The organism is Frankia sp. QA3 (assembly GCF_000262465.1).
Taxonomy (GTDB): domain Bacteria; phylum Actinomycetota; class Actinomycetes; order Frankiales; family Frankiaceae; genus Frankia.
Genome location: NZ_CM001489.1, coordinates 5359926 through 5475268, shown reverse-complemented (window position 1 = coordinate 5475268; position 115343 = coordinate 5359926). Strand labels below are relative to the sequence as shown.

At 70.7% G+C, this 115343-nt stretch carries 89 protein-coding genes, 2 tRNA genes, 1 pseudogene and 1 riboswitch (1 of these 93 only partly in view); of the genes and pseudogenes, 56 read left to right on the top strand and 36 right to left on the bottom strand.

Annotated features, from left to right (window positions below):
* Positions 1-314 precede the first annotated feature (314 nt).
* Together FRAQA3DRAFT_RS22420 and FRAQA3DRAFT_RS22415 are read right to left on the bottom strand one after the other, a co-directional pair.
* Positions 315-737, bottom strand: coding sequence for a hypothetical protein (locus FRAQA3DRAFT_RS22420; RefSeq protein ID WP_009741334.1), 423 nt, complete (start codon positions 735-737; stop codon positions 315-317).
* Positions 738-810: 73 nt separating this feature from the next.
* Entirely contained in the window at positions 811-1389 is a 579-nt protein-coding gene (locus FRAQA3DRAFT_RS22415) for a hypothetical protein (protein WP_035921335.1), read from the bottom strand.
* Between the two features lie 584 nt (positions 1390-1973).
* Here FRAQA3DRAFT_RS22415 and FRAQA3DRAFT_RS22410 point away from each other — a divergent pair.
* The 5 genes from FRAQA3DRAFT_RS22410 (at position 1974) to FRAQA3DRAFT_RS22390 (ending at position 6979) form a co-directional block, all read left to right on the top strand.
* Positions 1974-4178 carry a tetratricopeptide repeat protein gene (locus FRAQA3DRAFT_RS22410; RefSeq protein WP_232292150.1) on the top strand — a complete coding sequence of 735 codons (2205 nt, stop codon included), beginning with the start codon at positions 1974-1976 and terminating at the stop codon, positions 4176-4178.
* 5 nt (positions 4179-4183) lie between these two features.
* Complete coding sequence (locus FRAQA3DRAFT_RS22405; RefSeq protein ID WP_009741331.1) at positions 4184-4465, top strand: CATRA system-associated protein; 282 nt, start codon at positions 4184-4186, stop codon at positions 4463-4465.
* Positions 4466-4993: 528 nt separating this feature from the next.
* Positions 4994-5482: an RNA polymerase sigma factor gene (locus FRAQA3DRAFT_RS22400; RefSeq protein WP_009741330.1), complete on the top strand. Its 489-nt coding sequence runs from the start codon at positions 4994-4996 to the stop codon at positions 5480-5482.
* Positions 5479-6093, top strand: a complete 615-nt coding sequence (locus tag FRAQA3DRAFT_RS22395; protein WP_009741329.1) for a methylated-DNA--[protein]-cysteine S-methyltransferase — start codon at positions 5479-5481, stop codon at positions 6091-6093. The genes FRAQA3DRAFT_RS22400 and FRAQA3DRAFT_RS22395 overlap by 4 nt, the downstream gene beginning before the upstream one ends.
* A gap of 151 nt (positions 6094-6244) precedes the next feature.
* Positions 6245-6979: an SDR family oxidoreductase gene (locus tag FRAQA3DRAFT_RS22390; protein WP_009741328.1), complete on the top strand. Its 735-nt coding sequence runs from the start codon at positions 6245-6247 to the stop codon at positions 6977-6979.
* A 217-nt stretch (positions 6980-7196) separates the two neighbouring features.
* Here FRAQA3DRAFT_RS22390 and FRAQA3DRAFT_RS22385 read toward each other — a convergent pair whose 3' ends face one another.
* A complete protein-coding gene (locus FRAQA3DRAFT_RS22385) occupies positions 7197-8096 on the bottom strand; it encodes a LysR substrate-binding domain-containing protein (RefSeq protein ID WP_009741327.1) in 900 nt (299 codons plus the stop codon).
* A gap of 129 nt (positions 8097-8225) precedes the next feature.
* On the opposite strand from FRAQA3DRAFT_RS22385, the gene FRAQA3DRAFT_RS22380 reads away from it, so the two are divergent.
* Entirely contained in the window at positions 8226-9188 is a 963-nt protein-coding gene (locus tag FRAQA3DRAFT_RS22380) for an oxidoreductase (RefSeq protein WP_009741326.1), read from the top strand.
* Positions 9189-9297: 109 nt separating this feature from the next.
* Complete coding sequence (locus tag FRAQA3DRAFT_RS22375) at positions 9298-10254, top strand: DUF72 domain-containing protein (protein ID WP_009741325.1); 957 nt, start codon at positions 9298-9300, stop codon at positions 10252-10254.
* Here FRAQA3DRAFT_RS22375 and FRAQA3DRAFT_RS22370 read toward each other — a convergent pair.
* Positions 10226-10537 (bottom strand): MazF family transcriptional regulator, encoded by a 312-nt coding sequence (locus FRAQA3DRAFT_RS22370; RefSeq protein WP_009741324.1) that lies wholly within the window; start codon positions 10535-10537, stop codon positions 10226-10228. The genes FRAQA3DRAFT_RS22375 and FRAQA3DRAFT_RS22370 overlap by 29 nt on opposite strands.
* Positions 10534-10794 (bottom strand): toxin-antitoxin system HicB family antitoxin, encoded by a 261-nt coding sequence (locus FRAQA3DRAFT_RS22365; protein ID WP_035921331.1) that lies wholly within the window; start codon positions 10792-10794, stop codon positions 10534-10536. The genes FRAQA3DRAFT_RS22370 and FRAQA3DRAFT_RS22365 overlap by 4 nt, the downstream gene beginning before the upstream one ends.
* A gap of 189 nt (positions 10795-10983) precedes the next feature.
* Between FRAQA3DRAFT_RS22365 and FRAQA3DRAFT_RS22360 the strand changes: the two genes are divergently transcribed.
* Positions 10984-11778, top strand: a complete 795-nt coding sequence (locus tag FRAQA3DRAFT_RS22360) for a class III extradiol ring-cleavage dioxygenase (RefSeq protein WP_035921329.1) — start codon at positions 10984-10986, stop codon at positions 11776-11778.
* A gap of 27 nt (positions 11779-11805) precedes the next feature.
* Here the strand turns inward: FRAQA3DRAFT_RS22360 and FRAQA3DRAFT_RS22355 are convergent, their stop codons facing one another.
* The 4 genes from FRAQA3DRAFT_RS22355 to FRAQA3DRAFT_RS22340 all read right to left on the bottom strand — a co-directional run bounded on the left by FRAQA3DRAFT_RS22355 (position 11806) and on the right by FRAQA3DRAFT_RS22340 (position 16748).
* Positions 11806-12603: an SDR family oxidoreductase gene (locus FRAQA3DRAFT_RS22355; RefSeq protein ID WP_009741321.1), complete on the bottom strand. Its 798-nt coding sequence runs from the start codon at positions 12601-12603 to the stop codon at positions 11806-11808.
* 287 nt (positions 12604-12890) lie between these two features.
* Complete coding sequence (locus tag FRAQA3DRAFT_RS22350; protein ID WP_009741320.1) at positions 12891-14372, bottom strand: membrane protein; 1482 nt, start codon at positions 14370-14372, stop codon at positions 12891-12893.
* A gap of 224 nt (positions 14373-14596) precedes the next feature.
* Positions 14597-15550: a metal ABC transporter substrate-binding protein gene (locus FRAQA3DRAFT_RS22345; protein ID WP_009741319.1), complete on the bottom strand. Its 954-nt coding sequence runs from the start codon at positions 15548-15550 to the stop codon at positions 14597-14599.
* Between the two features lie 142 nt (positions 15551-15692).
* Positions 15693-16748, bottom strand: coding sequence for an agmatine/peptidylarginine deiminase (locus FRAQA3DRAFT_RS22340; RefSeq protein ID WP_009741318.1), 1056 nt, complete (start codon positions 16746-16748; stop codon positions 15693-15695).
* A gap of 52 nt (positions 16749-16800) precedes the next feature.
* Between FRAQA3DRAFT_RS22340 and FRAQA3DRAFT_RS22335 the strand changes: the two genes are divergently transcribed.
* From FRAQA3DRAFT_RS22335 to FRAQA3DRAFT_RS22320, 4 genes are all read left to right on the top strand, one after another.
* Entirely contained in the window at positions 16801-17811 is a 1011-nt protein-coding gene (locus FRAQA3DRAFT_RS22335; protein ID WP_009741317.1) for a nitrilase-related carbon-nitrogen hydrolase, read from the top strand.
* Positions 17812-18038: 227 nt separating this feature from the next.
* Positions 18039-18713, top strand: a complete 675-nt coding sequence (locus FRAQA3DRAFT_RS22330; RefSeq protein WP_009741316.1) for a hypothetical protein — start codon at positions 18039-18041, stop codon at positions 18711-18713.
* Between the two features lie 611 nt (positions 18714-19324).
* The gene (locus FRAQA3DRAFT_RS22325) at positions 19325-19522 is read left to right on the top strand and encodes a hypothetical protein (RefSeq protein ID WP_009741315.1); all 198 of its coding nucleotides are present in this window, start codon (positions 19325-19327) and stop codon (positions 19520-19522) included.
* The gene (locus tag FRAQA3DRAFT_RS22320) at positions 19519-20901 is read left to right on the top strand and encodes a Dyp-type peroxidase (RefSeq protein ID WP_009741314.1); all 1383 of its coding nucleotides are present in this window, start codon (positions 19519-19521) and stop codon (positions 20899-20901) included. Before FRAQA3DRAFT_RS22325 ends, FRAQA3DRAFT_RS22320 begins: the two co-directional genes overlap by 4 nt.
* Positions 20902-21003: 102 nt before the next feature.
* Here the strand turns inward: FRAQA3DRAFT_RS22320 and FRAQA3DRAFT_RS22315 are convergent, their stop codons facing one another.
* From FRAQA3DRAFT_RS22315 to metH, 4 genes are all read right to left on the bottom strand, one after another.
* Positions 21004-21669 (bottom strand): hypothetical protein, encoded by a 666-nt coding sequence (locus FRAQA3DRAFT_RS22315; protein ID WP_232291707.1) that lies wholly within the window; start codon positions 21667-21669, stop codon positions 21004-21006.
* 479 nt (positions 21670-22148) lie between these two features.
* Positions 22149-24344, bottom strand: coding sequence for a PI-PLC domain-containing protein (locus tag FRAQA3DRAFT_RS22310; RefSeq protein WP_009741312.1), 2196 nt, complete (start codon positions 24342-24344; stop codon positions 22149-22151).
* 214 nt (positions 24345-24558) lie between these two features.
* Positions 24559-24993 (bottom strand): SRPBCC family protein, encoded by a 435-nt coding sequence (locus FRAQA3DRAFT_RS22305; protein ID WP_009741311.1) that lies wholly within the window; start codon positions 24991-24993, stop codon positions 24559-24561.
* Positions 24994-25278: 285 nt separating this feature from the next.
* Entirely contained in the window at positions 25279-28971 is a 3693-nt protein-coding gene (gene metH / locus FRAQA3DRAFT_RS22300; protein ID WP_009741310.1) for a methionine synthase, read from the bottom strand.
* 14 nt (positions 28972-28985) lie between these two features.
* Positions 28986-29061, bottom strand: a riboswitch (S-adenosyl-L-homocysteine riboswitch).
* 208 nt (positions 29062-29269) lie between these two features.
* Here metH and FRAQA3DRAFT_RS22295 point away from each other — a divergent pair.
* On the top strand, positions 29270-29806 hold the full coding sequence (locus tag FRAQA3DRAFT_RS22295; protein ID WP_009741309.1) for a DUF3052 family protein: 537 nt from the start codon (positions 29270-29272) through the stop codon (positions 29804-29806).
* Between the two features lie 103 nt (positions 29807-29909).
* Here the strand turns inward: FRAQA3DRAFT_RS22295 and FRAQA3DRAFT_RS22290 are convergent, their stop codons facing one another.
* The 4 genes from FRAQA3DRAFT_RS22290 to FRAQA3DRAFT_RS22275 form a co-directional block, all read right to left on the bottom strand.
* The gene (locus FRAQA3DRAFT_RS22290; protein WP_009741308.1) at positions 29910-30641 is read right to left on the bottom strand and encodes a histidine phosphatase family protein; all 732 of its coding nucleotides are present in this window, start codon (positions 30639-30641) and stop codon (positions 29910-29912) included.
* Positions 30642-30896: 255 nt separating this feature from the next.
* Complete coding sequence (locus FRAQA3DRAFT_RS22285) at positions 30897-31472, bottom strand: TetR/AcrR family transcriptional regulator (protein ID WP_035921326.1); 576 nt, start codon at positions 31470-31472, stop codon at positions 30897-30899.
* An 84-nt stretch (positions 31473-31556) separates the two neighbouring features.
* Positions 31557-33077 carry an MFS transporter gene (locus tag FRAQA3DRAFT_RS22280; RefSeq protein WP_009741306.1) on the bottom strand — a complete coding sequence of 507 codons (1521 nt, stop codon included), beginning with the start codon at positions 33075-33077 and terminating at the stop codon, positions 31557-31559.
* Between the two features lie 291 nt (positions 33078-33368).
* A complete protein-coding gene (locus tag FRAQA3DRAFT_RS22275; protein ID WP_009741305.1) occupies positions 33369-34964 on the bottom strand; it encodes a FadR/GntR family transcriptional regulator in 1596 nt (531 codons plus the stop codon).
* Positions 34965-35163: 199 nt separating this feature from the next.
* Here FRAQA3DRAFT_RS22275 and FRAQA3DRAFT_RS22270 point away from each other — a divergent pair, with 199 nt between their 5' ends.
* From FRAQA3DRAFT_RS22270 to FRAQA3DRAFT_RS22240, 7 genes are all read left to right on the top strand, one after another.
* Positions 35164-35877 (top strand): acyl-CoA dehydrogenase family protein, encoded by a 714-nt coding sequence (locus FRAQA3DRAFT_RS22270; RefSeq protein ID WP_051054445.1) that lies wholly within the window; start codon positions 35164-35166, stop codon positions 35875-35877.
* A 243-nt stretch (positions 35878-36120) separates the two neighbouring features.
* Positions 36121-36195: transfer RNA gene (locus tag FRAQA3DRAFT_RS22265), tRNA-Asp, on the top strand.
* A gap of 51 nt (positions 36196-36246) precedes the next feature.
* A tRNA-Phe gene (locus FRAQA3DRAFT_RS22260) sits at positions 36247-36323 on the top strand.
* Between the two features lie 681 nt (positions 36324-37004).
* Entirely contained in the window at positions 37005-40385 is a 3381-nt protein-coding gene (locus FRAQA3DRAFT_RS22255; RefSeq protein WP_009741304.1) for a hypothetical protein, read from the top strand.
* 67 nt (positions 40386-40452) lie between these two features.
* Positions 40453-41694 (top strand): IS256 family transposase, encoded by a 1242-nt coding sequence (locus FRAQA3DRAFT_RS22250; RefSeq protein ID WP_009741303.1) that lies wholly within the window; start codon positions 40453-40455, stop codon positions 41692-41694.
* Positions 41695-41942: 248 nt separating this feature from the next.
* Positions 41943-42455, top strand: coding sequence for a hypothetical protein (locus FRAQA3DRAFT_RS22245; protein ID WP_009741302.1), 513 nt, complete (start codon positions 41943-41945; stop codon positions 42453-42455).
* Between the two features lie 781 nt (positions 42456-43236).
* Positions 43237-43863 carry a hypothetical protein gene (locus FRAQA3DRAFT_RS22240; protein ID WP_051054444.1) on the top strand — a complete coding sequence of 209 codons (627 nt, stop codon included), beginning with the start codon at positions 43237-43239 and terminating at the stop codon, positions 43861-43863.
* On the opposite strand, the gene FRAQA3DRAFT_RS22235 is transcribed toward FRAQA3DRAFT_RS22240, so the two are convergent.
* From FRAQA3DRAFT_RS22235 to FRAQA3DRAFT_RS22220, 5 genes are all read right to left on the bottom strand, one after another.
* A complete protein-coding gene (locus FRAQA3DRAFT_RS22235) occupies positions 43817-44998 on the bottom strand; it encodes a hypothetical protein (protein WP_009741300.1) in 1182 nt (393 codons plus the stop codon). The two genes, FRAQA3DRAFT_RS22240 and FRAQA3DRAFT_RS22235, sit on opposite strands and share 47 nt — an antisense overlap.
* A gap of 8 nt (positions 44999-45006) precedes the next feature.
* Positions 45007-46005 (bottom strand): ImmA/IrrE family metallo-endopeptidase, encoded by a 999-nt coding sequence (locus FRAQA3DRAFT_RS22230; protein WP_083873773.1) that lies wholly within the window; start codon positions 46003-46005, stop codon positions 45007-45009.
* Positions 46006-46280: 275 nt separating this feature from the next.
* Positions 46281-46577 (bottom strand): hypothetical protein, encoded by a 297-nt coding sequence (locus FRAQA3DRAFT_RS22225; protein ID WP_009741298.1) that lies wholly within the window; start codon positions 46575-46577, stop codon positions 46281-46283.
* Positions 46574-46711: a hypothetical protein gene (locus FRAQA3DRAFT_RS35370; RefSeq protein WP_157467583.1), complete on the bottom strand. Its 138-nt coding sequence runs from the start codon at positions 46709-46711 to the stop codon at positions 46574-46576. The genes FRAQA3DRAFT_RS22225 and FRAQA3DRAFT_RS35370 overlap by 4 nt, the downstream gene beginning before the upstream one ends.
* Positions 46712-46721: 10 nt before the next feature.
* Positions 46722-47534, bottom strand: a complete 813-nt coding sequence (locus tag FRAQA3DRAFT_RS22220) for a hypothetical protein (protein WP_009741297.1) — start codon at positions 47532-47534, stop codon at positions 46722-46724.
* Positions 47535-48331: 797 nt separating this feature from the next.
* Here FRAQA3DRAFT_RS22220 and FRAQA3DRAFT_RS22215 point away from each other — a divergent pair.
* The 5 genes from FRAQA3DRAFT_RS22215 (at position 48332) to FRAQA3DRAFT_RS22195 (ending at position 55847) form a co-directional block, all read left to right on the top strand.
* Positions 48332-49012: a hypothetical protein gene (locus tag FRAQA3DRAFT_RS22215; protein WP_157467581.1), complete on the top strand. Its 681-nt coding sequence runs from the start codon at positions 48332-48334 to the stop codon at positions 49010-49012.
* Positions 49013-49721: 709 nt separating this feature from the next.
* Entirely contained in the window at positions 49722-52397 is a 2676-nt protein-coding gene (locus FRAQA3DRAFT_RS22210; RefSeq protein ID WP_035921324.1) for a DEAD/DEAH box helicase, read from the top strand.
* Between the two features lie 442 nt (positions 52398-52839).
* Positions 52840-53061: a hypothetical protein gene (locus FRAQA3DRAFT_RS35365; RefSeq protein WP_035921323.1), complete on the top strand. Its 222-nt coding sequence runs from the start codon at positions 52840-52842 to the stop codon at positions 53059-53061.
* A 363-nt stretch (positions 53062-53424) separates the two neighbouring features.
* The gene (locus tag FRAQA3DRAFT_RS22200; protein WP_009741295.1) at positions 53425-54834 is read left to right on the top strand and encodes a cytochrome ubiquinol oxidase subunit I; all 1410 of its coding nucleotides are present in this window, start codon (positions 53425-53427) and stop codon (positions 54832-54834) included.
* A complete protein-coding gene (locus FRAQA3DRAFT_RS22195; RefSeq protein WP_009741294.1) occupies positions 54831-55847 on the top strand; it encodes a cytochrome d ubiquinol oxidase subunit II in 1017 nt (338 codons plus the stop codon). The genes FRAQA3DRAFT_RS22200 and FRAQA3DRAFT_RS22195 overlap by 4 nt, the downstream gene beginning before the upstream one ends.
* A 127-nt stretch (positions 55848-55974) precedes the next feature.
* On the opposite strand, the gene FRAQA3DRAFT_RS38920 is transcribed toward FRAQA3DRAFT_RS22195, so the two are convergent.
* From FRAQA3DRAFT_RS38920 to FRAQA3DRAFT_RS22155, 8 genes are all read right to left on the bottom strand, one after another.
* The gene (locus tag FRAQA3DRAFT_RS38920) at positions 55975-56172 is read right to left on the bottom strand and encodes a hypothetical protein (RefSeq protein WP_369809373.1); all 198 of its coding nucleotides are present in this window, start codon (positions 56170-56172) and stop codon (positions 55975-55977) included.
* 251 nt (positions 56173-56423) lie between these two features.
* Positions 56424-58475: an ABC transporter substrate-binding protein gene (locus tag FRAQA3DRAFT_RS38915; protein WP_369809475.1), complete on the bottom strand. Its 2052-nt coding sequence runs from the start codon at positions 58473-58475 to the stop codon at positions 56424-56426.
* A 165-nt stretch (positions 58476-58640) separates the two neighbouring features.
* Complete coding sequence (locus FRAQA3DRAFT_RS22175) at positions 58641-59666, bottom strand: LLM class flavin-dependent oxidoreductase (RefSeq protein WP_009741293.1); 1026 nt, start codon at positions 59664-59666, stop codon at positions 58641-58643.
* Entirely contained in the window at positions 59667-61010 is a 1344-nt protein-coding gene (locus FRAQA3DRAFT_RS22170) for an NtaA/DmoA family FMN-dependent monooxygenase (protein ID WP_009741292.1), read from the bottom strand.
* Between the two features lie 446 nt (positions 61011-61456).
* Positions 61457-61630: a hypothetical protein gene (locus FRAQA3DRAFT_RS35360; RefSeq protein WP_009741291.1), complete on the bottom strand. Its 174-nt coding sequence runs from the start codon at positions 61628-61630 to the stop codon at positions 61457-61459.
* A 107-nt stretch (positions 61631-61737) separates the two neighbouring features.
* Positions 61738-62382, bottom strand: a complete 645-nt coding sequence (locus FRAQA3DRAFT_RS22165) for a TetR/AcrR family transcriptional regulator (RefSeq protein WP_009741290.1) — start codon at positions 62380-62382, stop codon at positions 61738-61740.
* A 117-nt stretch (positions 62383-62499) separates the two neighbouring features.
* Entirely contained in the window at positions 62500-63492 is a 993-nt protein-coding gene (locus FRAQA3DRAFT_RS22160) for an alpha/beta hydrolase (protein WP_009741289.1), read from the bottom strand.
* Entirely contained in the window at positions 63489-63698 is a 210-nt protein-coding gene (locus FRAQA3DRAFT_RS22155; protein ID WP_035921320.1) for a hypothetical protein, read from the bottom strand. Before FRAQA3DRAFT_RS22155 ends, FRAQA3DRAFT_RS22160 begins: the two co-directional genes overlap by 4 nt.
* Positions 63699-64232: 534 nt before the next feature.
* Between FRAQA3DRAFT_RS22155 and FRAQA3DRAFT_RS31745 the strand changes: the two genes are divergently transcribed.
* Positions 64233-65873 (top strand): serine/threonine-protein kinase, encoded by a 1641-nt coding sequence (locus tag FRAQA3DRAFT_RS31745; protein WP_009741288.1) that lies wholly within the window; start codon positions 64233-64235, stop codon positions 65871-65873.
* A gap of 77 nt (positions 65874-65950) precedes the next feature.
* On the opposite strand, the gene FRAQA3DRAFT_RS22145 is transcribed toward FRAQA3DRAFT_RS31745, so the two are convergent.
* Entirely contained in the window at positions 65951-66967 is a 1017-nt protein-coding gene (locus tag FRAQA3DRAFT_RS22145; RefSeq protein ID WP_009741287.1) for a GTP-binding protein, read from the bottom strand.
* 620 nt (positions 66968-67587) lie between these two features.
* Between FRAQA3DRAFT_RS22145 and FRAQA3DRAFT_RS22140 the strand changes: the two genes are divergently transcribed.
* The 8 genes and pseudogenes from FRAQA3DRAFT_RS22140 to FRAQA3DRAFT_RS38910 all read left to right on the top strand — a co-directional run.
* Positions 67588-67872, top strand: a complete 285-nt coding sequence (locus FRAQA3DRAFT_RS22140; RefSeq protein ID WP_009741286.1) for a hypothetical protein — start codon at positions 67588-67590, stop codon at positions 67870-67872.
* A gap of 303 nt (positions 67873-68175) precedes the next feature.
* On the top strand, positions 68176-71538 hold the full coding sequence (gene drmD, locus FRAQA3DRAFT_RS22135; protein ID WP_009741285.1) for a DISARM system SNF2-like helicase DrmD: 3363 nt from the start codon (positions 68176-68178) through the stop codon (positions 71536-71538).
* On the top strand, positions 71535-75869 hold the full coding sequence (locus tag FRAQA3DRAFT_RS22130; protein WP_009741284.1) for a type IIL restriction-modification enzyme MmeI: 4335 nt from the start codon (positions 71535-71537) through the stop codon (positions 75867-75869). Before drmD ends, FRAQA3DRAFT_RS22130 begins: the two co-directional genes overlap by 4 nt.
* A gap of 392 nt (positions 75870-76261) precedes the next feature.
* On the top strand, positions 76262-76831 hold the full coding sequence (locus FRAQA3DRAFT_RS22125) for a hypothetical protein (RefSeq protein ID WP_232291705.1): 570 nt from the start codon (positions 76262-76264) through the stop codon (positions 76829-76831).
* Positions 76832-77250: 419 nt separating this feature from the next.
* The gene (locus tag FRAQA3DRAFT_RS22115) at positions 77251-77931 is read left to right on the top strand and encodes an ankyrin repeat domain-containing protein (RefSeq protein ID WP_009741281.1); all 681 of its coding nucleotides are present in this window, start codon (positions 77251-77253) and stop codon (positions 77929-77931) included.
* A 289-nt stretch (positions 77932-78220) separates the two neighbouring features.
* Positions 78221-78898, top strand: coding sequence for an EndoU domain-containing protein (locus FRAQA3DRAFT_RS22110; protein ID WP_232291704.1), 678 nt, complete (start codon positions 78221-78223; stop codon positions 78896-78898).
* The gene (locus FRAQA3DRAFT_RS22105) at positions 78888-79259 is read left to right on the top strand and encodes a hypothetical protein (RefSeq protein ID WP_009741279.1); all 372 of its coding nucleotides are present in this window, start codon (positions 78888-78890) and stop codon (positions 79257-79259) included. The genes FRAQA3DRAFT_RS22110 and FRAQA3DRAFT_RS22105 overlap by 11 nt, the downstream gene beginning before the upstream one ends.
* Before the next feature lie 323 nt (positions 79260-79582).
* Positions 79583-79726, top strand: a pseudogene (locus FRAQA3DRAFT_RS38910) (methionine ABC transporter ATP-binding protein); the annotation flags it as partial.
* 175 nt (positions 79727-79901) lie between these two features.
* Here FRAQA3DRAFT_RS38910 and FRAQA3DRAFT_RS22095 read toward each other — a convergent pair.
* Positions 79902-80579, bottom strand: a complete 678-nt coding sequence (locus FRAQA3DRAFT_RS22095; protein ID WP_009741277.1) for an NYN domain-containing protein — start codon at positions 80577-80579, stop codon at positions 79902-79904.
* Between the two features lie 241 nt (positions 80580-80820).
* Between FRAQA3DRAFT_RS22095 and FRAQA3DRAFT_RS22090 the strand changes: the two genes are divergently transcribed.
* The 9 genes from FRAQA3DRAFT_RS22090 (at position 80821) to FRAQA3DRAFT_RS38160 (ending at position 97683) form a co-directional block, all read left to right on the top strand.
* Positions 80821-82023 (top strand): restriction endonuclease, encoded by a 1203-nt coding sequence (locus FRAQA3DRAFT_RS22090; RefSeq protein WP_232291703.1) that lies wholly within the window; start codon positions 80821-80823, stop codon positions 82021-82023.
* Between the two features lie 1459 nt (positions 82024-83482).
* Positions 83483-84109, top strand: a complete 627-nt coding sequence (locus FRAQA3DRAFT_RS37540; protein WP_232291702.1) for a hypothetical protein — start codon at positions 83483-83485, stop codon at positions 84107-84109.
* 428 nt (positions 84110-84537) lie between these two features.
* On the top strand, positions 84538-88536 hold the full coding sequence (gene drmA, locus FRAQA3DRAFT_RS22075; RefSeq protein ID WP_009741273.1) for a DISARM system helicase DrmA: 3999 nt from the start codon (positions 84538-84540) through the stop codon (positions 88534-88536).
* A complete protein-coding gene (drmB, locus tag FRAQA3DRAFT_RS22070) occupies positions 88536-90455 on the top strand; it encodes a DUF1998 domain-containing protein (protein ID WP_009741272.1) in 1920 nt (639 codons plus the stop codon). The genes drmA and drmB overlap by 1 nt, the downstream gene beginning before the upstream one ends.
* 58 nt (positions 90456-90513) lie before the next feature.
* Positions 90514-91353 (top strand): DISARM system phospholipase D-like protein DrmC, encoded by an 840-nt coding sequence (gene drmC / locus FRAQA3DRAFT_RS22065; protein WP_009741271.1) that lies wholly within the window; start codon positions 90514-90516, stop codon positions 91351-91353.
* Between the two features lie 3 nt (positions 91354-91356).
* Positions 91357-93543 carry an N-6 DNA methylase gene (locus FRAQA3DRAFT_RS22060; RefSeq protein WP_009741270.1) on the top strand — a complete coding sequence of 729 codons (2187 nt, stop codon included), beginning with the start codon at positions 91357-91359 and terminating at the stop codon, positions 93541-93543.
* A gap of 97 nt (positions 93544-93640) precedes the next feature.
* On the top strand, positions 93641-95275 hold the full coding sequence (locus FRAQA3DRAFT_RS22055; RefSeq protein ID WP_009741269.1) for a serine/threonine-protein kinase: 1635 nt from the start codon (positions 93641-93643) through the stop codon (positions 95273-95275).
* A 125-nt stretch (positions 95276-95400) separates the two neighbouring features.
* A complete protein-coding gene (locus FRAQA3DRAFT_RS22050) occupies positions 95401-97542 on the top strand; it encodes a UvrD-helicase domain-containing protein (RefSeq protein ID WP_009741268.1) in 2142 nt (713 codons plus the stop codon).
* Between the two features lie 9 nt (positions 97543-97551).
* Entirely contained in the window at positions 97552-97683 is a 132-nt protein-coding gene (locus FRAQA3DRAFT_RS38160; RefSeq protein WP_255346969.1) for a hypothetical protein, read from the top strand.
* A 266-nt stretch (positions 97684-97949) separates the two neighbouring features.
* On the opposite strand, the gene FRAQA3DRAFT_RS22045 is transcribed toward FRAQA3DRAFT_RS38160, so the two are convergent.
* From FRAQA3DRAFT_RS22045 to FRAQA3DRAFT_RS22030, 4 genes are all read right to left on the bottom strand, one after another.
* Positions 97950-98429 (bottom strand): DUF1772 domain-containing protein, encoded by a 480-nt coding sequence (locus tag FRAQA3DRAFT_RS22045; protein ID WP_009741267.1) that lies wholly within the window; start codon positions 98427-98429, stop codon positions 97950-97952.
* Positions 98430-98535: 106 nt separating this feature from the next.
* Complete coding sequence (locus FRAQA3DRAFT_RS22040) at positions 98536-100026, bottom strand: MFS transporter (RefSeq protein WP_009741266.1); 1491 nt, start codon at positions 100024-100026, stop codon at positions 98536-98538.
* 125 nt (positions 100027-100151) lie between these two features.
* A complete protein-coding gene (locus tag FRAQA3DRAFT_RS22035; RefSeq protein WP_009741265.1) occupies positions 100152-100763 on the bottom strand; it encodes a TetR/AcrR family transcriptional regulator in 612 nt (203 codons plus the stop codon).
* Positions 100764-100781: 18 nt separating this feature from the next.
* Complete coding sequence (locus tag FRAQA3DRAFT_RS22030) at positions 100782-101378, bottom strand: TetR/AcrR family transcriptional regulator (protein ID WP_009741264.1); 597 nt, start codon at positions 101376-101378, stop codon at positions 100782-100784.
* A gap of 538 nt (positions 101379-101916) precedes the next feature.
* Between FRAQA3DRAFT_RS22030 and FRAQA3DRAFT_RS22025 the strand changes: the two genes are divergently transcribed.
* The 13 genes from FRAQA3DRAFT_RS22025 to FRAQA3DRAFT_RS21965 form a co-directional block, all read left to right on the top strand.
* Positions 101917-103266, top strand: coding sequence for an FAD-dependent monooxygenase (locus tag FRAQA3DRAFT_RS22025; protein WP_009741263.1), 1350 nt, complete (start codon positions 101917-101919; stop codon positions 103264-103266).
* Positions 103263-103976, top strand: a complete 714-nt coding sequence (gene ubiG, locus FRAQA3DRAFT_RS22020) for a bifunctional 2-polyprenyl-6-hydroxyphenol methylase/3-demethylubiquinol 3-O-methyltransferase UbiG (protein ID WP_009741262.1) — start codon at positions 103263-103265, stop codon at positions 103974-103976. Before FRAQA3DRAFT_RS22025 ends, ubiG begins: the two co-directional genes overlap by 4 nt.
* Positions 103977-104539: 563 nt before the next feature.
* A complete protein-coding gene (gene fabD, locus FRAQA3DRAFT_RS22015) occupies positions 104540-105502 on the top strand; it encodes an ACP S-malonyltransferase (RefSeq protein ID WP_009741261.1) in 963 nt (320 codons plus the stop codon).
* Between the two features lie 150 nt (positions 105503-105652).
* On the top strand, positions 105653-106069 hold the full coding sequence (locus FRAQA3DRAFT_RS22010; protein WP_009741260.1) for an acyl carrier protein: 417 nt from the start codon (positions 105653-105655) through the stop codon (positions 106067-106069).
* Positions 106070-106179: 110 nt separating this feature from the next.
* Positions 106180-106947: an SDR family oxidoreductase gene (locus FRAQA3DRAFT_RS22005; protein WP_035921311.1), complete on the top strand. Its 768-nt coding sequence runs from the start codon at positions 106180-106182 to the stop codon at positions 106945-106947.
* 34 nt (positions 106948-106981) lie between these two features.
* Complete coding sequence (locus FRAQA3DRAFT_RS22000; protein WP_009741258.1) at positions 106982-107434, top strand: 3-hydroxylacyl-ACP dehydratase; 453 nt, start codon at positions 106982-106984, stop codon at positions 107432-107434.
* Positions 107431-108705, top strand: coding sequence for a beta-ketoacyl synthase (locus tag FRAQA3DRAFT_RS21995; RefSeq protein ID WP_009741257.1), 1275 nt, complete (start codon positions 107431-107433; stop codon positions 108703-108705). The genes FRAQA3DRAFT_RS22000 and FRAQA3DRAFT_RS21995 overlap by 4 nt, the downstream gene beginning before the upstream one ends.
* A 5-nt stretch (positions 108706-108710) precedes the next feature.
* Positions 108711-109103, top strand: coding sequence for a 3-hydroxyacyl-ACP dehydratase FabZ family protein (locus tag FRAQA3DRAFT_RS21990; RefSeq protein ID WP_035923299.1), 393 nt, complete (start codon positions 108711-108713; stop codon positions 109101-109103).
* Positions 109100-110386 (top strand): beta-ketoacyl synthase, encoded by a 1287-nt coding sequence (locus FRAQA3DRAFT_RS21985; RefSeq protein WP_009741255.1) that lies wholly within the window; start codon positions 109100-109102, stop codon positions 110384-110386. Before FRAQA3DRAFT_RS21990 ends, FRAQA3DRAFT_RS21985 begins: the two co-directional genes overlap by 4 nt.
* Complete coding sequence (locus tag FRAQA3DRAFT_RS21980; protein WP_009741254.1) at positions 110383-112806, top strand: beta-ketoacyl-[acyl-carrier-protein] synthase family protein; 2424 nt, start codon at positions 110383-110385, stop codon at positions 112804-112806. Before FRAQA3DRAFT_RS21985 ends, FRAQA3DRAFT_RS21980 begins: the two co-directional genes overlap by 4 nt.
* Positions 112807-112808: 2 nt before the next feature.
* On the top strand, positions 112809-113933 hold the full coding sequence (locus tag FRAQA3DRAFT_RS21975) for a 3-oxoacyl-ACP synthase III family protein (RefSeq protein WP_009741253.1): 1125 nt from the start codon (positions 112809-112811) through the stop codon (positions 113931-113933).
* Between the two features lie 97 nt (positions 113934-114030).
* Positions 114031-114921, top strand: coding sequence for an ester cyclase (locus FRAQA3DRAFT_RS21970; RefSeq protein ID WP_009741252.1), 891 nt, complete (start codon positions 114031-114033; stop codon positions 114919-114921).
* On the top strand, positions 114918-115343 hold the 5' end (the start) of the coding sequence (locus tag FRAQA3DRAFT_RS21965) for an acyl-CoA carboxylase subunit beta (protein WP_009741251.1). It continues 1149 nt past the right edge of the window; only the first 426 of its 1575 coding nucleotides appear in the window; its start codon is at positions 114918-114920; the stop codon falls past the right edge of the window. Before FRAQA3DRAFT_RS21970 ends, FRAQA3DRAFT_RS21965 begins: the two co-directional genes overlap by 4 nt.

The window sequence follows — 115343 nt, the reverse complement described above, 5'->3', positions numbered from 1 at the left end:
TCTCTGCCGGCCTCGGGTGAGAGAACGTATGTCTACTATCTCGGAATAACAGGGCTCCGACGTTCTCGGGATCTGTCCGGCGACCGACCGGAGGCTGGCGCGGCATTGAAGTCGCCGCCCATCGGGTCGAGCCGGCTCGAACAGGAGAACAGGAGAAATGGGCATATGAAGTAGTCGCGCACCTCGTCGGGGACCACGTCCGGTCGAGCCCGGCAGACGGGCTCGAGCAGACGCAGCGCGGTGGCGAGGTCGTCCTGCCCACCGTCGGGGAAAGCACCAGGTGGCGGCACCAGTGCAGCAGGCCGGCCGTGGCCCTAGAACGAGACCCAGCCGTATGGATTTGCCGCGTTGATGGCCATCAGCGCGTCGGTCTGTGCTCTCCTCCGCGCGTCCTCCCACCCGGCCGCGATCCTGGCGCGCTCAGCCGCTGCCGGGTCGTACCGCCGCGTGGGTAGCGGCGAACTGACGGCGGCGCGTGTGCTGGCGGTAGCGCGCGTGACGCGCTGTCGTGCGGCCTCCTCCGTTTCCTTCATCCGGCGCGCCTCATCCTCGCGGCGCGCCTCCATGGCCGCCCAGCCTGCCGCGGCGGCGGTCACCATCAAGGCGCTGGCAGCCACACGGAGCCACCCGCCTCTGCCTTTCGGCTGCGGCTCCTGAAGGGTGACCTCGCCACCATTGGCGGGGGGAGTGTCACGGCCGGCGTCGATAACGACGGGATTGTCATCGGCACTGTTCACGACCAGATGTCCTTTCTGTGTGTCGGGGGAGGAACGAGACGGATCGTGGCCGGTGGGTGCGTCGCATGGGCACCTATCCGAGGCGGGGGGTTGCCGCGTGGGAGGTCTGGACAAACCGGTACCCGGTGCCGTTCGGAAGCGCCAGCGTCAGCACCGCGGCGGAGGTTTCGATGCTCCAGCGATAGGTGTCCTGGCCCGCTCCGAGCCGCCGCGAGTCTCCTCCGCTGGCCGGGCAGGGAATCTTGCCCTGGTAGAAGCGCCCGGCCTGGCGGGCCAACGTGAGAGTCGTGGCGCTGGCCCGGTAGGTGCCGACCGCCTGGGACAGGACACCCGGGTGGCAACTGCCGGACGTGTACGCAACCTGGGACAGCACACTGGCATAGGTGCCGTCAGCCCGCAGCGTCAGATGGAACTCCGTGTAGGTCGAACCGGCGGACTTGCTGCCGTTGCCCGACAGCCAGTTCCCGACGAGGGCGGTCGGGTCGGCGGGCGGCGCCAGGGCGGGCTGAAAGCCCTCCGCCGAGGCAGGCTCGCCTCCCTGACCTGCAAAGGGCGCCGTCTGAGCGGGCCGGCTGCCTGCCGCTTGGGTGGGCCGACCGCCTGTCGGGAAGCCCGTGAATCCGCCTTCGTCCGAGCAGGCACCGACGAGCATGCCGCTAACGATGAGTATAGCCGTCATCACAGGGAGCCATGTAGGTCTCTTGTCGACTTTCCGCACTGTTCCAACTCCCGTCGCCGATCACGACAACAGCAACACAGTTGGCGGCTGGCCGCCCGGCCGCTGGGAAAACGCCGGAATACTCTGGAAAGCGGCGGCCGTCGCGTACCTTGCCGACGCGCAGCGAGGGGGATGTGGTGGGTGACGAGGTCGAGGCAGACCCGGGTCCGGCCAAGCTGTTCGTCACTCAGCTCAACCAGGCAATACTGGACGCCGAGCGGCGGCGCGGCCGCCGCTTCAAGCGGTCCACGCAGGCCAAACAGATCGGCGTCTCCCGCAGCAGCCTGTACGCCTATCTCAAGGGGACGGCACTCCCGGATACCCTTGTACTTGACCGTCTACTCTTCGTGTTCGAAGTCGCCGCCCCGGAGAGCAGAGAGCTTGGCAGGCTCCGCGATCGCGTGGATGTCGCCAGGAAACTGCGACGGAGCCGTCGGTGGGTGGATGCCGGGCGGCCGAAGTCCCGATCGGGCCGACCGGCTGGACCGGATGCGCCCTCGCAGACTGCCTTGGCCGCCGTGACGAACAATGCGGCCAGCGCCGACGCCACATTGCGACACCCCGTTCCGCGCCAACTGCCCGCGGGAATCCTCGGCTTCGTCGGGCGGCAGGCCGAGCTGGCGGCCCTCGAAGCACTCATTGCGCAGCCGACCGGCGAGCCGGCGACCACTGTCGTCACCGTCGACGGCACCGCAGCCGTGGGGAAGACTGCGCTGGCGGTGCACTGGGCACACCAGGTCGCGGATCGTTATCCGGACGGCCAGCTGTACGTGAACCTGCACGGTTTCGGCCCCGGGGTACCGCTGGATCCGGACAGGGCATTGCGCGGCTTCCTACAAGCCCTGGGGGTGGGACCAGCCGCGATCCCCGATGATCGGGATCCGAAAGGACGGCTGGAAGCGCGGGCGGCGCTGTTCCGTAGCTTGCTCGCCGGGCGTCGCATGCTCGTCCTTCTGGACAACGCGCGATCAGCGGACGACGTCCGCCCCCTGCTGCCCGGAACATCGACCTGTCTGACGGTTGTCACGAGCCGCTCCGAGCTGGAGGGGCTGAGGGTTCGATACGGCGCTGTCCGGATCACTGCCGGGCTTCTTCCCCGTTCCGACGCTGTGGCGCTGCTTGCCAGGCGGCTTCGCGCACCTGGCGACGACGTGTGGCCAGAACTCGACGAGCTTGCCGGACAGTGCGCCTATCTCCCGCTGGCGCTGGCCATCGCGGGTGCCCGCGCCGATGACGGTTCCCGGGAGGCGATCCGCCGCCTGGTCACCGACCTTCGCGACCTTCGTTCCCGGCTCGACGTCCTGGGCTCGGACGAGGCCGATCTGGACCTGCGGACGGTGTTCAAGTGGTCGTACGAATCCCTCAGCCCACCGGCGGCCAATCTGTTCGCGCTTCTCGGCCTTCACCCGGGTCCGGACATCGACGAGTACGCGTGCGCGGCGCTGCTCGGAGTGCACGAACTTCCCGGCCGAGCCCTCCGGACGCTGACCGGGGCGAACCTGCTCACCGAGCACGAACACCAGCATGAACGCCGGTCTCTTCGGTTCACGTCGCATGACCTGCTGCGCGGGTTCGCCCACGAACTCGCGGCGGGCCTGGATGCCGCAGAGACCAGAACGGCACTGGGGCGGTTGCTCGACTACTACCTCGCCACCGCGCAGGCGGCCGACGCCGCCGCCCAGCCGTGGGTCAGCTACCGGCATCCGCCGACGGCCGGCGCGGAGCCGGTGCCCGTGGCCGCGGACGTCGCCCCGGCGGGCGGCACCCTGGCGGCCACCGACGAGACACCCATATCGGCCAGCTGGCCGCAGCCGCCGATCGTGACCGAGGACGATGCGACGGCCTGGTTCGAGGCCGAGCTACCCGTGCTCCTGTCGATGGTCGAGATCGCTGCGGCGGAGGGCTTCGAATCCCACGCCTGGCGGCTCGCCTGGGCGCTCATGGTCTTCCTTCGCCGGACCGGCCGGCGTACCGAGCGCGCCGAGGTGCATCGCATGGCCGCCGAAGCCGCCGACAGGGCGGGGCATCGGCACGCGCGGGCTGCGTCCCGGCGCAAGCTGGCCGACGCGCTCGCCCGCCTCGGTCGCCAGAGCGAGGCCCACCCGCTGCTCGCCACGGCGCTTGCCGAGTTCGAAGAGCTGGGGGACGACGACGGTGCCCGCCAGGTCCACCTGTCCTTCGCCCGCGTCCTCGAGTCCGAACAGCGCTACGCCGAAGCGCTCCACCACGCGCGCGAGGCGCTGGCACTCGCCCGTGACGAGCCCGGGCCGGCGGCGGGCACACTCCGCGGCGACGATCCGGCCCGGGGCGCCGAGCCGCTGGCCGTCGCCGACTGCCTGACCTCGGCCAGCATCCAGCTGTGCCATCTCGGCCAGTACGAGGAAGCGTTGTCGGACGGGTCGCAGGCCCTCGATCTCTACACCCGCATCGGTCACCGCGAAGGCAGGGCGAACATCCTGCGTCATCTTGGGCGTGCCGAAGGAAAGCTGGGCCGCCACGCGGTCGCGATCGCCCACCATGAACAGTCCCGGCAGCTCGACAGCCAGCTGGGCGACCGGTTCTGGGAGGCACAGGCCATGGACAACCTGGCCGACGAGTATCTGGCGACCGGCGACGAGGCGACCGCGCATCGATGGCGCGAGCAGGCCCTGACCGTTCTCGAGTCGTTGTCGCACCCGGAGGCCGAGGCCGTCCGGGCGAAACTACACGGTTCAGGAGGCTGACGGCATTGCCCATCGACGACCAGCTCCGGGCGGAGACCAGGGATCTGCTGCAGGCGGTCTTGGCCTGGACAGCCAGCAGGGCATCCTGGGATCAGGCCGGCGAGATCCTCACCGCGATGAACGCCGCCCTCGACGCCGAGGACCCCACCGCTCTCGACGCCGCGATCGCGCGCCTCGAAGACCTCGACCCGCATCGGGCCACCGATGGAAACGCCGGGCCGAGGACACCCCCACCGGCACCCGTCCGAGACCGTCTGAACGAGACCATCCACAAGATCGGCAAGTAGGCCCGGTACCTGCCGGCCCCAGAGGGGACAGGCTCCGACACGGAATCCCGGACAGATCGCATGCTCCTGGTCAACGAGACCACATGATCTTCTTGTGTTGATGTTCAGACGCGTGCGCGTGCGGGTTTCCTAGTTCATCGTCTTCGCCAGGCCAGGCCAGGCCAGGCCAGGCCAGGTCAGGTCAGGTCCTCTGGCGCGGCCTCGCTCCAGCCGATCAAGAGCCAGCAGTCGACTCCGCCGAACGCGGCCTTCTCGCACCTTCTCATGATCAACGGTGGCGGTGGTGCCGCCTCGGGCCGGAGCTCAGTTCACTGCTCGCTCCCGGGGAACCGGCCGCGAAACTGCCCTCAACGACCAGTCTTCCCGCAACGAGACCCCCTGGGGCCGCGCCGGGCCGCTCGCGCTACTGCTACTCCTACGACGTCCGAGCCGCCCGTTATGTGAGCTGGAGCCGGCCAGCCGAGGCCGCGAGGGGCGACGCGAGCAGCGGTCGGCTCACACTCGGGCCGCGTGAGTCGTTCTACTGGCATGGGGCGAGAACCGTTCGAGGTCGTCGTCGAACGTTACGGGCCGATGGTGCTGCGGGTCTGCTGGGCCGTCGTCGGGCCGACGTTGGCCGAGGACGCCTGGTCAGAGACGTTTCTCGCTGCGCTGCGGGCCTACCCGGAGCTGCCGCCGGGCAGCAACGTCGAGGCGTGGCTGGTAACGATCGCCCGGAACAAGGCGATCGACCAGCTCCGCGCCCAGTCGCGGCGGCCGGTGCCGACGGAGCGTCTCCCGGAGCCGATCAGGTGGGAGGAACACGACGTCGGCCTGGACCTGTGGAACGCCCTGAAGCGACTGCCTCGGAAACAACGGGAGACCGTCGCCTACCACTACCTGGCCGGGCTTCCGTACACCGAGGTCGCCCGGCTCCTCGGTGGTAATCCGGCGTCCGCGCGGCGAGCCGGTGCCGACGGCATCGCGTCGCTCCGGAGCATGCTCGCGCCTTCGGTGCAGGAGAAAGGGCCGAGATGACTGGTCAGGACTTTCCGGAGCTGGGCCCTTTCGCCACCATGTCCGGCGCTGAGATGGACCTTAGCCGGCTGCGCCTGCGGCTGGTGGCCGAGGCGGAGCGGGAAGGCCTCCTCGACGTGGTGTACCGCACCGTGGACGCGCCGGTCGGGCGGCTCCTGCTTGCCGCGACCCGCCGGGGGCTGGTGCGGGTGGCGTACGAGGTGGAGGGCCACGACACCGTCCTCGCGACCCTGGCCGAGCGGATCAGCCCCCGCATCCTGAAGGCGGGTGGGCGGCTCGACACCGTTGCCAGGCAGCTCGACGACTATTTCTCCCGGGTCCGGTCCGGCTTCGAGGTGGATCTCGACCTGCGGCTCGCGTCCAGATTCCGGCTCACGGTGTTGGAGCACCTGCGGGAGATCCCCTACGGCAGCACGGCGAGCTACGCGGCGGTGGCCGCGCTGGCCGGAAGCCCGCGCGCGGTCCGGGCCGTCGGCACGGCCTGTGCGACGAATCCGCTGCCCATCGTCGTCCCGTGTCATCGCGTGGTGCGCAGTGACGGCGGGATCGGCCGGTACGTCGGGGGCGACGACGCCAAGCGGGCCCTCCTTCGGCTCGAAGGGGCGGTCTGACGATGGCGGGCCGCTGGCCGGAGCGTCGGAGCGCCGGAGCGCAATCGGCACCTCACCTTCTGGGTGGCCCCGGCGTCTTCCGGGTGAGAGACGCACCGGTGCTCTCGCCGCCGACGCCACGGCGGCGTGCCGAAACTCGGATTGGACACGTATGTCTGTCGCACTCGTCACGGGAAGCAGCCGCGGCCTGGGCTTCGCTACCGCGCAGGCCCTCGGCCGCCTCGGCCACCGGGTCATCGTCACCGCACGCGACCAGGCCTCGGCCGACAGGGCCGCAGCCGACCTGACGGCGAAGGGGTACAACGCCGAGGGGCTGACGCTCGACGTCACGTCGCCCGACAGCGTCGAGGCGGCCGCGAACCGGGTGCTGGAACTGGACGGTGGGCTGGACATCCTGGTGAACAATGCCGGAATCCTGCCCGAGGCCACCGACGGTGAGCAGCACGAGTTCGCCTCCCTCAAGCTGTTCAAGGACACGTATGCCACCAACGTCTTTGGGCCGGTCGCGGTCGCCGAGGCGTTTCTGCCCCTGCTGCGCAAGAGCCCGGCCGGACGGATCGTCAACGTCTCCACGACGATGGGTTCGCTCAACGACCAGGCCAATCCCGAATCGCCTTACTACTCCACGGTCGTGCCGGCATACCAGAGTTCGAAGGCGGCGCTCAACAGCGTCACGATCGCCCTGGCCAAGAAGCTCGCTGACACCCCCATCAAGGTCGTCTCCGTCTGCCCCGGTTTCGTGCGGACCGACCTGACGCCCATCAACAAGGAGCAGGCTCCGCTGACCGCGGAGCAGGCGTCGGAGGTCGTCGTCCGGGCCGCGACCCTGCCCGCGGACGCGGCCTCGGGAACGTTCTTCGACCGATGCGGCGCGGTGGCCTGGTAGGCGACGAAACCTCACTCGCCCGGTGAGACACCGGCCAAGCGAGTGCCTCCCTCGGGTGGCCTTGGCCCAGTGCCACGGAACCCGGGCTGATCGTGCGGTTGCGGGGTTGAACGTGCGTACTCGACCGCGTGGTCGAGAATCTTCCGTCAGTGTGCGGACCATGCTGGCGGCGCGGGTGACGCCGTCCAGCTTGGTGTGAGGCCGTCCGGCCCTGGGCTCAGCCGCCGGCGGTGAGATCGGTCGTTCGAGCGACCTCGCGGACGATCTCGCGCAGCAGCGGCAACGCGGGGCTCGCCGCGTCTGCCCGCCAGACCAGGACGACGTCCGCCTCATCGTCGACGAGCGGAACGAACGCCACCCCGCTGTCTCGTAGGCTGCGCGCGGACAGCGGGAGGCGGGTGACTCCGACGCCCGCGGCGACCAGCGCGAGCAGGCTCTGCGGACCGGTACCGCGCTGCACGACCCGCGGTCGGTAGCCGGCGCGGGCGAAATCCGCGTCGTACTTGCGGTGCCAGGGCGGCCACGAACTTCGCGGGGTGAGTACCCAGGACTCGTCGGCCAGCTCGGCGAGGGTCAAGGTGGCCCGCTCGGCCAGCGGATGGCCTTCGGGCAGTACCGCTGCCACCGGTTCCCGGAGGATCACTTCGGTTACCAGGTCCTCCACGAGCGGCGGGCGACTCAGCCCGGCGTCGAGCCGTCCCTGCCGTAACCCGGCGACCATCGCCGCGATCGTCACCTCCTCGGCCCGCAGCGACGTCTCCGGATGAGCGACGTGAAAGGCCCGGACGACGGGTGGCATCACGTAGTTCGCCACAGACGCCAGGAACCCGACCCGCAGCTCCTGAGCCTCACCGCGGGCGGCCCGGCGGACCGCCTCCACGGCCCGCTCGGCCTGGACCAGCAAGGGTTGTGCCTCGCGGAGCAGCACCGCTGCGGTGGGGGTCAGTTCCACCCCGCGGGCACTGCGGGTGAACAGGGTGACTCCGAGCTGGCGTTCCAACACCCGGATCTGCTGGGAAAGGGACTGCTGCGTGATGTGCAGCCGCACCGCGGCGCGGCTCAGGTTGCGCTCCTGAGCGACGGCGACGAAGTAGCGCAGCTGCCGCAGCTCTGGCATCACGAGTGCACATTAGCCAGCCAGGCGGCCAGCCAGCGGTGGCTGGCTTCCCGTGCCACAGGCTGTGGCTGTGTCCGGGAAGGCGACCGGTGTTTCTCCCACCCGGGCCGCGGCTCCTACGCTGCGATCATGACCGCAGATGACACCTCCCGCGTCTGGTTCATCACCGGCTCGTCCTCCGGCTTCGGCCGTCATATCGCCGAGGCCGCGGTGGCCCGTGGGGACCGGGTGGTCGCCACCGCCCGCCGTCCCGAGACGCTCGACGACCTGGTCGCCAGCGCGCCCGACCACGTGCTCGCCCTTCCCCTCGATGTCACCCGACCCGAGCAGATCGAGTCCGCCGTCAGCGCGGCGAACAAGCGATTCGGGCGAATCGATGTCCTCGTCAACAATGCCGGGAACGGATCGGTCGGGGCGGTCGAGGAAATCGAGCTCCCCGAGCTGCGCACCCTCATGGAGACGATGTTCTTCGGGCCCGTCGCCCTCACCCAGGCCGCGCTCGCGGGTATGCGCGGACGGGGTGGCGGTGCGATCGTTCAGATCACGTCCATGGGCGGCCAGGTCACCATGCCGGGTTTCGGCGCCTACTGCTCGGCGAAGTTCGCCCTCGAGGCGATGTCCGAGTCGCTGGCCGCCGAGGTCACCCCGCTCGGAATCCAGGTGCTGATCGTGGAGCCGGGTGCCTTCCGAACCGGGTTCGGCGGGACGGGCCTGCACCGCTCCCCGTCGATCGACGCCTACGCGGCGACGGTCGGCCCGACCCGCGCCGCCGTGGACGGCATGGACGGGACCCAGCCGGGCGATCCGCGCAAGGTCGCGGCCGCCGTCCTCGCCGCTCTCGGCGACCCGGCCGCGCCCCTGCACCTTGCGCTGGGCGCCGACGCCGTCGAGGCGATCCGCGCCGCGCAGGACCGGCGCCGAGCCGACCTCGACGCCTGGGAGTCGATCAGCCGTGACGCCGCGCTGGACGACAACGCCGCGCTGGACGACAACGCCGCGCTGGACGACAACGCCGCGCTGGACGACAACGCCGCGCTGGACGACAACGCCGCGCTGGACGACAACGCCGCGCTGGACGCGACGGTGGTCTGACGCCCACCTGCCTTCTCGACCCGCCACGAACCAGCGGTCGGTGTCACGCCAGCCGTTCGCGGGCAGGTACCGGCCGCGGCGGCCGCGCGGTGCGGAAGAGGTGACGGGGATGGGTGAGGTGCTGATCGGGACGGCGTCGTGGACGGATCCGACGCTGCTGCGGTCGGGGTGGTATCCGCCGGAGGTCACCACCGCCGAGCAGCGGTTGCGCTACTACGCCCGGCAGTTCCCGCTCGTCGAGGTCGACGCCACCTACTACGCCCCGCCCGCGGAGCAGACCGTGCGGATGTGGGCGGCGCGGACCCCGGCCGGGTTCACCTTCAACATCAAGGCGTTCTCGTTGCTGACGGGGCATCCGACCCGTCCCGGTGCGCTGTACAGGGATCTGCGGGACCTCGTCCCGGCGGAGCGCCGGAACCTGTATCTGAAGGACGTGGACGCCGGGGTCGTGGACCAGGTGTGGGAGCGGTTTCTCGCCGCGCTGGGTCCGCTGGCCGAGGCGGGCAAGCTCGGCGCCGTGCTGTTCCAGTTCCCCCAGTGGTTCCCGATCAGCGCCGCGAACAAGCGGTACATCCTGGAATGCCAGGAGCGGTGCCGGCCGTTGCGGATCTGCGTCGAGTTCCGCAACCACACCTGGATGGACGAGCGCAACCGTGACGAGACCCTCGGCTTCCTCACCTCCCACGGGCTTCCCTACGTCTGCGTCGACATGCCCCAGGGCCATCCGAGCTCGATCCCGCCGGTGCTCGCCGTGACCGCGGATCTTGCGGTCGTCCGCTTCCACGGGCACAGCGAGAAGTGGACGAGCCGCGACATCCACGAGCGCTTCGGCTATCGCTACAGCGAGGACGAGCTGCGGGAATGGGCACCGAAACTGCGCCGGCTGGCGGACGACGCCACCCGCACCCAGGTGCTCATGAACAACTGCTGCGCCGACCACGCGCAGCGCAACGCCCGCCAGCTCGCCGACCTGATGGCGGCGCTCGACGACGCGAGCCCGGCCCCGGCCCGGCCGAGCGACGTCGAGCGCGGCCGTCTCAGCGTTCGGGCGTGGCCAGAATCTTGAACAGCAGGGTGTTGGCGCTGGTCAGCGCCTGAGTGTCGACCGAGCGCAGGCAGCCGACGAGGCTCGCCTTCGCGACGAACGTGACCAGGCCCATCACGGCCCACTGCCCGCCGCCGAGGTCGACGCAGAAACCCTCGGCGCTGGCATGGTCCACAACCAGGGCGACCAGCACGGTCGGCTCATCGACGATCTCGTTGTAGACGGTGGAGCTGAGCACCAGCACGGCCTGGGGCGTCGGGCCGGTGTTCGCGGTCCAGATCTCCCCGCGCCGGGGCGGTCTCACCGAGCGGTGTCGGTCGGGGTGGAATGTCCCGCCGCCGCGAGGGCCTGCTGGTTGGCCTCCCCGAAGGCCAGGGCCGCCTGCGCCACGGCCGGGTTGGCCCGGATCCAGGCCCCGTGCGCGGCGCAGCGCCGGCGCATGTCCTCGCCGTCGAGCACGCCCTCGATCCAGGCGTTCATCGAGGTGTGTTCGGCCTCGGCGTGACGCCGGACCGCTTCGTAAGCCTCGTCCGAGAGACGCAGTGTGATCGTCCGGCTCATGCGACCCATGCTAGCAAGATCTGCTGTCAGTACGTGGTGCATGAGCGATGCGGCACACGTGACAGTTCACTGACCAGGCCCCAGGAGCCTCCGTAGGCTGAAGGTCTGTTTCATGACGACAAGGAGCACGAGCCAGTGTCGACCGCGTCTGCTTCCTCCCCGCTCGAACCTGCTCCCGGCGGCGCGCGCATGCCCGCGATCTACGCCACCCAGGGCGCCCCGCCGCTGATCGACCATCCGCGCTGGCCCGCCGAGCTCGCCGCCTGGGGCCGGGCGCTGCCGCGTCCCCGGGCGATCCTGGTGATCTCGGCGCACTGGGAGCAGAACCCGATCGCGTACGGGGCGACGACCACGCCCGTCCCGCTGTACTACGACTTCTACGGCTTCCCCGAGCGCTTCTACCGGCTGAGCTTCCCGGCTCCCGGGGCCCCGGACCTCGCGGCCGAGGTCGCCCGCCTGCTCGGCCCCAGCCAGCCGCTCGTCGAGCAGGCCGACCGCGGGCTCGACCACGGTGCCTTCATCCCGTTGATCTACATGTACCCGGACGCGGACGTCCCCGTGCTGCAGATCTCCCTGCCCACGCAGGACCCGGTCGGCCTGCTGGAGCTCGGCCGGCGGCTGGCGCCGTTGCGCGACGAGGGCGTGCTGATCTTCGCTACGGGCCTGCTCACCCACTCCACCGGCTACGCCGACCTGTCGAACCCGGACAGCAGCCCCCATCCTGACGTGGCCGCCTTCGACGCCTGGGTGGCCGACGCGCTCGGCCGCGGCGATCTCGACGCCCTGGTGCACTACCGCGACCGCGCGCCCGGAGTGCGCCGGGCCCTGCCGAGCCAGGAACACTTCGTCCCGCTGTTCGTCGCCCTGGGCGCCGCCCTCGACACCCCCGGACCGGTGATCTTCCCGCACCACGGCTTCTGGTACGGGAACTCGATGCGATCGGTCCAGTTCGGCGCGCCGGTGACGGCTGACGTGCCCGCCTGACAGCGGGCGCCGGGATGGGCGAGGGGGTCAGGGCACGGCCCGTGGGGGCGGGTCGAGGCGGCGGGTGGGGCGCACGACCATCTCGGTGACGGTCGTGCGGGGCGGCAGGGTGACCGCGGTGGTCACCGCGACCGCGATGTCGTCCGGGTCGACGAGCACGTCGGCGTTCCACCGGCGGCCCTCCGCCGCAAAGATCTGCTGCTGCATCGGGGTGGCCGTGCGGCCCGGGAACACGCTGCACACCCGCACGCCGTCGGCGGCCACCTCGACGCGAAGGCTGTCGGCGATGGCCCGCAGCGCCTGCTTCGCGGCCGCGTATGCGCCGACCTCGGGGCCGGCGGCGAGGCCCTGGGTGGAGTTGATGAACACCACGTCTCCGGTCGCCTCGATCAGGTCCGGCAGCAGCGTCCGCGTCAGCGCGTAGGAGGCGCGGACGGTCACGTCGAGCAGGCGGTCCAGCTCGGCCAGGGAGGTCTCGGCGATCGGACCGCGGTGGTAGAGGCCCGCGGAGTGCACCAGGATCGCGAGGTTCGGCAGCTCGCCGCGCGCCGCACCGGCGAGGAACGCACGGTCGGCCGGTCGGGTGATGTCCGCGGCGTGGTGGTGGACGGCGAGGCCGAGCTCGTCGGCCCCCTTGACCAGCCGCGCGAGCGCGTCGTGGTCCCGGCCGGTGGCCAGGACGGACGCGCCGGCCTCGGCGAGCCGCAGGGCGACGGCCTGCCCGATGCCGCTGGAGGCACCGGTGACGAGCGCGCCGCGGCCGGCCAGCGCCGCCGGGGACCGGGACTCCCGGATCCGCAGGGCGGTCCGCGGGTCTGCTCCCATCGCCAGGTCAACCCCCTCGTTCCCACCGTTCCGAGACCCCGCCACAATACAGTTACGTAAGGGGCGATTGGTCCCGCGTGGCGGGCTTGACGGATACTCAGTGTTTGCCCGACGAAGTCATTCGTACCCGCCGGGTAACTAAGGGATCGGTGCGTGCCGTGGGGCTTTGCGTCGAGGCCCGTCGCGGCCCGTGGGACGGCCCCGCCGCACCTCGCTGCGGCACCGTCACTGCAGCGCTGTCACCGCTGTGGCGTCACCGCTGTGGCGGCGTCACCGCTGTGGCGGCGTCACCGCGGCGAGGCGGTGCGGACCTGGCGGTGCAGGTGGTACAGCCAGGGCGGGATCGTCGCCCAGAACACGATGATGTTGCCGACCACCACCCCCCTGGCGCCGCCGACGAGCAGGCCCGTGACCGGGCAGGCCAGCAGGAACGGCACGAAGAACAGGTTGATCCAGAAGGTGAGCCGGGTCTTGCCGAAGGCGTAGAGCACCGCGGCCGGGCCGACCGCGAGCCCCGGGCCCACCTGCGCGATCACGGCGAGCAGCAGCAGGTCGTGGGTCTGGCCCCAGGTGTCGCCGAGCAGCGCGGCGCCGAAGTCCGCCGGCAGCAGCATGAACGCGAGCCCCCACACCGTGCTGGAGACGACGACGAGCCCGGAGACCAGATATGCGCCGCGGATGACCCGGGCGGCGGGCATGTGCTTGCGCCGCGCGAACTCGGGGATGGCGAAGCTCATCAGCGCAACGGCCAGATTGGTCGTGGGGGCCAGCAGCGTCTGCAGGCCGCGCAGGGCGCCGACCAGGGAAGTGGAGCCGACCGCCCCGATGATCAGGGTGGAGGTCTGCTCCGCGCCCTGGAGCGAGAGGAACTCCGCTGTCATGAAGCCGGTCGTCTCGCGGTGGCCGGTGAACCAGGCCCGTGCGCGCTTCGGGGCGGGCCAGGCGCGGTGCTGCGCGACGCCGACCAGCGCGGCGAGGGCCGCCGCCGCCCCCCAGACCAGGACCAGCGCCGCCGCGCCGCCGCCGTCCGTGGCCGGGCCGGCGGCGAGCAGGCCGACGCCGACGGCGAGCCCCGCCGCCCAGACGAGGTCGTTGCCGACGGCGAGCAGGGGGCGGCCCTGGGCAAACGACGCGTAGCGCCAGGCGTCCTGCACCAGCAGCGCCGGCATGATCACGCCCATCGCGACCAGGTTCAGCCCCACCGTGCCGCCGAGGGCGGCGCCGACGACGAGCAGAGCCACGCCGACGGCGGCGCCGAGCACCAGTGCGGTGCCGGCCGCGGCCCGCACCGCCGAGCGGAACGTCGACGCCGGGACGTCGGCGTAGCTGATCCCCAGCGGTGCCGTCCCGGCCGCCCGGGACAGCCCGACGACCATCGCGAAGATCGTGTAGGCGATCGCGAACGCGCCGAACTCGCTCGAGTCCACCCTGCGGGCGATGATGAAGTTGATCGCCGCATTGGTGCCGCTCGACACCACCTGATCGCCGACCGTCCACAGCGCGTTGACCCGGCTGCGTGACCTCGACGGCGCGGGCGCGGGCTCCTGCGGGACGTCCTCGTAAGCCAGATCGCGATAGGCCGCGTCGTGATCGAGCCGGACTGGGCGGTCGGCGTGGTCGAGGTGGTCGAGATGCTCGAGGTGCTCGGGAGGGTCGGGAGGGTCGGGGCGGTCGGGGCGGTCGGGGCGGTGGTCGGGATGCCGCGGTTGCGGCACCGCCTCGCCCGTGCCCGTCGCGCGGTCCGCGCCGAGCCTCACGTCCTCATCCACGTCGATTCCCTCGCGCCCGTCCGGGGTTTCGCTCGGCGGGACACGCGGGCACCGGCGAGCTGCCCGACGTCCTCGTCGGACGTGCCGGCTCGTCGGCGGCCGCGCCTTGCCGCGCCCGGCCCCCCGGCCTTGTCCGATCACGTCCCCGCGGCTCCGCTATGCCGGTGCCGACTCTACCGTGACGTAACTGTCATCTTCGGGTAAGCGGGCGAGCACGTCGGCGTTCAGCGCAGCGCGGCGACGATCGTGCGGGTGTTGTGCTCCTCCATCTGCAGGTAGGTGGCGCCGTCGGAGCCGGCGGGGCCGAGAGTGTCGCCGTAGAGCGAGTCCTCGCCGGCCTCGACCCGCACGTCGGCCTCGTCCGCGATGGTCCGCGCGGTCCGCGGCGGCAGCGACGACTCGGAGAAGACCGCCTTGGTGCCGGTCTGCCGAATCTTGTCGACGATGTTCCTGATGTTGCTGCCGGACAGCTCCGCGGCGGTGTCGAAGCTCGGGATGATCGAGCCGACGAAGGTGAGGCCGTAGCGGTCGATGTAGTAGCCGAAGGCGTCGTGGTTGGTGACCAGCTTGCGGTCGGCGGGCGGGATCGTGTCGATCTGACGGCGGATGTCGCCGTCGAGGACGTCGAGCTTGGTGTCGTAGGTGACCCGGTTGGCGTGGAAGTAGCCGGCATTCGCGGGGTCGGCCTGGGCGAGCCCGCGCTCGATGTTCGCGACCATGATCTTGACGTTGAGCGGGTTGTGCCAGATGTGCGGATCTCCGTCCTTCTCCTCCTCGTCCCCGTTGCCGGCCCGGATGGTCACGCCGCGGCTCGCGTCGACCCGGATGCCGTCGAAGCCGGCGGCGCCGACGGCGTCGTCGAGCCAGCTCTCCAGCCCGACGCCGTTCTCGACCAGCACCTTGGCGTCGCCGACCGCCTCGATGTCGGCCGGGGTGGGCTCGTAGTCGTGCGGGTCGACGTTGGGCTTCAGCAGCTGGGTGACGCGGACCCGGTCGCCGCCGAGGACCCGGGTGAAGTCGGCGACCTGGCTGGTCGTCGCCACGACCGGCAGCCGCTTGCCGGCGGCGTCGGCGTCGGCGCCGCCGGAGGACGAGCCGCAGCCGACCGCCAGGGCGGCGACCAGGGCCAGGCCGGCGACTCCGGCCACGAGCCGGGCGGGGAGGGGGATGACGGGCAAGGGAGGATCCTCACTTCGCAGAGCGGACGCCCCTGATGAAAACGATTCCGGAAACGGATGTCAATAAGTCGGCCGGCGAGTACCTGCGCCGGTGGGCGCTCGTCCGCGCCGGGATGGGTCGGCGGATGGCTCGGCGGGTGGCTCAGCGGGTGATCCGAGGCTGCTGCTGGGTGATGCAGTGCACTCCGCCTCCGTGGGCGAAGATCACCCGTGCGTCCACCGGTTCGACCCGGCGGGTGGGGTACAAGCGGGCGAGCAGGCCGAGGGCGTCGGCGTCGCGAGGATCGTCGAAGACGCCGGCGACGACCAGGCCGTTGGCGACGTAGTAGTTGAGGTAGGAGTAGCCGGCCGGGCCCCCGTCGACCTCCAGCACGGTCGGCGCCGCGATCTGCACGACCTCCAGCGGGCGACCGGCGGCGTCACGGCTGGCCCGCAGCAGCGCGGCCAGCTCCCGGGTCGTGGCATGGTCGGGATGCGCCGGGTCGGGCTGGCTGTGCACGGCGACGAGGCCGGGCCGGACGAAGGCGGCGACGACGTCGACGTGCCCGCGGGTGCCGAACCGGTCGTAGTCGCGGGCCACGCCCCGCGGCAGCCAGATCGCCCTGGTCGTGCCGAGTTGGGCGTGCAGCTCCGCCTCCACCCGGGCGCGGTCCCAGCCGGGGTTGCGGTGCGGGTCGAGCTGGACCGTCTCGGTCAGCAGCACGGTGCCGGCGCCGTCCACGGCGATCCCGCCGCCCTCGTTCGTCAGCGCCGAGTGGCGCACCGCCGCACCGGCCCGCTCGGCGACGGCGGTGGCCAGCAGCCGGTCCGTGTCCCAGCTCGCCCACTGCTGGGCGCCCCAGCCGTTGAAGACCCAGTCGACGGCGCCGAGACGCTGGCCGTCGTCGATCGTGAACGTCGGGCCACTGTCGCGTACCCAGGCGTCGTCCAGCCCGACCTCGATCACCGTCACGGCGGGCGGGACCAGCCGGGCCGCGGTCGCGCCCTGACCCGGGCCGGCGATCAGGGTGACCGGCTCGTAGCGGCTGATCGTCGCCGCCACGCGGGCCCAGGCGGAGCGGGCCGCGGCGAGGCCGGGGGAGCCCTGCGCGCCAAAGGTGTCGTTCGGGGGCGGGAACGCCATCCAGGTCCGGGTATGCGGCTCCCATTCGGCCGGCATCCGGCGGGCGGCGGCAGCGGCGGGCACGCCGGCCATCATCGCAGGCCCGACGCCCGCGACTGGCGCGTGCGGCCATGAGAGCATCGGGGCCATGCTGACGATCACCAGCATCGGGGCGCCCGCCTCGCCCGCCCGGGTGGCGCCGCCGACGCGCGCCCCGTTGCGGATCGCCGCGGTGCAGCACCGCTGGCATCCCGACCCGGCCGAGCACGCCGCCGCGTTGCGGGCGGGCGCGCTCGCCGCGGCCGAGCTCGGCGCCCGGCTCGTCTGCTTCCAGGAGCTGACGCTGTCGCGCTACTTCGCCGACGTTCCGCCGGACGGTGCGCCGGCGGACGGTGCGCCGCCGGTGGGCGGCGCCGGGCCCGCGGCGCTGGCCGAGAGCGTCGACGACGGGCCGACGCGCACCCTCGCCGCCGGCCTCGCCGCCGAGCTCGGCGTCGCGGTGCACATGTCGCTGTACGAGCGGGCGGACGCCGCCGACGGGCTGGGCTTCAACACCGCCATCGTCGTCGGCCCGGACGGCGCGCTGCTCGCCCGGACCCGCAAGATGCACATCCCGGTCACCGCCGGCTACCACGAGGACCGGTACTTCCGGCCCGGCCCGGCCGGCGCGGACAGCTTCCCGGTCGTCGAGCTGCACCAGGGGCGCTTCGGCTTCCCCACCTGCTGGGACCAGTGGTTCCCGGAGCTCGCCCGGGCCTACTCCCTCGCCGGCGCCGACGTCCTCGTGTACCCGACGGCGATCGGGTCCGAGCCCGATCATCCCGGCTTCGACACCGAACCGCTGTGGCACAACGTGATCGTCGGCAACGGGATCGCCAACGGCACGTTCATGGTCACGATCAACCGGATCGGGACGGAGGGTGCCCTGACCTTCTACGGCAGCTCGTTCATCAGCGACCCGTACGGCCGGGTGCTGGTCCAGGCGCCGCGCGACGTCCCGGCGGTGCTGGTCGCCGACCTCGACCTCGACCAGCGCCGGGACTGGCTCACGCTGTTCCCGTTCCTCACCACCCGCCGCCCCGATGCCTACCGCGGGCTGGCCGAGCCCGGCGCGGGCAACGGCGCGGGCAACGGCGCGGGCAACATCGACGGCCGCTGACCCGCGCCCAGACTCGCGTCTGGCCGGAAGTCGATCGTGCCCTCGTGCGTGTCCGTCATGTCGCCGTCCTCCTCGCTGTTTCGCAGCGTCCTACCCGAAACCAGTCATGCCGGATCGGCGACGCAGCGTGGCCTGGTGGGTCGGAGGGCTCGGACGCGGACCTGCCGCGCCCAGGTCTTCGACGGGTCGTAGAACCTGGGGGTGGGGATCACCTAGACTGTCGAGGCGTGGAGGCGTCCGCCGGACCGGTCGCGCGCGGCCTGCGGGCCGGTGTGTTCGCCGCGGTGTGCGTCGCCCTCAGCATGGTCGCGCATGTCGCCGCCCAGGGGGCGGCCCCGCAACCATGGGTGCTGCTCGTCGGCCTGGTCACCGTGACGGCGGTCACCGGCGCCTGCGCCGGCCCGGCTCCCTCGCTGTCGCTCGTCGTCGGCCTGATGGCGGCCACCCAGGCCGGGCTGCACGCCGCCTTCGGCGCCTGGCCTGCCACCCCCGGTCCGGACCTGTCCCGGCTGCTGTGCGCGGCGCCCGGCGCGCGCGCCACAGCGGCCGCGACGCTGCTGCGCCGCGACGGCCTGCTCGCGACCGTCGGCGGCGCAGCGCCCCATCCGGCGCTGATGCCGGCGATGGAGCACGGCGGCGGCCTGCTCGTGATGGGCGCGCACCTGCTGGTGGCGGTACTGACCGCCTGGTGGCTGCGGCGGGTCGACGCGGCCCTGGGCGTCACCGGCGCACTGGTGGGAGTACTGGCCCGTGGCCTGCGCAAGCTGCTCGGACCGCCGGCCGCCCCGGGCGCGCCACCCGTCCGCCGCCGGCTGCGCCCGGCGATGCCGCCCGCGAATTGGCCGCGTTCGGCCGGGCTGCGCCACAGCGTCGTCCGCCGAGGCCCGCCGCGAATGGCCTGATGCGGCCCGGACCTGCCGTCCGGTCGGGATCCCGGCGTCCCTGCGCCTAGACGAGCGACTCCGCACTTCTCGTGACCCTGGGTAGCCGTCCACCAGTCCCGCCTGCACCGCACGATCACTGCCGCCAGCCCGCCAGCCCGGTTTCCGGCCAGATTGAGGCCAGATCGTGCCGAGGCTTGGACACGGTTCTGCGGCCGAAAAGCGTAACTACCCCTCGGCATGATTCTGTGCACAAATGATCGCAGAGAGATGCGAAGGAGGTGGCGCGGCCAGTGGGCACACCGAGCTCCGAGGCGACCCCGCACTCCCCGAGGCGACCCCGCACCCGGCGCCCGATCAGACCCCCACAGCCACGGACCACTTAGGACTCAGTCGTCTACGGACGTCTACGGAATGCCGGTCCGCCCGTGCCCGTGCCGTCTGCGTCCGCGCCGCATTCTCACCGACCACCGCGCCCGAGAGGGATCTGTCCAACCCTGCGGCCCGTACCCGGAACGTCCCATGAGCGCCCGACGCGCCCCCCGCGTTCCCACGGACCGCGACGCCGGTTCACGACCGCGACCGCACGGACGCGCGTACCGGGGCGCCGTGCCTTCACACCTGGAGTTCCCATGCCCGACGGAGTTCCCCTCCGCGTCAACCGCCGCGTCGGCCTTCCCGCCGAGATCGTCGGCAGCCCCATCCGGGCCACGGAATCCAGCGGCGCCCCCGTGATGGCCGGCGGTGCCGAGAAGGCCGGCCCGGGGGTGCGCGGCACGACGCTCGGCGCGCCGATCGACCTGCCGCTGCTGCCGGGGAGCGCCGCGTGAGCGGCGAGACGTCGAACCGGGCCGTGCCGGGCGAGCCGCCCGCCGGCCCGGCGACTCCGGCCGCGGATCGCCGTCCTGGGCCGCACCGGCGTCGGGTACTCGCCGGCGCCGGCCTGTTCGGCCTCGGTGCCGGTGCCGGCGCCACCCTGGGGACGCAGCGGCTGCTTCCCGAGCGGGCCGACCCCGTCGCGGCGGCCCGGCGTTCGGCGCTGGCCCCCGTGGTGGGCGACGGCCGTCATCAGCCGGGCATCATCGAGCGTGCCCCCGCCCACCTGGTGTTCACCGCCTACGACCTGACGGCGACCGATCCGGTGGCGGCGCGGGCGGCCCTCGGCGCGGTGCTACGGGCGTGGACGGAGGGCGGCCGGGCGCTGATGCACGGTGAGAGCCCGAGCGGCGCGATCCCAGGTGGCGTCACTGCGGGTGGCGTCACTGCGGGTGGCGTGCGCCCGGCGGGGGTGGGTCGGGAGGCGGCGGGTCTGGGGCCGGCGGGGCTGACGGTAACGGTCGGGATCGGGGCGTCGGCGCTGCGCCGAGCCGGCCTCGATGCGCGGCTCCCCGGGCCGCTCGCCGACATCCCGGCGCTGCCCGGCGACCGGCTGGAGGCGGCCCGTGGCGAGGGGGACCTCGCCGTCCAGGTCTGCGCCGAGGATCCCATGGTCGCGTTCGCCGCGGCCCGGCAGCTCGGCCGGCTCGCCGCCGGCCGGGTCCGGCCCCGCTGGTCGCAGCGCGGGTTCCAGCGCACCGCGGCGGCCGCCACCGACCCTGCGGCCACCCCGCGCAACCTGATGGGGCAGCTCGACGGCACGAACAACCCGCGGCCGGGCACGGCGCAGTTCGACCTCGCGGTGTGGGCCGTCTCGGGCCCGGAGTGGATGCGCGGCGGGACCTATCTGGTGTGCCGGCGGATTCGGATGCTGTTGGACAGCTGGGAGCGGCTGACCGAGGACGCCCGCGGCGAGGTCATCGGGCGCCGGATCGACGACGGGGCGCCGCTGTCCGCGCCGTCCGCGGATGCCGGGGGCGGCGAGGACACGGCGGCGGACTTCGCCGCCCGCGGCCCGGACGGCCGGCCCCTGATCGCCGGGAACGCCCACATCCGCCTGTCCAACCCGCAGTTCCATGGCGGTATCGCCATGTTCCGCCGCGGCTACTCCTACGACGACGGCCTCGACGCCGCCGGCGAGCCGGACGCCGGGCTGTTCTTCCTGGCATTCCAGGCCGATCCGCGTACGGCGTTCGTCCCGGTGCAGCGCACCCTCGCCGCCTCCGACGCGCTGAACACGTTCATCCGGCACACGGCCAGCGCGCTGTTCGCCGTCCCGCCGGCCGCGTCGCCCGACGGCTACCTCGGTCAGCGTCTTCTGGAGGAGGTTTGAGACGGCCCAGTGCCTTGCCGGCCCAGTGCCTTGCCGGCTCAGTGCCTTGCCGGCCCAGTGCCTTGCCGGCTCAGTGCCTTGCCGGCCCAGTGCCTTGCCGGCTCAGTGCCCGGCGGCCAGGGACACCAGCGCCCGGGCGTACCGTTTCGCGCAGTACGGCGCGGGATGGATGAAGTCGACGATGCACCGGTGGCCGTCGAGCTCGGTGTTGAAGGCCATCGCCGGATGGATCGCCCGCGCCGCCCGCTCCGAGTAGCGCACCCGGCCCGGGAACTCGCGCGCGAGCTCCCGGTACATCTCGTTGAGCCGCTCGCTGCCCAGCATCCAGCCGTTGAGCCGCGAGGCCGACGTCGTCCAGTCGACCTGGCCGGACGTGCTGTTGAACGAGGACGGCACGGCCGCCGCCAGCACGATGCGGGTCACCCCGTGGCACAGGTACCAGCGGATCTGTCCGGTCAGCTCGGTCCGGTAGGCGGCGACGAGCTGGGTGCCGACGACGTTGCCGGGGTTGTTGCCGTTCCAGTTCAGCACCACGGTCCGCGGCCGGCCCGCCGCGGCCAGGTCGTCGGGGAGCAACGGCGAGGAGGTGTCGGCGTAGACGCTGGGGGCGAGCCCCGGGTAGCCGACGAGACGGACCGGGGCGGTGTCGGTGGCCCGCGCGGCGACGGTGACCATGGAGTCGCCGACCACCAGGGCGGGTTTCCGGGTCCCGCCGTCGCCCGGCCGGCCGCCGGCGAGGACCGCCGCGACCACGAGCGCGGCCACCACGACGAGGGTCAGCCACGGCCTGGCCCCGCCGGGGGCGGTTCCCGGCGCCGCGGGGTCCGTGCCCGCCCGGCGCCGGGGCCGCGGCGACTCCCGGGACCCGGCGCGGGCGGGCGGCGGCCCACCTGATCCGGACCGGGTGCCGGCGGCCGTCGCCGTCCAGTCACGCCGGTCCCGGGAATGCGACGAGAAAGACCGATGCGTCCAGTAGTATGACTCCGTCCGCGGATTCGACGGGCCGCTGCGGGCGGATCGGCGTGGGGTCGACGAGATCTCGGGACCTTCCTTCCGTCCGGGGCGCCGGTGGCCGTCGTCGAGATGTTTTCGACCTCCGGATACCCGGGAGCGTCCCGCTAAACCGGTTCACCGTGTGCACAACACCGTCTGTCGCCGTTAATTGGGGGAAAGCCGGCGAGCCGGCCGGAACCCGTTGAGAAATGCCCTCGCCGTCGGTCTGGTGAAATGGGGCTCCGGGCTGGTTCTCAGCGGGGGGAGCGGCTGCGCTGGGCATTCAGCGCCGTCACCGTCGGGACGAGATCGCCGAGGGTGGTGAAGTCGGTCGCGAGGAACGTCGGGATGAGCCCGGCCCGTTCGCAGCGGTGTACGTGGGCGAGCAGGGCGGATTCCCGGTTGACCGCGTCGGCGTAGGTCCGGCCCGGATCGTCCCCGTTCACCCAGTGGTTGACGAGCAGCATCGGCGCGGTGCGCGAGCCGCGCCCGACGCGGCAGGTGAACCCCGCCGGGGAGGGCACGTCGAACGGCGTGTCCGCCGCGTACCGGAAGAACCGCCGATACCAGCTCTTCGGGACGTCCGCGTTCTCGGCGAAGACCACCAGCCGGCGGTCGGTCGCGACCATGTGCCCCAGCGTCGGCCAGCGCCCGCGCGGGTCCGCGGGCGGCGTCACGATCCGGCGCAGCAGCCCGGCCCGGCGGACGGCGGCGATCACCTCCCCGGGCGGCACCGAGTCCTGCAGGATCAGCGTCACGACCTCGGACGGGTTGCGCGCCAGCCAGTCGTCGACCGAGCGCAGGGCCTCCTCCAGGCTCAGCGAGCCGAGCTGGCACACGCTGTGGCACAGCCAGAGGCCGGGTCGGGCGGAGCGGGCGCCCCGGGCCAGCGGCGTCAGCGCGGCGCGTTCCCGCGGGCGCAGGCCCGCCAGGAACGTCTCCACCTGCGTCGGCGTCGTCCAGTGCTGCACGTCGAGCAGCAGCGCTCGCACGCCGGTGTCGAGCTGGCCGACGAGGTCCGGATCCTGCGTCGCCCCGACGAAGTCGGCGGCGCTGGAAGCCATCGCGTTGTGGCTGGCGGCGTAGACCGCCTCGTCGTAGCGCAGCCCGCACAGGCCCCGGCTGCCGTTGCAGCTTGCCGCCTCCCCGCCGAACCGCGCCGGCGTCGCCAGCCACGAGCAGCTCAGCAGCACCGCCGCGGACAGCGCCAGGACCACCGAGCGGCGCCGGGTGAACGGCCGCCGCCGGCACCGGACGAGCAGGCCGACGAGACCGAGCAGGCACCCGGCCAGCGCCACCGCCGCGGCCACCTGGCCCCACACGGTGCGGATCCGGCCGATCATGGTTCCCTGCAGGTCGTGCAGCAGGTCCCGCACCCGCAGGGGCAGGGTCGGGTTGGCGCCGACGACGCCCGCGGTCGGGTCGCCGACCAGGGCGGGCAGCAGCAGCCCGAGCAGCAGCGCGGCGGCCCCGCCGGCCACCATCCCCCCGGCGACCAGCAGGAGCGTGTCGCCGCGCCCGCATCGGGCGTGCCGTGCGGCGAGCAGGACCGCCAGCACGGCCACGGCCGCGAGCAGCACGGCCAGCGCGACGGTGCCGTAGCGACCCAGCTCGTGGAGCACGTGCAGCAGGCCCATGCCGGCCGACTCGTGCGCGCGGGCCAGCGGGGTGCCCAGGTCGAGCTGGTCGCCGGCCAGCCGTCGGCGCAGGTCGGCGAGGGCCGTCTCGTCACCCTGGAACAGCAGGGGCCCGACCACGGCGAGCGCGGCGGGCACCTTCCCCTGCCGAAGCAGCCCGACGACCTGGTCGTCGACCCGGGCCCGCTCGGCGTCGGGGAGCCGGGCCAGCAGCACCGAGCCGATCTGGTCGGCCTGCTCGCCGGTCAGGTCCATCGTCGGGATTCCGGCGGGCCGGCGTCCCTGCGCCATCTGGTCGAGCCCGCCGACCAGTAACCGGGTAACGGCGGCGACGTCATGGGCCTGGAAGGTCGGCGTGCCCGACACCTGCCCGGCCAGGTAGATGGTGGCGAGCTTCGCGATCGCCGCGAACATCGGGCGCAGGTCGACGCTGAGCGTCAGCGCCGGGCGCTGGCCGGCGAGATAGCCCGAAATCTGCGTGCTGAGGGTGTTCACGGTGCCGCGCACCGCCGGGGCCGGCACGACGAGCCGCAGGTTGTCGACGACGACGTCCGGGGGGACGGGCAGCCCGGCGAGCAGGTCCCGGGTGACCCCGGCGACGGCCGGGTCGGCCAGCACCTCGTCGTAGAGCCGGCGGTAGACGTCGGTCTCGTCGACGGCCTGCCGGTAGTAGCCGGCGCGCTGGACCGTCAGGTTCGTCGTCAGCGCCACGACCGCCCCCGGCCAGCACAGCAGCGCGACGAACAACGCGAGGATGATCCAGATCCGCGCGCGCCGCCCGGTGGCTGCGGCGGGGACGTCGAGGCGGCGCACCGTGGGGGCATGCCCGGTCGGGATCGTCCCGATGCCGCCACCCCACGGGGGTCATAGTTCTCACCTCATCGGTAGGTCGACCGGCCCGCCCCCGGCCGGCTCCCCACCACCCGCCCGACCGGCTGCGCGGGCAACCGCCGGGCCGCGACCCGCCGCCGGGCGGTGATCTGGGGCCCGGCGGAGGGCCTCCGTGCAGGTCGGGCGGTTGCCGGGGCTACCGCTCGACCTGGGTCTTCAGGTCGTGCAGGGCGGATTCGACCAGCTTGTCCTCCGCCTTGCGGCGCAGCAGGCCGGGGATCGGCACCTTCAGCTCGACCGTCAGGTCGTAGATGACCTCGGTGCTGCCGTCGCCGAGGTCGGTCAGCGTGTAGCTGCCGTCCAGCGAACGCACCCGGTCCGACTCGAGCATCGTCCAGGTGACGGAGTTCGGCCCGGCCCAGTCGTAGACGAGGGCGTAATCCTCCTTGCCGAAGGTCGTCTTCGCCTGGAAACGGGCCTTTGCCGGTAGGCCGGCCGGCGTGGTCTCGATGACCTCCGCGGACTGGATTGCATCCGACCAGTCGGGGTACCGGCTGATGTCGGCGATGACGGCCAGCACCGCCGCCGGCTGTGCCTTGATGACGATCGTGGACGAGACGTGATCGGCCATAATGGCAGGTCCTCCACATGCTCCGGGTACGTTCGGGATTCGGCGGCAACCGTTTGTGGTAGCACAGCCGATCTTTCCTGGCGCGAAACGGAACGTATAAGAACCTGGTGTATCGGTAAACATAAAACACCCGAACGTGTGGAGTTGCGTCCGGCCGTGGGTGTTCGACCGGCCATGCGCGTAAAGGCGGCTTTGGTGCGGCGGCCTCGGATAACGCCGCGGACGTGCACCGCCGGCCCGGCGCTGCCGTCCCGCCGGGCCGAAGGTGACGATTGTGGCCGGTCGTTACTGCGGGTCGTAGGCGAGGTTGGGGCGAAGCCAGCGCTCGACGTCGCCGACGCTGAGGCCGCGCCGGCGGGCGTAGTCGGCGACCTGGTCACGGCCGATGCGCCCGACGGTGAAGTACTTCGACTCCGGATGGGCGAAGATGAGCCCGCTGACGGCCGACGCCGGGGTCATCGCGAACGACTCGGTCAGGCCCAGGCCGACCTGGCCGGCGTCGAGCAGGTCGAACAGCGCCTGCTTCTCGCTGTGGTCGGGGCTGGCCGGGTAGCCGAGCGCCGGGCGGATGCCGCGGAAGCGCTCCGCGTGCAGGTCGGCCAGGCTCGGCTCGGCGTCCGGCTCGAACCACTCCCGGCGCGCGGCCAGGTGGACGTACTCGGCGAACGCCTCCGCGAGCCGGTCGGCGAGCGCCTTCACCATGATCGACCGGTAGTCGTCCTGGCGTGCCTCGAACTCGGCCGCGAGCGCGTCCGCGCCGTGGACGGCCACGGCGAAGCCGCCGAGATGGTCGTCGGCGGGCGCGACGTAGTCGGCGAGGCTGCGGTTCGGCCGGCCGGCGGGCTTCGTCGTCTGCTGGCGCAGCATCGGCAGCCGCAGCCGCCCGTCACGGGCGCCCGCCACCGCGCCGGCCTCGATCACCAGGTCGTCGCCGTCGGCGAAGGCGGGCCAGAAGCCGTAGACACCCTTCGCCTGCAGGCTGCCGTCCTTGATGATCTGGTCGAGCAGCACGTTCGCCTCCTCGTACAGCTCGCGGGCGACCGGCTGGTCGAGGATCGCGGGGAACTTGCCCTTCAGCTCCCAGGCGAGGAAGAAGAACTGCCAGTCGATCATCTCACGCAGCGCGGTGAGGTCCGGCGTGACGACGCGGCGCCCGGTGAAGGCGGGCACGGGCAGCTCGTCGAAGGAGACCTGCTCGCGGTTGGCCCGCGCCTGCGCCAGGTCGAGCAGCGGCTGCGCCCGGCGGTTCTCGTGCTGCTCGCGCAGCTTGGCCTGCTCGGCCCGGTTGCGGGTGTCGAGCTGCCCGGCCCGCTCGGCGTCGAGCAGGTCCGAGACCACCCCGACGACGCGGGAGGCGTCGAGCACGTGGACGGTGGTGGCCTCGTAGGCAGGGGCGATGCGCACCGCGGTGTGCTGGCGCGAGGTGGTGGCGCCGCCGATGAGCAGCGGCAGGGTCAGCCCACGGCGCTGCATCTCGGCGGCGACCGCGACCATCTCGTCCAGCGACGGCGTGATCAGGCCGGACAGGCCGATCGCGTCGGCGCCCTCGGCGACGGCGGTGTCGAGGATGACCTTGGCGGGGACCATGACGCCGAGGTCGATCACCTCGTAGTTGTTGCAGCCGAGCACGACGCCGACGATGTTCTTGCCGATGTCGTGGACGTCGCCCTTGACCGTGGCGAGCACGACCTTGCCGTTGCCGCGCCGCGCCGCGGGCCGGCCGGCGGCGCTGTCGTCCAGGGCGGCCTGCGCCTTCTCGGCCTCCATGAACGGCTCCAGGTAGGCCACCGAGCGCTTCATCACCCGCGCGCTCTTCACCACCTGCGGCAGGAACATCTTCCCCGAGCCGAACAGGTCGCCGACGATCTTCATGCCGTCCATCAGCGGGCCCTCGATCACGTCGAGGGGACGCGCCGCGGCGGCCCGCGCCTCCTCCGTGTCGGCCTCGATGAAGTCGACGATGCCGTGCACGAGCGCGTGCGAGAGCCGTTGCGCGACCGGCGCCTCGCGCCAGGACAGGTCGACGACCCGCTGCGTGCCCTTGCCGCTGACCGTCTCGGCGAAGGCGACGAGCCGGTCAGTGGCGTCCTCGCGCCGGTCGAACAGCACGTCCTCGACGAGTTCGAGCAGGTCGGCGGGGATGTCGGCGTAGACGGCGAGCTGACCGGCGTTGACGATGCCCATGTCGAGCCCGGCGCGCACCGCGTGGAGCAGGAACGCCGAGTGCATCGCCTCGCGGACGACGTCGTTGCCGCGGAAGGAGAACGACAGGTTCGAGATCCCGCCGCTGATCCGCACCCCCGGGCAGCGCTGCTTGATCAGCGGCAGGGCGTCGATGAACGCCTTGGCGTAGCCGTTGTGCTCGGCGATACCGGTGGCCACGGCGAGCACGTTCGGGTCGAAGATGATGTCGGTGGCGGGGAACCCGATCTTCTGCGTCAGCAGATCGTAGGCGCGCCCGCAGATCGCCACCTTGCGCTCGGTGGTGTCCGCCTGGCCCTGCTCGTCGAAGGCCATGACGACGACGCCGGCGCCGAAGTCGCGGATGCGCCGGGCGTGGTCGAGGAAGACCTCTTCGCCCTCCTTGAGGCTGATCGAGTTGACCACGCCCTTGCCCTGCACGCAGCGCAGCCCGGCCTCCAGCACGCTCCACCGCGAACTGTCGATCATGATCGGCAGGCGGGCGGCCTCCGGCTCGGTGGCCAGCAGGTTCAGGAACGTCGTCATCGCCTGCTCGCTGTCGAGCAGGTCGGCGTCCATGTTGACGTCGAGCAGGTTCGCGCCGCCGCGCACCTGCTCCAGGGCGACGTCGACGGCGGCCTGGTAGTCGTCGGCCTCGATGAGGCGGCGGAAACGCGCCGAGCCGGTGACGTTGGTCCGCTCGCCGATCATGACGAAGCCGGTGTCCTCGCCGATCTCGAACGGCTCCAGGCCGCTGAACCGGGTCCGCGGCGTGGGCGTCGGCACCTGCCGCGGCGCCGTCCCCTGCACGGCGGCGGCGATCTGGGCGATGTGCGCCGGCGTCGTCCCGCAGCAGCCGCCGACGATGTTGACCATCCCGGCCGCGGCGAACTCGCCGATCAGCCGGCCGGCCTCCGCCGGGGTCTGGTCGTAGCCGCCGAAGGCGTTGGGCAGCCCGGCGTTCGGGTGGCAGGCGGTGTAGGTGCCGGCGATGCGGGCCAGCGCCTCGACGTGGGGGCGCATCTCCTCGGCGCCCAACGAGCAGTTCACGCCGACGACCAGCGGATTCGCGTGGGCGATGGAGCTCCAGAACGCCTCGACCGTCTGCCCCGACAGCGTCCGCCCGGACAGGTCGACGATCGTCACCGAGATCCACAGCGGCAGGTGCGGGGCAACCTCGCGGGCGGCGGCGATCGCGGCCTTCGCATTGAGCGTGTCGAAGATCGTCTCGATGAGCAGCAGGTCGACCCCGCCGTCGGCGAGGGCCTCGATCTGCTCGGCGTAGGCGGCGCGGACCTGGTCGAAGGTCACCGCCCGGTACGCCGGGTCCTCCACCCGCGGGGACAACGACAGCGTGACGTTGAGCGGGCCGATGGAGCCGGCGACGAACCGCCCGCCCGCCTCGTCCGCGGCCTGCCGGGCGAGACGGGCGCCGCGCAGGTTCATCTCCCGCACCAGCGACTCCAGACCGTAGTCGGCCTGGCCGATGCTGGTCGCGGTGAACGTGTTCGTGGTGGTGATGTCCGCGCCCGCGGCCAGGTACTGCCGGTGCACGTCGAGGATGATGTCCGGCCGGGTCAGGTTGAGCAGGTCCGGGTCGCCGGCCACATCCTTGGGATGGTCACGCAGCGAGTCGAGCTGGTAGTCCGCCGGGGTGAGCCCGGCGTTCTGCAGCATCGTGCCCCAGGCGCCGTCCAGGACGACCACCCGCTTCGCCAGCAGCTCCCGCAGCGCGGCCGCGCTGGCACGAGTACCGGGACGACCCGCCACCTCACCGACGGAAGCGGTTCCAGCCATGAGACACCTCCCTGTTGTGGGAGGCGCCCTTGTTGACCGGTTCGGGCCGAGCGTGGCGGACCTGGGTCCGTTGCAGCGCCTCTCGACCTGACAGTGACGATACCGTGCCGGGGTGATCGCTTGGCGACAGCTCGGATAGTCGCTGGTCGGCGTGGGGTTGCCTGGCCGGCGCGGGGGCGATCGGACCGTCGGCATCGACCTGTTCGCCGATCCCGACCGTCTGTCTGGTCTCGATACGGTGTTTCCTGATACGTGACGGTGTTTCCTGATGCGTGCCGCCGACGGGAGGGATCGCGGGATGGGGTCGGGCCCCGCCGGACGGGCGGGCTACTCCGGGACGCCCCTGGCCCGCAAGCTGGGGGTGAAACCGGGCCACCGGCTCGTGCTCGCCGCCGCGCCGCCCGGATGGGCGGTGCCGGAGCTGCCCGCGGGCGTCGAGCTGATGTACATCGCCGGTCTGCACGCCGGCAGCACGGGCGATCCCGGCGAAACGGCGGGCGTGGGTGATGCGGGCGACGTCGGCGATGCCGGGGGCGCGGGCGCGGGCGGTGGGAACGGGGTCGGCGGCGGCTTGGCGGCGATCGATGTGTGCGTCGCGTTCTGCCGGCGGGCGGCCGACGTCCACGGGGCCGTCGAGGCGTTCGCCGAGGCGATCCGGCCGGCGGGTGCGCTGTGGATCGTCTGGCCGCGTCGGGCCGCCGGTCATCGCAGCGACGTGACCGAGAACCTCATCCGCGAGGTCGCCCTGCCGCGCGGCCTGGTCGACACCAAGGTCGCCGCGGTCGACGAGGACTGGTCCGGGCTCAGGGTCGTCTGGCGCCGCGAGCGCCGCTGACGGGCCGTGCCGGCGCCGGGGCGGCCGCCTCGCAGGTCAGCCCGCCACTCTGTCTTCAGCCCGCCCTGTCGTCAGCCCACTCTGTCTTCAGCCCGCCCTGTCGTCAGCCCGCCCCGTCCGCTCGCACCCCCGCCAGGTGCGTCGCGGTGTTGAACTCGGCGAGCACGAGCCGATCGCCGTCCCGGGTGAAACGGGTGATCCCGGCGTTGAGCACCCCGCCCTCCACGGCGATCCGGCCCAGCTCGTCGTAGGACAGCCCCTCGATGAGCTGGCGCAGCATCACCACGACGGCGTCGTGCGCGACGACGAGGACCCGCCGGTCGGCGTGGTCGCGGTGCAGGTCGGCCAGCAGCGAACCCAGCCGGCGGGCGATGTCGGGGAAGTTCTCCCCGCCCGGCGGGCGGTAGTCCCACTGCCCGGCCGCGCGGCGGCGCTCGGCCTCGGCGGGGAACCGGGCCTCGACCGCCGCCATGGTCATCAGCTCCAACCGGCCCATCAGCCGGTCCACCAGCCGGTCGTCGATCACCGGCGCCGGCAGGGTCACACCGGCCCGGGCGGCCGCGTCGGCGGCGATCCCGTAGGTCCGCCGGGCCCGCAGGTAGGGCGAGCAGACGACGACCTCGGGCGGCCGGACGATCGGCGGGTCGGCGGCCAGCGCCCGGCCGAGCGCCGCCGCCTGCTCGCACCCCAGTGCCGTCAGCTCGACATCGGCGTCCCGGCCGGGCACGCCCGCGTCGAGGCGTCCCGCCGCCCGCGCCGCCGGGAACGCGACGTTCGCGACGCTCTGCCCGTGCCGGACCGCCGTCAGCTCGGCGACCAGACCCCCCACGCCCACCCCCGCCTCGTCGCCTGCCGCGGCCCGTCGAACCACCGACCCATGGCCGGGCCGGCCCCCGCCGCGGCCGGCAGAAACCCGACGACGACCATCCCACAACCCCGCCCCCCCGCGTCCGGCATTCGCGCCCCCCGCCCCTTGCCTATCCAGAGGGATGAATCGGGCACGAAAGCCTCTGGAAAGGCAAGGAAACGCGTCGCGGCCGCCGGGACCGGCTGCGGAGCGGGGGGCGTCGGCGGGGGAGCCGCGGCGGGGTCAGACAGCCGAGTCGGGCAGCGGGCGGAAGGCGTCGAGGATGAGGCGGGTGAACCGCAGCCGGCTGTCGATGTCCTGCTGCCCGGTCTCGACCAGGCGCTGGGCGCAGCCGCTCATCATCGTGCGCAGGTCGGCGGGGGTGACGTCGAGGCGGACGGCGCCGGCCTGCTGCGCGCGGACGACGACCTGGTCGACGCGGGTGGTGATGCGGTCGATCTGGATCTCCGCGCTGGCCAGGGTCCGCGTCCGCATCACGTCCTGGACGAGCCGATTCGCGACGATCCGGTCGAACCAGCTGGTGATCAGCATCTGGAAGCCGGTCGCCGGGTCGGGGTCGTGCAGCGCGGCGGTGGCGATCGTGTCGAACCACTGGAGCTGGCGTTCGACGACGGCGGTCAGCAGCTCGTCGCGGCTGGGGAAGTTGCGGTAGACGGTCGCCTTGCCGACGCCGGCCCGGGCGGCCACGTCCGGCACGGTCGCGGACAGCCCGAGCTCCGAGAACACCTCGACCGCGGCCCGCACGACCCGCTCATGGTTACGCCGCGCGTCCGACCTGCGCATCTCGGACGTCGTCACGGGACCATTGGAGCACATCACGCCGTTGCGGGCCCGACCGCGGGAAACGGTCGGGCCCGGACGGGCAGCCGGTACGGGCCTGGGTCAGCGGCCGGAGCGGCCGGAGCCGGCGGGCGTGCCGGCGTTCGCGTGGGCGGCGCCGACGGTCACGCCGCTCTGGGCCGGGATCGTCGTCACCTGCGGGGTGGACGCGACGGTGGCGGTGGCGTCCGCCTCGTGCCGGCCGTGACGCCGGCCGGGCAGGGTGAGCGCGGCGAGACCGGCGACGAGGGCGACGACCGCCGAGACCGCGAACGCCGTCTGGTAGGCGTCGCTGGTCGGCAGCCCGGAGGCGTCCGCCTGGGAGACGAGGATGCTGGCGCAGATCTGCGAGCCCAGCGACGCGCCGACCGAGCGCAGCAGGGTGTTCACCCCGGTGGCCTCGCCGGTCTTCTCGGCGGGGACGGCGTCGACGATGAGGTTCGGGATGGCCGCGAACACCATCCCGATCCCGCCGAACAGGACTATGCACTCCACGATCAGGGCACCCTCGGAGCCCGGGACGCCGGCGAGCAGGACCAGCCCGACCGTGGCCAGCAGACTGCCCGTGAACAGTGCCACCCGGCCGCCGAAGCGCTGGCTGATGACCGTGGCCAGCGAGCCGGTGAACAGCATCATCAGGGCGCCGGGCACCATCAGCAGGCCCGCGGTCGTGGCGCTCGCGCCGAAGCCGTAGCCGCTGGCCTTCGGGGTCTGGGCCAACTGGGGGATGAGCAGGAAGGCGCCGAACATCCCGAACCCGACCAGCAGGGTCGAGATGTTGGTGCTGAGGACCGAACGTCGGGCGAGGATGGACACGTCGATGAGCGGTTCGGCCTGGCGCCGCTCGAAGGCGAGCAGCCCGGCGAGCACGACGACGCCACCGATGATCATTCCGAGCGTCGTGGGGCTCGTCCAGCCCCAGGTCTTGCCCTGGCTGATCGCCAGCAGCGGCAGCGCGAGGCCGACGCTGAGCAGCAGCGTGCCGACCACGTCGATGCGACCCGGGACGCGGGTGGGCGACTCGGGGATCAGCAGCTGGGTGCCGACGGCGGCCACGGCGGCCATCGCCGCGCCGCTCCAGAAGATCCAGTGGTAGGTGGCGTGGTCGACGAACAGCCCGCCGAGGACCAGGCCGAGCCCGCCGCCGAGCCCGGTGATCGCGGAGATCAGCCCGATCGACACCGAGCGCTTCTCCACCGGGAACTCGTCGCGGATGATGCCGAAGCACAGCGGGAAGATGCCGCCGCCGGCGCCCTGCAGGATCCGTCCGGTGATCACCAGCGGGAGCTGGGTCGCCAGCGCCGCGAGCACCCCGCCGAGCGCGAAGATCGCCAGGGACACCACGAGCAGCCGCCGTTTGCCGAACATGTCGCCGAGCCGGCCGATGATCGGTGTCAGCACGGCCGCGGCCACCAGGTAGCCGCTCATCGTCCAGGTGACGTTGCTGACGGACGAGTCGAGCTCGCGGGCCATGTCCGGGATCGCCGGGGCCACGGTCGTCTGCGCCAGGGCGAACGACATCGCGGCCAGCAGGAGGACGGTCAGGGTGCGCCCGGGCTTCGGGCGCGGTTGAACCACGCTCATGGTGCTCCTTGGGTGCTCCGCAGGCAGGTCCGGTGCGTCGACGTCACCGGCGGAAGAAGGGCGAAAAAACGGACTCGCTAGGTCCACATGCTACGTGGACTTACCGGGTCCGTTTCGCCTCGCCACGCCCGGAGCCCAATAACGTCGGTCACAAAGTCCTGCCACTATCAGGCCGGCTGCCGCTGCCGCAAGGCTGGAGCGCGGCGGGCCGGAAGCGAGGTGGATCAGTAACGAGGGGGATCAGGAGCGAGGATGACTCAGCGCCACCAGTGACTCAGCGCCACCAGTGACTCAGCGCCACCAGTCGCTGAGGGCCTCCAGGTGGCGCCGCATCCGATGCCGGGCGAGCCCCCGGTCGCCGGCGATGATGGCGTCGATGATCCCCCGGTGCGCGGCCCGGGCGTCGGAAGCAGGCTGCCCGCACCCGCCGGTCGCCGGTTCGCCCCCGCTGGCCGCGGGGGTGGGGCGTGAGCCGTCGACGTGCCGCCGCCAGATCGCCGTCAGCACTCGGACGAACGACGCCAGCGCCTCGTTGCCGGTCAGCCGGGCCAGCTCCATGTGCAGGTGGTGCCCGGCATCGACGGGACCGCGGGGCGTCTCGCCGGCGTCGGCGGTAAGCAGCGCCTCGAGCCGTGCGGTGAGCTCGGGCCCGCGCCGTTCGATGAGGATGTCGACGCAGCTCAGCTCCAGTGCGTCGCGCACGATCCGCAGGTCGTCGACGCTGGCCTGGCTGTACTCCAGGTACAGCGCGGTCGCCTCGACGGTCGCCGCCGGGTCCGGCTCGGTGACGACCAGGCCGCCGCCGGGACCGCGACGCATCTGCGCCACCGAGTGGTATTCGAGCAGCCGGACGGCCTCGCGCAGCACCGCCCGGCTCACCCCGTAACGGGCCAGCAGCTCGCTCTCCGAACCGATGACCACCCCGACGGGAACGCCGTCGCGGGCCACGTCGTCGCGGATGCGTCCCGCGACCGTCTCGGCGAGCTTGCCCGGCGGCATCGTCCCGCCGGGGCCCGCCCCCAGGCCCGGTTCGCGGGGCCGGATGCGCCGCCCGCCCACGCCCGCGCTCTCGTCCGTAGCCGCGCTCTTACCCGTGCCCGTGCCGTCTCCGGCGGGCGGCACGGTCATCCACTCGTGCATGGCCTCCAGGTGCACCGCCGCGAGGTGCTGGGCGCGGGCGGCATCCCCGCCGATCACGGCCTCGGCGATCGCGGCGTGGTTGCGGTGCACCTCCTCGGCGACCTGGGCCCGGCGGGCCGGCGACGCGCTGCTGTGGGTCGTGGCGTACCGGTGGGCGGCGTACCGGAAGGTCAGCGAGTTGAGCACGTCGACGAACAACACCAGCACCGGGTTGCCGGTGGCCGCCGCGATCGCGTGGTGAAGCTGGTGGTGGGAGCCGAACTCGGTCGGGTCCGCCGTCTCCCGCCGGGCGATGATCTCGCGCAGGGTGCGGATGCCGTCCTCGGTGATCCGCGCCGGGGCGAGGGTGGCGGCCAGCGACTCGATGATGAACCGGGCCCGCAGGATCGACTCGATGGTGACCCCGACGTACTCCAGGTAGACGCCGAGCGCGGTCGTCACCGCCACCTCGTCCGGCGCGCGGACGATGAGCCCGCCGGACGGCCCCCGGCGCATCGTCGCGACCTGGTGGTGCTCGACGATCCGCACGGCCTCCCGGAAGACCGCTCGACTCACCTTGTAGCGCTCGATCAGCGTCGGCTCCGAGCCGATGACCGCGCCGACCGGCCAGCCCGCGCGGACGATGTCGTCCTCGATCCGCCAGGCGACCTGCGCGGCGAGCTTGCCGCGGGCCTCGCCCCGCGGGGGATGCCTGACACTGATGGCCGGGCCGCGCGCCGACTCCACGAGCCTGTCCGTGGAGGGCATCGCCGTCGGCCTCCTCCCCGGGATGTGGCATGACACGGCGGGATCGCACGGCACCGCACCGCACCGGGCCGGCCCCGGTCGGCAGGGCCAGCGAGCGGAACGGGCACCTCGCCCGGCCTGCCGTCGTACACGCTCGGATGTCCAAGGATATGCGCGCTGGGACACGCCCGGCAGTGCCCTCCGAACGCACCGACCCGCGTTGGGTAGCCCGAACGGGGGCGCCCACGACGTCGCGTGCGGCCGGGGCGCCGGGGTCGACGACTTCCGCTACCGGTGCGTGATCATGGAGGAGCTGGCCCGGGAGGCGCTGGCATCCATCCACGTCGGCCTGACCTGCCACGACGACATCGTCGGCCCGTACCTACGTGACCTCTGCACGGACGAGCAGCGCAAGCGGTGGCTGCCCGGGGTCGCCGGCGGCGAGATCATCACCGCGATGGGGATGACCGAACCCGACGCCCTCATCCACCTGATGGAGCGCCTGCCACGGGAACGGCTCGCGCTGGCCTACTTCGCGCAGACGGTCGCCGAGCACGCCCTGGCCTGGACGGTGGAGTACACCCGCACCAGGAAGGCGTTCGGCGCGCCGCTGGCGTCGCTGCAGAACATCAGGTCCAAGCTCGCCGAGATGGCCACCGAGATCGACGTGACCCGCACCTTCGTCGACGCCGCGGTGCTCGCGCTCAACGACGGCGAGCTGTCGGCCACCGACGCCGCCAAGGCCAAGTGGTGGGCCAGTGACATGCAGATCCGGGTGATCGACACCTGCGTCCAGCTGCACGGCGGCTACGGCTACATGATGGAGTACCCGATCGCCCGCGTCTGGCAGGACGCCCGCATCCAGACGATCTACGGCGGCGCCAACGAGATCATGAAGGAGATCATTGGCCGCGAGCTCGCCGCGGGCGGCTGACTCGCGCGCCGCACCCGGGCACGCCCCCCGGCCATGCCGCCCCGGCCACGCCTCCGCACCCAGTCGGCGTGTCGTGTCCGGGTAGCGGACGGCGAGTGCTCGGGTGCTGGGAGCGTTGGGCAAGAATCCATCGTCCCTGACGGTTCCGCTCCTCCCGCCGTCGTGTAGCATGACCTCCAGATCCTGACGGACCGCATCCCACGGGCCCGTCCGGACGACAACTGAAGATCGCTGTAAGAGCATGGTCCCGTGGTGAAGTCTGGAGTTCACGCCGCCCTGTCAAGGCGGAGGTCGCGGGTTCGAATCCCGTCGGGACCGCGTTCGTATGGCCGGAAGCTCGTTTCGGCTCCTACGATCCCGCACAACCCGGGGCAGGTAGCTCAGTCGGTACGAGCGTCCGCCTGAAAAGCGGAAGGTCGGCGGTTCGACCCCGCCCCTGCCCACCATCTCTGACCTGCGGTTTCTTCTCGCGGAAGAGATCTTTTACTGCTTTTGTAGATCGTTATGTAGCAACGGGTGTAGCAACGGCGACTGCGGTTGGCCGGCGGACGGTCGCCCGCACACCCCCGCTGACCTGCATAGACACTTCCGGCAGACCGTCCGCTTCGGGACAGCACGGTCAAGCCGGCTCTCGCCCGCCGCGGTGCCCCGCCAATCGCGTCCGACGTTGAACAAATGCCCTGGTCAGGCGTCCGCTCCGAGACGCAGGCCCGGCACCTCTCCACCTGAACGGGCCGCTGAAGCCGCAGGACCTGCGACGCCCGCACTCGCGGTCCGGCGCGCCGCACCACTTCCCAGACGGCCGTCGGCCTTTGCTACACCGATAGATACAAATGAGCCGCAGAACGTGGCGGAGCCCGCTGGCGTAGCCGTCTGACCGGCCTCGACTCGGGAAGCGGAGCGGCGGGACCGTCCGTTTCAGCGGCGGACGATCGTAGGCGGTCGTCTGTAGAAGCGGACGGATGTGGTCATCGTGCCCCTCTCATCGCCGTCCGCGGAGCTGACCTGTCAGACGAGCTGGAGCGATGGCGAACCACCGCCGGCTGCTGACCGGCTGAGCCATCGGTGTCGGACCGCGGCGCGCGAGCCCGCGTGGCTTCGCAGGTGACGGCCCATAGGATCCTTCCGTGCAGCCAAGAGGTCACGCGGGCCGCGGAAGCATCGCGGGCTCGTCCGGTGACGGCGGCGTCGAATTCAGGCGCGCCGTGGCGGCCTATGCGGTCGTGGCTGGCCTCGCCGAGAATCCGCTGCGCGGTCTGGGCCTCTCCGACACCGACGCGTTTGTCGCTGCGGTCGTGCTGGAAACCGAGGACGCGGTCGATGATTTACGGGTCGACTTCCGGGGTGGCTGTACCGCCTTCATCCAGGCCAAGAGGACCTTGGAGGGTGGCAACGTCCTGACGAAGGCGGTCGCACAGTGGGTTCGAGCGGCCAAGGAATCGCTTGACCCGACCCGCCATCGATTGGTCATAGCTGCAGGTCACCTGTCCGAGTCGATGAGGGCCCTGAGCCGAGCACTCGATGGACGGAGATTGTCGGTTCCGGCCACACCGACGCCCCAGGAAGCGGAACAGCTTCGACGCGTCGAGGAGCTCTTGGCACCGCTCGATGCAGCGGCACGAGATGCGGTGCTGCGGTGCGCCGTCGTCTGGCATCTGGATGTCGAAGAGACGGCCAGCGCCAGCACTCAATACGCCCTGCAGCAGCTCCGTGGGCTGGTCGAGGGAGGAAGCGCTCACGACGCGATGGAGGCCTGGTCCGCGCTCCTCGATACAGCCGGCCATGCCGCTCGCCGCCGCGGTGGCCATGACTTGGACGGCTGGCGCGCGGCGATGCGTGATCGTCGCATCGACCTCATGCACGGCAGCAGGCCCCCGCGGGCAGGAGGGCAGATCGATCGAATCGCGCCGCCGAGCCGCGTGTTTGGCGATGTGGAGTTGCGTGAGCGGCTTGAACTGCTCCCGCCCACCTGCGCGCCGCGGCTGCTGGCGGCGTGGCGAGACGACCGAGATCTGACCTGGAAGCTCGTGACGGCGCTAACCAGCGTCGATGCACGCCCCGCAGCCGTTCTCACCGAATGGGAAGGGCATCAACCGGCCTGGCTACGCGGTGCGTCCTGGCAGGTGCAGCTTGCGGCTGCTGAGCTGGCCGTCGGCTACGGCCAGGTGCCGCTGGGGGCGGATCTGTTCGTCGCGGCGGCGAGGCAGGGCGCGCCGCGGCGCACCTTCTGGCTCGCGCGGGCCGCCATCCTCTACGACGAACCCACTGAAGCCGAGAAACGTTCGGAAACGCTGGCGGCCCTTGGCTCTCTCCACGAGGCGACTGATCCCTACGCCCGTGCTGTCATAGCGCTTCTCGTTGGCGACGAGCGCACCGCAGCCCGCGAAGTCGATCGTTGGTCGCCCGACCCGGACGACCGTAGCCTGCGAACCGACCTACGGCTGCGGCTCGCTGGGATTCGAGGTGTGACGCGCGAATCGATCGACCGTGCTCTGCAGATCCTGGCAGAAGCGTTACGGGAGCGATGGCTCGCGGGAATAGCGATCAATCGGGCGGGCCTCTTGATTAGGCGCTGCCGAAGGGGCGAATCGCCGAACCTGCCCACTGACGTTCGAGAGGCGACCGAGCTGGCGGTGCGTGCCCGAGACGAGCGACGCCGCTACCGTGGTGCCAGCGTCGAAGCAGTGGAGTTGGCGTGCCAGGCGGCGATCATCACCGACGACCCGGACACCATTCTTGCGCTAGGCACTGTCAGCGAGAACGGAGCGACTGCAGATGAAGCCGATTCACCGCTCGTCCGCGAGTACGTCGCCGTCGCCTCCATCCGACTAGGCGACTTGGCCGCCGCGCGCGAACAGTCCCAGCGGGTCATCGACCCCTCGGCGCGGGCCCGGTTAGAAGCCATGCTGGCCGAGGCGGAGAACAGGGATTCCGATCCCTACTGGCGGCGCGCGATCGAACTGGCGCCGAACGACGACCATCTCAGGGCAGCGCTGTCCGGCCTCGCGGACACGGGCGCTGTTGAGCTGCCGCGGTTCGAGGAGTTCGCTGCCCGCCACCCTGAGGAGGCCTCGGAGATCCGCGCGCTGTCCGAGGTCGCCAGCGGCGACGCCGCAGCCGCGATCAAGCGGCTACGACCGCGGCGTGGCCAGTCAGTCGCCGCGGCGATCATGCTGGCCCGCGCTTATCAGATGGCTGACCGTATTGACGATCAGGTGCAGACCCTCCGCGACGCCGCGAGCGATTTCAATGATCCCTCTCTACGCCAAGGCGCCGCAGAGGTATTCGCACATGCCGGTCGCGTCGACGAGGCCCAAAGCGAACTCGACGCACTCCTAACAAGCACGGGACCTGACTGGTCCGGACGGCCATCTGCTCTCCGGATGGCAGCACGCCTCTCGTACGAGGCGCGGCAGTTCGACCGTACGGTCGTTTTCTTCGAAGCAGCTCTACAAATCGAGCCGGACAACGCCTCGATGCGGTGGGCTCTTGTCCATATCCTTGTCTACAACCGTGGCGATCTTGTCAGGGCCTGGCGGGTGTTCTCCTCGGCCCCGGCGCCGCTGGAACCATCCAGTGTGGCCGAGGCCGAGTTGTGGATACACCTGCACATAAGAAACGCGTCGCCCGACCAGGGAGTGGCTGGCTGCCTCCGCCTGCTCCGCAGGTTCAGCGACTCGGAGCAGTTCGCTGCCTTTGCCGTCGGCGCCATGCTCACCGGATGGCGACCACTCGATGAGACGCCCCCTGACCTGGTCGCTGAGGTCCAATTCGAGATCGAACGATTCTTTCAGCGGTGGCCAGCCAGCCAGTACCTCCAGCGGATCACAGCCGACGACATCGAGCGACTCATCGAGCAGATGACCGCCATGGTGCGCCCTACGCATTCGGAGCAGCAAGCGCTACACCAGCTAGGCCGTCGTCTGCTTTTTGGTCAGGTCCCGCTCAGCTTGCTCGCCGGCGCTACAGGGCGCAGCCACGCGGAGATCGTAGTTCGCCGCGGAGCGGGGCTTCTGCCGGCGCGGCACGTAGATCCCGCCGAGATCGCAGCCTGCGCTAGCGCGGTCCGCAGCGTGGCTGACCAGGAGATCGTGATCGATCTCCCCGCCGTCGCAGTCCTCCGCGTCCTCGCAGTTCCCGTTCGGGAGCTCGCGATGGCGGTCTTCTCCCGCGTCATGACAACGGACGAGACCCAGATGGACGCGCGTGCCGCGAGGGACAGCTTGGCGCGCCGCGGCACATCGAGTTGGGTATACGACGAGCGGCTTGACCGCGGCCGACTCGCCGAGATCACCCCAGCCGAAGCCACCCGCCTCGCGGACGAGTCTGCCGCGCTACTTGAAGAGATCAGCAGACTCCCGCGCCACCCGAGAGGAGGCGCATCCTTCGAGGACTTCCAGTCGCCGCCACTGAACGCATGGACCTCTGTCATCGACCTCGAGTGGAGTCCACGGACGTGGTGTACGGATTGTGATCGTCTGACGACTCGCCGGAGTGGCGGTCCGTGACGTGGGACGGCCACCGCGTGATCCTCACGAGAAACCTGTCGTAGTAGCTCGTTGAGGAGGAAACGCGATGGCCGTGCGCCCGACTGTGCCGGACGTGGAGTTCGTGGGCAAGGAACTCGCGGCGGCGAGTCCGGATCTGCTGGGGTCGATGGTGAAGGCGTTCGCGGAGGCGTTGATGGGCGCCGAGGTGGACGGGATCTGCGGGGCGGAATACGGGGAGATATCACCGGAGCGGACGAATCGCCGGAACGGCTACCGGACGCGGGAGTGGGACACGCGGGCCGGGACGATCGACCTGTCGATCCCGAAGCTGCGGCAGGGGTCGTATTTCCCGGAATGGCTGCTGACCCGGAGGAGACGCGCCGAGCAGGCGCTGATCTCGGTGGTCGCCACGTCGTATCTTCTGGGGGTTTCGACGCGCCGGGTGGACAAGCTTGTCGAGCAGCTCGGGGTCGCGCACATCTCGAAGTCGCAGGTGTCGGAGCTCGCGAAGCATCTCGATGGCCAGGTCGAGGCGTTCCGGTCGCGGCCGCTGGATGCCGGGCCGTACCGGTTCGTGCAGGCCGACGCGTTGACGATGAAGGTCCGTGAGGACGGCCGGGTCGTCAACGTCCACTGTCTGCTCGCGGTCGGGGTGAACGGCGACGGGCACCGGGAGATCCTCGGCCTGGAGGTCGTGTCCAGCGAGGACGGTGCCGGCTGGCTGGCGTTCTTCCGGGGCCTGGTCGCCCGGGGGCTGTCCGGGGTGCGGCTGGTGACCTCGGATGCGCACCGCGGTCTGGTGAACGCGATCGCCGCGACTCTGCCCGGGGCCTCCTGGCAGAGATGTCGGACGCACTACCTGCGGGACCTTCTCACCTTCACCCCGAAGTCGTCGCAGCCATGGGTCGCGACGTTGGTCCGGACCGTTTTTGATCAGGCGGACGCGAACGAGGTGGCGGTGCAGTTCGACCGGGTCGTGGACGCGCTGACCGAGAAACTACCCCGCGCCGCGACCCATCTGGAAGAAGCGAAAGCGGACCTGCTCGCGTTCACCAGCTATCCGCGGGAGATCTGGCGGCAGATCTGGTCGTCGAACCCGCAGGAACGACTGAACAAGGAGATCCGCCGGCGCACCGACGTCGTCGGTATCTTCCCCGACCGTGACGCCATCATACGGCTCGTCGGCGCCGTCCTCGCCGAGCAACACGACGAGTGGATCGAAACCCACCGCTACTTCGGCGTGGAAATCCTCGCGAAAGTCGACGCGCGAGACACGCCGTCCGACACACCCGAGATCAGCGTGACACCCGAAGCACTCACCGCATAAACTTCAACTAAGGATCACGCGGAGTCACCCTCCATACACCACGCCAGCGGACGTGACCCGACCTCGCAAGCCATCGAAAGATCGCGATATGGAGCGACGACCCTGTACTACGTGGCATCGCGCGCGAAGCGGGAGTACCGGCTACCTCGACGCCCGCGGTTCTTGACTTCCTCGCCGAGACCGGTCAGATAACGACTGCGCAGCACGAAGGGTCGATACGCACCCTGATCAAGGCGCGAATCGGTGACATGCCGATTGGCGAGGTCCGCTTTCTCGACCTTGCACAAGAGGACGGCTGGGCGGCCGACAGCATGGCCGAGTTTCTCGGCCGACCCGCAGCCTGGATCGACTTCGCGCGAGCCGCCGCACTGTATCAAAAGCTGATCGTCCAGGCCATCGCCCACAACCCAGTGTCGGTTCCAAAATGGCTACACCGAGCAGTGCAGGGCGCGGCTGCTGCGGCTGGTCCCACTGCCGCAACCCAAGCCGCAGCCAGCCTGCTGGCTCTCACTATTAACAGTTCAGCGCCCGACTTCGCCTCTGTCGCCGACCTCGTCGCTGTCACACGCGCGGCCCTCAGGCAGACAGACGATCCTGAACAGGCGGCGAGTGCCGATCCGCTGCCGCCATGCAGCCAGCTGATTCGCGACGCCTACGCACGCGCCATACCCCACGACCTGGCCACAGGCTACGTCATCAGCATGTTCACGACTCTCTCCGAGGAAGACCGCTCGGAGGTCCTCCGAGCCCTGCTCTCGTAGCCGGCATCCGCCTCAGCCGGGCCTGGAGCACGATCACCACACCGATCAGGGGGCAGCCTCGGCCGCGGCCAGTGGTAGCAAACCACCCTCGCCTGCCAGATCAGCCGCCGTCCGTCGCGCCTTCCACGAAGGTCGTGTGCTGGTTCGTGGATGATGAAGCGGTGGTGGACGAGGGCGGTGCGGGCTGGGACTACTTCGTCTCCTATGCCCCGGCCGACCAGGCGTGGGGGAGCGGATCGCCTGCGTGTCGAGCCACGCGGGGCGGACCCGGGCGAGGTCGGCCAACTCGGACAGCGGGCTGGTGGCCGGGCTCAGGTACCGCATTGCTGAAGACCGGCACCGAGACGCCACCGCCATGCAGCGAAGATTCCGGGGAACCCGCCCTCGACTCAGACCAGGTTCACCGGTCGTCCGGCGTAGGGCTCGGCGTGGGCGCGCGAGATTGAGTAGGTCGGCTGCTGCCGGTCGTAGAACTCCCAGCCGGCCAGCGGTTCCGTTATCCGGGGGCGACGGACGCTCGATGAGTGGAGTCAGCTTGCACCTATGGTCAACCAGCTGCCAGGCCATTCTGGCCTGTGATCGCGCAGGTAGCGCGGGCGACTCGGCCTGAGACAGTGGATGGAGCAGGTGCTCGCCGCGGCTTGATCTCCCGATTTGATGTGGGCGATGGTGGCCTGACACGAGGATCACAGTCAGGTGATGTTCGCGAGTGCGGCACGGGTGCGGCAGAGTGGGGCCCGTGCCCAGTTCCCTGACCTCGACGTCCGCGCCTGTTTCGGCCGTGCGCTACGCCGCCAGGCACCTCGTCCCGGACACGGCGCGTGTCTGCGTCGGCTCCGTGCTGGGCGTCAGCGCCGCGGTTTTCTACGAACTCGACGGACAGGAGGACGCTCGTCGCGACCGGGACGGCGCGACTGCGATCACGGACGTCGACGTGCTTGATCTTCTTCTGTGTCTTCCGGTTGGCGAGCCAGTCCGGATCGATGATCTTGGACGTCGTGGGCGTCGCGCTCTCGCGAAGATGCCGCCGGGATGCGTGGAGTTCGGGCGCGGCGCTGTCATCCGGCGGGCTCGTCCACCGTTGACCCCGTCGCTTGCGATCGTCGGCGGGAACGGCAGCTTCCGGCGGAAGCTGGAGCTGGCTGGCCGCTTCGCACCGTTCTGTCCGAAGGCGGTCGTGGTCAACAAGGCTCCCCGAGACCTGACGGCCGCCTGCTTCGACGCGGACTTCTACGGCGTCGGGTTGATCGTGGCGGCGGTCGATTCGGACGTCGAGGTGCTCGTGGCGCCGCAAGCGCATCGGCCGCGCCGGGTCGTGCCCAGGACGTGGTGGTTCATCGAAGAGGTGTACCGGATACACCTCACGGGCGTATACCCGGCGCAGTCGCCGGCGCAGGTTCGTGGGTGACAGACAGATCGGCCCATCTTTCCAGGTCCTTTGGGATCTTGATGGCGTCGGCCTGTCTGAGGCGCTCGTTCTCAGCGGTGATGGCCGCGCGGGCGTCGCTGGAGAGCTGTTGCCACCAGGACTGGCGGCTGCCCAGGTCGGTGTAGCGGAACACCGCGTCCAGCAGGCGGGCCCATACCGCGGCGTTGTGGCTGTCCGCCAGGGCGCGGACCTCGTTGTCGGAGCCGTCGAACCGGTCGAGCCGCGCGCCGTCGCAGGCGGGACAATCGCAAGTAGGGGCGTCCGCGTTCGCGTACAGCGTCGCGAGGTCCGAGCCCCTTGTGAACCGCAGGAACTCGGTGAGTAGAACGGTGGCGGACGCCGGCCCCCCGCCCTTCTTCGACTCGGTGGGCTCGCCGGGCGGCACCGTGTGTCGCAGGGAGCCACTGAGTCCGAGCGCAGCGAACAGCGCGCCGTGCCCGATCGCGTCGAACACCTGAAGGTCGGATCGCCACAGGCCCACACGTGGGTTGTCAGTCAGCAGCCTTCGCAGGTTCGTGGTCGCCTTCTTGTACCTGTCGAACGGGTTGAACTGGCCACCGACGGCGACGGCCACTGGGTGTGGAATGTTCTTGATCGCCAGGTCGAGCTTCTCCACGCTGTCGTCGCGCAGCCAGGTGGCGTCGATCGGCAGCATCACGATGACGTCGGCACGCCCGAGATCCTGCGCCGCGCCCACCACGGCCTTGAGCGCGTTCCAGTCCGCCGCGCGGATGTAGCCCGTAGGTGTGATCGCGGCCATCGCACGGCGCTCGATCTGGAGGTCAAGCTCCCGCTCCAGCCCTGACCCGTACATGTCGTCGGGCGGGACGATGAAGGGCTTGTCACTGGTCGCGGGGTGCGCCTCATAACGTCCGGGATCGAGGAGCAGAGGCCCCCGGTATCGGGCCAGTGCAAGCTGGCCGCCCTTGTACAGCTCGTCGAATCGGCAGACCGCGAGCCCGCCGTGCTGCCGATGCAGCTGGGGGCCAATCGCGGAGATGCTGGGGGTGCTACGGGATACGAGCAGGAAGATCCGCTCCGAGAGCAGCCGCTCCGTCTCGGTCGCGGCCGGTCGCGGCGCCGGGACGGGCGGGCGCAGAGCCTGGTCGGGCACGTGCTACCTCACGAGAGTTCGATGGGGTCGGCGTCACCGCCGGGGGACAAGTAGAGATCATGGAACTCGTCCGGGAGTACACCGACCAGGGCGGCGGCGGCTTCCGTCGAGCCGGTCGACACGACGAGTTGCTGCGCGAGGTGGCGCACGAGCCGAGGGCGCTCGCGGGGTAACTCGGCGGGTTCCCGGGTGCGGTAGCCGAGCGCCGACATCTCGATCATGAGCTGGCGGTACTGCCAGTCGCTGAGCGCGCCGAGCGTGACAGCACGGCGCACGAGCGCGACCATCGACGCGCCCCAGTAGCGCTTCAACTCGATGAGCCGCTGCAGATCGACGCTCCCGGTGAAGCTCCCGCGGAGCTCGTCCGCGGGAAGGAGGAGCTCGGAGGCGAACTCGTCCGCCTCCTGCTCGATCTCCTGGCCGCCACCGACTCCACCGTGGAGGAAGACGTGGCCGATCTCGTGCGCGAGGCTGAACCGAAAACGATCAGTCGGCGCCTTCAGGTTGATGAGGAACAGTGGCGGCTCGTCGCCGGTCCACTGGGTCACCGCGTCCAGGCCGTCCGCGTCCAGGTCGCGGGCGATGACAAGACCTCCGGCTGCCTCGACCGCTGCGACCAGTACGTCGATCGGGCCGGGTGGCAGGTCCCATTCCTTGCGCACGTGCTGGGCGATCTCCGCCGGAATATCCATAGGCCCGCGTTCCACCCGATGGAAGCGGTTCGGCGTCGACCCTATGGCAACCTGCAGGGCGCGCAGCTGACTTCGCGTGAACATCAACTCGGCATGCACGCGACGAAGAGCCTTCGCGCCCAGCGACGCCTTCCGGCGGTGATAGACCAGCCCGATCCCGACGCCATGAACCTCAGGATCCGTGCACAAGACCTCGACCGGATAGCACAACGCCGCCGCGTACAGGCCCAGCCGGTCACCCGAGACCGCTAGCCGCCCGGCCTCCGCCTTACTCACGAATGCCTGCGACACAGCCTCGCCCGCCAGGTCGGACATCGCCCGAGCGACCTCAGCCTGGGTCAGGCCCCGCGACTCACGGGCGAGAGCAAGAACCGCAGCATTCGCCACAAACTGCGTCACCTCGCTACCTCCCGTCAACTAGCAGCATCAGAGTACCACGTTACCTGCCATCGCCGTACGATCCCAAAATATTCCTTGATCGATTTATGGGTGCGTCGTCGAGTTGACCAAGCCGGTCGGCCCGGCCCCAGCCCGCCGTCAGGCGGGGATCGTCCTCGCGGGCGCGCGCTCGCCCGCGCCGGCGAGCAGGTCTATGGCCTTCGCCGGAGTTCCTGTGACCGTTGCAGCCAGGGGCGGGTGTCGTAGCCGAGGGTGGTGACGGTGGGGTAGCGCGGGTAGCGTGCGGCGCGGGCGGCGGTGAAGTGCTGGCGTTCGTCGATCTCTATGGCCTGGTGGGTGCCGTCGGGGTAGCGGGCGATGATGTCGAGTCGTCGACGTTCGCGGGGCGGAGCGGTCTCGGGTAGCTCCTGCCCGGTGGGGGCGCGGTAGATGGCGGTCAGGGGTGCCCAGGCGGTGGTGCATTCCGCGTGCCGGGGCGTAGCAGTCACGGCGGGCACACCTCGACCCCGGCGTCGAGGATCTTCCCGGTGCGGTCGTGGCCCAGTGCTGCGGCTGCGCAGATCGAGGCGGTGACGGAGTGGGCGCGGTGTGCGGTCGACTCGTCGGTGGCTCGACCGCACACCGCAGGTGCTCTACGGACCGTCGACCGGTTCGGTAGACGGTGAAGCTGTGCCGGCGGTGAGCGCTGGGTGGAGTCTGGCGCTGGTATCGGTGCGTAGCTGGGTGACGAGGTTGCGGGCGGCCGGCGCGCCGATGCGAAGGCGTTTGCGGAGAGTCTCGGCGGAGATCGGCCGGTTGTGTGTACTCCAATGGAGGGTGTCTTCTGCGCGTGCTCGGTGAAGCAGGTCCTGCTCCGAGGACCGCCGCCGATGCCCGCGAAATTTGCTCTCCTCCTGATGTGGTTCCTCTGATTTTCCCCGTCCGGCCAATGCCGCAGATTCTGTGGTGTTTTCGCCTCTGCGTCTGAACTTTATGACAGCCGTATCCGGAACGGTGGTTTCGGTGGTTCCGGTGCTCTGGATGGCTTGGAGGAGGCCGGGGCCGACTTCGCTCCATCCGATGAGGAGGAGGGGGCCGACGGCGTCGAAGGCTGCTTTGCCGTAGTCCCCGGCGATCAGAGGTTCGGCAATGTTCAGGGCCAGGGTGACCGTGCTGGAGAAGATGAGGAGGCGTCGCGCTGACCGCATCACTTCGGCTGGGCCGCCGTGCACGGCGAGGTGTCGGGTTCCCAGGAGGAGCCCGAGGACGGAGAGGTCGACGGCGGGAGCGACCAGGGGTGCGACCCAGATCGGGACGCCGAGGCGTAGCCCGAGCGCGAGGACATTGCCGAACCCGAACAGGAACGTCAGGCCCACGACGGCGGCCATCGTCGCGGTGACGAGCTTGACGACCGCTGCCGTGAGAGGAGGAGCAGCGTCGTTGTTCGACTCGGCGGGGTTCGTCATGGTGGGGCTCACTCGTCACCACCCCCAGCCTGCAGCCGTAGAACTGAGCCACGCCGACCCGACCTCGGGCGTGGGGTGTGGGAGGCCCCTCGAAGCCGGTGCGCTGGGCGCCACCGTGCCCGCTCGTCCGGAGGGCTGAGGCGCGCGAAAGCGCTGCCGGGCCGCTGGGAACGGCCCGTTCGCAGCCTCGTCGAGGTGTAGCAACGGGTGTAGCAACGCAGGCGAACCGGCATGTACGTCGGCGGCCTTCCACGGCCGAAAACGTACGTCCGCGGACGTTGAAATGACGGTCAGTTCGGCCTGAAAAGCGGAAGGTCGGCGGTTCGACCCCGCCCCTGCCCACCCTTTTGACCTGCGAGAATAGCAGGATTTGTCGATCACTTTTTGATCGTTGTATGGCAACGGGTGTGGCAACGGCGTCGCGTGATCCCGGTGGCGGCCCGTCTGCCACCCGGGTTGACCTGCGTAAATGGTGGAATCGACCTCCGCTTTCCGGGTGGGAGGTCACGAGGCCCGTGTCCACGGACGTTGCCACACGGTATGGGTTTTGTATGGCAACGAAGCTAGTCTGGCCCGGTCGTGTCGGTGCCATGACCTGCAATGGTGCTCAAGATCGGGGCTGGTGGACCGTCCGCTTGTGCGGCGGACGGTCCGCGACACACCATCACCAACCTGCGTAAGAGCTGGTACCTGATCCGCTCGCCAGCGGGTTCCGCACCAATCTGTGTGGCATTTCCGCGTCGCAGCATGCCTGACTCGACCGGGTCCGATGTCCAGGGCCTGGTCCGACTCGACAGGTGAAAGCCGCACATGCCGTGGGCAACAGCCCGGTCGCGGCGAACCTGATCTCGACGTTGAGCTACCAGTTCGCGAATCAGCACGACCCGCGCACCGTGATCCTGCTGGCCCGTACCGCCCTGCGCGGAGCGGAGAACTCCGCCATGTCGGCCACTCTGGCGCTGTTGTACGAACGGATCGCCTGGGCACACGCGAAGGCCGGCGACCGGCCCGCCACGGAGAGAGCGCTTGCCGCGGTGGAACGGCACTACGACCAGCGACACCCTGACGACGGACCGACGTGGGTGTACTGGCTCGACGACAACGAGACCCAGGTGATGGCTGGCCGCTGCTACGTCGAGCTCGGCATCCCGCAACGCGCCGAACCACTGCTGGTCGACGCGGTCGCCCGCTGCGACGAAGATCACGCTCGCGAAGCCGCCCTCTACCGTTCCTGGCTCGCCGAGGCCTACCTGCAGACAGGCGACCTCCACGGACTGTCGAGGAAACCACCCACCTCGTCCGCCTCGACGCCTGCGCAGGATCAACACGCACCTCCGACCGGGTCCAACACCTGTGCACTCGCCTCGCCGCGTTCCGCGCCGATCCAGCGGCCCGCGCGTTCGAGAACCTCTACGAATCCGAAGCGGATCTTCCGTGCCATCCGCGTCGCCCCAGCTGACCCTCGCGCTAGCGGTTAGCGGCACGGTGAGAAGGCTGCGATCCGCCGAGCCACATGCCATCCACTGGCGGAAGCGTTGTCGGCTGCGGCCAGCACGTGCTTGGTCTGGAGCGGCAGGCCCGAAATCCCGCAACACCCGTGCCCGCCGCAGGAGTCATGTGGCAAGACTGCCTGGTGCCGACTGGATGGGAGGCGTCGGTACAGGTCCGGCCGCGGCCTCGATGAGCGCGACCGCCTGTTCGAGCGTGGAGCTTTCCGAGACTATCCGTTCGCCGTCTACCCCGAGAAGATCGCGGGTAGGTGCCAGCCGCGCATATCCTCGCCGGTGAACTCGGCTGATTGCGCCGTGAAGATCTTCGCCGTCGCTGGACGGAACCTCCGCCTCGTCTGGCACAACCCTCCCACCATGACGTCCTCCGACGGTGGCCGCGATGTTCTGCGGCGTCGGCAGGTCATCCGATGACCACCAGCGCCTCCTGGTGAGCATCGCTGTCGGACACCGAAAGTGGCGGTGATGCGCCGGGTGATGGCCCTGCTCGCTGTCCGAGGGTTGCACCGGGGAGTGATCGGAAGAGTCGCTCGGCGTATTAGGCTTTGTTTCTGCTGGTTTGTCGTATTTGCGTAGTCAGAGCTGAATGGCCTCCTTCTCTACGTTCTTGCAGCTAAACCATGGCGTTGATGGCACCATTGATCTGTTTGCCACGACAATCTGGGGGATCCAGGGGCAGATGGACAGGGCAGAAAGAGAACGGCTGCGCACTGCTGTCGAGGAGATAAGTGGCTGGCTGGCGCAGGCCCAGCGCTTGCTCGCCGAGCGTTCAAGAATTGTCGAGGAGGCGAGGGTCGCCGGCGAGGAACTGCGTCGCGCCGCCATCGACGTTCCTCGCGACGGCGTGTCAGTCTGGCGAGTCCTCCCCCTACGAAAAACGGACGAAAGCCTGATCCGCGCCCTCGCGCTGCGCTCGCATCTCCCCGACCTCGCCCAGTTGGACGCCGAGGACATCGGGGACCTCGTCACCGACGTCCCCGGCATCATCGGCGACGCGCGGGTTCTGCTCAGCGCCCGTCGATTCCTCAGCCGCCCCACACGACGTAGCGCCGCTGCGGAAGCCGGCACTCTCCTCATCCGCTACAGAGACCAGGCAGTCGAGACCGACCTGCCCGGTCTGCTGGCCAGTTTGACGCCGAACCCCGACAGCGTCCGTGGGATGAGTGTGGCGGATGCACTGGATCCTGGGATCGGGCTCGCCGAACACCTCGGCGCTCCCGACTCCGGAGGTCTCGAACTCCTCGACGGCCATGTCGTCGCCGGGCTCGGCCAGGCGATCACCATGATCGACCAGGTCCTGCAGTCGGAAGCGGCTCACCGGGCCGCCGCAGTCCAGGCGAGTAACCAGGTCCGACGGACCGAAACCCGCAGTCGGCTTGCCGCCATGTCCGTCGATCGGCTCCGGGAGGTGACCCGGGACCGGCTGCGCGTCAACCTGCTGACCGACGCCGGCATCACGACCGTGCAGGCGGTGCTCGACCGCGGGCGTGCGCTGGAAGGCGTGTCCGGTATCGGGTCGACCCTGGCGGCCAGGTTCCTGGGAGCCGCGCAGACACTGCGCCAGACGACCTACGACGAGATGCCGGTCCGTATCGACATCAGGCTTCAGACGTTGGAGGCCACCCGGTTACTGCGTCTGCTTGGCGCCTGGGACGCCACCCGCAGGCTGCGTAACGCGGCCTGGGACCTGGCACGTGCCCAGGAACTGGCGCCGCTCGCACAGGCGCTTGGCCGCCATCCTGAACGCCTGGCCGTGGTCCCGCTCGCCGGGCGGTCCGCGCAGGAGTTCCTGACCGGCGTCACCTCGGTCCTGCGCCGGGCGGCCTCGGTCAGCGACGTCCAACCGGGCCAGGTACCAGCTGCCGACCCGTGGGAGGACTTCCTCGCCCGGCCCGCCGACTACTTCGGCATGCTGACCGAGCTTGGCGTCGCACCCGAGGACGAGAACAGGATCCATGGCGACCTGCCCGAGCAGATCGTCGCCGCCGTCCGCGCGACGTCCCTCAACACCGAGCACCTAACCGTCGGGACACTGCGCGGCTATCAGAGCTTCGGCGCCCGGTTCGCGCTGGCCCGACGCAAGGTCATCATCGGTGACGAGATGGGACTGGGCAAGACCGTCGAGGCCCTCGCCGTGCTCGCCCACCTTCGCGCACACGGCCACCGTCACACGATCGTGGTCTGTCCCGCCGCGGTGGTCACGAACTGGACCCGGGAAATCTCGGCCAAGTCGACGCTGGACCCCCATCGCGTCCACGGACCGAGACGCGACGCAGCCGTGGACGACTGGCGGCGCGACGGCGGCGTCGCCGTGACCACCTACGAGACCCTGCGCTGGCTGCTGCCCCAGCTCCACGACGTCGAACTGGGCTGCGTGGTCGTTGACGAGGCGCACTACATCAAGAAACCGGAGACGCAGAGATCGCAGCTGGCGGCGCGTCTTCTGGAGATGTCCGATCGTGCCCTGCTGCTGACCGGCACTCCGCTGGAGAACCGTCTCGACGAGTTCGTCACCCTCGTGCGCCACGTGCAGCCCAGGCTCGTGGTAGATACCAGCGGCCTGTCCCCCCGGCGGTTCCGCGCACAGGTGGCCCCGGCCTATCTGCGCCGCAACCAGGCGGACGTGCTCCCCGAACTGCCCCCGCTCGTCGAGGTCGACGAGGTGCTCCCGATGTCCGCCAAGGATCTCGCTGCCTACCAGGAGGCGGTGCGAGACGGCAACTTCATGGCCATGAGGCGGGCCGCGATGATCCAGGGGCGCCACTCGGAGAAGTTCGGCCGGCTGAGGGAGATCGTCGCCGAGGCGGTGGCTAACGGACGACGGGTGCTCGTCTTCTCCTTCTTCCTCGACGTCCTGGATCACGTCAAGCAGGAACTACCTGGCCCGGTCTTCGGCCCGCTCACCGGCAAGACGCCCGCCGCGCAACGCCAACCTCTGGTGGACGAGTTCTCCGCCGCCGACGGCGGAGCAGTACTCATCGCGTCGATCCTCGCTGTCGGTACGGGGCTCAACCTCCAGGCCGCATCCGTCGTCATCCTGTGCGAACCGCAGCTCAAGCCCTCCACCGAGGAGCACGCCATCAGGCGCGCCCAACGAATGGGGCAGCTCGAGTCCGTCCAGGTCCATCGGCTGCTGTCCGAGGAGGGCGTGGACCAGAGGATCCGCGAGCTCCTCGCACGCAAGGGGTCCGTCTTCGACGACTTCGCCCGGATCAGCGCGACCGCTGCCAGCGCGCCGGAAGCGCTCGACGTGTCCGAGAACAAGCTGGTCCACGACATCATCGTCGCGGCCGAGCGTGCGCGGCTGTTCGCTGAGCCGGCAGTCCAGACGGCTGACGACCCGACCGCAGGCTGACATGCCTGGCGCCGCGCGACCGGACCCCTGCCAATCCCAATCGAGACACCGCTGGGCGCGGGTCGGCTACAGGGTGTGGTCGCGGAGAATTATTTATGAACAGGGCGATCTGCTCGCGATTGCCATCAGGCTGGGCCGGTCGAATGAGATGATGATTGGCTGTGCGGAGTAGCCGAAACGCGCATGGCCGTAGTCGCGACGACGTCGAGACGACGGTGCGTGAATTTGTCTCGGGGCTCGCCTTCATCGCGCGGGACGTGTGGCGGCGTACCCCCAGGTCGGATCTCTATCTGGACTGCGACGTCTGCGGCGGTGCCACGCCGCGCTCCAGCTACAGTATCGGCAGATCATCTCCGCAACCAAGGAGAATCCGACGCTTGTCGCCGCGCCACCGGAGCCTGAGACACCGGTACAGGGCGCGCCACACCCACTCCTGATCAAAGTGCACTGCGAGTCGACGTTCACCGACCTGGACTACATCGCCGGGCAGATCTTCCGGTTCACCGCGATGTCGTGGCGCCGGCTCTATCCCAGCCGGCAGCCCGTCACGGTGTCGTACTCCGACCTCATCGCGAGACTCTTCGGTCAACTGCGTGAGGTCTCGAACTGGAACTCCGACATCGTGACGTCGCCCAGGCTCCGCGAGAGCCGATGGTTTCTGTGATGCTCGACGACGGGACCCCGTCGGGCGGAGAGGTCGCCCAGCATTTCGGAACTATCTTGTACGGCACGTTGCGGATCGGTCCACCTCCGCATCTGTCGGCACCTCGAGACACGCCTTCACCGACAAATCTATAAGACCTGGACCCGCCGCCACCAGCTCCTTGCCGAACCGTTTAAGCTCGCTCACAGCCGGATGTACGGCCTCGTGTTTTCTCGTCGAACCCTCGATCGTTCTCTGCGAGGGCCACGCGGCGGCCGTCCTCCGTCACGGACCGCGCCATCGACATGTCGCCGGATGACTACCTTCGGACCTCACATCCAGCAAACCAACCGCAGGGCAGTGCAGGACAGGGAGGCCGGGACCATGCGGGACCTCCTGGCCGGTGTGCTGGCCCAGGGGGCGACACCGGGTGACCTGGCGGCGGCACGGACACAGATGGCCTTCTCGCTGGGGTGGCACATCATCATCGCCTGCTTCGGGGTCGGTATGCCGGCCCTGACGGTGTTCATGGAGTGGCGGGCCCTGCGTACCGGCGACGTGGCCTATGAGTCACTGGCCCGCACCTGGGCGCGGGCGATGGGGGTGCTGTTCGCCGTCGGAGCGGTCTCCGGCACGATTCTCAGCTTCGAGATGGGCCTGTTGTGGCCCGGCCTGATGGGCAGGTTCGGCGACGTCATCGGCCTGCCCTTCACCCTGGAGGGATTCGCCTTCTTCATCGAAGCGATCTTCCTGGGAATCTACCTCTACGCCTGGGACCGACTGCGACCCTGGGTGCATGTTCTCACCGGGCTTCCTATCATTATCGCCGGGGTCGCCTCGGCGTTCTTCGTGGTCACCGCGAACGCCTGGATGAACCAGCCCCGCGGCTTCGACATCTCCAACGGAGAGGTCACCGGAGTGCGCCCGTGGGAAGCGATGTTCAACCCGGCCACCCCGCCGCAGACCGTGCACATGATCATCGCCGCGCTCATGGTCGCCGGCTTCGGCACCGCCGCCGTCTACGCCGTGGCGCTGCTGCGCGGCAAACGAGACCGGCACCATCGGCTGGGATTCCTGGTCCCGTTCACCGCCGCCGCGGCGCTGGCCCCGGTCCAGGTGGTCGTGGGTGACTGGGCGGCGCATTTCCTGGCGGAGTTCCAGCCCCTCAAGCTCGCCGCGATCGAGGGGCTGCCCCGCACCACGGCAGGCGCGCCACTCTCACTGGGAGGCGTCTACGCCGACGGGGAACTGCGCCATGCCCTGGAGATCCCCAACGCGTTGTCCCTGCTCGCGCACTGGGATCCCGACGCGGTCGTGCTCGGCCTCGACCAGGCGCCCGCCGAGCTACAACCACCGGTCAACGTGGTGCACCTCAGCTTCCAGCTCATGGTGGGCATCGGGTTCGCCCTCGTCGCGCTCGGCATGTGGCTTGCGCTGGCCTGGTGGCGCCACCGCGACCTGCCCCACAGCCGCTGGTTTCTCCGAGCGGCGGCGGTGGCCGGGCCAGCCGCCGCGCTGGCGGTCGAGGCCGGATGGGTGGTTACCGAGGTCGGCCGGCAGCCCTGGGTCGTCTACAACGTCCTGCTCACCCGCGACGCGGTCAACCCGCAACCCGGCCTGCTGGCCGGCCTGCTGATCGTCCTGACGGTCTACGCGGCCCTCACAGTCGCCACGATCTACGTACTGCGGCGCCTCGCCCGCCTCGGCCCCGTACCCGCACGAGCCGTGGCACCCCAGGAAAGCCCGCCCGGACCCGCCCACACGGACGCGGACGCGGACGGAACCAGATCATGACCGCCGCGGACACGCTGCTCGTGGTGCTGTGGATCGGGCTCACGCTCTACACCCTGTTCGGCGGCGCCGATTTCGGCGGCGGCCTCTGGGACCTGCTCGCCGGCAGGGCCGACCGAGGCCAACCCCAGCGGGACCTGATCGAACACTCCATCGGACCAGTGTGGGAAGCAAACCACGTCTGGCTGATCTTCGTGATCACTCTGTTCTGGACGTGCTTCCCCGCCGCGTTCGCCCCGTTCGCGGCCACCCTCTACATCCCGCTGACTCTCGCGGCCCTGGGCATCATCGCCCGCGGCGCGGCGTTCGCCTTCCGCAAGGTCAGCGACGAACTGTGGCAGCGACGCATGTTCGGAGCGGCGTTCGCCTTCTCCTCGGTGGTCACCCCATTCTTCCTCGGAACCACCCTCGGCGCGGTCGCCTCCGGGCGGATACCACCAGACATCCCCGAGGGAGACATTCTGGCCAGCTGGTGGAACCCGACCTCGATCACCACCGGCGTCATCGCCGTGGTCACCACCGCCTACCTCGCCGCGGTCTACCTCACCGCCGACGCCCGCCGCGCCCGCGAGCCCACGCTGACCGAGGCATTCCGACGCCGCGCTCTGATCACTGGCCTGCTCCTGGGCGCGCTCACCCTGGGCGGGCTCCCCGTCCTGCGCGCCGACGCCCCCCACCTGTTCGACGGGCTCACCGGCAAGGCGCTTCCCCTGGTCATCACCAGCGGCACGGCCGGCGTCCTGTCCCTGGCGCTGCTGCTGGCCCGGCGCTACCTGCTCGTCCGCCTCACCGCGGCCCTCGCGGTCACCGGCGTGCTCTGGGCCTGGGGCATCGCCCAGTACCCGAGCATGCTCCCCGGCCTCACTGCCCACGCCGCCGCCAGCGGCACTACCGTTCTCCACCCGGTGCTGTGGGCGCTCGCCATCGGCGCAGCCCTGCTCATCCCCTCCCTGATCTATCTCTACTTGGTATCCCAACGTGAGAAGACCCCGCACGTGGAACATTGCGATCATTGAAATGAGGCGATGTGCGCGGCGCGCGCGTTCACTGGCGACGGGCGGTCCGTGACGATCGGAGTGTCAGTCGTAGCAGATGGTCATCGGCGATCCCCGCGGCCACGGGGATCGCCGTTACCCCCTTCGATCAGACTTGCTGGGGCTCACCGCCGACCGGTCTGGCGGTGTCTTCGATCTGGGCGTGGATGTCGCTACGCAGCTGCGTGACCAGCCCACGGGCGGTGCCGGCGTCGACGCGGAGGCGTTTGCGCAGTGTCTCCGCGGAGATCGGGCGCTGGTGCTGCTGCCAGTGCAGCACATCTTCAGCCCGCGCTCGATGAAGCATGTCCTGCTCCCATGCACCCGAACCATTCCGATGACTCCTCGCGCCTGCAGAGGGCGTCGCAGCCCTGGCACTCGGGCGAGCCTGCGCGGGCAGCGCGCGCTGATCCACCACCGTCGATTCATGCGAATCCTCCGCGGTGCGTGAAGCCGGCAGGGGTGCGCGTGTCCCCGTCTCCTGCATGGCCTGGATCAGTCCAGGACCGACTTTTGCCAACCAATCATCAGCAGCGGGCCGACGGCGTCGACGCGGCCTTACCGTACTGGCCGGCGATCAACGATTCCACGACATTGAGGGTCAATGTGACCAGACTGGCGAAGATGAGCAGACGCCGAGCGGACCGTTGCACATCGGCGGGACCGCCGTACAGCGGGCGCCAGCTGACGGGTACCCAGCAACAGCCCGACCACAGAAAAATCCACCGCCGGGGCTACCACGGGCGCAATAAGGATCGGGACACCCGAACACGGACCGAGGGCAAAATAATTCCCAAAACCAAAACGGAACGCCAACGCCACCACGGCCCCGATCGCCACGGTCGCGAATTTCGCGGCGTATGCAGGCCCGGCAACACCCGAGGACTCGTCACGGGACACGGCCGACGATATTTCCCGCCGAATATTCACCGGGCACCGCCTCCGACGGGCAGCCATACGGCCATCCCGACCGACCATCCCGGCGCGGCATCGAGCCAAGCCAAATCGATGCTCAAATATGGTCGTGGTCCCCGCGTCAAACCCAGGCAGCCGATCTCCTCGGGGCGAGGGACGTTGCGGGCGCGGATGCGGCGACGCCCAGTACCCAGCGTGGACTCCAGTCGGCTTAGGTCGACGTTGGACCGGCGCAGCCACCCGCAGAGGGTACGGACCTGCTCGGGTATTGGGGTGGGCGAAAGGGCTGCCGCCCAGGCCGGCACAGTGCTCTCGCGCTCGTGCCGAGGTGTAGCAACGGGTGTAGCAACGGCAGCAGCCAAGCACGCACGTCGGCGGTCCTCCACAGCCGAGAGCACACGTCCACGGACACCGACAACACGGCCAGTTCGGCCTGAAAAGCGGAAGGTCGGCGGTTCGACCCCGCCCCTGCCCACCACCGTGCTGCACCTTCGCGTAGAGCGCGTTCTGGGCCGCGGTGTTCTGCGTGCGCAGGGCATTGTCGAGCCACCCGTCGATCTCCGCGTCCCTGATGCGGGTGGTGTTCGCTCCGCCGTCGGCCGGAAGCTCGGTCGAGTAGAACAGCGTGCGCAGCACCGAGGCGTCGGTCGCGGTGGCCGCACCGGCGCCGATGTCGTAGTCACCGGAACCGAGCGCCTGCACGATCCCCGCTGTTGCCAGCGGGTGAAGGACGAGTTCGATCCCGATCTGCTTGAGGGCGTCCTTGAGCGCCGTGTGGTAGTTCTTCTGCTCCGCCGTGGTGAACTCCGCCGCGTAGGCCAGTGTCGCGCTCAGCCGCTGGCCGTTGCGGGTGCGATAGCCGCCGCCGTCGGTCGCGGTGAACCCCGCCTTCGTCAGCAGGCTCACCGCGCGGTTCTTGTCGTAGCTCCAGGTGTTCTCCACCGAGCGGTCGTAACCGGGAGTGGAGGAGGTCAGCGCCGACCAGCCGTTGCTGTACGCACCCTGGAACAGCCCCTGGGTGATGGTCCTGACGTCGACCCCGGACTGGACGGCGAGCCGCACGTCCCGCTCGTTGAAGGGAAACGTGGTGGTGTTGAGGGCGTACGTGAAGGGCGCCCCGATCTTGTCCCGGTCGACCAGCTTGATGCCGGGCTGCCTGCGCAGTTGCGCGACCCGGGCGGCGGGCACCTGGTCGGCGATGTCGAGCTGCCCGGAGGTGAGCGCGCCGACCCGGGCGGCGTCGTCGGTCAGGAACTCCACCGTGTACTGATCGAGATAGGCGTCGCCCTGATGCGGCGCCGAGGCCGGTGCCCACCGGTAGTCCTTGCGGCGGGTGAACACCGCCTGCTGGCCGGGGGTCAGCCTGGAGAACACGAACGGGCCGGTGCTGACCACCGATTTCCCGCCGGAGCCGATGTCCGCGGCATGCTCGCGCAGCACGACCGGCGAGTGGAAGCCCAGATACGCCGACGCGAGGCCGCCCAGGAGCGGCGAGTAGGGCGTGCTCAGACGGACGACCACGGTGTGCTCGTCGACCACGTCGGTCCGCTGGTAGGGGCCGAGCAGGGTCTTGGCGTTGCGCGACTTCGTCGCCGGCGCCACGACATGGTCGAAGTTCGCCTTCACCGCCTGGGCATCGAACGGCGTCCCGTCCTGGAACGTGACGTCGTCGCGGAGGACGAACGTGTAGCTCAGGGCGTCATCGGAGACCTTCCAGGACTTGGCCAGCCAGGGCCAGCGAGCTCGCCGACAAGGCGAGGAAGTTCCTGCGGGTAGGCATGAAAGGACCCCCGTTTCTCGTGGTCAGATGAATCAGGCGGACCGGATGCGCCCCGCGGACGGCGAACGCCGTGAACCGCGCTACCTCGCGGGCACCGGACCCAGGCCGGCGGCCATCGCCAGGCGCCGCAACGAGTTCCGTCGATCCTCGGGATCGTGGATGTTGGAGATGGCCATCACCTCGTCGGCCCCGCTGGCCGCGACGAGTTCGGCAAGCCGCCCGGCCACCCGGTCGACGCCGCCGACCACGTCGCCGCGGAAATCCAGCGTGTCGCGCGCGGCCAGCTGAGCGTCGGTGAGACGCCGGGCCAGCGCCCGCTCGACGGGCTCGAGCGGGCTGGGGTTGCCGGTGAGGTGGTCGAGCACGGCGAGCCGCTCGGGGGCGGCGAGGGCCTGCGCGTGCTCGTCGTCCTCGCCGACCCAGACCCGCACGGCGAGGATCCCCAGCGGCCGGGCTCCCTCGGCGGCCGGCACGAACGACTCGCGGTAGCGGCGCAGCGCGCGGGCGGCCACCGCCGGGTCCTGGTAGACGCAGAAGAAGCCGTACCCGAGCCCGGCCCGTGCCGCGAGCTCGGCGCTGCCGACACTGGAGCCGAGCAGGAACACCGGAGGCAACGGGACCGCGGCCGGTGACGCGACGAGCGCTCGGTACGGATCATCGGCGGGAAGGTCCCAGCGCCCGCCGACGCCGAGCAGTTGCCGCAGGTGGTCGCCGAACCTCTCGAGTCCGTCCGGGGTGCGCAGCAGCGCGTCGCGGGTGGGGTCGTCCCCGGTCCCGGTGGACCGGCCCACCCCGAGATCGATCCGTCCCGGATGCAGCGCCTCGAGGGTGCGGAACTGCTCGGCGACGTGCAGGGGCGAGTGGTTGGGCAGCATGACGCCGCCGGAGCCCACGCGTATCCGGCTCGTCCGGTCGGCGATGTGGCCGATGAGGATCTCCGGTGCCGCGATCGTCATGTTCCGCACGCCGTGGTGTTCGGCCAGCCAGAACCGGGTGTAGCCGAGCTCGTCGGCGAGCTGGGCGAGCGCGGTCGAATGACCGAGGCTCCGCGCCGGGGTGGTCTCCTCGGACACGGGGCCCTGGTCGACGATGGAGACGGCGACCATCTACAGCGCCCGTGCCAGCGGCCGCCGGGCCGCGACGGCCGGGATCGGGAGCCCGTAGTGCTCCCGCAACGTCGTCCCGCGATAGTCCGAGCGGAAGATGCCACGCCGCCGCAGGATCGGCACCACCTGGTCCACGAGCGCCGGCAGCCCGTCGACGGTGACGTCCGGCATGAGGGTGAACCCGTCGACCACCCCGGCGGCGAACCAGGTCTCGATCACATCGGCGACCTGTTCGGGGTCGCCCACCGCGACGACGTGCCCTCCACCGCCGCCCCGGCGGATGATGTCGCGCACCGTGTGCCCCGCCGCGGCGAGGCGGGCGAACGGGCGGGCGTGGCCGCGCACGTGCACCAGGCTCTCCCGCAGGGTCGGCGGAACCGGGCGGTCCAGCTCCAGATCGTCGGCGGGCAGGCCGAGCTGCGCCGCGAGGGCCCGCAGAGAGCCGCGCGGGTCGGACAGCTCGTCGAGGGCCTGGCGCCGTTCGAGTGCCTCTCGCTCGGTGCCACCGACAGAGGTGACGAGTCCGGGCAGGAACCGCACCGAATCCGGCGGACGGCCCAGACCTGCCGCCCGGGACCGGACGACGTCCAGATCCGCACGGGCCGTGTCCAGGTCCACCACGGCCGTGAACATCGCCTCGCCGGTCCGCGCGGTGAGCGTGCGCACCTCGTCGGACACCCCCGCGTGGTACAGCACCGGGTAGCCCTGTTCGGACGGGGGAAGGCTGAGCGGTCCCCGGACGCTGAAGAACGTGCCCTGGTGGTCGATCGGCCTGATCCGGGCCATGTCGGCATACCGCCCGGATTCCACGTCCGCGACCAGGGCGTCGGGTGCCCAGCTGCGCCACAGGTCGAGCACGACCGCGACGAACTCCTCGGCCCGGGCATAGCGCGTCTGGCTGCTCGGCTCCTGTGCGACGAAGTTCGCCGAGACCCGTGGACCCGAGGTGGTCACGGCGTTCCAGCCGGCCCGGCCGTGACTGATCAGGTCCAACGCCCGGAACCGACGGGCGATGTTGAACGGTTCGTTGAACGTGGTGGACGCCGTGCCGACCAGCCCGATCCGCTCGGTGACCGTGGCCATCGCGGTCAGGATCAGCGTCGGCTCTAGGCCGTTGAGCTGCGGGTAGTCGTCGATGTCGGCGTGCAGGCCCGGCACGTCGGCGAGAAAGATCGAGTCCAGCCGTCCGCGCTCAGCGATCTTCGCGACCTCGAGGTAGCCCTCGATCCGAGCGAACGCGAGTGGGTCGGAGCCCGGCCACCGCCACGCTCCGGGATGGTGCCCGGCCGCCACCGGATGAACGCTCAGGTGTAACTCGCGCCCACGCAGATCCGACAACGACACCACTGTGCTCCTTCAGGATCATTGGTCGCCTGCACGGCACGGCGCTCGTGCGGCACAGGCTGGACAGTCGAACGCGGCGCCGCCGGCGAGGCGCATGCGGCCACGGCGACGTGGCGCCTGCCTGTGCGGCCACGAGAATCCATGCGGCCATGAGAGCCCATGCGGCCATGAGAATCCATGCGGCCATGAGAGCCCATGCGGCCATGAGAGCCCATGCGGCCATGAGAGCCCATGCGGCCATGACGTTTCCGCCGGGCGGATTGCGGGTCGGTCCGGAGCGGCGTGGGCCGGTCGGCAGCGGGATTGCCGGCGCGTCAGCCTCTCAACCGAAAAGAAACATGAATCAGCGACTCGGCGGCCCGAAGCCACCAGATTCCTGAGTGTGCGCCGGCGGATATCCGCTTACCGGTCGTGGACGGCCGGGTCGGATCAGCCGGGGCCGAGGTTCAGCGGAATACCGGATGGAGGGAGGGACGAGAGTCGGGACAGGAAGCACTCACTACTGTGCCGAAATCCACATGCCGACGACGGAAGAAGTCGACCGCCGGCGGCGTGGAATCGCCGCCCGCGTCATTGGGGGCGGGCGGGATTTCGCTGTACGGCGAATCGCCGTCGCTCATCTCACTGCCTCCTTATCGGATGATCCGCCGCCGGTGGCAGCTTACCGGCGCGGTACTCCGCTTTGCAAGAGTCTGTCGAGGCAGGCCGTCTGTCCGCTCGCGACCCGCTAGGAGTCCATTGCTCTTCGTGTTTGGATGGTTCCTTGCTGTTCGCCCTGTTCTCTCGTCGGCGGGAAGGTCCGCAGCCCGTCGACCATCACGGTCAGCAGCGAACGCACGTGCGCGTCCCGGTCGGGGCTCTGCTCCTTGACCCAGGACAGGGCGCTGACCAGCGAGATGACCTCGTCCGTCCGCACGTCCGCCCGGACCTGCTCGGTCCGCTGTGCCCGGATGAGCAGCGACTCGGCGGCCAGGTCGACGGCCCGGCAGGACCTGTGCAGCTCCGAGCCCTCGTCCCGGGAACCGGCGAGCAGCGCCGCCGACACGCCCTGGTAGATGGCGACGTGGGAGATCAGGTCTGCCAGCCAGTCGAACAGCGCGGTGGCCGCGTCCGCGGCGCCGAGCAGCCGCTCGGCCTCGGCGCAGAGGGCCGCGGTCCGGTCGTGCAGCAGCGCCTCGAGCAGCGCGTCCCGGCTCGGGAAATGACGGAAGAGCGTGCCCGTCCCCACCCCGGCCCTGCGCGCCACCTCGTTGAGAGAGATGTCCCCGTCGCGGCTGGCCAGCGCCTCCCGGGCGACCTCCAGGATGCGTTCCCGGTTGCGGCGAGCGTGGGACCGCATCCGCCGTTCCTGGCTCTCCGCCTGGTCGACCACGCGAACCTCCCTGATCCTGGCCGGGCGCGTCGGCCGTCTGTCGAGACTACGAAGTTCCGCTGCCCGGTACGACCATTGGATGCTGCCAGGCGGGCTGCCCGCTCGGCATCATGTCGATCAGGTCAGCCGCACCCGCCTGTCCGCATCGACCGAGAGCCCGCGGGCCAGCGCGCGTAGCCGCTCCTCGGCCGCGCGACGCGACACTGCCGCAAAAGGAGCGAAAGTCTCCGCACCGTGGAAGGTGCCCGGAAACGAATGCACCTCGACGCTGACTCGGGCGGCCAGCAGCCGCAAGGCGTACAGGATTCCCTCGTCCCGGGCGGGATCCAGTTCCATCGTGCTGAGATAGGTGCTGGGCAGGCCACTGAGGTCCGTCGACCTGGCCGGAGCCGCATAGGGCGACACGTCCGGATCGCCGGGCCGCTGGTCCGGCCCCAGGTACGCCGTCCACGCGGCGGCCGCGCCGGCGCGGGTGAACCCCGGGGTGTCCACGAACCGCGCCATCGACTCGGTACTCAGCTTGTCGTCGAGCAGCGGAACGTCGAGCAGTTGGAACACGAGGGGAACCTCCCCCTCGTCCCGGGCCAGCAGCGCCGTACCGGCCGCGAGGGCGGCGCCGGAACTCGCCCCGCCGACGGCGATCCGGCTCTCGTCCAGGCCGAGGCTCCGAGCAGCGTGGTACACGTGCCGAAGAGCCGCATAGCAGTCGTGGAGCGGACCGGGGAAAGGCGTCCCGGGGGCGAGCCGATACTCGACGTTGGCCACGGCGATGTCCAGGCGCGAGGCGATCTCCGCGCAGAACGGGTCGAGTGCCTCCGCGCTCCCGGCCGTGAATCCGCCTCCGTGGATCCACAGGAACACGGGCAGGTTGGGCGGCCGCCGCTGCGGGCGGAACAGCCGTACCGGTACCGCGGGGTCTCCGGGGGCCGACAGGTCGACGGCCTCGACCGGCGGTAGTTCGGCACGTGCCAGCTGCGCCGCGACCTCGGCCTGCGCCTGCTCCCGCACGCGCGTGAAAACATCCGGCTTGCCGCTGGTCAGGGCGTCGGCGACGGCGGCGAGTTCTGGGTCGAGGGTACGCGGACGAGGCGCGCCGGAAGACGTGGTCATCCTCTCGCCAGGGCGATCGGCAGCAGGGTCAGTGCCGCCACGGCGAAGACTGTTCCGGCCAGGGCCTGCTGCAGGAATGTCCCCGCGGCGAGCAGGAACACCGCGGCCAGGATGGGCATCCGGATACACCGCCCGCCGAGTTCGCTCCGCGCCGTGGCGATGCCGAGAACGAAGTCGAGTAGCCGAACTGGTGGGAACGCATACACGGACCAATCCTGCCAGATCGTCAGCTGTATATCCGGCGACTGTGGCTGGGCGGCAGCTCCGCCGGTTGATCGTTGCGGCGCAGGACGCGGACCATGGAATGCGGCTCGGCGGGCACCCCGTCGCGGTACGAAAGCCTGTCGTCTCGATCAGCGGACCGCGGGCGTCGACCTTGGCCACCGGACCCACTCCGTCCCGGACGGTCAGATAAACATTGTCCGATGCGGCCCGTCATCGGCGGCAAGCCCGAGACCACGGGAAGTCGGGCGGTTGGGTTCCCGTGGCCGTTTCCGTCCGCCGGCTGGCGGCCGCATACCGTCAGGGTGGGACGGAACGCACTGATGGGCCGTGCTCTGTCTTCGTTCGGGCCTTGCCGGAGGCCGGGTGACGATTTTGTCGGCCGTTGGGCGGAGGCGGAGAGTTCCGGTCCTCCCAACCGACGCCTCCGGATCCCGCGATGCCGGCACCGGGAGAATCGGACGAACTCGGAGGATGTGACATCCGCACCCACGGTCGGGCCCGATGAGGTGGAGCCGATGACTCGCAGCAGCGCGGACGCCGGCGTCGCGACGGAGACTGCCGCGGTCGACCAGCCCGGCTCGCCGCTGCGCGCGGCGGACCCGGTGGCGATCGGCGATTTCCGGGTCCTGCGCCTGCTCGGCGAGGGCGGCATGGGGACGGTCTATCTGGGCGAGTCCTCGACTGGCCGGCTTGTTGCCATCAAGGTCATTCGTCCGGAATATGCGGCCGTAACGGAGTTCCGGGAACGTTTTCGCCGGGAGACGACCCATGCCCGGCAGGTCGCCGGATTCTGCACCGCCGAGGTGCTGGACGCGTGTCCGGACGCCGAGTTTCCGTATCTGGTCACCGAGTTCGTTCCCGGACCGACCCTCAGCAGGGCGGTGATGGCCGGCGGCCCGCTGTCACCCGCCGATCTGGAACGCCTCGGTATCGGGGTGGCGTCGGCGTTGACGGCGATCCACGCGGCCGGCATCGCACACCATGACCTCACCCCGTCGAATGTCCTGCTGCCTCCCGCGGGACCGCGGGTGATCGATTTCGGCATCGCGAACGCGCTCGGGACGACCGCGCCGGTCGACGATGACGCCGCATGGATCGGCACGCCCGGGTACATGGCGCCGGAGCAGGCCCACGGTGATCAGATCGGCGCGGCGGCGGACGTGTTCGCCTGGGCGGGGGTGATGGTCTTCGCGGCGACCGGCCGGCCCCCCTTCGGGGACGGTGCGCCGGACGTGCTGCTACACCGGACGCTGCACGAGGAACCCGACCTGTCCGGCGTGCCGGCCGGGATGATCGATCTGGTCCGACGCGCGTTCCAGAAGGAACCGGACGCCCGGCCGACCGCGGGTGAGGTGCTGCTGGGCCTGCTCGGCGGTACGGGAGACGACTCGGCGCCGGCCGTCGCCCGGGCCCTCGACGGCTGGCGCGCCGGCCAAACAAGCGAACCGGGGGCGGAGGCGGACCAGCCGTCGACGCGCCGGGCGGCTCTGCGACCCGGGCCGACGGCCGACCGGCGCGGTGGTCGCCGCCGGCGGGCCGCCGTACTGGCGACCGCCGCCGCCCTGCTGGCCCTGATCGCCACGGCGGTGCCGATCGCACTGGGTGCCGATCGGGAGCAGGCGTCCCCCTCGACGTCCATCGGCGCGCAAGCCGGCTGGCTGCCCGCCGTTTCGCCACCGCTGCCTCATCAACCGGGTGGGGGCGGCACCGCGCCGGCGATCGACGTGAGCCCCGAAGCCGCCAGCAAGGTTCTCACCACGCCGGACGACGGTGCGCCGGACGACGGTGCGCCGGATGACGGTGCGCCGGATGAGACGGCAGCGATCGTCGCCGAGCCCGCGGGGCGGACATCCCCGCCCCCAGCGGCGACGCCGGCGTCCCAGCCGCGAGCCACCGCATCGGTTCCCTCGGCGCGAGTCCCGGCGCCGCGGGAAGCCACCCCGTCGACGTCGGGAACTGTCCCGCAGCCACCGGGAACCCCGCCGACGGTCACCATGATCACGCCCGGTCCGGCGGCCGCAGGCTCGGCGACGGCCGACCCCGACCGAGCCCGGACGTTCTCGCGGCCGGGGCGCGACAAAACTCCGTTCAGCCGGGACAACCGTTACAAATGGTACCCCCGATACGGGCCTAGTCGGTACGAACCCGGCGGTTAGGGAGCGGCGCGAAGGCGTTCACACCCAGCACCCGCGGTACCCGTAACGGCGGGAGAGGCCGCCGCGCATACAGGTGCTCAGGTGCTAAGGCGCCGGTATCGGGCGAGGCGGCGTACCCCGTCCGCGGCGGGGCGGCCGGTGCAGGGCTTCAGGGCCGCCTCGAGACGGGTGCGGACGGTGGACTGGTCGAGACGCATGCCGATCGCGACCAGACCGCTGGGACCTTCCGTCACGGGTTTGACCGCGACGTGGATCTGTCGCCCGACGACATTGACGACATAGCCGCGCAGGCTGCGCCCGGTGTCCACGGTCATGGTGCCCTTGAGCCGGTAGATGTCCGCGGGTGGGTCCTCAAGCAGGTCGACCAGCCGGCCGGGATCCACCGGGCCGGTGGCGGGCACGGTCACCGCGTTGACGTGCGGGTGCGGCTCGTCATCGTGGTCGTGCCTGGCCAGGGCTGCGAGCGGGAGTTCGTCGACCGGGTCGTGCGGGCTCGCGGCGTCGAACACGAGTACCGGGTCGATGCGGCCATGGGTTGTGTCGACGACGTGTGCGTGGGGGTTGCTCTCGCGTACCCGGCCGGCGATTCGCGCCACCGTCTCGGCCCGGTGCGCCAGCGGAATCCGGTCGGTTTTGTTGATCAGGACGAGCGAGGCCGACGCGAACCGGGCCGGCGGCAGCCCGCCCGTGTCGACGGTGTCGAAGTAGGCGGCGGCATCGATCACGTCGACGAGACCGCCGGGGCGCACGCGGTCCACGCCGCTGAACCGGATGAGCCTGGCCAGATGTGGCGGGTCGGCCACGCCGCTGGCCTCCACGATCACCGCGTCCAGCCGCAACCGCGGATGGGTCAGTTTCTCCAGCGCCTGGTCCAGGCCGTCCGTGTCCGGCAGGCAACACAGGCAGCCGCCCGCGATCGAGGCCGGCTGGTCCACCTGACCGGTGACCAGCGCGGCATCGACGTTGATCGCTCCGAAGTCGTTGACCACTACCCCGAGGCGCGCTCCAGGCGCCTGGAGCAGGTGGTTGAGCACCGTCGTCTTGCCCGCGCCCAGGTAGCCGGTGAGCGCGATCACAGGTACCCGCACGCCCATCCCCACCCGCCTCCTCCCGTGCCGCGTTCAGCCGGTGGCTCGATCTGTAGCGCCTGGTGTAAAGATCCCGGACTCGGGCTACGAAGACTATCTACACGAGCTGCCCGTCGACCTGGCGTGCCGGACCGGTCACCCTTCGGCGGGAGGTCGTCGGTCGGCGGTTCGTCGCACCGCTGGCGCAGCACACCCTGAGCAGCGTGCGGGAACGGATCGCCACGAGCCACCCCGCCGAGGGTGCTCTCGAAAAGGGAACCTCTCCAGAAATCCTGCGGATTCTTCTCGCCATCAAAGGTCATCTGGCCCTGGCGTGGTGGGGTCGGGTGGGAGCCGTAGGTCCCTGCCACCAGAGGGGAGAAGTGTCGTCGCCCCCAACGGTCATCTTCGGATTTCTTGCTAGAGTCGGCGCGTGGGCGACAGCGCCGGTCAACAGGCAGCGAGGTCGGTTACCAGATTTCGCGGAATCCGTGAACGGCGCGGCAGGAATCGCGATGCGTTCGCCACCCTTACGGGTATCTCCCGGCCTGTGCTCACCGGCATTGAAACCTCTTTGGCTCGGCAACTGAGAAGTTTGGCCGGGCGGTCGTGAAAAACGTCCACGGATACTCCGGAAGGAAATTCCCGTGAGCAGCAAGCTCAACTGGCTCGTCTGCAAGGTCGGCTGCATCGAATGCGGCATGATAGAGGATCCGGCGCTGAGGATCATTGGAGTGTATGCAGACGAACAGCAAGCTATTGCCGCCGCGCGCAGTGCTGCCCAAACGATCGCGCAACGTTGGGGGATGACTAATACCGACGAGCCATACCCGGTGAACGCGGCCGAGATGCTGGGTTCGCGAATGGGCGCCGGCTGGATGTGGACACCCGCAGACCACGAGCAGGTCTTCGCGGTGCAGGTCCCGTCCTGACAGCTCGGTTGCGTGCGGGTGGCGAACCTGCTGTGAGGTGGTGGTCCAGCTTCGACGAGCTGCTCGAGTGCGCCGCAGCGTTGGGCGCCCGCGCAGCTTCGGGCGCTCCGCGACTCCCTGCCGCGAGATGATCGCAGGCAGGCATCGGCCTAGCTTGTGAATCGGATTCACAGTCGCTACACTTCTCTTGGATGTCTGGTTGGTCGCGGATGTGTGGGTGTCCGCCGCCGGCGGGCCGCCACGGGCGCGGGCGTGGCTCGGTGTCCTGCCAGAATGATCGGGCTGTCCACGAGGGGGATGAGGATGCCGGGTTTGACCACGGAGCGTGCGCCATCACGTCACGGCGCAGTATCGGCGGGGGCGGGGTTGCCCGGCATCGGGGCGTTGGTCGAGGTGCGGGGGCAGAAGTGGGTGGTCGCGGAGACCGACGCCCAGGCCGCGCCGGAGAGTGGGGGAGCGCACCGCGGCTCGGGGGCGGCCGTGCCGAGTTCCCTCGTCACTCTGCAGAGCGTCGAGGACGGTCGGTACGGGCAGACGATCGAGGTGATCTGGGAGGTCGAACCGGGCCGGCGCGTCCTGCCCAGCGGCTCCCTGCCCGAGGTGACCAGGGGCGGCTTCGACTCGCCGGAACGGCTCGCCGCGTTCCTCGACGCCATTCGCTGGTCGGCGGTGACCTCGGCGGACGCCCGCCGGCTCCAGGCTCCGTTCCGCTCGGGGGTGGCGGTCGAGGACTACCAGCTCGAGCCGGTGGCCCGGGCCCTCGAGGCGCCGCGGGTGAACCTGCTGCTCGCCGACGACGTCGGCCTGGGCAAGACGATCGAGGCGGGGCTGGTCGCCGAGGAGCTGCTGCTGCGTCATCGGGCCCGGCGGATCATGATCGTCTGCCCGGCCGGGCTGACCTTGAAGTGGCGCGACGAGATGGCCGAGAAGTTCGGTCGCGAGTTCACCGTCATCGACGCGGAGCTGTGTGCCGCGGTCCGCCGCTCGCATGGCAGCGCGGCGAATCCCTTCGAGGTTTATCCGCTCACGATCGTCAGCCTGCCGTGGCTGCGCGGCCCGAAGGCGCAGCGGCTGCTCGACGAGGTGCTTCCCGGCGACGGCCAGCCGACCTATCCGCGCACGTTCGATCTGCTCATCCTCGACGAGGCGCATCACGTCGCCCCGGCCGCGCCGAAACAGGTCTACGCGGTCGACTCCCAGCAGACGAAGCTGATCCGAAGGCTCGCCCCGCATTTCACCCACCGGCTGTTCCTGTCCGCCACTCCGCACAACGGCTACCTGGCGTCGTTCACCGCCCTGCTGGAGATCCTCGACGACCAGCGGTTCGCCCGCGGGGTGGCACCGGACCGCAAGGCGGTCGAGGAGGTGGTGGTCCGCCGGCTGAAGGGTGGCATCGAGAACGCGGACGGCACGCCGCGGTTCTCCCCGCGCCGCTCCATCGACATGCCGGTGGTCTATCCGGACAGCGAGCGGGAGATCCACGGCCTGCTCAAGGAGTTCTCCGCGCTGCGCCGGGTCCGGCTGAACACCGAGCGCGGCCGGAAGGCGACCGACCTGGTGACGTTGCTGCTGAAGAAGCGGCTGTTCTCCTCCCCGGCCGCGTTCGCGCACACCGTCGCCGTCTACCGGGAGACCCTCGTGGCGCGGCAGGGACGGCCGGGCCGGGCGGGCCGGGCGGGTTCCGCCGGCGGTTCGCAGGTTTCCGGTGGCCTCGGCGGGTTCGACGGCGGGTTCGACGACGACCTCGACGAGGTGCCGGAGTGGTTGGAGGACTACTTCGACGATGTCGCGACCCTCGACGACACCCAGCTCGCCGAGGCCGAGGACGACGCGCTGGACCGGGTCCGCCCGATGCAGCCGGACCCCACCGACTCCGAGATCGCGCTGCTGGAACGGATGCAGCGCTGGGGGGACGCCCACGAGGCCGAGCCGGACGCGAAGGCCCGCGCCCTGCTCGACTATCTGGCGGCGGTCTGCCGGCCGGACGGGAAGCTCTGGCTGAACGAGCGGGTCGTCGTCTTCACCGAGTACCGCGACACCCAGATCTGGCTCGCCGGCCTGCTGCGCCAGGAGGGGCTCGGCGGGCAGCGGCTGGGCCTGCTGCACGGCGGCCTGCCCACCGACGAGCGCGAGCAGCTCCGGCTGGCCTTCCAGGCCGACCCGAGCGAGCACCCGGTGCGGATCCTGCTCGCCACCGATGCGGCCAGCGAGGGCATCGACCTGCAGAACCACTGCCACCGGCTGGTGAACTACGACATCCCGTTCAACCCGAACAAGCTGGAGCAGCGGATCGGCCGGATCGACCGGTACGGCCAGCGCCACTCCCCGGAGATTCGCCACTTCGTGGGCTCCGGGTGGACCGGTGCGGTCGACTCCTACGAGGCCGACCTGGAGTTCCTGTCCCGGGTGGTGAAGAAGGTCGCGCAGATGAAGGCCGACCTCGGGTCCGTGAACGCGGTGCTGTCCGATCGGGTGCAGCGCCGGATGCTCGGCGAACGGGTCGCCGACCCGGCCGACCTCGACGTCACGATCGACGCGGCGGCCGCGAAGGACGAGGCGGTCCCGGTCGCCGAGAACGTGCGGGAGCAGGTGCGCCGGCTGCGCGCCACCCTGGACGACACGGTCCGCGATCTCGGCCTCACCCCGCGGGCGGTGCAGCGGGTGGTGAGCACGGCGCTGGACCTCGCCCGCCAGCAGCGGCTGACGCCGCATGTCGACGAGCGCGGCGACCTGTTCGGCGATCACCTCCCCGGCATCCCCGGCACGCCGAACGGTGACCCGGGCGACGGGATGTTCGACGTGCCGACGCTGACCGGCTCCTGGGCACGCGCCTCGGCCGGGCTGACCGAGAAGCTGCACCGCGACGGCGCCCCGCCGCGCCAGCTGCCCATCACGTTCGACGCGGCGGTGGTGCGGGGCCGCGACGACGTCGTGCTCGCCCACCTGGGCCACCGGCTGGTGGACATGTCCACACGGCTGCTGCGCGGCGCCGTCTCCAACGCCGACGTCGGCCTGCACCGGGTGACCGCCGTGCAGACCGACGATCCACGCTGCGAGGAGGTGCTCGTCGGCGCGTTCTCCCGGTTCGTGCTGGTCGGCGCGGACGGGGTGCGGCTGCACGAGGAGGTGTTGCAGGCCGGCGGCTGGCTGCCGGCGGCCGGCCGGTTCCGCCGGCTGGAGAACCTCACCGTTCTCGGGGAGATCGTCGGCTCGGCCCTCGCCGCCGGCCGTCCCGTCACGAAGGAGACCCAGGAGCGTCTCGCCGAGCGCTGGCCGGCGGCGCGCGAGGGCGTGCTCTCCGCCCTGAACTGGCGGACGAGGACGCGCCAGGAGTCGCTGACCCGCATCCTGGCCCAGCGCCAGAGCGCCGAGGAGGACCGCATCACCGCGATCCTGGACCAGTTCGCGAGCACGCTCCGCAAGGCGCTCAAGAATCCCGAGAACGAGGAAGGCGTCCTGTTCAGCCTGGAGCAGCTCACCAGGAGCCGGGAGGAGCTGGCCCAGTTCCGCAAGGACCGGCAGTCCTGGGAGGAACGCCTGCACCGGCTGGAACAGGAGAAGCAACGGGAGCTCGATGTGATCGCCGGCCGCTACCGTGACCCGCAGCAGCACCAGTTCCCGGTCGCGGTGGTCCTGGTCGTGCCGGCCCGGGAGGCAGGACGATGAGCGCGGGGACGGCAAGCGCAGGGACGGCGGGTGCGGGGACGAAGAGCCGCGGCCGCGGCGGTTCCGGTGGGCCCGGCGGTTCCGGGCGGCGGCGTCCCCCGGTCCAGGATGGGGCGGCGCAGCATCGCGACTGGCTGAGCCTGATCGACGTCAGCGGCCCGTTCCTCAGCCTGCCGGTGCTGCGGCGGGTCTGGCCGACGCTCGACGCGCTGGAGAAGAAGACCCGGGAGCGGCTGCGCCGGGAACACGCCGCCTGGCTGGACGCCCCGGCGGCCGGCCAGCGCGACTGGGCCCGCTTCGTGCTCGCCGAGCTGCTCGGCTGGGGCGACGCCCTGGTCTGGCCCGAGGCCGCCGGCCGGGTCGAGGCCGGGACCGTCGATGCCAGGACTGTCGATGCCAGGACCGATGCCAGGACCGAGACCGAGGCCGAGACCGAGGCCGAGACCGGGGCTGCCGACCCGCTGTCCGCGCTTGCCGTGGACGTCGATCAGCACGACACCCGCGTCGTCCCGTCCTTCGTCCTCGTCGATCCGAATGTCGACGTCGCCGGTGCCGGTGCCGGGGTGAAGCCGGACGCGGTGCGGCTGCTCGGCCTGGTCGTGGCGCCCGGGCAGTCGCCGACGGGGCGGATCGCCGGGCAGGCGTGGGCGGCGACCCCGGTGGACCGGGCGGCGCTGGCCTGCCGGCATCACGGCGTCGAGCTGGCGCTGGTCACGAACGGCCGACAGTGGGCGCTGGTCTGGGCGCCGCGCGGCGGGGTGACGACGACGGCGGTGTTCGACGCGGTGTCCTGGCCGGAGGCGGCCGAGCGGGACGTGGTGCGCGCGTTCGTCTCGCTGCTGTGCCGGCGCCGGTTCTTCGGCGTGCCGGACGCGGAAACGCTGGTCCCGCTGCTGAACGCGAGCCTCGGCAGCCAGGAGGAGATCACCGAGGCGCTCGGCATCCAGGTCCGCCAGGCCGTCGAACTGCTCGTCGCCGCCTTCGGCCGCTGGCACGTCGCCGAGCACGCCCGGGGCGGCATCGGGCTGCGCGACATCGGCGAGCACGACGTCTACCGTGGCGCCGTCGCGGTGATGATGCGGATCGTCTTCCTGCTCTACGCCGAGGAACGCGGCCTGCTGCCCGCGGACAACGAGCTGTACGCGGGCACCTACTCGGTCGGCCGGCTGTGCGCGGAGCTGGAACAGCAGCTTTCCGACGGCGCCACCGAGGACGACCTGGAGCAGTCGACGGCGGCCTGGCACCGGCTGCGCGCGGTGTTCACCGCCGTCTACACCGGCGTCGATCATCCCCGGCTGCGCATGCACGCCCACGGCGGTTCCCTGTTCGACCCGGGAACGCATCCCTGGCTGCCGCTCGGCGTCGACGACCGGACCGTCCTGCACATGCTGCGCGCCGTGCAGTACATCCAGGTCGGCTCCGGACGCTCGCGGGAGCGGCGGACGTTGAGCTTCCGGTCCCTGGACGTCGAGCAGATCGGCTACGTCTACGAGGGTCTGCTGTCCTACGACGCCCGTCGGGCCCCGGCCGGCGAGGTGATCGTCGGCCTGGTCGGCAAGGAGGGCCTGGAGGCCGAGGTCAGGCTGTCCGAGCTGGAGGAGCTGGCGTCGCGCCACCGCGGCCGGCCGCTGCTCGCCGCCGCTCTCGCCGAGAAGTTTGCGGCGAGTGGCCTCGGCTCGGCGAAGGCGGTCGAGAAGCGGCTGGTTCCGCTGGAGGCCGCCGAGCGGGAGGAGGCCCGCAAGGCCCTGCTCGCCGTGACCCGCGGGGACTACCCGACCGCCGAGCGGCTGCTGCCGTTCTACGGCCTGCTGCGCCGGGACCTGCGCGACCAGCCGGTGGTGATCCTCGAAAGCGGCCTGTACGTCACCGAGTCGCCGCTGCGCAAGAACACCGGCACGCACTACACGCCGCGCTTCCTCGCCGAGGAGGTCGCGAACAACGCCCTGGAGCCGCTGGTCTACGCGCCCGGTCCGTTGCAGACGGCCGACACCACCGCCTGGAAGCTGCGGTCCAGCACGGACATCCTCGCCCTGAAGGTCGCCGACATCGCGATGGGCTCGGCGGCGTTCCTCGTCGCCGCAGCCCGCTACCTCGGCGCTCGGCTCGTCGAGGCCTGGACGCTGGAGGGCGATCCCCGCGCCCGTGGACGGTCGGACGCGAGCCTGCCCGGGCACGACGAGACCGGCGAGTGGCTGGGTCGGGACGCCGAGGAGGACGAGGTCGTCGTCGAGGCCCGCCGGGCGATCATCGAGCACTGCCTGTACGGGGCGGACATCAACGAGATGGCCGTCGAGATGGCGAAGCTGTCGCTGTGGCTGGTCTCCATGGACACCCGCCGCCCCTTCACCTTCCTCGACGACAAACTCGTCGCCGGCGACTCCCTGCTCGGCATCACGTCCCTGGACCAGCTCGAATACATGCACCTCGACCCGGCCAAGGGCCGCGAGATCCACGAGGACGAAGACCGTCCGGATTTCTTCCGCTGGACGTTCGGCGTACGCGAACTGGTCCGGGACGTCGCCGCCGAGCGCCGCGAGCTCGTGGAAACGGACGGATCGACGCTCGAGGGCTTGGACGAGAAGGAGAGGCTGCTCGACGATGCAATGAAGCGCACGGCCCAGGTACGGCTGTTCGCCGACGCCCTGATCGGCGCCACCCTAGCCCGCGCCGGCCGAGGGGAACGCGGCCAGAAGATCGCCTCCCAGGAGGCGGCCAAGCTCGCGGCCGACGTCGCTGAGGGCGGCGAGGGCATGGACGACGCCAAGCGCGAAATTAAGCGTTGGCTGGCGACCGACTATGTCGACGGCAGCTTCAATCGAGAGCCAATCCACTGGCCCTTGGTCTTCCCCGAGGTCTTCGAGAAGGGTGGCTTCGATGCCATCGTCGGAAACCCACCCTTCCTGCATGGCTCCCGTATAACTGGCTCATCGGGCGTTGCCTATCGCGACTACTTGGTTGCGAACATCGCATTTGGTGCTCGGGGTAATGCGGATCTTGTCGCCTACTTTTTTCTTAGGGTGCACCGCATCATAGCCGAACACGGTCATGTGGGTCTTATTGCCACGAATACCCTTGCGCAGGGCGATAGTCGAGCGGTCGGCCTAGATCGCATTCTGTCTGGTGGCGTTTGTATACGGCGAGCAATCAAGAGTGCGCCGTGGCCATCGAAGTCGGCCACCCTAGAGTTCTGTGCCGTGTGGACTAGCATGGACAAAATTGGGGAAAGCGCTAGACCGCTACTTGATGGGAATTTGGTCAAGGAAATTTCCTCATCCCTTGATATCTCGGACTCGGGTCCGAGGACTTTCTATCGACTTGCTAAAAGTGCAAAACTTGTGCATTATGGAACATATGTTCACGGCACCGGATTTACGGTTGAACCCGGCCTGGCGGCCAACTGGATCAAAAGTAACTCTAAAAGTAAAGAGGTGTTGTATCCTTATCTAAATGGACAGGATCTCAATAGTAATCCGGACTTCGAAGCGAGTCGATGGATTATTAACTTTCGGACTATGCCTTTGGAGTGTATTGCCGAGTATCCGAAGGAGCATGCGTGGATTTTGCAAAAAGTAAAACCGGAGCGAATGAAGAGCGGTACGAGACAGCTAAGGGAACTCTGGTGGCAGTATAAAAGGCCAACGCTCGAGCTTTTTGAGGTACTCAACCGTCTTGATCAAGTGGTGGTTATTGCAGCCACAAGCAGTCTCGCGATGCCCGCGATGGTGGCCGCCAGGCAGGTATTTTCACATGCTCTCATCGTTTTCCCGACTGCAGATCCTGCAATGCTGAACCTCCTATCGAGTGCGCCTCATTATTGGTGGGCATATTCTCGTGGGTCGTCGCTGAAAGGTGACCTTCGGTACACTCCTTCGGACGTCTTCGAGACGTTTCCTTTGCCGATGCTCTCTGGCGATATGCAGAAGCTCGGGGAGCGTCTAGACGCGTTCCGGCGGGAGGTTATGTTGGGGCGGCAGTCGGGGTTGACGAAGACGTACAATTTGGTGTTTGATTCTGCTTGTAAGGATGCCGATATCGTTGAGTTGCGGGAGATTCATCGGCTTATCGACGAGGCTACCTTCCGGGCGTACGGCTGGGACGACATGATCGAGCGGGGGCTCGATCACGGCTTTCACCCGGCCGGGAAGTACACGCGGTACACGATCGGGCCGTGGGCGCAGCGGGAGGTGCTCGACCGGCTCCTCGAGCTGAACCACGTCCGGTATGCCGAGGAGGTCGCCGCCGGGCTGCATGAGAAGGGCGCCAGGAAGAAGGGCGCCCGCGCCAAGCCAGCCGCTGCCGCACCGCCAGGCGAGGCCCTGTTCGACCTGTAAGTCCGTGCTCGCCCGACCCTGTCCGTCGTGATCTGCGGCGGGTCGGTTAGGACAGGCGGCCGGTCGGCGGACGGAGACATCGTCCGTCTCCGCCGGCCGCACCACCGCCGAAGGCCGGGACAGCCTTCGGCCTACCCGCCGGTCGTCATCATCAAGCAACCCGGCGGGGACTGAAACGGCGTCGCGTGCCTAACTGCCGGGAGCCGGTAGCGGCCCTGGAGCCGTAAGCCGCGTCCAGGTCCCGGCCCGACGCGGCCCTATCGGCGAACGTGGAGACGACGCTCGCCGCATCACCCAAACACCACGGTGTCATGGATTCTCCGTGCGCCGGTGAGGTGTATTCGATGCTGCCGGAAAATGATTTCGGTGGCGATTTTCTCGGGGGTTTTCGCATGGGTAAGGCAAGGCTTGTCGTCGTCGCCACCGTCCTCGCCGGGATGGTCGGGCTGACCGGCTGTCTGGAGGACACGTCCGTCTCCACCACGGGGACGACCGCCGGCTCGGCGCAGGGCGCCGCCGCGAACGGATCGACCGGCGCGCCGGCCGGCAAGCCGGGCTCGGCGGCGGGCGGCGCGAAGCAGGCCCAGTACGGCGAGGTTCTGGAGGTCCGCAAGGGTGGTGACGTCGCGGCGACCCTCAGCGTGGCCGCACCGAAGCCGGTCGCGTCCTTCTTCGGTGGTGCGAGCAAACCGACCAGCGGCCCGGCGTTCGCCACCTTCATAGTGTCGTTCAGCTCGCAGAAGCAGGGCTTCAACGTCAACCCGTTCGACTTCTTCGTCCGCACGCCGGAGGGCGCCCGGGTCCAGCCGACGTTCGGCTGCGAACCGGCGTTCAACGCGGCGACCCTCGGGGCGGGGGAGAAGTTCCAGGGCTGCCTGACCGTCGACGTGGCCCATGGCAACCTCGTTTACACCTCGAGCCTGTTCGACTCCGCCAGCCTGGTGGAGTGGCCCGGCTTCTGAACCTGGGCCACCACGTCCTGGAACCACCGTCACGACAGCCGACGCAATGAAGGGTGAAACCGGCGTGACCAGCATCATCGCGGTCGGGAAGCGGTCGCGGACCACGGCGAACCGGCACGGGGCGACCTCGTGAACCGCCGGATCACGCGGGTATTGTCGCGTTCCCGCCGACGCGGCGGGACGGTCGAGCCGCCAGCGCGGCGCTCAGGCTTCTCGCCCTGGCGTCTACCCGACGGCTCGATCGAGAACCCGGTGAACCTGAGCACGGAGGAGTACTGCGCCCTGACCAACCTCACCGTCACCGTACGTCCGGGCGACGACGACTACGAGGAGCTGGACGCCTGGCTGCGGCTCCGCGGCCAATAAAACAGCCCTGCGGCCGTCACCATGGACAACGGTGGCAGAATCGAGGTCGATACATGCTGGTCCCCGCGAATGATCGAGAATGCACAGAATGGTTTGGCTACCGGCGGGAAGCTGTCTCCGTCAAGGTTTCCGAAGTCAGGGATCGGATAGCCGATGCCGCCCGGGACGGAGTCTGGGACGCACTGTTCGGTGAACTCGACGCCTGGAATTTCGAGAACTGGGTGAACTCCACGCGGCTCGACGGGCACCGCGGATTTGCGCCGTTGCATCAGGCCGCCTGGCACGGTGCGTCGCCCGGCGTCGTGAACGGGCTGTTGTCCCGCGGTGCCTGGCGCACGTTGCGGACCACGCGGGGGGAGCGGCCCGTCGACATCGCCACCGCCCGCGGCCACCGCCACCTGGTTGACGTTCTGCGCCCTGTTGCCCGGCATCCGCTCCCGGCGGAGGTCGTGGTCGCGCTCGAACGTCGACTGCACCCGCTGCTGGCGGAGGTGAGCATGGGGCTGACAGAACGTCAGCGGATGCGCCTTCCGCAGGTCGAGGTACTGACCGAGATACCGGAGGGTCGGCTCTGGTTTCCGGTTCCAGGGATGTACGGCGGCGCGAACATCCGTCTGGAGACGACCGAAAACGCGCTGATCGTGGAGAGCTGGTGCCGCGTCGTCGACGGTTCCGGCAGCCGGCATCGCATCACGCCTGATGACACCGTCCTGCTGGAGGAAGGCTTCGTCTGACCCCGCCGGCACCTGTTCCATCGCGGAGCTGGGCAACCCGCCCGTAGCGGAGGGCGTTGCCGCAATACTGATCCCGTGAGCGTCGATGCCGCGTGACCTCTCGGCACCCAGTGCTGATCTTCCCGAACCTTTGTCCGGTGCGGCGGATCGGACGGATCGGATCAGCGGGCCCGAGGCGAAGGCGCGGCTGCTGGACCTGGCGACCAGGCGGGCCGGCGATGCCTCCGAGCCCGTCGATCCGGTTGATTCCGCCGGTTCCGTGGATCCCGGCCGGTCGGGATCGCGGGACGTGCCGCATTCCCGCGCCGAGTCGAAGGCGCAGGCGCTGGACCGGCGGGTGCTGGGAGACCAGGTATCGCCCGCCGACGTCGACCGGAGCCCTCCGGCCGCCCTGCCACGCGAGCCGACATCCGCCGAGCGAAAGGCGGCTCTCCTCGACTGGGCGCACGAGCGGGCGAAACGAAGCGACCAGGTCGCTGCGTCCGACACCGACACCGCCCGTCCCGCCGACCGCCGTCCTCCCATCCCGGAGAAGACGTTCAACCATCTTCTCGATGGCGAGTGGAGTAGAAAGGGCCGACCGGTGGGATTCCACAGTGCGCCCGGCGGAGTCCCACCCCCGGACCGACGCTTCACCTGGACCGGCGAGCCGTCCCGGTCGGGCGAATACGAGGCCAAGGTCGAGTTCTGGGACGAGTCCGCCGCCGAGTGGCGACCGAAGAAGGTTCCTACGCATACCATGTTTCCCGACTCCTGGAACGCGGAGAAGGTCCGCGAAGCCGTCGAGGAGACATATGGCGAGGTGTACGATCAAAAGATAGCGCCGGCACTGGAAGAAGGGCGGGACGTGTCGAAGGAGATCCTGGTTGGATCGCATGACGGGGTCCAGATCCAGTTCTATGTCGGGCCGGACGGGACCGTGCGCACCGCATTCCCGATCAAGGAGGATCTGCGCGATGAGTCCTGAGACGTGGAGGTTCGTCGACGGGAAGTACGGATCACTCAGCATCGATCCCGAAGGATTCTTCGATGACGGGAGGCTGTTTGCCCTCCGCGACTGGCTTCAGGGCGACATCGGGTACAGCTTCAGGAGCCTGAGCAGATTCCGGGACGACTGGTCGCGAGTGCGGCGCGGTGAATTTGAGGGGACTGCCGGCAACGTCACCGAGCAGACTCTGGTGGGTGACGAGGTGCTGTTCGAGTCGCTGTACGACCGGTGGGACGACGTCAGGATACCGCTGGCGGAGATCGACGAGATCCTGGAAAAATACGCCGCCTACCTCCAAGAAAAGGCCAAGCGCCGCGATGCGGTCGACGGCGCCACGTAGTCGTGTCACCATCCGGCTCCAGGCATGGGATGGACCGGCACTGGTATGCGCGGGGCCATGCAACCTGATGGGTCCGTTCGCACCGCTTTTCCGGTAATCGATGAGGAAGATTGAGGGGTGTGTGATGTGGAAATTTGTCGAGAACGAGAATGGCTGGCTCAAGGTCGACCCGGCGGACCACTTCCCGGAGGGAAAGCTGCTGGGGGATCCGAGGCTGGCTCGGCGCACTCAAGGCGGTCGTCGGCGGAAGACAGGCCTTTATCCCGGACACAGTCATCACCGAACTTCGTAGATCCGCGAGTGCGGACAGCTCGATTCAGGCCGAGCGGCTCTGCGAGCGGGTCCTCGTCATCGACCACGGCCGCCTCGCCTACGACGGCGACCTGGCCGGCCTCGCGGGGGCTGCCGGCGCCGACCGGGCACCGGACGGCGATCTCGGCCCAGTTCCCGGGTCACCAGCCGTCGAACCGAGTGAGCCCGAAGCCGAGTTGGTCTGAAGTCATCCCCGGGGCAGCTTCCGTTGCGGTGCCCAGTCGGCGGCACAACCGCAGGGAGAGGCCCATAGAAAAACCCGGCCCACGAAGGAGCCGGGTGGTCTAGATGTCGAGCTAGGCACGCGCTTGCCTGCCTGTCAAAGCGTGGTCACCATCCGGGCGGGCGGGTGATCGCACCGATCTGTACCGGTAGTTGAGCTGCGGTGAGGTCGGTGTCACGCAGGCTGCGCCACCAGTGCCGGCCCACCCCGGCGTGCGGCGAACCCCGCAGCGCACCGGCGGTGTAGTTCTTGCTGGGATTGACCATGCCGACGGGGATGAGCTCCCGGGCCTGCGCCACGGGGAAGGCCAGGTCGCTGTCGTTGCTGATCACGACGGCGGCGGTGATCCGCTGGTGGAGCAGGTCGAGCAGGAGATGGGAAGCCACGTTGACATCCGAGCCCTTCTCCTCTCGCTGAGCGACGGAGACCAGGAAGCGGGCGTCAGGAACCGGCTGCCCCGCTGGGTCCTGGACCATCACCGGCCACGTCGGGGCGGCCAGGATCGCCTGGCCCTTCGGGCCCCGCACAGCCAGCGGTGCCTTGACGATCTTGGTGATGTACCTGCCCTTGGTGATCTCGTCGACAGCCTTTGCCGCGCGCAGGGCGCGCAGGTAGATCTCCTGGTCCGCCGCGCCGCTGGGATTGCTCGCGCCGTCGATCGGCGTGGTGCAGTACACCACCCGGGCGACGTGCGAGTCGCGCCATTCCGGACGCGCGGCAACGATCGAGGTAGCCAGGGCACGCAGGTCCAGCCAGCGCCAGCCCGGCCTCCCGTTGCCGCCCATCAAACGATCTACAACTTGGTTGGGGTGAGTGACAATTTGATCTACAACTTGCAAGCTAAGTTGCCGATCAAGTTGTAGATCAACTGCAAGTCGTGGGTGGTGGAACGCCGGTCACGGACTGCTGGACGACGAGGTCGGGCTGACGGCCCCCCGTGCACCGCTCAGTAATCGGATGATACTGATTGTTGTTGGGGAGGGGTGCCGCCCACAGCCCCAGGACAGCAGGCGATCGGTGGCTGGGGTGAGAGTGGCGCGAACGCTGCAGGAGACGCTCAAGGAGTGCGCCGATCGGCTCGGGCGGTACCGGCACGGGCGGCGTATCGGTGAGCAGAACACCAAGGCCAGCCTGATCGAACCGGTCATCGAGGCACTGGGCTGGGACATCCATGACCTCGACGAGGTCAACCGGGAGTACCGGTTCGGCCCGTCCGCGAACCCGGTGGACTACGCGTTGCTCCTGCTGCGCAGACCCCGCCTCTTCATCGAGGCGAAGGGGCTCGGAGAGGACCTCTCCCAGCTCAGGTGGGCGACCCAGGTGCTCAGCTACGCCACGTCGGCGGGGGTGAGATGGGTGGCGCTCACGAACGGCGATGAATGGCGCATCTACAACGCGCACGCGCCGGTCCCGGTCGACCAGAAACTCTATCGGTCGGTCAGCATATCCGCGGATCCGGGCGGCGCGGCGGAAGTCCTTGCCCTGCTCGGCAAGGACGCGATGAACGGCGACCGGATCGATGACCTGTGGCGCGCCGAGTTCGTCGACGGCCAGCTCCGGTCCGCCCTCGCGGAGCTCTTCGACGGCGGTGACCCGGCAGCCGAACTCGTCTCGCTGGTCCACCGGCGCACGCGGGACCTGAGCGAGGCCGATGTTCGGGCCGGGCTGATCCGGACCCGCGCGACCTTTGACTTCCCGGCTGGCTTCCCGGCGGCCGGCTCCGCTCCCCGAACTTCCTCCCTGCCGCCGGCCGTATCACCGCCACCCGCCTCGAGCGGAGCCGGGACCGGTCCCTCCCCACGACCAAGCTCGACGGTGAGCGTGACCACCGGCCCGCCCGCGCCGACCGCTGTCGCCTCGGCCTCGGCCTCGGCGACCAGCCCCGCTCGGGTCACCCCCGAGGAGCGGAGCCTGAAGTTGACCGATCTGGTCAAGGCCGGCATCGTGCGGCCCGGAAGCACGCTGACCGGCGACTACCGCGGCGGGCGGCGCACGGCGGAGGTACTACCGGACGGGAAGGTCAATTTCGGCGGCGACGAGTTGTCGTTGAGCGCGGCGGGGGCGGCGGCAAAGGTTGACATCGCCGGCCCCGGTCTGCCGGAGACCGCGCGTCAGACGGACGGCTGGGATTTCTGGAAGGCCCCCGACCCGACGAGTGGGCAGCTCGTCAGTCTCAAGAACCTGCGCCGAGACCTGGCTCGATCACTCCCTCGCCGCCCCTCTCCGTGAGACCCGGCGGGTCCATGGAGGATACGGCGGATCAGGAGAAGACGTCGGTATCGATGATGACGTAGTCGCTTACTGCGGCAGCTGGCGTCCACGTGCAGACATCGCCGCGGTGAGAAAGTCGGCGTAGTCCTCGTCCGGATCTAGGTCTGAGTCTTCCGTCGACGCCTGTCGTGCAGGCCCAGGCAAAAATAACGTGCCCCGCGTCCGCGGTCGAGGCGAAGCTCCGGCTGCTGGACCGGCATGACGCGCATAACGCCCATCCCACTGGGAACGGCGACGCAGAGCGGGACGGCCGGGCCGCCGGGGACGATTTTGGCGCGGATCGTGAGCTGCGCACCGACACTCGAGAACGAACGCCGATGGAAACGAAGCTGGATGCGCTCGAACGGCGGGCACTCGGGCGTGACCACACCACGACGATCCCCGAACGGAGCGCAGCCGATGTCTCCGCCGTGGCGCCGACACCCATGGGCCGCACACTCGCGCTTCTCGACCGGCCGGCGGAACGGAGGGCCCTCAGCCCGGGTGGGGATCAGACGGCGGGGCGGCGGACGTTGGACGTTGACGAGAAGCCGGTACCGCCCGGCCAATCTGCCTCGCCCTCTGCCGGGGGTGCGGGGAATACACCCCTCGACAAGAAGCTGGCCCGACTTGAACGGTGAATGTCGGAGCACCCGACTGATGCTGTGGGAACTGGTGACGTCTCGGGACGGCGGCACGCGTCCGACCAGGATCTCCTCTCTCTGGAGGAGACTTATCCCGCCGGTTCTGAAAGTCGGCCCTCCGCATCGGGCCGGGAACCGTCCGATGCGCCGGCCTCGACACCGCGGGTTGAGGAATCGGATCACGCAGAGGCGGAGCGGCCCGGTCGACAATGGTATGGCGAACCGGCGGAGAAGGAAGCCGAGAGCGGATCGGCGACGACCGCTGGGAAGCCTCCGGAGCAGTCGAACGATCGGTCGCAAGATCCTTCGGAGGACATGGCCGGCACATCCACTGAAGCGTCTGCGGTCAAGTCGGAGAGGCTGGGCGCTGACGAGCCGGATGAAGGAGTTCCGGAGACGGTCACGGCCAAGCCAGCCCCATCTGGAGATCCTGCGATCCCTGATGATGGAGACCGTGATCCAGAAGCTGTGGTGGCACAACGCGACTCAATAGGTGGAGTGCGGTATCCGCCGCCGGAGGCGGGCGACGGATGGACACCACCAGACGCGTTTCGTCCGTTGGAGCGGCTGGAGCCGAGACTTGCCGCGGTCTACCTGGAGAGCATGCGGACGGACGGCGGCCGAGCGTTCTACGCGGAGCAGGACCACAGGATGCGGGACGCCGCCTCCTCCGTACGCCCTCTGGCTGACGTGTATACTGCCGATCTGCATGGAAACCCTGATTCCTTTGTTGTTGACGGAACTCCGTTGGACGGTCGGGATCTGAGCAGGCTATCCGGGCGGACGGTGAATGGATGGGCCGCCCGATCAGGTTGGTGTCCTGCGAGACCGGGCGAGGCGAGGCGCCTGTTGCCCAGGATCTTGCAGATCATCTCGGTGTCCCTGTGGTCGCGCCGACCGAGCTCGTGGCCAACAGAGGAGATGGCTCCCTTGTTCTCATCAAGGAGAGAAGGAATGCTTCGGGCGAATCAGACAGTCGATTGCGCAGGACGGTCGATGGATCAGATTTCTTCCGCGGTAGAGAGCGAGGGCTAATGCCGGAGATCGTTGGCGATGTGAAGATTGCGAAGCTTTTTGATGGAATGGACGGCGAGGTTCCCTGGGCGCGGGACCGCGCGCCGCTTCCGGCCGGCGAGGAAAGGTCGCGTTTTGTCGAGTACCTCCAGCGGGGGGTCACCATCCTGCGGGTCGCGGGTCTGGTGGAGGATCTGCTCGATCCGTCGCGTGGAAGGAAGGTGCCGCTCGTCTACGTGACTGATGGTGACTGGGTGTGGAGCCTGGAGATCGTTTACTATCTCCAGGAGCACGACCTGCCGCCCGAGCCCGAGTTCATCGATTACGTGCGGTCCCGCGACTTCCGCTATGTCGAGCAGTCCGAGGAGCGGGTCGCGGCCGCGTCCCGTGCGCTCGACGAGGACTGACCGCGGATCCACCGTCTGGTGTTCCGCGCGCGGACATCGCCGCGGCGAGAAAGTCGGCGTACTCCTCGTCGGTCAGCGGCTCCGACAGAGTCAACTCGGCCAGGCTCCGCACCGGTCGCACCCTCTGCTGTGCGGCCAGTTCGTCGAGCGTGCGCTGGGGAGAGGTCATCGGCTCATCTCCGTCCTGACGCCAACCGCTCTATCTGATGCCCGCCGTCGCGCGGAGCTAATGCGTGGCGGTGATCTTACTGTGGGTAGTTGAGTCGATCGTAGCGGGCGGGCGTGCCGCCGGAGCCCGGGGATCTGTCGGACCTGCGTGGGATGGTGCCCTTACGCGAGCCGGGGTTGCGGTGTAGTCTGTGAACTCGGTACACAGGGATGGCGCGAGGGGTGCGCCGGACCCGACCGCTTCGAGGGGGAGATGAGCCGTGGTGGCGCAGGAAGGTCAGGGCGCGCTGTTTCCCCCGGAGAAGGGCGCCTCGCCCTCGCTCGCCGGATCGGGGGGTGTGAGCGGGGGCGGCGCCGGTACCTCGGACGGCCTTTCGCCGACGGAGATCCTGGACAAGCCGGTGGAATTTATCCCGGCGACTTCGTACGAGGTCCGGGACGCCTTCGAAGATCTCGTCCGCCGTGACCTGCTCGGCCCCTGGGACGGGGAGCACGAGGTGTTCCACCACCGGGCGATGGGACCCCGGGAGCGGTACCTCGTGGGCATGCTCGGTCCGAAGCCCGCCCCGCGTGGAGCCCGGGAGGCGGCGGCCGCCGACACGGTGGCCGACACCGAGACGGCGGTGCAGGGCGACGCCGACACCGACCTCCCCGAGATCCTCACCCCGCAGAACCGGGGCCGAATCTGGGCCTCGTCGATGGGGCTGTCGTTCGCCGTCCCGGCCGGTCCGGGCGGCGCGGCGGTCGACGTCGTCGCCGTCACCGCCGCCTGGGGCCAGTACGTCCGGCAGGAGACCGAGGACGACGAGGGGCGCAAGCGCACCACCTGGGCCCGGGAGCCGGTCGTCCATGCGAACCGGGAGATCCGGCTGGACGGCTCGCTCGGCTCCGACGCATACCGCGTGCCGCTGGTCGGCGACGACGAGACGGGGGTCTTCCTCGCTGTTGTGCTGCGCGAGTGGGCCGGCCCGCGCGAGCGGTCGGGCCGGCGGATCGTCGAGCTGACCCTCGTCAACGGTCAGCCGGAGCCGCCGTCGCATGCCGACACGGCCTGGCTGTTCCAGCCGCGGCTCACCGTGACCGCGCTCGACGGCGAGCGCGCCGTCTTCCTGCCCGTCGACGATCCCGAGGACGGCGTCGGGGCAGACCACGACGGCCACGACCACGAGGATCACGAGGAGCTGCACCTGCGGCTGCTCTACCGGGCGCAGCGGCGGTACGCGAACGGTCGCAACGTCGCGGTGCATCCCGCCGTCCGTGACGGTGAGCGCTGCGCCCACCGGCTGGAGACCACCTGGCTGCCCACCTATGACGTCCCGTCGACCATCGCGCCCGCCGGCCCAAATACCCCGCTGGAACACGTCGAACTGTCCATGGATGCCCTGGTCGTCGCCGACGCCGCGGCCCTGCGCCGCGGGCTGATGCCGCTCGCCGACGGTTACGAGGCCTGGCTCGACGAGCGTGAGGTGCAGGTGCCGAGCCTGCCCGAGCGGCTGCGGCCGGCCGCCCGGACGGCCATCGGCGAGGCCCGGGTGGCGGCGGGTCGCATCCGCGCCGGGATCGCCCTGCTCACCGACCCGGCCCAGCCCCGCCAGGGCGAGGCGCTGGCCGCGTTCCGGTTCGCCAACCGGGCGATGGCGGCCCAGCGCCGGCACACCGCCATCGCCCGGCTGCGCGACGAGCACGGCCTGAGCTACCCCGAGGCGACCGCCAAGGTCGAGGCCGAGGGGGCCAGGGCGGCGTCCTGGCGGCCGTTCCAGCTCGGGTTCGTCCTGCTCAACCTGCCCGCGTTGACCGAGCCGACCCATCCGGAACGGGCCGCCGACGCCAGCGCCGTCGTCGATCTGCTGTTCTTCCCGACCGGCGGCGGCAAGACGGAGGCCTACCTGGGGCTGACCGCCTACACCTTCGCGATCCGCCGGTTGCAGGGCACGATCGGCACCGGGCTGGACGCCCGCTCCGGCGAGGCCGGCGTCGCCGTCCTCATGCGCTACACCCTGCGGCTGCTCACTGCCCAGCAGTTCCAGCGGGCGGCGGCCCTGGTCTGCGCGGCCGAGGTGCTGCGCCGCGCCGACGAGGCCACCTGGGGCGCGGTGCCGTTCCGGATCGGGCTGTGGGTCGGCGGCGGCGTCTCCCCGAACCGGTTCGAGGACGCCCGCGACCAGATCAGCGAGGCCCGCGAGGTGGGCAACGGCAAGCGGGCCAACGTCCTGCAGACACTGAGCTGCCCGTGGTGCGGCACGGCGCTGGCCGCCCACACCGACGCCCACATCGACGAGGACACCCGCCGGGTCCTGCTCTACTGTTCCAACGGCGAGGGCGCCGACGCCTGCCCGTTCTCCCGGCGGCTTTCCCCCGGGGAGGGCCTGCCGGTCCTCACCGTCGACGAGGAGATCTACCGCTACGCCCCCAGCCTCGTCATCGCCACCGTCGACAAGCTCGCCCAGCTGCCCTGGCGCGGTGAGGCCGGCATCCTGTTCGGCCGGGTGCGCGAGCGCTGCCCCCGGCACGGCTACCGCCACGACGACCTCGACGACCGCACCGGCTGCGGGTCCCGGCATCACCGCCGCGGCAACCTGCCGGCCGTGGCCAGCGAGCCGGTGCGCCGGCTGCGCCCGCCCGATCTGATCATCCAGGACGAGCTGCACCTCATCTCCGGCGCGCTCGGCACCACCGTCGGCCTGTTCGAGAGCGCCGTCGACGAGCTGTGCTCCTGGCCCGTCCCGGCCGACGCGGCGGGTGCCGCCGGCGGCACGACGCTCACCGGGCCGAAGATCGTCGCCTCCACCGCCACCACCAAGCGGGCCCGCGACCAGGTTCTCGGCGTGTTCGGCCGCCGGCTCGCCGTCTTCCCGCCGCAGGTGATCGACGTCGCCGACACCTTCTTCTCCCGCCAGGTCCCCGTCACCCCTGCTGAGCCGGGCCGGCGCTACCTCGGGGTGTGCGCCCACGGCGCCCGGATGAAGTCGGCGGAGATCCGGCTCGCCGAGATCCTGCTCCTCGCCGGGCAGACCCTCTTCGACCGGCACGGGGAGGCCGCGGAGGCGTACCAGACCCTCGTCGGCTACTTCAACGCCACCCGGGAACTCGCCGGCATGCGCCGCTACCTCGACGACGACGTCACCACCCGGGTGCGCACCCACGGCACGCGCAAGGGGCTGTCCAACCGCATCGTCCCGGCCGCCGGCATGCTCACCATCTCCGAGCTCACCTCCCGGGTGTCGTCGGCGGACATCAGCGACGTGCTGAAGCGGCTGGAGATCGCCTTCGATCCCGACCTCGACACCTCCACCCGGCGCCAGGCGATCGCCGACAACTGGCGGGACGTGTACCGAGCCCGGGACAGCCGGGTCCGCGAACGGCCGCCCGCCCACCCGGTGGCCGAGCGGTCCCGGGCCCGCCAGGACCGGATCCCCGTCGACGTGGTCCTCGCGACCTCGATGTTGCAGGTCGGCGTCGACGTCTCCCGGTTCGGGCTGATGGCCGTCATCGGGCAGCCGAAGAACACCGCGGAGTACATCCAGGCGTCGTCGCGGGTCGGGCGCGACGCGGCGCGACCCGGGCTCGTCGTCACCCTCTACAACTGGGCGCGGCCCCGCGACCTCGCCCACTACGAGGACTTCGAGCCCTACCACGCCAGCTTCTACCGGCAGGTCGAGGCCCTGTCGGTCACCCCGTTCACCCGGCGCTCGCTCGACCGCACCGCCACCGGCACGTTCGTCGCCGCGTTGCGGCACCTCGACGACGCGAACACCCGCAACACCGACGCCCACGCCGTGGACCTCGCCGGCCCGGTCGCCACCGGTCTGATCAACCGGCTGTTGGCCCGGGCGGAGGCCGTCGCCGGCCCGCGCGGCCAGGAGTACCTCGGCGAGCGGCTACGGGAACTCGTCGACCGCTGGCAGCTGATGACGACGGGGCCGATCCGACTCGGCTACCGCAAGAGCGGTGGGCCGCAGAAGGTCACCGGCCTGCTGGAGCCGGCCGGCCACGGCCGCTGGGAGGTCCTCACCGTCGCCCAGTCGATGCGGGAGACCGAACACGAGATCAACCTTCTCGTCCCCGGCGCGGACGAGATCTACAGCCCCGCCTACGGGGAACCGGGATGGAGCTTCGGGGCTCCGCCGGACGCGGACGCCGACATCGGCGAGGACGACCGGGACTCCGACGCCCGGGACCCCGACGACGCCCCGGCCGGCGACGAACTCGGGGAGACCCGGCTGGCCCCGGCGCGGACCCGGCAGGGGAGGGGCGTCTGATGGCCACCAGGTTCCACCGGCGCGTCGGCGCGGTCCGGCCGAGCCATCTGATGTTCACCAGCGGGGTCGGCGCCCTCGTCGACCTGCCAAGCTTCTCCACCCTGGTCCGCGGGCTCGACGACTGGGACTACCGCAACGTCCCCGAGTACGAGCCGATCGCCGAGCCCCGGCTGCTCGCCGCCGTGCGCCGGGTATACGACCGCGGCGTCACCGAGCTGCGGCCGGCCCCGTGGGTGGACACCGACCCCCGCGACCGAAGCGGTCAGGCGGATCGCATCGGCGTGCCCACCCTGCCGTTTCCGAGCTGGCTTCGGTGCACCGCCTGCAACGAACTCGACGTGATCTCCTCGCGGACCTTCCCGTTCGAGAACGCGCACCGGCCGCAGGACGCCCGGTTCTTCCACGAGGTGTGCCCCCGCAAGAGGTCGGGCCGACGGCCGCTCGCCGTGGCCGCGCGCTTCGTCCTCGCCTGCACCGCCGGGCATCTCGACGACTTCCCCTACGTGATGTTCGTCCACCGGGGCGGCGAGTGCGCGAAGGCGAGCCACCCGCGGCTGCGGATGGAGGACCGGGGCGGCAACCTCGGGGCCAACGTCGAGATCCGGTGCGTCAACTGCGATGCGCGGCGCAACATCCGGGACGCGATGGGCCGCCGCGGCGCGGCGAACCTGCCTCGCTGCCGGGGCCGCCACCCGCACCTGCGTACCTTCACCGACGGTGGCTGCCAGGCCGAGCCCCGGCTGCTGGTCGTCGGCGCCTCCAACCAGTGGTTCGCCCAGACGCTGTCGGTGCTCTCCGTCCCCCGCACCGGCGCCAGCGAGCTGGCGGGCAAGGTCGAGCAGAACTGGGAGCAGCTGAGCCAGATCCCCGGCGAGGCGATGATGGGGTTCTCCCGGTCGGTGATGCCGGTGTTCCGCCAGCTGGAGCGGTGGACCGACGCCGAGGTCTGGGCCGCGGTCGAGCGGCATCGGGCGGCGCTGAACGCGGCTCCCGGCGAGGGTGCCGAGGAGGGCGACGAACGGGGCTACCCGGATCTGCGCACCCCCGAATGGGAGATCTTCTCCTCGCCGGTGCTGCCCGAGGCCAGCGACGACTTCGCGCTGCGCCGGGATCCGGACGGGGTGCCGCCCCGGCTGGCCCGCTTCTACACCGACGTCGTGCAGGCCGAACGGCTGCGGGAGGTGCGGGCGCTGACCGGGTTCACCCGGCTCGACGCCCCCGACCCGGACGATCCCGACCTCGTCATCCGGGCACCGCTGACCCGTGGGCCGGCCACCTGGGTGCCGGCCAGCGAGGTCCGCGGCGAGGGCATCTTCCTGCGGGTGCCCGAGGAGATCCTCGGCTCGTGGGTGGCCCGGGTCGCCGACAGCACGCAGATGCGCGAGCACCGCGACGCGTACAGCCGCTTCCGCGTGAACCGCTACTCGGATCGGATCGCCGGCGACTTCGACCCGATGCACGGCTGGCCCGGGGAGCGGTTCATCGCCCTGCACTCCCTGTCCCACCTGTTGATCCGGACCATCGCCCTGGAGTGCGGGTACAGCTCGGCGAGCCTGAGCGAGCGGATCTACGCCGGCACCGACGACGATCCCCGCGGCGGCATCCTCATCTACACCGCCGTCCCCGACGCCGAGGGCACCCTGGGCGGGCTGGTGTCCCTCGCCGAACCCGACCAGCTGCTTCGGCTCACCCGCCGGGCCCTGGCCGACGCCCGGCACTGCTCCTCCGACCCGCTGTGCGCCGAACGCCTGCCGTATGCACCCGCCGACTTCCTGCACGGCGCTGCCTGCCACGTCTGCCTGTTCGTCTCCGAGACGACCTGCGAGCGCGGCAACCGGTTCCTCGACCGCCGCTTCGTTGTTCCCCTCGGCGACGGCCCGCAGCACCGAGACCTCGCCCTGTTCGATGAGCTGCCTTGAGGGCGGAGATCCATGATGATCGGAAATCCCGGTGAGTGTGTGCAGGTGATCGGCGTTGATGGCACCGTCTGAACCGGGCCGGGCGGGCGCCTTCACGGCGGCGGTCGCCGTCGCCGTGAGCGCTCTGGGCCCGGCCCGGCTGGGCGAGCTCGCCGATCGGATCGGCCCGCGATCGGCCCCGCCCGGGGCTGCCGTGGGGGAGCCTGGGTGGGAGGAGGCGGTGATCGCCGCCGTCGCCGGGCCGGCCGCCCGGGACGCCGTCCGGGCGGTCCTGCGCGCCCGCCGAGCCGAGGAGATCGCCCCGGCCGAGGCGGCCGCCTACCTGCACGGGGTCAGCGCCGGTTATGCCGGGCGGGCCGCCGAGACGCGGGTGGAGTCGGTGTGGAGCGGTCCGGGTAGCCATGAGGTGCCCGTCCGGGCGACCGCCCGGGTGCTGATGGACCTGGTCGCCGAGGCCACCATGGAGCTGATGTTCATGACCTATGCGGCGCGCCCCTACCCGCCGCTGCTGACCGCGCTCAGTGCCGCGACAGGGCGGGGGGTGGCGGTCAGCGTCGTCGTCGAGACACTTCAGGGGGCCGGCGGCGGACTGGCCGGCAGCGAGCCGGCGGCCGCGTTCGCGAGCGTCCGTGGGGTGCAGCTGTGGCACTGGCCGACCGGCCGCCGCGGACACCCCGGCGCCCGGATGCACGCCAAGATTGCTGTCGCCGACCGGCGGGCGCTGCTGGTGTCGAGCGCCAACCTGACCTCCTCGGGCGTCGAGGAGAACATCGAGGCCGGTCTGCTCGTCCGGGGTGGGGCGCCCCCGCGCCGAGCTGCCGAGCACCTCGCCGCGTTGCAGACGAGCGGCGTGTTGGCCCGCCTCTTTCCCGGCGCCGAGCCGGCGGCGGGAAGCTGAGCGATGCCGAATGATGGAGACGTCTCGGCCACGGTCACCGCGTCCGACATTGCCCGCCTCGCCGGGGTGGGCCGCGCGGCCGTCAGTAACTGGCGGCGCCGGTTCGTCGATTTCCCGCAGCCGGTCGGCGGCGCCTCCACCAGTCCGCTGTTCGCGCTGACGGCGGTGGAGGACTGGTTCGACCGGCATGACCGCCCGTTTCGCGTCGAGGTCGGCGACCGGGTCTGGCAGCAGATCCGCGGGACCGTCGACGATCCCCGGCTGGGTGAGCTGGTCGGGCACCTGGGCGGCTTCCTGCTGTACCACCAGCGGGACCGGGACGCGGCGATCGGGCTGCTCGGGGAGGCCGATGCCGCGGTCGCTCGCCTGGTGGGGCCGGCGATCGAGCGAGCCGCGCCGGACCTTCCCGTCGGCTTTCCGCCGATCTGGGAGCCGGACTGGGTACCGGTCGCCCGGTCCGCGGCCGCCGCCGCCGACCGGGACGGGCATGGCGCGCTCTTCGAGGTTCTGCGTGTCCGTTATCGCGAGGTGTACTCCCGGCAGGTGGCCGAGACCCCGCCCGCGGTCGCGGAACTGATGGTTGGACTCGCCGGCCTGCGGGGAAGGCCCGGGAAACTCACCGTCCTCGACTCCGCCTGCGGGGTCGGTGGGCTGCTGGAGGCGGCGCGGGCCGCGGGCGTCCGCCGGCTGCTCGGCCAGGACATCGATCCGACGGCGGCCCGGATCACCGCCGCGGGGCTGTTGCTACACGGCGCCGACGCACGGATCGTCGCGGCCGACTCCCTGCTGGCGGATGCCCTTGCCGGGGAGCGGGTCGACGTCGTGCTGTGCGGGCCGCCGTCCGGCCAGCGGTCCTGGCCCCACGACGAGCTGGTCGACTCGCCCTGGTGGGGCTACGGGGTGCCGCCGCGGAGCGAACCGGAGCTGGCCTGGGTCCAGCACTGCCTGGCCCATGGCCGGCGCGGCGCGCCGGTGCTGGTCATCATGCCGGCCGCCGCCGCGTCCCGACCGGCTGGGCGGCGGATCAGGGCGAATCTGCTGCGGGCCGGGGCGCTGCGGGCCGTGCTGGGGCTGCCACCGGACCTGTTCGGCGCCGGCTCGCCGCCGGATCTGTGGGTGCTGCGGGTGCCAGGCGACGGTGCGTCCCCCGCCCAGGTGCTCATGGGCCTGGCGAGCGCCGATCCGAGCGCGGTCGAGGGGGCCTGGTCGTCGTTCACCGGCTCGGTCCCGGCGGGCGAGCCGGGCAGGGTGGTCGAACCGGGTGGAGCGGGTCTGCCGCCCGGATTCCGGCGGATGCCGGTCGCCGACCTGCTCGACGGCGAGGTCGACCTGAGTCCGCGCCGCCACGTCCCGGTGTATCCGGCCAGCGTCATCGAGCGCGAGTTCCCGGCAGTGCGCGAGGAGTTCCTGGCCGCGTTGTCGTCGCTGTCCGCGTTGACGCCGCTGTCCGCGTTGACGCCGAGTACGTTGACGCCGAGTACGTTGACGCCGAGTATTACGCCGTCGGACGCGTCGTCGCCGGCCGAAGCGTCCGACTCCACCCCGGAGCCCGCGGCGGCGTCCGAAACGGCCGTCGCGACGCAACCGGCCTGGGTCACGGTGGGGGAGTTGGCGAAGAGCGGGGCGCTGACGGTGCTGACGGCCCCGTTGCAGACCAGAACCGACGGTGGCGACCTGCCGTTGCTCACCGCCGCCGACGTGCGGCGCGGCCGGGGAGCCTCCGGTCGAACCGGCGAACTTCCCGGAATGCTGCTGCTCCGATCCGGAGACGTGGTCTGCGCGGTCGCGGTGGGGAGGATCGCGGCCGAGGTGATCGATGAGGTGGGCGCCGTGCTCGGGCCGAAGGTTGCGCTCCTGCGTGTCGATCCCGACCGCCTCGATCCACATTTTCTGGCGGGCAGCCTACGGGCCGCGGGTTATCGGGCGGTCGGGGGGCCGGGCGTCGGCGATGAGGACGGGGCCAGCAGCCGGTCGGGTGGGACGTTGTCGCGGCCTGACCTGCGTCGGGTCCGGATTCCCGCGCTGGCACTGGCCGCCCAGCGGGAGCTGGGGGCGGACTTCCGCCGACTCGGGCGGCTGGCGAGATCGGTGCGCGAGGCGGCCGAACTGGGCGAGGAGATCATTCGGGTCGGCTACCTCGGCGTAGCCGACGGCCGGCTGCGGGTCTGCGGCGACCCCGATTCTCGATAATGCCGGCTCCTACTCGGTGGATATTCCTTGGTGGGAGTATGATTCCAAGCCGTCTGATGGGGGAGGGCTGGTCGGGGGTGCGATGGCCGGACGTTGGATGATTGACCGGCGGTACGAGCTGGAGGCTCTGCCGCTGGCCAAAGGCGGAATGGGCGAGGTCTGGGTCGGCCGGGACGTGAAACTCGACCGGGAGATCGCCGTGAAGTTCGTCCGTTTTCCCGATGGCCGGCCCGACGAGGAGCTCGTTCGTCGTTTCATCCGTGAATCGCGAATAACCGCTCGGCTGGTGCATCCGGGGGTTCCCGCCGTATACGACGCGGGCACCCACGAGGGGCGCCCCTATCTGGTCATGCAGCGGGTACATGGGATCAGCGTCGCCGATCTCGTTGCCGAGCAGGGAGCGTTGCCGATCGGGTGGGCGGCGGCCATCGCGGCCCAGGCCGCCTCGGTGCTGGCTGTCGCGCACCGGGCGTCCCTTGTCCACCGCGATCTCAAGCCGGCGAACCTGATGCTGGAGCCGGACGGCACGGTGAAGGTGCTCGACTTCGGCCTCGCGGTCGCACTCGACCGCACCGACCTGTCGAAGATCACCCTGACCGGCCAGCATCTCGGCAGTCCCGCCTACATGGCCCCGGAGCAGGTGCTCGCCGGGCTCAGCGCGCCGGCTACCGACCTGTACGCGCTGGGCGCGACCCTGTTCGAGATGCTGACCGGCCGGCGGCTCTTCGCCGGGTCGTCGTCCTATTCGGTGATGCATCAGCAGGTCGAGGAGGTCCCGGCGCGGGTACGAACCCTGCGCGCCGACGTGCCCGCGGGCCTCGACGGGCTGGTCGCCGACCTGCTGCGCAAGGCGCCGGAGGAACGCCCGTCCGGCGCGGAGGCGGTGTACGAGGCGCTGATCGGCTGGATGACGGACCTGGTTCCCCTTCCCGGAATCGTCGATCCCGCGGCGGACAACACGGTCCGGATGTACAACCGGATCACCGCTCGCGTGCATCCTTCCGCGCCGGCTCCGTCCAGGCCGACTACCACCGCGCCGACCTCTCCTGTGCCGGGTCCTGACCTGCCGGGTCCTGACCTGCCGGGTCCTGGCGTCCGGGAACCGGCACGGTCGGACGCGATGACCGTGCCGGGGCTGCGGTCGCCGTCCTCCAGCGGGATCGACCAGGTCGAGCTTCGCCGAGCCCGGGATGAGGCCCGCTCGCTGGCCGGCTCCTCCCGATACAGCCAGGCCACCGCGATCCTGGCGGAGGCCGTCGATCGGGCCGGCCGGGCGCTGGGCATCGACAGCCCCGACGCGCTCGCGCTTCGTCTCGAGCTCGCCGAGCTGTTGTTCGAAGGGGGTGACTTCCGCCAGGCTGTCGGCGAGTACGAACGGCTGGTCGCCGATCTCGCCCGCCGGGACGGTCGGAACAGCGAACGGCTGATGCTCGCCCGCCTGCGGGAGGCGACCTGCCGGGCTCTGATCGGTGACACGCCGCGGGCGCTGGAACAGCTCGGCGCGCTGCTACCCGACGAGACCCGGGTGTTCGGCGCGGACGATCCCCGCGTCCTCGAGCTGCGCCGCCAGATCGGGCTGTTGCAGCTCGGGGCCGGCCATCGGGCCGCCGCAGCCGAGAGCCTCGCTGCGCTGCTCGCCGACCTGCTGCGGGTCTGGGGACCGGAGCACCCGATGGTGCCCGTGGTCCGGGAGCTGCTCGCCGGCGCGCATGGCACTGCGGTGGCCCGCTGAGCCCGGTGGCCCGCTGAGCCCGGTGGCCCGCTGAGCCCGGTGGCCCGCGTAGGCGGGGCAGCAGGCGGCTCGCAGGCGGGGAGTGCGGGGCAGCGAACTTCGAGGAATCGACGGGAGACGGTGACGTGGCGCGGCTGGGGATCGACAAGGAGTTTCTGCTCGGCTTCGCGGCCCTGGAGAAACAGGTGCAGAACCGGGTGCTCGAGGTGTTCGCCAAGTTCGAGGCGGCGACCCACGCCGGTCTTCATCTGGAGAAGATTGGGAATGCACGTGACAACCGGTTCCGGTCGATCCGCATTGACAAGTTCTGGCGGGGTGTGGTCCTCGAGCCGGAAAGCGGCGACACCTACACGCTGCTGAAGGTGTTGCCGCATGACGACGCCTACGCCTGGGCCCAGCGGCGTCGCGTGTCGATCAATGTGGCGACGGGACGGATCGAGATTCGTGATGTGGTCGCGATCGACGCGACGCTCCCGGAGCTGACCAGACGGGCCGAGCAGGTCCCCAGCAGGCTGTTCGCCGACGTGGCGGACAAGGATCTGCGTCGGCTCGGCATCGACGAGCAGACGCTGGCCTTCGCCCGCGTGCTGACGGATGTGCGGCAGCTCGAGATGGCGCGCGGCTTCCTTCCCCCGAATCAGTGGGACGCGCTGTTCGGTCTGGCGGCGGGGATGACTCTGGAGGAGGTGTGGGCCGAGATCGGGGCCGCGTCCGAGGCTGACCGGGCGTCCTTCGACGCCGATGACGTGGTTGCCGCGGTCGAGCGCAGCGCGGATCGGGTGGTCCTCGTGGACGGGCCGGAGGAACTACTGGAGGTGTTCCGGCACCCGTTTGCCCTGTGGCGGGTCTATCTGCACCCGACCCAGCGTCGTATCGTTCAGGCTAGGTTTCGGGGGCCGGCCCGGGTGACCGGCGGACCGGGGACCGGGAAGACCGTCGTGGCCCTGCACCGCGCGCGCGATCTCGCGGCGCGGGGGGTCGGTCGGGTGCTCCTGACCACCTTCACCTCGACGATGAGCGACTCGCTGACCGCGGATCTCGACCTGCTGGTCCACGATCCGCTGATACGCGAACGGATCACCGTCGCGACGGTGAACAAGATTGCCTACGATGTCTTTCGGGCCTGGCAACCTCAGCCGACCATCCTGACCGACGCTGAGGAACGGGCGGTGTGGCGCACCATCGCTCACGATCTCGGCCTCCCCTTCTCCGAGAGCTTTCTGTCGGAGGAGTGGCGGCAGGTCATCCTCGCACAGGAGATCATCACCGAGGCGGGGTATCAGAAGGCGCGCCGGGCCGGGCGGGGCCGCGCGCTCGGGCCGCGCCAGCGAGCTCAGGTGTGGGCCGCCTGGCAGCAGTTCGATCGAGAACTGCGCGCCTCCGGTCGGTGGACTCACGAGATGATCTGCGTCGAGGCGGCGCGTCTGCTGGAACGGGCACCGCAACGGCCATACCGGCATGCGGTGATCGACGAGGCGCAGGACCTCAGCCCGGTGCAGTGGCGCTTCCTGCGAGCGGCGGTCGAGCCAGGCGCGGACGACATCTTCCTCGCCGGCGATGCCCACCAACGCATTTACCACAACCGCGTGAGCCTGCGGGAGCTCGGCATCCAGGTGGTCGGCCGGTCTGCGCGGCTGACGGTGAACTATCGGACGACCGCGGAGATCCTCGCCTGGAGCCTGGGCATGCTGCGCGGCGAACCGATCGACGACATGGACGGCGGCTTGGACTCGGTGGCCGGCTACCGGTCGGAGCTCCATGGGCTCGTGCCCCGGCTACAGGGCTTCGCGACCTGGAACGATGAGATCCGGGAGGCCGCCGAACAGGTGCGGGCCTGGATGCGGGCCGGCGTGGCGCCGGACGAGATCGGCGTCGCCGTGCGCTCCAACAAACTCGCCGAGTCCGTTCTGCCCGCCCTGCATCGGCTTGGCGTGCCCGCGCGGCTGCTGGCCCGGCTGCCCGAGCAGCAGCCTGCGCAGACCGAACAGGCTGGAGGTCTGGCGGTCGCGGTCGGCACCATGCACCGGATGAAGGGGCTGGAGTTCCGGTGCCTGACGGTTCTTGGCGTCGGCGAGGGTCAGGTTCCGGCCCCGAGCGCGGTCACGCCAGCCGGGGAGGACGAAATCGCGCACGCCCAGGACGTCCAGCGGGAGCGCTGCCTGCTCTTCGTCGCGTGCACCCGGGCACGGGAGGAGCTGTACGTCTCCTGGCATGGCACCCAGAGCCCGTTCCTCGCCCAGTTCGACCCGGCGGTCCGCCCCGTGTGATCCGCCGCCGTGATCGCAGCTGCTCCGAACCTTGCGGCTGGCGGCGCGCACGGGCTCGGCGGCACTCCCGAGAACGCCGTGGCCGATCTCTACGAGGCCGTCAGTCTGGTCTCGACGAGTTCGGTGTTCCGCCGGTCCTGACGATCGTGCAGGACGCCGCCTGCTGCCGCCTCTTCCCGTGCTGCCCGGCGGGGAGGTGGTCAAGAAGGTACTTCGGCGTATGCGGGCGGCCGGTGGCACATCACCCCAACCGCTCAACAAACTTCTAGAACGCCACGCGCTTGCCCTCCAGGGAGGCGTGCGCGTAGATCTCCACCGTAATCCGACCGTGCCCGCCCGTGCGACGGCCGGTGCATCCCGTCCCCGGCCGGGTGGACCGGGGGCGGGGATGGTGGGCGGACGGGGCTTCAGGTGGCGGCGGTGACCAGCGCTACGCAGAGCGCGGCCAGGGCCAGGCCCTGGAGCAGGGCGCGGGCGTTGATGACGCTGTCCCAGGTGCCTTGCAGGGCGCGGGCGTCGGGTGCGGTACTGCCCTGCTGAGCGGCGGCGGTCAGCCTTTTGTTGACCGGCGCGCTCACCCGGGCATAGACGACCAGCCAGACGATCAGGGCCAGCGCGGCGAGTGCCGCCGCGACGGAGGCCGTCGCCCGGCCGTCGATCCCGGCCACGACGGCGGTCAGTATCGCGGCGATCAGGCCGCCGACGCCCGGGATGGGCATGCGCTGGTCCCCGAACCGGTGGACCTGGCCCATGGTGCTGGTGAGGGTGGCGTCGTCGACGTTCGCCAAGGCCGGCCGCTGCACGATCGCGCAGAAGACGTCCGTGCCGTAGACCACCGCGTTGGCCAGGATGGCAACCACGGCGAGAACCTGAACGAATGCTTCCATGATGCTGCTCCTGCCTGTCGGATTCCGCTGTTCGGCGCCACTGTCCCGTGGCTGGTGCTGGCCGGTGTCGATCGTGGCCGTACCGGCGGACAGCGGCCGGGCGGACCTAGCTGACCACCGCGCCGGTGGCGACCATGTCCCGCGCGGCCGGGTCGAACTCGACGTCGGCGGACGTCTCCATCGGCGTCTGGTCGATGTCCCGCGGCTTTCCGCCCTGGGCGAACAGCATCGCCACGGCGCCGATCAGCGTCGCGCCGGCGCCCACCCACAGGGCCGGTACCAGGCCGTCGACGAAGCGGTCGGCCGGGATGGTGGCGCCGTGAGCACTGAAGACCGCGCCCAGCACCGCCACACCCAGCGCGCCACCGATCTCGCGCAGCGCGTTGTTGGCGCCGGACGCGACGCCCTGTTCCTCGGGATGCACGGAGCCCATCAACATGTTGGCCACCGGGGCGTAGAACATGGCCATGCCGACGCCGTTGAGGATCATCGGCAGCAGCTGGGCGCCGTAGGACACGTCCGTCGTGGCGACCGATGCCCACCAGCCGAGTCCCACGCCCTGAAGGACGAGCCCGACCGCGACGATCGAGCGGCCGCCGATCCGGTCGGACAGCATGCCGGCCAGCGGGGCGACGACGATGGGGGCGCCGGTCCACGGCAGCATCCGCAGCCCGGCCTCCAGCGGACTGTAGCCCTGGACCGACTGCAGGAACTGGGTCAGCAGGAAGATGGCGCCGAAGTTGCCCAGGGCCATCAGCAGGCTGGCCGCGTTGACGCCGCTGAAGGTCCGATTACGGAACAACCGCATCGGCAGCATCGGCTCGCGGGCGTGCATCTCCCAGGCCACGAAGGCGACCAGCAGCAGGCCGCCGCCACCGAGCGCGGTGAGGATCAGCGGGTTGGTCCAGCCGTCGGCGTTGCCGCGGATGATGCCGTAGGCGACACCGAACAGGGCGAGGCTGGCCAGGATCGTTCCGGGCCCGTCGAGGCGCGCGTTGGGGCCGCGGCTCTCGGTGAGCTTCCAGACCGCCAGCGGGATCAGCAGCACGCCGATCGGCACGTTGAGCCAGAAGATCCAGTTCCACGAGATGTGCTGGACGATCGAGCCGCCGATCAGCGGACCGGCCGCGATGGCGAGTCCGTTGACCCCGCCCCAGACGCCGAGCACGACCCCACGAGACCGGGCCGGCACCGCCGTGATCAGCAGCGTCAGGGTCAGCGGCATGACGATGGCGGCCCCGACGCCCTGGACGGCCCGGACCGCGATCAGTTCGTGGATGCCCGGAGCGAGCGCCGCCGCGGCCGAGGCCACCGTGAACAACGACAGGCCGACGATGAACATCCGGCGGCGCCCGTACCGGTCGCCGAGCGACGCGCCGAGCATGAGCAGCACGGCGAAGGTGAGGGTGTAGGCGCTCACCGTCCATTCCAGCTCCTCGATGCCGCCGCCCAGATCCCGGGAGATGGAGGGCAGGGCGGTGATGACGACGAGGTTGTCCAGCATCGCCATGAAGCCGGCGAGACCGGTCACCACCAGTACCCAGAACAGCGATCCGGTCCTACCCTCGCTATCCACGTCGCCCTTAGTAGTCATCATTCCACCTTCTGTCTCGAATCAGACAAGACTTTATTCCGTCGGCACCTAGCAGTGATTGCCTACTAGCCTCGGCGGCCAGGATCCGGCTACCGACAGAAATGCCGGAATACCTTCGGTCGGCCGCGCTAGATGTCGCAGCCGCAGCGGCGCCCTTCGGGAAGAGCGGCGGGTGGCTTCATCCCGGCCCAAAGCCGGCTCGGCGCCGGCACTCCGAGCGCCAGCAGGGTCGTCACATACATACTGGTCGCGAAGAAATCGCTCACTTCTTCGTCCGGCACGCCAGTCCGGGCCTGCACACGGTCCCGCAGGCGGGTCCGGCGGTCGTTGACCAGTCGGGCGATGTCGGGTTCCGCGGCGGAGGCCACATACAACTGCAGTTCAAGCAGCAGGATGCAGTGATCCGCGGTCAGGGTCTGATGGGTAGCCCTCATCGCGGTCAGCGCCGGCCGGCCCTCGAGCCCGTCCGCCGCGTTCTCGAACGCCGCGGCGAGCCGCTCGAAGCACAGGTCGGCACAGGCCAGGAACAGGGCCTTCTTGTCCGGGAACAGGCGAAAGACATAGGGTTGGGAAATACCCGCTCGGCGGGCGATGCGTTCGGTCGTCGTGCCGTGGTACCCCCCGGTGGAAAATTCGCAGGCGGCGATCCGCACGATGATCTCCCGCCGTTCCTCGCCGCTCATCCGGGAAGAACGCAGCGTCCCCCCGGGCCTGGGCGTGTTCCCGGTGCGCGTCAGCATGCTGATGCTCCTCGGCCATCAGGGTCCGGCCGGCGACGAGGCCTCGGTCAGGTGCTGGCGCACGAGCAGCGCCAGCCGGTTGTTCTCTTGCCGCGGACGCAGCCGGCTGGCGCACTCCAGCATCACCAGGCCGTGTAGCGACGCCCAGATGACTTCGGTGAACGTCTCCGGATCACGCCCGCCCGCCACCTCGGTGACCGACTCCTTGAGTTCGGCGAAGCAGCGGACCAGACTCTCCGGCGCATTGGAACCGCCGAAGGCGAGGTCGGTGGACAACATGAACATCGCCTCGTACAAGGCGGGCTTGGTGGCGGCGAATTTCGCGTAGCACCAGGCTAGAGTGTCCAGACTCGGATCGTCCGGCGCGCCGGTCAGTCGGGCCTCCCGGAGCGCGTCGGCCAGTTCGCCGAAACCCTCGATGGCGACGCCACGGACGATCTCCTCCTTTCCCTTGAAATGCCGGTAGAGCACCGACTGGCTGAACTTGATCTGGTCGGAGAGACGTCTTGTGGTCACTGCCTCCCAGCCCACCGATTCGGCCAGATCGCGCGCGGCCGAGAGGATGAGCATCCGCCGCTGTGTCTCCTCGCGTTGTCGACGACGCTGTATGGCCATGGCACGAATATAGCGGAGCTAGCTGCCCTGTCAACACTAGCCCTGCTCGTTCGCACCCCACCAGGGCGGCAGTGGGCCGGGGCTGCGAGGAGGGATCCGAAGCGGGGGCCGCGGCGCCCTGCCCGCCGACCGCGCCGATCGCGATCGCCTACGGCACCTTCTCCCCGGACGGCGCCGACCACCGCGACCAGCATGATCTGCAGCGACATCATCCGGCGGGACCGCCACGTCGCTGACAAGCAACTAGACCAGATCATCACCCGGACGAACGTGGCCCGAGACGGCACTAGATAAGCGGCGATCCTTCTGCTAGCGTTGATATCAACGACATCCCGGAAGGGATGCTTCTGATCCTGTAAGAGCACTCCGCCCGGGCTGTGGACGTCGCCGTCAGTGCCGGCCGACGCACCGTGGCGCATCCTCCCTTACCCCTTTCCCTCGCCGCTGCATTCCTGTCGGGGAAGGCGGCCCGCGGGCCCTTCCATGCCACTGAACGGCGTTCCCCGACCTTTCCCCCAGAAAAGAGAGGAGAAGAGAAATGGTCAATGGACGCGCCCGTCGCGTACTTGTCGCCGGCGGCGGTATCGGCGGCTTGGCTGCGGCGCTCGCACTGGAGCGCAAGGGCTTCCAGCCGGTCGTCTTCGAGCGAGCCGAGGAGCTGCGTGACGGCGGTGCCGGGCTGCATGTGTGGACCAACGGCGTGCTCGCCCTCGACCATCTGGGCCTGGCCGACACGGTGCTCGAGGTCGCCCCGGCCCAGCAGACCGCGCACTTCAGCACCTGGCGGGGCGAGACGCTGGCGGCCTGGCCGGTCGGCGACTTCGTCGCCCGCTACGGGCGGCCGACCATCGCGGTGGAGCGGTCGGTGCTGCACGGCGCGCTGCGGGACGCGCTCACGGCCACGCCGGTGCGCACCGGCTCGCGCGTCGTCGGCTTCGACCAGGACCGTGACGGTGTCACCGTCCACTTCGCGGACGGCGGCTCGGAACGCGGCGACGTGCTCGTCGGGGCCGACGGCATTCACGGCGCCGTCCGCGACGGCCTGCTCGGCACCGTCCCACCCCGCTACACCGGGTACATAGCCTGGCGCGGCCGGGCTCCCATGGAACATCCGGAGATCCCGCGGGGCACCTTCAACGCGATGTTCGGCCCGGGCACCCGTTTCACCTACTACGACGTCGCGCCCGGTCTGGTGCACTGGATGAGCGTCGCCAACGGGCCGGCCGGCGGGCGGGACGAACCCGGCGTCCGCGACATGCTGCTGGAACGTCACCACGACTGGGCCAGTCCGGTGGCCGACATCCTCGCCGCGACCCCCGAGAACTGGATCATCCGTGGCGACGTGCTCGGCCGCCGGCCCGACCGGCGCTGGGGCGAGGGCCGCGTCACCCTGCTCGGCGACGCGGCTCACCCCATCACCTTCAACATCGGACAGGGCGCCTGCCAGGCCCTGGAGGATGCCCTCGTCCTCGCCGAGCACCTGGAGCGCGACAGCGGCGACCCGGCCGCGGCACTGCGCCGGTACGAGGCCGAACGGCGGGCCCGCACCGCCCCCATGCAGCGCATCGCCTGGTGGATCGGGCGGATGGGAGCGGTGGAGAACCGCGCCGCGATCCGCCTCCGGGAGGCGTTCATGCGCCGGAACTGGAACACCCGGGCCTTCGCCGCGGCCGAGAAGGACCAGGTCGCCTACGGAACGCGATGGGCGCACCGCCCGGACCGGGACCGGCCCACCCCCCGGCCCACCCCCCGGTCCACCCCCCGGTCCAACCCCCGGCCCAACCCCCGGCCCAACCCCACAGCCACCCCCGAATCCATCCTCGTCCCCTACCCGGTACCGAGCCCGGAACCGGCGGCCGCACAACGGAAGTGGAGTTCCGCATCATGACCGAGCAACTCGCGCAGGATGATTACTTCTTCGCCACCTACGCCAACACCTGGTGGGCCGAAGGTTCCAAGATGACCCCGTTGCAGTCGTTCAACCCGCATCGTTTCCAGTACTTCGACCAGTTCGTCGAGAGTTCCTGGGCGGGCAAGCGGGTGCTCGACGTCGGCTGCGGCGGCGGTTTCACCGCCGAGTTCCTCCACCAGCGGGGCGCCCAGGTTTCCGGCGTCGACCCGTCCCCGCGGCTGATCGAGGCGGCCAGCCGGCACGCGAAGGACACCGGAAAGGACATCGAGTACTCGCTCGGCAAGTCCGAGTCGCTGCCCTACGCCGACGGCTCGTTCGACATCGTCACCTGCGTGGACGTGCTGGAGCACGTGGAGAGCCCCGGCCAGGCGGTGAGCGAGATCAAGCGGGTTCTCGCCCCGGGCGGGTTGTTCCTGTACGACACGATCAATCGCACCCTCCGCTCCTGGGTGAACATGATCTGGCTTCCCGAGAGGCTCCTGAACATCGTCCCGAAGGGTGCACACGACTGGAACGACTTCATCACGCCGAACGAGATGATCGGCTACCTGGCCGCCTCCGGTCTGGTCCCGCTCGGGCGCCTGGCCGGCCTGGCCATCCGGGGTCAGAACAAGAAGGACGGCACCCTCAAGATCAAGCCGACGAGGGATCTGTCGTCGGTCTACCTGGGCGCCGCCCGCAGCTGATCGGCCCGCCGCCAGGTCGGACGGTGGGTTCCGCCGTCCTCGGGCGGACCCCACCGGGACCCGGTCGGCCGCGCGGGGCCGGTCGCGCAACCGGGCCGAGCCCACCTGGTCCGCCACCGGTGGAATCCACGTTCCGTACCGCCCCGGTACGCTCACAACATCCGGGCAAAGTTTTCCGGTGAATCGGCGGTCCGCCGCCGGCACCGGCTTCGTGATCCGCTTCGGAGCCACTCCCGAAGCATTCACCCGGGTCCCGCACAGGCTGTGCGCCCACCGGTCGACTCGACCTCGAATGTTGCGTGGCCAAGCGTACCTTCGGCCGCCCACCGTCAAATCGAGACCATTCCCTGCCGCGCTACTCCTACAGGCCTCGAACGCCGGTACGACCGGGCTCGAGGCGCCGGCCGTGAAACGCGCACGATGATTTCCCGCCAGGCACCCATCTTACCGACCTGTCGGCCAGCCGACAGGTCGGGGCAAGGAAATTTGGCGGGGCTGCGTGTCATATTCATCTCATCGTTGTGAATGCCGCCGATCCATAAATCGCGAGACCGAGGATGGCGATGAACACCAGTATTCTTCTGATGTTTCCCGGGCAGGGCTCTCAGCGCCCCGGGATGGCCGCTCATCTGGTTCGGGAACATCCACGGACCGCCGGCCGGGTGTTGGCCGAGGCCCAGGACGTTCTCGGCCTCCCGCTGACCGGACTGTGCACCGTCGGCAGAGCCGCCGACCTGGAGCCGACGCAGATCGCCCAGCCCGCGATCCTGGCCACCAGCCTGGCGGTCCTGGCGGTCCTCCGGGAGGAGGCCGGCTTCACCTGCTCGGTCGCGGCCGGTCACAGCCTCGGCGAGTACGCGGCGCTGGTCGCGGCGGACGTTCTGACGTCGGCGGACGCGCTGCGCCTGGTCCGCCGCCGCGGCGAGTTGATGGCCACGGTCGCGCGGCGGGTCTCCGGCGCGATGACGGCGATCATCGGTCTGGCTCCGCGGCTGATCGAGGACATCTGCGCCCGCAGCGCGCCGCTGGGCGTGGTCGAGATCGCCAACTACAACGAACGCGGCCAGACCGTGATCTCCGGCCAGCGCGCCGCCGTCGCGCGGGCCACCGAGCTGGCCCTGGCGGCGGGGGCCGAACGGGCCGTGCCGCTCAAGGTCTCGGCGCCGTTCCACTGCTCGCTGATGCGCGAGATCGAGGACGAGTTCGCCGCCGAACTCGACCGCCACCCCTTCGCCGAGCCGGGCGCGCTGGTGCTCAGCTCGGTGAGCGGTGAGCCGGTGAGCGGGGGCGCGCACGCCCGCAACCTGCTCCGCCGTCAACTGGTCGGCCCGGTCCGGTGGGTCGACGTGCTCGACGCCGCCCAGGCGCACGGGGTCGACACCTACCTCGAAGTCGGCCCGGGCCGAGCGCTCAGCGGATTCGCGAACCGGACGGTTCCCCACGCCACGGTGCGCAGCACCAACGACGCGTCGCGGGTCGGCGCGCTGCTGCGCGACCTCCGGCGCCCGCCCGCCGTCTCCGTCTAGACCCTGGCCGGCCACCGCGGCCGCCCCGCGCCACGTACGCGCCGAGCCTCTGCTCCGGGCCGGCCGTCGCACCGCCCATCCACGCACCGCCCCTCCACGCACACCCGTACACACACCGCTGATGAAGCGAACCCGAAGGGAAGTCCCACCATGTCCGCAAGCGTGACGCTCCAGCCCAACGCGCTGGTCGCCGTCCAGACCGCCGTCGCCGACGCCCTCGGTATCGACGCGGAGGAGGCCGTCGCCGAGGCGACCCTGTTCGGTGACCTCGGCGCCGAGTCGATCGACCTTCTCGACGTCCTCTTCCGCCTGGAGCGCATCACCGGGGTGAAGATCGCCGTGGCCGACATCGCCGGCCTGCTCCAGGGCGGAATCCCGGACGAGGAGTTCGGTGACGAGAACGAGGTCGTCAACGACACCGGCCTCACCCACCTGGAGAAGGTGCTGCCGCAGTTCGACCGCAGCCAGCTCACCGAGCCGTTGACCGCCGACGGCGTGCTCGGCCTGTTCACGGTCGGAAACCTCACCAGCCTGCTGACGGAGCGGACGAGCGCCGCCGCGGCCTGAACCACCCGCCGAGCCCCCACCGGTACCCGGGACGCCCGCCCCGGGTACCGGTGGGCGGAGCGGCGGTGACGGAACCAGCTCGCGACAACGAGCGGAACGGGATGAGACAGATGAAGCTGAAGAACAGCGCCGCCCTGGTCACCGGCGCATCCCGGGGCATCGGCCGGGCCATCGCCCTCGCGCTGGCCGCGCAGGGGGCGGCCGTCGCCGTGAACTACCGGTCGCGCGCGCAGGACGCGCACGTGGTGGTCAAGGAGATCGAGGCAGCCGGTGGTCGGGCGGTCGCCGTCGGGGCCGACGTCTCCGACCCGGTGGCCGCCGCCGAGCTGGTGAGCCGGGCCACCGACCTGCTCGGCGGCCTGAACATCCTCGTCAACAACGCCGGCATCAGCGACGACGCCCTGATCCACGACGCGGCGCCGGACGCGTGGTGGGACGTCATGAAGGTGAACTTCGGCGGGGCTTACCACTGCACCCACGCCGTCCTGGCCTCGTTCATGGCGCAGGGCGACGCCAGCATCGTCAACATCTCCTCGGCCATGGGCGAGCGCGGCTGGATCGGCCAGGCCAACTACGCGGCCTCCAAGGGAGCCCTCAACGCGTTCACCCGTAGCGCGGCCGTCGAGGTCGCCCGCTTCGGGGTGCGGGTCAACGCGGTGCTGGCCGGCTTCACCCCGACCGACCTGGTGAGCGAGGTGCTGCGGCGGGACGGCGGTAAGGGCATCAAGCGCCAGATCCCGCTGCGCCGGTTCGCCACCGTCGAGCAGGTGGCCGCGGCCGCCGTGTTCCTGGCCGGACCCGACTCCGGCTACACCACCGGCGAGCTGCTCTGTGTCGACGGTGGCTTCTCCGCCCAGCTCGGCATCGGCCGGCCATGACCGCACCCGACAGAACGTGCTGCAAGGAGCGACGATGCGATTTCACCTGATCGACCGGATCGAGTCCTGGACCCCCCGAGAGCAGATCACCGCCCGCAAGGTCACCTCCGTCGCCGAGGACTGCTGGCGGCCCACCCCCGCCGGCCCGGTGCTGTCCTTCGGGCTGGCGCTGGAGGCGCTGTGCCAGTCGGCGACGTGGCTGATGATGCTCAGCACCGACTACCGGCTGCGGGCGGCCCTGCTCGCCGTCGACGAGGCCTGCGCGCCTCGTGATGTGGTGCCGGGGGACGTCCTGCGCACCCATGCCGTCGTGGAGTCGATGAGCGACGAGGCCGCGGTGCTGGCCGGGCTGGTCACCGTGGGCGGAGAGACCGTGCTGGAGGCCAGCGGCATCCTGTGCAGCCTCATGGACGCCGAGCGGCTCGACGACCCGGCCGACACCGCGCTGATGGGCCGCCAGCTGCTGGGCAAGGGGGCACCGCGATGAGACGCGTGGTCATCACCGGCGCCGGCGCGGTCACTCCGCTCGGCAACGACGCGGCCGGCACCTGGCGCGGCCTCGCCGCCGGCCGCAGCGGCATCGGGCCGCTGACCTCGTTTGACACCACCGGCTTCCCGGTGCGCATCGGCGCAATGGTCAAGGGCTTCGACCCGGCCACCGCGATCCCGGCCCGGGTCGGTCGCCGGCATCTGTCCCGAGTGGGCCAGTTCGGCGTGGCCGCCGCGTACGAGGCGCAGCGTTCCGCCGGCCTCGACGGGCCGGCGGGGGCGGTCCCGCCCGACGAGCGCGGGGTCGCGATGGGGGCCAGCGTTGGTCGTCCGGACCTGCGGACACTGCTCGACATCGGGGAGCTGCGCGCGAGCACCGGGCGACCGGACGCCTTCGTTCCCCGGCTGCCCAGCTCCACCCTCACCGACGACCAGAACGTGCCGCTCAACGCGATGGCCCGGATGTTCGCGGCCACCGGGCCGATGATCGGCGTGAGCACCGCCTGCTCCGGAGCCGGGCACGCCCTCGGCGAGGCCTTCCGCGCCATCCAGGAGGGTGACGCGCAGGTGATGCTGGCCGGCGGCTACGACTCGCTGACGACCTGGCTCGACCTGCTCGGCTTCAGCCTGCTGGGCGCGCTGACGGACCGGCACAACGATGATCCGACGCGCGCCTCGCGCCCCTTCGACGCCGACCGCTCGGGTTTCGTGATCGGCGAGGGGGCGGCCGCGTTCGTCCTGGAGGACCTGGCGTCCGCTCGCGCCCGCCGGGCCCCGGTGCTGGCCGAGGTGCTGGGGTACGGCAGCAGCCTGAACGCCTGGCGGATCACCGACTCGCCGCCGGACGGCTCCGGCGCGATCCAGGCGATGGAGGGTGCGGTAGCCGAGTCCGGCCTGGGCACCGGCGGCATCGACTACATCGTCGCCCACGGCACCAGCACCCACGGCAACGACATGTCGGAGACCGCAGCCATCAAGAAGGTCTTCGGCTCCGACGCCCACCGGCTGGTCGTCAGTGCGCCCAAGTCCATGGCCGGGCATCTGACCTCGGCCAGCCTGGGACTGGGGGTCCTGGCGGCCATCGGCGCGATCCGCCACTCGCTCGTCCCCCCGACGATCAACCTCGACCACCCCGACCGCCACCTCGATCTGGACTACGTGCCGCACACCGCGCGCCGGATGCCGGTCGGCGCTGCCCTCGTCAACGCGTTCGCGTTCGGCGGCAGCAACACCAGCCTGGTGATCGGCGCCTACCGGGAGGACTCGTGACCACGATGATGCTGGTCCCGGGCTTCGACCGGGTGGTGGAACTCGTGCCGGGCGAGCGGGCCGTCGCGATTCGGAACATCCCCGCCACCCTGCCGGTGTTCGCCACCCACTTCGCCCGCTTCCCGGTTCTGCCCGGGGTGCTGCTCCTGGAGAGCATGGCCGACCTGGCGAAGGCGGCGCTCGGCGACGGCCACTGGCGGCTGCGCACGGTGCGGGGCGTGCGGTTCAGACACTTCGTCGGCCCCGGCGACCAGGTCGAGATCCGCGTCGAGGTGACCGGCCGAACAGACCAGACCGCACAGGTGCGGGCCACCGCCCGGGTCGAGGAACGGGTGGTCGCCACCGCCCGCGGCCTCGCCCTGGTGGCCGCCGAGCAGCCCTGGGAGGGCACACAATGAGCGACGACAAGCGCCGCGTGGTGCTGACCGGCATCGGCCTGCTGACCGCGTTGGGTGAGGGCGTCGAGGCCACCTGGGACGCGCTGCTGGCCGGCCGGACCGGGATCGGCCCGCTGCGGGCCTACGACCCCTCGCCGCTGCGGACCCGGATCGGCGCGGAGATCCACGACTTCGATCCGACCCGGTGGGCGTCCCGGCGCACGCTGCGGATGCTGTGCCGGGGCGACCAGCTCGCCCTGGCCGGCGCCACCCTGGCGCTGCGCGACGCCGGCCTGCCGGCCGAGCCGGATCTCGGCGGGCGTGCCGGCCTGTTCCTCGGCAGCAACAAGGAAATGCCCCGGATGGACGAGCTGATCACCCAGCTCCGGTCCATCCGGGGCGAGGACGGCCGCCCAGACCTGCGCCGGCTGGGCGAGACCGCGTCCTCGGTGATCGCTCCGCTGTTCTTCGTCGAGGGCCTCCAGCCGGCCGCCGGCTTCCACGTCTCGGAGAAGTTCGGCATTCGCGGGGCCAACGCCTACTTCGCGGGCACCGCGGACTCCGGGGCCATGGCGATCGGCCGGGGCATGCGCGCGGTGCGGCGCGGCGAGGCCGACGTGGTGGTGGCCGGCGGATACGACGACGCGACCGGATGGTGGCCGATGTCCAGGATGGACGGGCTCGGCGTGCTCACCACCCGCGACGACCTGGGAGCGGAGGCGTTTCGCCCCTACGACCGGGAGCACAGCGGATCGGTGTTCGGCGAGGGCGCCGCCCTGGTCGTGCTGGAGGAGCGCGAGCGGGCGCTGGCCCGCGGAGCCCGCTGCTACGCCGAGGTCACCGGCTTCGGCGCGGGCAACGACTGCGTGCGCCCGCCCGGCACGGATGCCCGCGGCCGGGGGCTGTCCCGGGCGATCGGCCACGCGCTGCGCGACGCCGGCCGCTCCCGGGACGTCGACTACATCGCCGCGCACGGCTGCGCCACCCCGCTCGGCGACGTCAGCGAGACCCGGGCGCTGCACGACGCACTCGGCCCGTCCGCCGGCACGGCGCAGGTCAGCAGCGTCAAGCCGCAGACCGGGCACCTGGTCGGCGCGGCCGGGGCGCTCAACGTGGCGGTGGCCGCGCTGGCCCTGGACACCGGCGTCATCCCGGCCACCCGCAACCTGCGGACCCCGGCCGACGAGTGTGACCTCGACTGGGTGCCCGGCGCGCCGCGGGAGGCGCGGCCCGGTACCGCGCTCGCCCTGGCCCGCGGTCTGGAAGGCCAGAGCGTGGCCGTCGCGCTGGAGCGACTCGCATGACGAACCTGCCGAACGAGACGACGAACCCGACCGACGAGGCACCACGTGACCGGCAGGACCGGCGGCACCCGGGTGACCGGCACGACGACGTCCGCGCGGGCCGGCCGGCGGGTGCCCGCCGGGTAGTCGTGTGCGGGGTCGGCGCGGTGACCGCCCAGGGCAGCGGCGCCGCGACGCTGTGGGAAGGCGTCCGGGCCGGGCGCACCGCCATCGGCCCGGTGCGCGGACTGCCGATGGACGGGTATCTCACCGACATCGGTGGCGAGGTGACCGAGCGGCGCCTCCCGGCGTACGACTACCTGGCCGCCTTCGGTGGGGTCGACCGCGAACCCGCGTTCGACTTCGCGCTGACCGCGGCCGAGGAGGCCGTCGCCGCCGCCGGTCTCACCACCGTCCCTGCCGACCGGTGGGGGGTGGCCTTCGGGACCTGCAACGGCGGCCTGCGTAGCGCCGAGAAGATCCTGCGGCGGGCTCGGGCCGGCACTTCCCCGCCCGGCGACAGCCGGCACTACCTGCTGGTGCCGCCGCACGCCATCGCCGAGGCCCTCAGCGGCGCGTTCGGCCTCAAGGGCCCGGTGCTGTCGGTCAACACCGCCTGCGCATCCGGGGCGCACGCGATCGGCCACGCGGTGGAGGTCATCCAGGCCGGGCGGGCCGACGCGATGCTGGTCGGCGGCAGCGACGCCTTCACCGAGACCGCCTTCGCCGGGTTCACCAGCCTGGAGTCGCTGTCCACCCGGCCGGCCGCTCCCTACTCCCGGGACCGCGACGGCCTGTCGCTCGGCGAGGGCGGCGGCGCGCTCGTCCTGGTCGAGGAGTCCGTCGCCCGGGCGGCGGGGGTGCCGATCCTGGCCGAGGTTCTCGGCTACGGCCTGTCCGCCGACGGCTACCACGCCACCGCCCCGCACCCGGCCGGGGAGGGCGCGGCCCGGGCCATCCGGGCCGCCCTGGGCTCGGCCGGGCTCGCCCCCGAGGACGTCGGCTACATCAACGGGCATGGCACCGGCACCCCGAAGAACGACTCGGCCGAGAGCGCCGCCGTGCGCGGCGCGCTCGGCGCGGCGGCCGAGAAGGTCGCGCTGAGCAGCACCAAGTCCATGGTCGGCCACCTGCTGGGGGCGGCCGGGGCGGTCGAGTCGATCGTCACGGTGCTGGCCCTGCGCGAGCAGACCGCGCCCCCCACCGCCAACTTCACCGACGTCGACCCCCGCTGCGGCCTGGACGCCGTGCCCGGAACCGCCCGGCCGCTGACCATGACCGCCGCGCTGTCGAACAACTTCGCCTTCGCCGGCGCCAACGCCTGCGTCGCCTTCGGGCTGCCCGGCAGCCGGTTCGAGGCGCCGCCGGCCCCGCTCGACGACCGGGTGGTGGTCACCGGCTTCGGGGCGATCACCGCCGCCGGTTCCACCACCGCCGAGCTGTGGGACGCGTGGAACACCGGACGCGTGCTCGGCGCGGACGAGGACGGGCTGCGGCTGGCCCGCGCCGACTTCGACCCCGGTCGGCGCATGACGCCCCGCGAGCGCCGGCGGCTGGACCGGCTCGGCCAGCTCGCCGTCGCCTCGTGTCGGGACGCGCTCGAGGATGCCGGGCTGACGGCGCACGAGCGGGTCGGCGTGGTGCTCGGGACCGGGCTCGGCCCGATGCGCAGTATCGAGGACTTCCTTCTCCCGGTGCTGGCCGGCGAGCCGTCGCACGCCAACCCGGCGGTGTTCCCCAACACCGTCTTCAACGCCGCGGCCGGGCAGGTCGCCATGGCCACCGGAGCCCGGGGGCCGGCGTCCACGGCCACCGCCGGGAACGCGGCCGGTGCCTCCGCCCTGACCATCGCCCACGACCTGCTCCGGTCGGGGCGGGCGGACGCCGTGCTGTGCCCGGCGGCCGACGATCTGTCCCCGGGTGTGCTGGCCGCCTACCGCGGACTGGGGCTCGCCCTCGGTCCGTACACCCTGGCCGAAGGCGCCGTCACCCTGCTGCTGGAACGCGCGTCGACCGCCCGGGCCCGCGGCGCGCGGGTGTTGGCGGAGTTCGCCGGGCACGGCACCACCTCGGACGCCGCCGGGGTGGGCGCCTGGGACGGTCACGGCGACGGCGTGGACCGCGCCATGCGGATCGCTCTGGCCGACGCCGGGGTCGCCCCCCGGGAGCTCACCGCCATCTGGGCCAACGCGGCCGGGTTCGCCGCCGCGGACGTCCCCGCGGCGCGGGCCATCGACCGGTTGGCGGCGGAGGCGTCCTGCCCGGTGCTCGCGCCCAAGCGGACCCTCGGCGAACCGGTCGGGGCGGGCGCGCAGCTGGCGGCCGTGCTGGCCGTCACCGGCTGGCGCCACGGCGGGACCGCCGGTCCGGTGCTCATCAACAGCTCCTCGCTCGGCGGTACCCACATCAGCCTCGTCCTGCGGCCCGGATCGGAGATCTGACCATGCCCGAGACCAGCTCTTCCAGGAACGGCGAGCGCCACGTCTCGGTGCTCAGCACCGGGGCCGAGCTGCCCGGCGACCCGATCGACAACGCCGCCCTCGCGCGGCTGTGCGGCCCGCTGCCGGACGACGTCCTCGACGGCATCCAGGTGCGGCGCCGGCACTGGATCATCGATCCGGCCACGGGCGAACACCGCACCAGCACCTCCGCGATGGCCACCGCCGCCGCCCGCCAGGCGCTTCGCCGGGCCGGGCTCGAACCCGGTGACGTCGACCTCATCGTCATGTCGACGGCCAGCCCCGACCACCCGCTCCCGGTGGCCGCGACCTACGTCCAACAGCGGCTCGGCCTGGCCCACTGCGCGGTGATCGAGGTCCGCGCCGGCTGCGTCGGCGCCGTCCAGGCATTCGACATCGCGCGCCGACTGCTCGGCGACGGCACGTACCGCACCGCGCTGGTCATCGGGGCGGAGTCCGTCTCGCCGCTGCTCGCCCCGATGTACCTCGGCCAGGACCCGTACCGCGTGCGGATGCGGGACCGCCTCACCGTCCACACCTTCGGCGACGGCGCGGGCGCGATGGTGCTGCGGGCCGGCGAGGAGGGCTCGGCCGGGAACCACCGCCGCCCGGTGTTCGCCACCCAGTCGATGGGCGGTGACCGCGGGCCGGGCATGCTGATCCTCGGCGGCGGCACCGAAGTGCCGCTGGCCGAGCAGCAACGACGCAAGCGCCTCATGGACATCAGGATCGACATTCCGGGCACCGCCCGGTTCGGCCCGCGGGTCTTCGTCCGGGGAATCCACGACCTGCTGGATCGCTCGGGGCTGGCGCTGGCGGACATCGACGCGTGCGTGCTGCCCGAGGGCAACGCGGAGTACTTCAGCGGTGAGTACGGGACGGCGGGCCTGTCCGGCGACGACCAGACCACCCTGAACAAGATCATCGTCGAGAACCTGACCGACGTCGGCGCGACCGGTTCCGCCGCCGTGCCGCTGGCCCTCGACACCGGGTGGACCGCGGGCCGGGTCCGCCCCGGCGACACCGTGCTCCTGCTGGCCATCGAGGCCAGCCGCTACCTGTACGCCGGCCTGACCCTCACCTGGGAGGCGCCGACGCCGGCCCGATGACGACGCACCCGACCAGCGAAACCCACCCACGCGTACCCACGTACGCACCCACGCACCCACGCACCCACGCACCCACGCAGACGAAAAGGATGGAAACGTGTCCGTACAGACGTTGATCGAAAGCCCGACCGAAGGCGTTGCCGGGCGGTCCGTGGAGGAACGGAACAAGAACATCGTTCGGCGGGTCTTCGACGAGTTCGTCAACCGGGGCGACTTCACCGTCGTCGATGAGATCTACCGGCCGGACATGGTGGACCACCAGCCGTTGCCGGGAGCCCCCGAGGGGCTCGACGGCGTCCGCTACACCATCGCCGGCCTGCGCGAGGGCTTCCCCGACCTGCACGTGACGATCGAGGACATGAGCGCCAACGCCGACCACGTCGTCATCCACAACACCTGGCGCGGCACCCACCACGGCGACTTCCTCGGCCTGGCCCCGACCGGGCGGGTCATCGAGTTCCGCGGCGTGGTGGTGTGGCGCCTGCAGGACGGACGGATCGCCGAGCGCTGGGGCATCGGCGTGGAGTCGAACATGCTGGCCGAGCTCGGCCTGCGCCGGCTCGCCCCGGGCGCCCGCGGTGCGGCCCGCCCCAGGGCGGGTGGCTCCGCCCGGCCGGTGACCAACCTGCTGCCGGTGCTGCCCGGCCGGGCCGAGCAGTGGAGAGCGCTGCAGGCCCAGCTCGCCGGCCCCCGACTGCGCGACTACGAGGCCTCCCGGCGGCGGGTCGGCATCGTGCGGGAGTCGTTCTGGAAGCAGGAGGCGGGCGACGTCGAGATGGTGGTGCACACGCTCGAGGCCCGCGACCCGCGGCTCGCCGGGCGGCGGCTGCGGGACTCCGACCATCCCTTCGACGGGTGGCTGCGCGAGGCGGCCCGCGCCGTGTACGGGGCCGATCCCTGGGCGGAGCTGGCGGCCGGTCGGACCGCCGAGCGCGGCCACGGCTGGGCGTCGGTCGGCGGCGAGCTCACGTCGGTGGTCAGCGCATGACCGCCCCCGTGCTCGACCATCAGGGCACCCGGGGGCGGGTGGCGGAGCTGCACGCCCTGCACGAGCAGGCCCGTCGTGGACCCGGCCCGCGGGAGACCGCGGCCCAGCGGGCGAAGGGGAAGCTGACCGCCCGAGAGCGGATCGCCCTGCTGCTCGACCCCGACTCGTTCAACGAGGTCGAGCCGCTGCGCCGGCATCGGGCGAGCGGGTTCGACCTGGAGGCCAAGCGGCCGTACACCGACGGTGTGATCACCGGCTGGGGCACCGTCCACGGCCGGACGGTGTTCGTCTACGCCCACGATTTCCGGATCTTCGGGGGTGCGCTGGGCGAGGCGCACGCCGCCAAGATCCACAAGATCATGGACATGGCGATCTCCGCCGGCGCGCCGCTGGTCTCCCTCAACGACGGCGCCGGCGCGCGC

Coding starts and splice junctions, on each gene's coding strand:
- FRAQA3DRAFT_RS22415 (WP_035921335.1), bottom strand. CDS start 1,389: ATGCTCGTCGGTGCCTGCTCGGACGAAGGCGGATTCACGGGCTTCCCG.
- FRAQA3DRAFT_RS22400 (WP_009741330.1), top strand. CDS start 4,994: ATGGGGCGAGAACCGTTCGAGGTCGTCGTCGAACGTTACGGGCCGATG.
- FRAQA3DRAFT_RS22395 (WP_009741329.1), top strand. CDS start 5,479: ATGACTGGTCAGGACTTTCCGGAGCTGGGCCCTTTCGCCACCATGTCC.
- FRAQA3DRAFT_RS22390 (WP_009741328.1), top strand. CDS start 6,245: ATGTCTGTCGCACTCGTCACGGGAAGCAGCCGCGGCCTGGGCTTCGCT.
- FRAQA3DRAFT_RS22385 (WP_009741327.1), bottom strand. CDS start 8,096: ATGCCAGAGCTGCGGCAGCTGCGCTACTTCGTCGCCGTCGCTCAGGAG.
- FRAQA3DRAFT_RS22380 (WP_009741326.1), top strand. CDS start 8,226: ATGACCGCAGATGACACCTCCCGCGTCTGGTTCATCACCGGCTCGTCC.
- FRAQA3DRAFT_RS22375 (WP_009741325.1), top strand. CDS start 9,298: ATGGGTGAGGTGCTGATCGGGACGGCGTCGTGGACGGATCCGACGCTG.
- FRAQA3DRAFT_RS22365 (WP_035921331.1), bottom strand. CDS start 10,794: ATGAGCCGGACGATCACACTGCGTCTCTCGGACGAGGCTTACGAAGCG.
- FRAQA3DRAFT_RS22360 (WP_035921329.1), top strand. CDS start 10,984: ATGCCCGCGATCTACGCCACCCAGGGCGCCCCGCCGCTGATCGACCAT.
- FRAQA3DRAFT_RS22355 (WP_009741321.1), bottom strand. CDS start 12,603: ATGGGAGCAGACCCGCGGACCGCCCTGCGGATCCGGGAGTCCCGGTCC.
- FRAQA3DRAFT_RS22340 (WP_009741318.1), bottom strand. CDS start 16,748: ATGATGGCCGGCGTGCCCGCCGCTGCCGCCGCCCGCCGGATGCCGGCC.
- FRAQA3DRAFT_RS22335 (WP_009741317.1), top strand. CDS start 16,801: ATGCTGACGATCACCAGCATCGGGGCGCCCGCCTCGCCCGCCCGGGTG.
- FRAQA3DRAFT_RS22325 (WP_009741315.1), top strand. CDS start 19,325: ATGCCCGACGGAGTTCCCCTCCGCGTCAACCGCCGCGTCGGCCTTCCC.
- FRAQA3DRAFT_RS22305 (WP_009741311.1), bottom strand. CDS start 24,993: ATGGCCGATCACGTCTCGTCCACGATCGTCATCAAGGCACAGCCGGCG.
- metH (WP_009741310.1), bottom strand. CDS start 28,971: ATGGCTGGAACCGCTTCCGTCGGTGAGGTGGCGGGTCGTCCCGGTACT.
- FRAQA3DRAFT_RS22295 (WP_009741309.1), top strand. CDS start 29,270: ATGGGGTCGGGCCCCGCCGGACGGGCGGGCTACTCCGGGACGCCCCTG.
- FRAQA3DRAFT_RS22280 (WP_009741306.1), bottom strand. CDS start 33,077: ATGAGCGTGGTTCAACCGCGCCCGAAGCCCGGGCGCACCCTGACCGTC.
- FRAQA3DRAFT_RS22275 (WP_009741305.1), bottom strand. CDS start 34,964: ATGCCCTCCACGGACAGGCTCGTGGAGTCGGCGCGCGGCCCGGCCATC.
- FRAQA3DRAFT_RS22250 (WP_009741303.1), top strand. CDS start 40,453: ATGGCCGTGCGCCCGACTGTGCCGGACGTGGAGTTCGTGGGCAAGGAA.
- FRAQA3DRAFT_RS22245 (WP_009741302.1), top strand. CDS start 41,943: ATGCCGATTGGCGAGGTCCGCTTTCTCGACCTTGCACAAGAGGACGGC.
- FRAQA3DRAFT_RS22230 (WP_083873773.1), bottom strand. CDS start 46,005: ATGTCCGACCTGGCGGGCGAGGCTGTGTCGCAGGCATTCGTGAGTAAG.
- FRAQA3DRAFT_RS22220 (WP_009741297.1), bottom strand. CDS start 47,534: ATGACGAACCCCGCCGAGTCGAACAACGACGCTGCTCCTCCTCTCACG.
- FRAQA3DRAFT_RS22210 (WP_035921324.1), top strand. CDS start 49,722: ATGGACAGGGCAGAAAGAGAACGGCTGCGCACTGCTGTCGAGGAGATA.
- FRAQA3DRAFT_RS22200 (WP_009741295.1), top strand. CDS start 53,425: ATGCGGGACCTCCTGGCCGGTGTGCTGGCCCAGGGGGCGACACCGGGT.
- FRAQA3DRAFT_RS22195 (WP_009741294.1), top strand. CDS start 54,831: ATGACCGCCGCGGACACGCTGCTCGTGGTGCTGTGGATCGGGCTCACG.
- FRAQA3DRAFT_RS38920 (WP_369809373.1), bottom strand. CDS start 56,172: ATGCTTCATCGAGCGCGGGCTGAAGATGTGCTGCACTGGCAGCAGCAC.
- FRAQA3DRAFT_RS22175 (WP_009741293.1), bottom strand. CDS start 59,666: ATGGTCGCCGTCTCCATCGTCGACCAGGGCCCCGTGTCCGAGGAGACC.
- FRAQA3DRAFT_RS35360 (WP_009741291.1), bottom strand. CDS start 61,630: ATGAGCGACGGCGATTCGCCGTACAGCGAAATCCCGCCCGCCCCCAAT.
- FRAQA3DRAFT_RS22160 (WP_009741289.1), bottom strand. CDS start 63,492: ATGACCACGTCTTCCGGCGCGCCTCGTCCGCGTACCCTCGACCCAGAA.
- FRAQA3DRAFT_RS31745 (WP_009741288.1), top strand. CDS start 64,233: ATGACTCGCAGCAGCGCGGACGCCGGCGTCGCGACGGAGACTGCCGCG.
- FRAQA3DRAFT_RS22145 (WP_009741287.1), bottom strand. CDS start 66,967: ATGGGCGTGCGGGTACCTGTGATCGCGCTCACCGGCTACCTGGGCGCG.
- drmD (WP_009741285.1), top strand. CDS start 68,176: ATGCCGGGTTTGACCACGGAGCGTGCGCCATCACGTCACGGCGCAGTA.
- FRAQA3DRAFT_RS22130 (WP_009741284.1), top strand. CDS start 71,535: ATGAGCGCGGGGACGGCAAGCGCAGGGACGGCGGGTGCGGGGACGAAG.
- FRAQA3DRAFT_RS22125 (WP_232291705.1), top strand. CDS start 76,262: ATGGGTAAGGCAAGGCTTGTCGTCGTCGCCACCGTCCTCGCCGGGATG.
- FRAQA3DRAFT_RS22115 (WP_009741281.1), top strand. CDS start 77,251: ATGCTGGTCCCCGCGAATGATCGAGAATGCACAGAATGGTTTGGCTAC.
- FRAQA3DRAFT_RS22105 (WP_009741279.1), top strand. CDS start 78,888: ATGAGTCCTGAGACGTGGAGGTTCGTCGACGGGAAGTACGGATCACTC.
- FRAQA3DRAFT_RS22095 (WP_009741277.1), bottom strand. CDS start 80,579: ATGGGCGGCAACGGGAGGCCGGGCTGGCGCTGGCTGGACCTGCGTGCC.
- FRAQA3DRAFT_RS37540 (WP_232291702.1), top strand. CDS start 83,483: ATGGGCCGCCCGATCAGGTTGGTGTCCTGCGAGACCGGGCGAGGCGAG.
- drmB (WP_009741272.1), top strand. CDS start 88,536: ATGGCCACCAGGTTCCACCGGCGCGTCGGCGCGGTCCGGCCGAGCCAT.
- drmC (WP_009741271.1), top strand. CDS start 90,514: ATGGCACCGTCTGAACCGGGCCGGGCGGGCGCCTTCACGGCGGCGGTC.
- FRAQA3DRAFT_RS22060 (WP_009741270.1), top strand. CDS start 91,357: ATGCCGAATGATGGAGACGTCTCGGCCACGGTCACCGCGTCCGACATT.
- FRAQA3DRAFT_RS22055 (WP_009741269.1), top strand. CDS start 93,641: ATGATTGACCGGCGGTACGAGCTGGAGGCTCTGCCGCTGGCCAAAGGC.
- FRAQA3DRAFT_RS22045 (WP_009741267.1), bottom strand. CDS start 98,429: ATGGAAGCATTCGTTCAGGTTCTCGCCGTGGTTGCCATCCTGGCCAAC.
- FRAQA3DRAFT_RS22040 (WP_009741266.1), bottom strand. CDS start 100,026: ATGATGACTACTAAGGGCGACGTGGATAGCGAGGGTAGGACCGGATCG.
- FRAQA3DRAFT_RS22035 (WP_009741265.1), bottom strand. CDS start 100,763: ATGCTGACGCGCACCGGGAACACGCCCAGGCCCGGGGGGACGCTGCGT.
- FRAQA3DRAFT_RS22030 (WP_009741264.1), bottom strand. CDS start 101,378: ATGGCCATACAGCGTCGTCGACAACGCGAGGAGACACAGCGGCGGATG.
- FRAQA3DRAFT_RS22025 (WP_009741263.1), top strand. CDS start 101,917: ATGGTCAATGGACGCGCCCGTCGCGTACTTGTCGCCGGCGGCGGTATC.
- ubiG (WP_009741262.1), top strand. CDS start 103,263: ATGACCGAGCAACTCGCGCAGGATGATTACTTCTTCGCCACCTACGCC.
- fabD (WP_009741261.1), top strand. CDS start 104,540: ATGAACACCAGTATTCTTCTGATGTTTCCCGGGCAGGGCTCTCAGCGC.
- FRAQA3DRAFT_RS22010 (WP_009741260.1), top strand. CDS start 105,653: ATGTCCGCAAGCGTGACGCTCCAGCCCAACGCGCTGGTCGCCGTCCAG.
- FRAQA3DRAFT_RS22005 (WP_035921311.1), top strand. CDS start 106,180: ATGAAGCTGAAGAACAGCGCCGCCCTGGTCACCGGCGCATCCCGGGGC.
- FRAQA3DRAFT_RS22000 (WP_009741258.1), top strand. CDS start 106,982: ATGCGATTTCACCTGATCGACCGGATCGAGTCCTGGACCCCCCGAGAG.
- FRAQA3DRAFT_RS21995 (WP_009741257.1), top strand. CDS start 107,431: ATGAGACGCGTGGTCATCACCGGCGCCGGCGCGGTCACTCCGCTCGGC.
- FRAQA3DRAFT_RS21990 (WP_035923299.1), top strand. CDS start 108,711: ATGATGCTGGTCCCGGGCTTCGACCGGGTGGTGGAACTCGTGCCGGGC.
- FRAQA3DRAFT_RS21985 (WP_009741255.1), top strand. CDS start 109,100: ATGAGCGACGACAAGCGCCGCGTGGTGCTGACCGGCATCGGCCTGCTG.
- FRAQA3DRAFT_RS21980 (WP_009741254.1), top strand. CDS start 110,383: ATGACGAACCTGCCGAACGAGACGACGAACCCGACCGACGAGGCACCA.
- FRAQA3DRAFT_RS21975 (WP_009741253.1), top strand. CDS start 112,809: ATGCCCGAGACCAGCTCTTCCAGGAACGGCGAGCGCCACGTCTCGGTG.